At 70.6% G+C, this 115,343-nt stretch carries 96 protein-coding genes (2 of these 96 cut by a window edge); 29 read left to right on the forward strand and 67 right to left on the reverse strand.

Annotated elements, in window-relative coordinates:
* Positions 1-857: the 3' portion of a thiolase family protein gene (locus tag IE231_RS01595; RefSeq protein WP_189692162.1), read on the forward strand. The gene continues 358 nt to the left of window position 1, outside the view; the window shows 857 of its 1,215 coding nt (coding positions 359-1,215); its start codon lies beyond the left edge, outside the window; the stop codon is at positions 855-857.
* A gap of 8 nt (positions 858-865) precedes the next feature.
* A complete protein-coding gene (locus IE231_RS01600) occupies positions 866-3,022 on the forward strand; it encodes a 3-hydroxyacyl-CoA dehydrogenase NAD-binding domain-containing protein (protein ID WP_189692163.1) in 2,157 nt (718 codons plus the stop codon).
* Between the two features lie 90 nt (positions 3,023-3,112).
* On the opposite strand, the gene IE231_RS01605 is transcribed toward IE231_RS01600, so the two are convergent.
* From IE231_RS01605 to IE231_RS01660, 12 genes are all read right to left on the reverse strand, one after another.
* Entirely contained in the window at positions 3,113-3,727 is a 615-nt protein-coding gene (locus IE231_RS01605; protein WP_189692164.1) for a hypothetical protein, read from the reverse strand.
* A gap of 138 nt (positions 3,728-3,865) precedes the next feature.
* Entirely contained in the window at positions 3,866-5,386 is a 1,521-nt protein-coding gene (locus tag IE231_RS01610) for an ABC transporter ATP-binding protein (RefSeq protein WP_189692165.1), read from the reverse strand.
* The gene (locus IE231_RS01615) at positions 5,383-6,096 is read right to left on the reverse strand and encodes an energy-coupling factor transporter transmembrane component T (protein ID WP_229866420.1); all 714 of its coding nucleotides are present in this window, start codon (positions 6,094-6,096) and stop codon (positions 5,383-5,385) included. Before IE231_RS01615 ends, IE231_RS01610 begins: the two co-directional genes overlap by 4 nt.
* 94 nt (positions 6,097-6,190) lie before the next feature.
* Positions 6,191-7,012 carry an ECF transporter S component gene (locus IE231_RS01620; protein WP_189692166.1) on the reverse strand — a complete coding sequence of 274 codons (822 nt, stop codon included), beginning with the start codon at positions 7,010-7,012 and terminating at the stop codon, positions 6,191-6,193.
* Positions 7,013-7,108: 96 nt separating this feature from the next.
* Positions 7,109-8,179, reverse strand: a complete 1,071-nt coding sequence (locus IE231_RS01625) for a nucleoside hydrolase (protein WP_229866421.1) — start codon at positions 8,177-8,179, stop codon at positions 7,109-7,111.
* Positions 8,180-8,203: 24 nt separating this feature from the next.
* Entirely contained in the window at positions 8,204-9,181 is a 978-nt protein-coding gene (locus IE231_RS01630; RefSeq protein WP_189692167.1) for an aldo/keto reductase, read from the reverse strand.
* Positions 9,182-9,202: 21 nt separating this feature from the next.
* A complete protein-coding gene (locus tag IE231_RS01635; RefSeq protein ID WP_189692168.1) occupies positions 9,203-9,760 on the reverse strand; it encodes a hypothetical protein in 558 nt (185 codons plus the stop codon).
* Positions 9,757-10,335, reverse strand: a complete 579-nt coding sequence (locus IE231_RS01640) for a ribonuclease FAU-1 family protein (RefSeq protein WP_189692169.1) — start codon at positions 10,333-10,335, stop codon at positions 9,757-9,759. The genes IE231_RS01635 and IE231_RS01640 overlap by 4 nt, the downstream gene beginning before the upstream one ends.
* Positions 10,332-12,383 (reverse strand): 1-deoxy-D-xylulose-5-phosphate synthase, encoded by a 2,052-nt coding sequence (gene dxs, locus IE231_RS01645; protein ID WP_189692170.1) that lies wholly within the window; start codon positions 12,381-12,383, stop codon positions 10,332-10,334. Before dxs ends, IE231_RS01640 begins: the two co-directional genes overlap by 4 nt.
* 141 nt (positions 12,384-12,524) lie before the next feature.
* Positions 12,525-15,362 carry an aconitate hydratase gene (locus IE231_RS01650; protein ID WP_189692171.1) on the reverse strand — a complete coding sequence of 946 codons (2,838 nt, stop codon included), beginning with the start codon at positions 15,360-15,362 and terminating at the stop codon, positions 12,525-12,527.
* A 126-nt stretch (positions 15,363-15,488) separates the two neighbouring features.
* Positions 15,489-16,859, reverse strand: a complete 1,371-nt coding sequence (locus tag IE231_RS01655; RefSeq protein ID WP_229866422.1) for a class I SAM-dependent RNA methyltransferase — start codon at positions 16,857-16,859, stop codon at positions 15,489-15,491.
* Entirely contained in the window at positions 16,856-18,829 is a 1,974-nt protein-coding gene (locus tag IE231_RS01660) for an APC family permease (protein WP_189692172.1), read from the reverse strand. The genes IE231_RS01655 and IE231_RS01660 overlap by 4 nt, the downstream gene beginning before the upstream one ends.
* 56 nt (positions 18,830-18,885) lie before the next feature.
* Between IE231_RS01660 and IE231_RS01665 the strand changes: the two genes are divergently transcribed.
* Both IE231_RS01665 and IE231_RS01670 read left to right on the forward strand, forming a co-directional pair.
* Positions 18,886-19,557 carry a potassium channel family protein gene (locus tag IE231_RS01665; protein ID WP_189692173.1) on the forward strand — a complete coding sequence of 224 codons (672 nt, stop codon included), beginning with the start codon at positions 18,886-18,888 and terminating at the stop codon, positions 19,555-19,557.
* Complete coding sequence (locus tag IE231_RS01670; protein ID WP_189692174.1) at positions 19,558-20,280, forward strand: potassium channel family protein; 723 nt, start codon at positions 19,558-19,560, stop codon at positions 20,278-20,280.
* A 14-nt stretch (positions 20,281-20,294) separates the two neighbouring features.
* On the opposite strand, the gene IE231_RS01675 is transcribed toward IE231_RS01670, so the two are convergent.
* The 6 genes from IE231_RS01675 to dut all read right to left on the reverse strand — a co-directional run bounded on the left by IE231_RS01675 (position 20,295) and on the right by dut (position 23,196).
* Complete coding sequence (locus IE231_RS01675) at positions 20,295-20,654, reverse strand: hypothetical protein (RefSeq protein WP_189692175.1); 360 nt, start codon at positions 20,652-20,654, stop codon at positions 20,295-20,297.
* Entirely contained in the window at positions 20,630-20,761 is a 132-nt protein-coding gene (locus IE231_RS18395) for a hypothetical protein (RefSeq protein ID WP_255429827.1), read from the reverse strand. The genes IE231_RS01675 and IE231_RS18395 overlap by 25 nt, the downstream gene beginning before the upstream one ends.
* Before the next feature lie 68 nt (positions 20,762-20,829).
* Positions 20,830-21,549, reverse strand: coding sequence for a DUF3159 domain-containing protein (locus IE231_RS01680; protein ID WP_229866423.1), 720 nt, complete (start codon positions 21,547-21,549; stop codon positions 20,830-20,832).
* A 1-nt stretch (position 21,550) separates the two neighbouring features.
* A complete protein-coding gene (locus tag IE231_RS01685) occupies positions 21,551-21,850 on the reverse strand; it encodes an OB-fold nucleic acid binding domain-containing protein (protein WP_189692177.1) in 300 nt (99 codons plus the stop codon).
* Between the two features lie 10 nt (positions 21,851-21,860).
* Positions 21,861-22,583: a DUF3710 domain-containing protein gene (locus tag IE231_RS01690; RefSeq protein ID WP_229866424.1), complete on the reverse strand. Its 723-nt coding sequence runs from the start codon at positions 22,581-22,583 to the stop codon at positions 21,861-21,863.
* A gap of 112 nt (positions 22,584-22,695) precedes the next feature.
* Positions 22,696-23,196: a dUTP diphosphatase gene (dut, locus tag IE231_RS01695; protein WP_229866425.1), complete on the reverse strand. Its 501-nt coding sequence runs from the start codon at positions 23,194-23,196 to the stop codon at positions 22,696-22,698.
* Between the two features lie 75 nt (positions 23,197-23,271).
* Here dut and IE231_RS01700 point away from each other — a divergent pair, with 75 nt between their 5' ends.
* A complete protein-coding gene (locus tag IE231_RS01700) occupies positions 23,272-23,763 on the forward strand; it encodes a DUF3093 domain-containing protein (protein ID WP_189692178.1) in 492 nt (163 codons plus the stop codon).
* Positions 23,764-23,884: 121 nt separating this feature from the next.
* Here the strand turns inward: IE231_RS01700 and IE231_RS01705 are convergent, their stop codons facing one another.
* A complete protein-coding gene (locus tag IE231_RS01705; protein ID WP_189692179.1) occupies positions 23,885-24,184 on the reverse strand; it encodes a DUF4193 domain-containing protein in 300 nt (99 codons plus the stop codon).
* A 296-nt stretch (positions 24,185-24,480) separates the two neighbouring features.
* Here IE231_RS01705 and sepH point away from each other — a divergent pair, with 296 nt between their 5' ends.
* Complete coding sequence (gene sepH, locus IE231_RS01710) at positions 24,481-25,788, forward strand: septation protein SepH (protein ID WP_306341550.1); 1,308 nt, start codon at positions 24,481-24,483, stop codon at positions 25,786-25,788.
* Between the two features lie 38 nt (positions 25,789-25,826).
* Here sepH and IE231_RS01715 read toward each other — a convergent pair whose 3' ends face one another.
* Genes IE231_RS01715 through IE231_RS01730 form a run of 4 tightly spaced genes read right to left on the reverse strand, consistent with a single transcriptional unit; the run spans position 25,827 to position 31,234 of the window.
* The gene (locus tag IE231_RS01715) at positions 25,827-26,483 is read right to left on the reverse strand and encodes a thymidine kinase (RefSeq protein WP_189692181.1); all 657 of its coding nucleotides are present in this window, start codon (positions 26,481-26,483) and stop codon (positions 25,827-25,829) included.
* Positions 26,476-27,699 (reverse strand): alkaline phosphatase family protein, encoded by a 1,224-nt coding sequence (locus IE231_RS01720; RefSeq protein ID WP_189692182.1) that lies wholly within the window; start codon positions 27,697-27,699, stop codon positions 26,476-26,478. Before IE231_RS01720 ends, IE231_RS01715 begins: the two co-directional genes overlap by 8 nt.
* Entirely contained in the window at positions 27,700-28,389 is a 690-nt protein-coding gene (locus IE231_RS01725; RefSeq protein ID WP_229866426.1) for a DUF5998 family protein, read from the reverse strand.
* Between the two features lie 46 nt (positions 28,390-28,435).
* On the reverse strand, positions 28,436-31,234 hold the full coding sequence (locus IE231_RS01730; RefSeq protein WP_189692184.1) for a bifunctional acetate--CoA ligase family protein/GNAT family N-acetyltransferase: 2,799 nt from the start codon (positions 31,232-31,234) through the stop codon (positions 28,436-28,438).
* A gap of 52 nt (positions 31,235-31,286) precedes the next feature.
* Here IE231_RS01730 and IE231_RS01735 point away from each other — a divergent pair, with 52 nt between their 5' ends.
* Both IE231_RS01735 and IE231_RS01740 read left to right on the forward strand, forming a co-directional pair.
* Entirely contained in the window at positions 31,287-33,851 is a 2,565-nt protein-coding gene (locus tag IE231_RS01735) for a DNA gyrase/topoisomerase IV subunit A (RefSeq protein ID WP_236662765.1), read from the forward strand.
* 23 nt (positions 33,852-33,874) lie between these two features.
* On the forward strand, positions 33,875-34,393 hold the full coding sequence (locus tag IE231_RS01740) for a DinB family protein (protein ID WP_189692185.1): 519 nt from the start codon (positions 33,875-33,877) through the stop codon (positions 34,391-34,393).
* Positions 34,394-34,445: 52 nt separating this feature from the next.
* Here IE231_RS01740 and cydD read toward each other — a convergent pair whose 3' ends face one another.
* Genes cydD through IE231_RS01755 form a run of 3 tightly spaced genes read right to left on the reverse strand, consistent with a single transcriptional unit; the run spans position 34,446 to position 40,608 of the window.
* Positions 34,446-37,892 carry a thiol reductant ABC exporter subunit CydD gene (gene cydD / locus IE231_RS01745; protein WP_189692186.1) on the reverse strand — a complete coding sequence of 1,149 codons (3,447 nt, stop codon included), beginning with the start codon at positions 37,890-37,892 and terminating at the stop codon, positions 34,446-34,448.
* Positions 37,893-37,902: 10 nt separating this feature from the next.
* Complete coding sequence (gene cydB, locus IE231_RS01750; RefSeq protein WP_189692313.1) at positions 37,903-38,955, reverse strand: cytochrome d ubiquinol oxidase subunit II; 1,053 nt, start codon at positions 38,953-38,955, stop codon at positions 37,903-37,905.
* A 9-nt stretch (positions 38,956-38,964) separates the two neighbouring features.
* Entirely contained in the window at positions 38,965-40,608 is a 1,644-nt protein-coding gene (locus IE231_RS01755; RefSeq protein ID WP_189692187.1) for a cytochrome ubiquinol oxidase subunit I, read from the reverse strand.
* Positions 40,609-40,846: 238 nt separating this feature from the next.
* Between IE231_RS01755 and IE231_RS01760 the strand changes: the two genes are divergently transcribed.
* Both IE231_RS01760 and IE231_RS01765 read left to right on the forward strand, forming a co-directional pair.
* On the forward strand, positions 40,847-41,218 hold the full coding sequence (locus IE231_RS01760; protein WP_189692188.1) for a BlaI/MecI/CopY family transcriptional regulator: 372 nt from the start codon (positions 40,847-40,849) through the stop codon (positions 41,216-41,218).
* Positions 41,219-41,238: 20 nt separating this feature from the next.
* Positions 41,239-42,219, forward strand: a complete 981-nt coding sequence (locus IE231_RS01765) for a M56 family metallopeptidase (RefSeq protein WP_189692189.1) — start codon at positions 41,239-41,241, stop codon at positions 42,217-42,219.
* Positions 42,220-42,242: 23 nt separating this feature from the next.
* Here the strand turns inward: IE231_RS01765 and IE231_RS01770 are convergent, their stop codons facing one another.
* On the reverse strand, positions 42,243-44,348 hold the full coding sequence (locus tag IE231_RS01770) for a DNA gyrase/topoisomerase IV subunit B (RefSeq protein WP_189692190.1): 2,106 nt from the start codon (positions 44,346-44,348) through the stop codon (positions 42,243-42,245).
* Positions 44,349-44,629: 281 nt separating this feature from the next.
* Between IE231_RS01770 and IE231_RS01775 the strand changes: the two genes are divergently transcribed.
* Positions 44,630-44,851 carry a DUF7455 domain-containing protein gene (locus tag IE231_RS01775; protein ID WP_189692191.1) on the forward strand — a complete coding sequence of 74 codons (222 nt, stop codon included), beginning with the start codon at positions 44,630-44,632 and terminating at the stop codon, positions 44,849-44,851.
* Positions 44,852-45,035: 184 nt separating this feature from the next.
* Here IE231_RS01775 and IE231_RS01780 read toward each other — a convergent pair whose 3' ends face one another.
* The 4 genes from IE231_RS01780 to IE231_RS01795 all read right to left on the reverse strand — a co-directional run bounded on the left by IE231_RS01780 (position 45,036) and on the right by IE231_RS01795 (position 50,639).
* Positions 45,036-46,334, reverse strand: a complete 1,299-nt coding sequence (locus tag IE231_RS01780) for an RNA polymerase sigma factor (protein ID WP_189692192.1) — start codon at positions 46,332-46,334, stop codon at positions 45,036-45,038.
* 281 nt (positions 46,335-46,615) lie between these two features.
* The gene (locus IE231_RS01785; RefSeq protein ID WP_189692193.1) at positions 46,616-48,085 is read right to left on the reverse strand and encodes a DUF4192 domain-containing protein; all 1,470 of its coding nucleotides are present in this window, start codon (positions 48,083-48,085) and stop codon (positions 46,616-46,618) included.
* A 119-nt stretch (positions 48,086-48,204) separates the two neighbouring features.
* The gene (locus tag IE231_RS01790) at positions 48,205-49,533 is read right to left on the reverse strand and encodes an MFS transporter (RefSeq protein ID WP_189692194.1); all 1,329 of its coding nucleotides are present in this window, start codon (positions 49,531-49,533) and stop codon (positions 48,205-48,207) included.
* Positions 49,534-49,601: 68 nt separating this feature from the next.
* Complete coding sequence (locus IE231_RS01795; RefSeq protein WP_189692195.1) at positions 49,602-50,639, reverse strand: proteasome assembly chaperone family protein; 1,038 nt, start codon at positions 50,637-50,639, stop codon at positions 49,602-49,604.
* A 128-nt stretch (positions 50,640-50,767) separates the two neighbouring features.
* Between IE231_RS01795 and IE231_RS01800 the strand changes: the two genes are divergently transcribed.
* The 5 genes from IE231_RS01800 to IE231_RS01820 all read left to right on the forward strand — a co-directional run bounded on the left by IE231_RS01800 (position 50,768) and on the right by IE231_RS01820 (position 56,947).
* Positions 50,768-52,294: a leucyl aminopeptidase gene (locus IE231_RS01800; RefSeq protein ID WP_189692314.1), complete on the forward strand. Its 1,527-nt coding sequence runs from the start codon at positions 50,768-50,770 to the stop codon at positions 52,292-52,294.
* Positions 52,295-52,564: 270 nt separating this feature from the next.
* A complete protein-coding gene (gene lpdA / locus IE231_RS01805) occupies positions 52,565-53,947 on the forward strand; it encodes a dihydrolipoyl dehydrogenase (RefSeq protein ID WP_189692196.1) in 1,383 nt (460 codons plus the stop codon).
* Positions 53,948-53,998: 51 nt separating this feature from the next.
* On the forward strand, positions 53,999-55,840 hold the full coding sequence (gene sucB, locus IE231_RS01810; RefSeq protein WP_189692197.1) for a 2-oxoglutarate dehydrogenase, E2 component, dihydrolipoamide succinyltransferase: 1,842 nt from the start codon (positions 53,999-54,001) through the stop codon (positions 55,838-55,840).
* Positions 55,841-55,997: 157 nt separating this feature from the next.
* The gene (locus tag IE231_RS01815; RefSeq protein ID WP_189692198.1) at positions 55,998-56,378 is read left to right on the forward strand and encodes a hypothetical protein; all 381 of its coding nucleotides are present in this window, start codon (positions 55,998-56,000) and stop codon (positions 56,376-56,378) included.
* Between the two features lie 140 nt (positions 56,379-56,518).
* Positions 56,519-56,947 carry an OsmC family protein gene (locus IE231_RS01820; RefSeq protein WP_189692199.1) on the forward strand — a complete coding sequence of 143 codons (429 nt, stop codon included), beginning with the start codon at positions 56,519-56,521 and terminating at the stop codon, positions 56,945-56,947.
* 147 nt (positions 56,948-57,094) lie between these two features.
* Here IE231_RS01820 and IE231_RS01825 read toward each other — a convergent pair whose 3' ends face one another.
* A complete protein-coding gene (locus tag IE231_RS01825; RefSeq protein ID WP_189692200.1) occupies positions 57,095-60,772 on the reverse strand; it encodes a S41 family peptidase in 3,678 nt (1,225 codons plus the stop codon).
* A gap of 112 nt (positions 60,773-60,884) precedes the next feature.
* Positions 60,885-62,660, reverse strand: a complete 1,776-nt coding sequence (locus tag IE231_RS01830; RefSeq protein ID WP_189692201.1) for a serine/threonine-protein kinase — start codon at positions 62,658-62,660, stop codon at positions 60,885-60,887.
* Between the two features lie 116 nt (positions 62,661-62,776).
* Here IE231_RS01830 and lipB point away from each other — a divergent pair, with 116 nt between their 5' ends.
* The 3 genes from lipB (at position 62,777) to IE231_RS01845 (ending at position 65,311) form a co-directional block, all read left to right on the forward strand.
* On the forward strand, positions 62,777-63,475 hold the full coding sequence (gene lipB / locus IE231_RS01835) for a lipoyl(octanoyl) transferase LipB (protein ID WP_189692202.1): 699 nt from the start codon (positions 62,777-62,779) through the stop codon (positions 63,473-63,475).
* Positions 63,472-64,482 (forward strand): lipoyl synthase, encoded by a 1,011-nt coding sequence (gene lipA / locus IE231_RS01840; protein WP_189692203.1) that lies wholly within the window; start codon positions 63,472-63,474, stop codon positions 64,480-64,482. Before lipB ends, lipA begins: the two co-directional genes overlap by 4 nt.
* Positions 64,483-64,594: 112 nt before the next feature.
* Complete coding sequence (locus IE231_RS01845; protein ID WP_189692204.1) at positions 64,595-65,311, forward strand: DUF4191 domain-containing protein; 717 nt, start codon at positions 64,595-64,597, stop codon at positions 65,309-65,311.
* A 68-nt stretch (positions 65,312-65,379) separates the two neighbouring features.
* Here the strand turns inward: IE231_RS01845 and IE231_RS01850 are convergent, their stop codons facing one another.
* Positions 65,380-65,814, reverse strand: a complete 435-nt coding sequence (locus IE231_RS01850; RefSeq protein ID WP_189692205.1) for an RDD family protein — start codon at positions 65,812-65,814, stop codon at positions 65,380-65,382.
* A 282-nt stretch (positions 65,815-66,096) separates the two neighbouring features.
* Between IE231_RS01850 and glnA (IE231_RS01855) the strand changes: the two genes are divergently transcribed.
* Entirely contained in the window at positions 66,097-67,521 is a 1,425-nt protein-coding gene (glnA, locus tag IE231_RS01855) for a type I glutamate--ammonia ligase (protein ID WP_189692206.1), read from the forward strand.
* A gap of 127 nt (positions 67,522-67,648) precedes the next feature.
* Here the strand turns inward: glnA (IE231_RS01855) and IE231_RS01860 are convergent, their stop codons facing one another.
* From IE231_RS01860 to glnA (IE231_RS01870), 3 genes are read right to left on the reverse strand one after another with little or no spacing between them, the layout of a single operon-like run.
* On the reverse strand, positions 67,649-67,975 hold the full coding sequence (locus IE231_RS01860) for a cupin domain-containing protein (RefSeq protein WP_189692207.1): 327 nt from the start codon (positions 67,973-67,975) through the stop codon (positions 67,649-67,651).
* 52 nt (positions 67,976-68,027) lie between these two features.
* On the reverse strand, positions 68,028-71,096 hold the full coding sequence (locus IE231_RS01865) for a bifunctional [glutamine synthetase] adenylyltransferase/[glutamine synthetase]-adenylyl-L-tyrosine phosphorylase (RefSeq protein WP_189692208.1): 3,069 nt from the start codon (positions 71,094-71,096) through the stop codon (positions 68,028-68,030).
* 8 nt (positions 71,097-71,104) lie between these two features.
* Positions 71,105-72,445: a type I glutamate--ammonia ligase gene (gene glnA, locus IE231_RS01870; RefSeq protein ID WP_189692209.1), complete on the reverse strand. Its 1,341-nt coding sequence runs from the start codon at positions 72,443-72,445 to the stop codon at positions 71,105-71,107.
* Positions 72,446-72,521: 76 nt separating this feature from the next.
* Between glnA (IE231_RS01870) and panB the strand changes: the two genes are divergently transcribed.
* Complete coding sequence (gene panB / locus IE231_RS01875) at positions 72,522-73,391, forward strand: 3-methyl-2-oxobutanoate hydroxymethyltransferase (protein WP_189692210.1); 870 nt, start codon at positions 72,522-72,524, stop codon at positions 73,389-73,391.
* Positions 73,392-73,436: 45 nt separating this feature from the next.
* On the opposite strand, the gene IE231_RS01880 is transcribed toward panB, so the two are convergent.
* Positions 73,437-73,643, reverse strand: coding sequence for an SPOR domain-containing protein (locus IE231_RS01880; protein ID WP_374189391.1), 207 nt, complete (start codon positions 73,641-73,643; stop codon positions 73,437-73,439).
* 58 nt (positions 73,644-73,701) lie between these two features.
* Between IE231_RS01880 and map the strand changes: the two genes are divergently transcribed.
* Together map and ppgK are read left to right on the forward strand one after the other, a co-directional pair.
* Entirely contained in the window at positions 73,702-74,580 is an 879-nt protein-coding gene (map, locus tag IE231_RS01885; protein ID WP_189692211.1) for a type I methionyl aminopeptidase, read from the forward strand.
* Positions 74,581-74,656: 76 nt separating this feature from the next.
* On the forward strand, positions 74,657-75,457 hold the full coding sequence (gene ppgK / locus IE231_RS01890) for a polyphosphate--glucose phosphotransferase (protein ID WP_189692212.1): 801 nt from the start codon (positions 74,657-74,659) through the stop codon (positions 75,455-75,457).
* Positions 75,458-75,528: 71 nt separating this feature from the next.
* On the opposite strand, the gene nrdR is transcribed toward ppgK, so the two are convergent.
* The 26 genes from nrdR to dinB all read right to left on the reverse strand — a co-directional run bounded on the left by nrdR (position 75,529) and on the right by dinB (position 105,835).
* Complete coding sequence (nrdR, locus tag IE231_RS01895) at positions 75,529-76,029, reverse strand: transcriptional regulator NrdR (protein WP_189692213.1); 501 nt, start codon at positions 76,027-76,029, stop codon at positions 75,529-75,531.
* 148 nt (positions 76,030-76,177) lie between these two features.
* Complete coding sequence (gene hisD, locus IE231_RS01900; RefSeq protein ID WP_189692214.1) at positions 76,178-77,548, reverse strand: histidinol dehydrogenase; 1,371 nt, start codon at positions 77,546-77,548, stop codon at positions 76,178-76,180.
* Between the two features lie 34 nt (positions 77,549-77,582).
* Positions 77,583-78,104 (reverse strand): hypothetical protein, encoded by a 522-nt coding sequence (locus IE231_RS01905; RefSeq protein WP_189692215.1) that lies wholly within the window; start codon positions 78,102-78,104, stop codon positions 77,583-77,585.
* Positions 78,097-81,597 (reverse strand): DNA polymerase III subunit alpha, encoded by a 3,501-nt coding sequence (gene dnaE, locus IE231_RS01910; protein WP_189692316.1) that lies wholly within the window; start codon positions 81,595-81,597, stop codon positions 78,097-78,099. Before dnaE ends, IE231_RS01905 begins: the two co-directional genes overlap by 8 nt.
* 145 nt (positions 81,598-81,742) lie before the next feature.
* Positions 81,743-82,669, reverse strand: a complete 927-nt coding sequence (locus IE231_RS01915; RefSeq protein ID WP_189692216.1) for an RluA family pseudouridine synthase — start codon at positions 82,667-82,669, stop codon at positions 81,743-81,745.
* Positions 82,662-83,261, reverse strand: coding sequence for a signal peptidase II (lspA, locus tag IE231_RS01920; RefSeq protein ID WP_189692217.1), 600 nt, complete (start codon positions 83,259-83,261; stop codon positions 82,662-82,664). Before lspA ends, IE231_RS01915 begins: the two co-directional genes overlap by 8 nt.
* A 67-nt stretch (positions 83,262-83,328) precedes the next feature.
* Positions 83,329-83,988 carry a DivIVA domain-containing protein gene (locus tag IE231_RS01925; RefSeq protein WP_189692218.1) on the reverse strand — a complete coding sequence of 220 codons (660 nt, stop codon included), beginning with the start codon at positions 83,986-83,988 and terminating at the stop codon, positions 83,329-83,331.
* 137 nt (positions 83,989-84,125) lie between these two features.
* On the reverse strand, positions 84,126-84,413 hold the full coding sequence (locus IE231_RS01930; RefSeq protein WP_189692219.1) for a YggT family protein: 288 nt from the start codon (positions 84,411-84,413) through the stop codon (positions 84,126-84,128).
* A gap of 13 nt (positions 84,414-84,426) precedes the next feature.
* Positions 84,427-84,942 (reverse strand): cell division protein SepF, encoded by a 516-nt coding sequence (locus IE231_RS01935; RefSeq protein ID WP_189692220.1) that lies wholly within the window; start codon positions 84,940-84,942, stop codon positions 84,427-84,429.
* Positions 84,943-85,022: 80 nt separating this feature from the next.
* A complete protein-coding gene (locus IE231_RS01940) occupies positions 85,023-85,739 on the reverse strand; it encodes a YggS family pyridoxal phosphate-dependent enzyme (RefSeq protein WP_189692221.1) in 717 nt (238 codons plus the stop codon).
* The gene (locus IE231_RS01945) at positions 85,732-86,457 is read right to left on the reverse strand and encodes a purine nucleoside phosphorylase YfiH/LACC1 family protein (protein WP_189692222.1); all 726 of its coding nucleotides are present in this window, start codon (positions 86,455-86,457) and stop codon (positions 85,732-85,734) included. Before IE231_RS01945 ends, IE231_RS01940 begins: the two co-directional genes overlap by 8 nt.
* Positions 86,454-87,689, reverse strand: coding sequence for a cell division protein FtsZ (ftsZ, locus tag IE231_RS01950; RefSeq protein ID WP_189692223.1), 1,236 nt, complete (start codon positions 87,687-87,689; stop codon positions 86,454-86,456). The genes IE231_RS01945 and ftsZ overlap by 4 nt, the downstream gene beginning before the upstream one ends.
* 241 nt (positions 87,690-87,930) lie before the next feature.
* Entirely contained in the window at positions 87,931-89,130 is a 1,200-nt protein-coding gene (locus IE231_RS01955; RefSeq protein ID WP_189692224.1) for a cell division protein FtsQ/DivIB, read from the reverse strand.
* A complete protein-coding gene (gene murC / locus IE231_RS01960) occupies positions 89,120-90,550 on the reverse strand; it encodes a UDP-N-acetylmuramate--L-alanine ligase (protein WP_189692225.1) in 1,431 nt (476 codons plus the stop codon). Before murC ends, IE231_RS01955 begins: the two co-directional genes overlap by 11 nt.
* Complete coding sequence (murG, locus tag IE231_RS01965; protein ID WP_189692226.1) at positions 90,547-91,701, reverse strand: undecaprenyldiphospho-muramoylpentapeptide beta-N-acetylglucosaminyltransferase; 1,155 nt, start codon at positions 91,699-91,701, stop codon at positions 90,547-90,549. Before murG ends, murC begins: the two co-directional genes overlap by 4 nt.
* A gap of 2 nt (positions 91,702-91,703) precedes the next feature.
* The gene (ftsW, locus tag IE231_RS01970; protein ID WP_189692227.1) at positions 91,704-93,071 is read right to left on the reverse strand and encodes a putative lipid II flippase FtsW; all 1,368 of its coding nucleotides are present in this window, start codon (positions 93,069-93,071) and stop codon (positions 91,704-91,706) included.
* 5 nt (positions 93,072-93,076) lie between these two features.
* Positions 93,077-94,693: a UDP-N-acetylmuramoyl-L-alanine--D-glutamate ligase gene (murD, locus tag IE231_RS01975; RefSeq protein ID WP_189692228.1), complete on the reverse strand. Its 1,617-nt coding sequence runs from the start codon at positions 94,691-94,693 to the stop codon at positions 93,077-93,079.
* A complete protein-coding gene (mraY, locus tag IE231_RS01980; protein ID WP_189692229.1) occupies positions 94,675-95,784 on the reverse strand; it encodes a phospho-N-acetylmuramoyl-pentapeptide-transferase in 1,110 nt (369 codons plus the stop codon). Before mraY ends, murD begins: the two co-directional genes overlap by 19 nt.
* Positions 95,781-97,286: a UDP-N-acetylmuramoyl-tripeptide--D-alanyl-D-alanine ligase gene (locus IE231_RS01985; protein ID WP_189692230.1), complete on the reverse strand. Its 1,506-nt coding sequence runs from the start codon at positions 97,284-97,286 to the stop codon at positions 95,781-95,783. The genes mraY and IE231_RS01985 overlap by 4 nt, the downstream gene beginning before the upstream one ends.
* Positions 97,283-98,929: a UDP-N-acetylmuramoyl-L-alanyl-D-glutamate--2,6-diaminopimelate ligase gene (locus IE231_RS01990; RefSeq protein ID WP_374189398.1), complete on the reverse strand. Its 1,647-nt coding sequence runs from the start codon at positions 98,927-98,929 to the stop codon at positions 97,283-97,285. The genes IE231_RS01985 and IE231_RS01990 overlap by 4 nt, the downstream gene beginning before the upstream one ends.
* A gap of 270 nt (positions 98,930-99,199) precedes the next feature.
* Positions 99,200-101,050, reverse strand: coding sequence for a peptidoglycan D,D-transpeptidase FtsI family protein (locus IE231_RS01995; RefSeq protein WP_374189392.1), 1,851 nt, complete (start codon positions 101,048-101,050; stop codon positions 99,200-99,202).
* Positions 101,051-101,125: 75 nt separating this feature from the next.
* Positions 101,126-101,761 (reverse strand): cell division protein FtsL, encoded by a 636-nt coding sequence (ftsL, locus tag IE231_RS02000; protein WP_189692232.1) that lies wholly within the window; start codon positions 101,759-101,761, stop codon positions 101,126-101,128.
* The gene (gene rsmH, locus IE231_RS02005; RefSeq protein ID WP_189692233.1) at positions 101,758-102,762 is read right to left on the reverse strand and encodes a 16S rRNA (cytosine(1402)-N(4))-methyltransferase RsmH; all 1,005 of its coding nucleotides are present in this window, start codon (positions 102,760-102,762) and stop codon (positions 101,758-101,760) included. The genes ftsL and rsmH overlap by 4 nt, the downstream gene beginning before the upstream one ends.
* 158 nt (positions 102,763-102,920) lie before the next feature.
* Entirely contained in the window at positions 102,921-103,352 is a 432-nt protein-coding gene (gene mraZ / locus IE231_RS02010; RefSeq protein WP_189692318.1) for a division/cell wall cluster transcriptional repressor MraZ, read from the reverse strand.
* A gap of 690 nt (positions 103,353-104,042) precedes the next feature.
* On the reverse strand, positions 104,043-104,399 hold the full coding sequence (locus IE231_RS02015) for a DUF3040 domain-containing protein (protein ID WP_189692234.1): 357 nt from the start codon (positions 104,397-104,399) through the stop codon (positions 104,043-104,045).
* 191 nt (positions 104,400-104,590) lie between these two features.
* Complete coding sequence (gene dinB / locus IE231_RS02020) at positions 104,591-105,835, reverse strand: DNA polymerase IV (RefSeq protein ID WP_229866444.1); 1,245 nt, start codon at positions 105,833-105,835, stop codon at positions 104,591-104,593.
* Between the two features lie 388 nt (positions 105,836-106,223).
* Between dinB and IE231_RS02025 the strand changes: the two genes are divergently transcribed.
* Both IE231_RS02025 and IE231_RS02030 read left to right on the forward strand, forming a co-directional pair.
* Positions 106,224-106,568, forward strand: coding sequence for a hypothetical protein (locus IE231_RS02025; RefSeq protein ID WP_189692235.1), 345 nt, complete (start codon positions 106,224-106,226; stop codon positions 106,566-106,568).
* Positions 106,569-106,578: 10 nt separating this feature from the next.
* Positions 106,579-107,685, forward strand: coding sequence for a polyprenyl synthetase family protein (locus IE231_RS02030; protein ID WP_374189394.1), 1,107 nt, complete (start codon positions 106,579-106,581; stop codon positions 107,683-107,685).
* A gap of 50 nt (positions 107,686-107,735) precedes the next feature.
* On the opposite strand, the gene IE231_RS02035 is transcribed toward IE231_RS02030, so the two are convergent.
* Complete coding sequence (locus IE231_RS02035; protein ID WP_189692236.1) at positions 107,736-108,089, reverse strand: Rv2175c family DNA-binding protein; 354 nt, start codon at positions 108,087-108,089, stop codon at positions 107,736-107,738.
* 146 nt (positions 108,090-108,235) lie between these two features.
* On the opposite strand from IE231_RS02035, the gene IE231_RS02040 reads away from it, so the two are divergent.
* Together IE231_RS02040 and pknB are read left to right on the forward strand one after the other, a co-directional pair.
* A complete protein-coding gene (locus tag IE231_RS02040; RefSeq protein ID WP_189692237.1) occupies positions 108,236-109,366 on the forward strand; it encodes a lytic transglycosylase in 1,131 nt (376 codons plus the stop codon).
* Positions 109,367-109,439: 73 nt separating this feature from the next.
* Entirely contained in the window at positions 109,440-111,437 is a 1,998-nt protein-coding gene (gene pknB, locus IE231_RS02045; RefSeq protein WP_189692238.1) for a Stk1 family PASTA domain-containing Ser/Thr kinase, read from the forward strand.
* Positions 111,438-111,558: 121 nt separating this feature from the next.
* Here pknB and IE231_RS02050 read toward each other — a convergent pair whose 3' ends face one another.
* Positions 111,559-112,950, reverse strand: coding sequence for a class II 3-deoxy-7-phosphoheptulonate synthase (locus tag IE231_RS02050; RefSeq protein ID WP_189692239.1), 1,392 nt, complete (start codon positions 112,948-112,950; stop codon positions 111,559-111,561).
* 34 nt (positions 112,951-112,984) lie between these two features.
* Positions 112,985-113,704 carry a lysophospholipid acyltransferase family protein gene (locus IE231_RS02055; protein WP_189692321.1) on the reverse strand — a complete coding sequence of 240 codons (720 nt, stop codon included), beginning with the start codon at positions 113,702-113,704 and terminating at the stop codon, positions 112,985-112,987.
* 62 nt (positions 113,705-113,766) lie between these two features.
* Here IE231_RS02055 and IE231_RS02060 point away from each other — a divergent pair, with 62 nt between their 5' ends.
* Complete coding sequence (locus tag IE231_RS02060; RefSeq protein WP_229866428.1) at positions 113,767-114,543, forward strand: alpha/beta hydrolase; 777 nt, start codon at positions 113,767-113,769, stop codon at positions 114,541-114,543.
* A gap of 8 nt (positions 114,544-114,551) precedes the next feature.
* A protein-coding gene (locus tag IE231_RS02065; RefSeq protein ID WP_189692240.1) for an alpha/beta hydrolase crosses the window boundary here: on the forward strand, positions 114,552-115,343 show its 5' portion. It continues 45 nt past the right edge of the window; 792 of the gene's 837 nt are visible here — the first part of the coding sequence; the start codon lies at positions 114,552-114,554; its stop codon lies off the right edge, out of view.

A 115,343-nucleotide genomic window follows, 5' to 3' on the forward strand; every position in this document is an offset into this window, starting at 1 on the left:
TCGCCGGCGGCGTCGAGCACATGGGCAACCATCCGATGGGAGCCGGGGCCGACCCGAACCCCCGCTTCATGTCCGAACGCCTCGTGGACCCTGCCGCGCTGAACATGGGCAACACGGCCGAGAACCTGCACGACCGCTTCCCGGCCATCACCAAGGAGCGGGCCGACGCCTACGCCGTGGCGTCCCAGGCGAAGCTGGCCGCGGCGTACGAGGACGGGAAGATCCAGCCGGATCTTGTGCCCGTCGCGACCCGGCGCCCCGGCGAGGGCTTCGGCCTCGCAACCGTGGACGAGCCGCCCCGCCCGGGCACCACCGTCGAGGACCTGGCAGGCCTGCGCACGCCGTTCCGCGCTCACGGCCGCGTGACCGCAGGCAACGCCGCCGGGCTCAACGACGGCGCGACGGCGTGCCTGCTCACCTCAGCGGAGACGGCCGAGGAGCTCGGGCTCGCCCCCAAGATGCGCCTGGTCTCGTTCGCGTTCGCCGGGGTCGAACCCGAGGTCATGGGCATCGGGCCCGTGCCTGCCACCGAGAAGGCGCTCGCGAAGGCCGGACTGTCGATCACGGACATCGGCCTCTTCGAGATCAACGAGGCCTTCGCCGTCCAGGTCCTGAGCTTCCTCGACCACTTCGGCATCGCCGACGATGACCCCCGCGTCAACCGCTACGGCGGCGCGATCGCCGTGGGGCATCCCCTCGCCTCCTCGGGAGTGCGCCTCATGACCCAGCTGGCCCGCCAGTTCGCCGAGGACCCCTCCGTCAGGTTCGGCATGACCACCATGTGCATCGGGCTCGGCATGGGCGGCACGGTCATCTGGGAGAACCCCCATCACCCCGACTACCGGAAGGGCGAGTGAACACCGCCATGACGTCCGACTCCCCCTTCGACGCGTTCGCAGGCCTCGCCTCACAGGTGCCGCACGAGATCGTCACGCACTCCCTCGTCCAGGATGTCGTCCTGGCCGCCGCCCCCGGCGCTCCGCCCATCCGGCTCGCACTCCTCACGCTCGACAACGGCCTAGACCACACGAAGCCGACCACCCTCGGGCCGAACACGCTCATCGAGCTCGGCACCGCCCTCGAGGGCCTGAAGGCCCGCGCGGCTGCCGGCGAGATCGACGCCGTCGCCATCACCGGCAAGCCCTACTTCCTCGTGGCCGGTGCGGACCTCTCGACTGTCAAGACCCTCCGCGACCCCGCGGCGGGCAAGCAGATGGCGCGCCTCGGCCACGCCGCATACGACCTCCTCGCGGGCGGCCTCGGCGTGCCCACCTTCGCGTTCATCAATGGCGTGGCACTCGGCGGCGGCCTCGAGATCGCGCTCGCCTGCGACTACCGGACGGTCTCGTCGGGAGCCGCAGGCATCGGACTGCCCGAAGCCTTCATAGGCCTCGTCCCGGGCTGGGGCGGCGTCGGGCGCCTGCCGCGCCTCATCGGCCCCGAGGCCGCGCTGAAGGTCATGATCGAGAATCCGCTGAACAACAACCGGACCCTCGGCGGCGCACAGGCCTTCGGGCTCGGCATCGCCGATGCACTGTTCGAGCCCGCCGACTTCCTCGAGCAGTCGCTCCAGTGGGCCGCCTCGGTGCTGCGCGGGGACACCGCCGTCGAGCGCCCGCATGCCGTCGAGCCACTGACCGACCCGACGGCCGCCGAGCGGTGGGCCTCCGCGGCCGCAGCCGCCCGCGCCTTCGTCGCCGCGAAGACCTCGAACGCCGCCCCCGCGCCCGGCAAGGTCCTCGACGTGTTCGAGGCAGGCGCAACGGCGACCCAGAAGGAATCCGCAGCGCTCGAGGTCGAGGCGCTCACGGAGCTCATGCAGACCCCGCAGTTCCGCGACACCGTCTACGCCTTCCTGGACCTCACCCAGAAGCGGGCCAAGCGGCCGGCCGGCGCGCCGGATCCCCGGCTGGCCCGGCCCGTCACCAAGGTCGGCGTTGTGGGCGCCGGGCTCATGGCGAGCCAACTCGCGCTCCTGTTCGCCCGCCAGCTCAAGGTTCCGGTCGTCATGACAGACATCGACCAGGCCCGCGTGGACAAGGGCGTGGGCTACGTCCACGCCGAGGTAGACAAGCTCGCGGCCAAGGGCAGGATCTCACACGACGCCGCGAACCGCACCAAGGGCCTCGTGAGCGGCTCGGTCTCCAAGGACGAGTTCGCCGACGCCGACTTCGTCATCGAGGCCGTGTTCGAGGAGCTGTCCGTCAAGAAGCAGGTGCTCGCCGAGGTCGAGGCGGTGGTGAAGCCGGAGTGCATCCTGGCCACGAACACATCCTCACTGTCCGTCACGGCGATGGCAGCGGACCTTGCCCACGCAGAGCGCGTCATCGGCTTCCACTTCTTCAACCCCGTGGCCGTCATGCCGCTCGTCGAGATCGTTCGGGTCCCACAGACGGACGAGGCGGTGCTGGCGACAGCGTTCGTCCTGGCCAAGGGCCTGAAGAAGACTGGCGTCCTCGTCAAGGACGCCGCAGCCTTCGTGGTCAACCGCGTGCTGCTGAGGCTCATGGGGGAGGTCACGGCTGCGTTCGACGAAGGCACCCCCGCGGACGTCGCGGACACCGCCCTCGCGCCGATGGGACTGCCCATGACGCCGTTCACGCTCGCCTCGATGGTGGGCCTGCCGGTCGCCCAGCACGTGGCCGAATCGCTCCGCGCGGCCTTCGGCGACCGATTCCACGTCTCGGCGAACCAGCAGGCGCTCATCGACTCCGGGATCACAGGGCTCTGGGCGCCCACCGCCGACGGCGCGCACGAGGTCCCGGCGACGACCCAGGCGCTCCTGCACTTCGACGGCACGCCCTCGAGTGCCGAGGAGGTCCTCATCCGGTGCCAGGACGCGCTCGCTGAGGAGATCGGACTCCTGCTCGAGGAGGGGGTCGTCGCAGGCCCCGAGGACGTCGACCTCTGCATGATCCTCGGCGCAGGCTGGCCCATGCACCTCGGAGGCATCACGCCGTACCTGGACAGGGTCGGCGCGTCCCAGCGGGTCAATGGCAAGCCCTTCCACCCCGAGGACTGAGGAGACGCCGGGGACCACGGCGCGAAGGCGGGAGGCACCGCAGGCTGAGCCTGCGGTGCCTCCGCACGTCCAGCGCGTGTGCCGGGTGCCTCAGCTCGGCGGGAAGCCCTTCTCGAGGAACGCGCCGAGCCGGGGGTCGACGCCGTCGCACACCTCGGCGCCCGAGGTGCTGGCAAAGGAGAGGGCCCCGGCCCACGCGCTGCGGACCACGGCGCCCTCGTGCGTCCAGTAGCTGGCCACGCGCATGCCGCCGGCGGTGGCATCGAACCGCTCGGCCCGGAGCATGCGCCCGTCCGGGAGATCCACCGTCTCCGCCGGGAGCCTGCGGATCTCGGCGGGTGCTGGGGGCTCCTCCGGCGCGGTCTCCTCGACCCGGTGGTAGGACGCCGCCTCCCGGCGTGTGGAGGCGAGCTGCGAGACGAGCAGGTACTCCCCGCTGGCAGGGAGGGTGTCCGCCTCGAGGCCTGCATCCTCGCGCCACGATCCTGCGGTCACGCCGCCTGGCTCCTGCCGGTAGAGGAACGCCTCCCACGTCCGTCCGTCCCGGCTGAGCCGGAGGAGGGACTCGGAGGTGAAGAGCGCGCCGGAGCCGTCCTCGAAGGCCACGCGCGTGGTGAGCACCTCGCCGTCGAACGCCCGGCGGACGGCCCCGCGCCGCGTACCTGCCACCCAGAAGCCCTCCCACCGGTCCCACGCACCGCGCACTCGTCCTCCTCCGTGTCATCCGGTGGGCAGCCTCAGGGGCAGCCGCTGGCCCGGCGATCCGACCCTACCCGATATGCAGGTCCTTCCCCTGCGGGGCCGGAGCACCCCTGACGCCGAGTCTCACAGCCGGACGGCGTCTCACGCCGGGGCGAACCTGCCCTCCTTGAGGGACAGGACGCGGTGCGCATGGAGGCGCGCCCAGCCGAGGGCATGGGTGGAGAGCACGACGGCGGCGCCCCCCTCGGCGGCAGCCGCCACCACGGCCTCGAGCCGGGCCAGGCCGTGGCGGTCGAGGCCCACGGTGGGCTCGTCCAGCAGCAGCACGCGCGGCGCCCGGGCAAGGACCGTGGCGAGGGCCAGGAGGCGCTGGCCCGAGGCGGAGAGGTCGTACGGGTGGGTTCCGGCGGATCCGGCGAGCCCGACGGCCTCCAGCGCCTCGCCGGCACGCGTGCGCGCGGCAGTCCTGCCGAGCCGGATGCTCCCCGGGACCCGCAGCCGCAGGCCGAATGCGACCTCCCTCGCGGCCGTGCGCTCGAAGAGCTGGTCCCGCGGCTCCTGGAAGAGGGTCCCCACCGCGGCCGCGACGCGTCCCGCCGGCATCCCGGCGATGTCCGCCCCCGCGACGAGGACGCGTCCTCCGGCCGCCCTGGCCAGGCCCGCGAGGTGCCGCAGCGCGGTCGACTTCCCGGCACCGTTGGGGCCCGTGAGCGCGAGCACCTCGCCCGCGCGGACCTCGAGGTCCGCCCCGTCAAGGACCCGCGACGCGGACCCCGGGTACGAGAAGCTGACCCTTTCGAGCCTCGCGAGCGTGATGGTTCCACGGGCGTGGCCGACGGCGGCAGTGGCGAGGGGTACACCGTCCTCATCGGCCGGGTCGGTTGGGAGGACGCCCGAGCGCGCGAACGCCTCCGTTGCGAATACGGCCTCCGGCGTGCCCTCGGCGGCGGCCGTGCCGCCGTCGAGCAGGATCGCCTCGTCCGCGCTCCGGGCAAGCCTGTCCGCGCAGGCGCCTGCGACGACGACCGCGACGCCCTCCGCCCTCAGACCGTCGATCAGGCTCCCCAGCGCCATCCGGCCCGAGCCGTCCAGCGATGCCGAGGGATCGTCGAGGACGAGGACGGACGGTCTGCCGACGATCGCGCACGCCAGGGCAAGGCGGCGCTGCTCACCGCCCGAGAGCCTCGAAGGGTCGCGCTCAAGATGGTCGCCGAGACCCACGGCGCAGGCCGCCTCCCGGACACGCTCCCGCATCGGACCGCGCGGCACGGCGCGCTGCTCGAGGGCGAAGGCGAGTTCCTCGCCGACGCTCACGGCGGCGCCCGTGAGGAGGTCGGCTGCGCGCTGCGGCACATACGCCACGTGCTGTCCCCAGGCACCGAGGCTCAGACGCGGATCGTCGGGCCGGCCGCGGAACGTCAGACGCGCTCCGGGGGCTTCCGGGCCGAGCCCGAGGTGCCCCTCGAAGCGCCCGCGCCCGGGGGCCACCGCCCAGCCTGCCAGGATCTTCGCGAGGGTCGACGTGCCGCTCCCGGAGGCGCCCAGGATGGCCGTCAGGGAGCCCTCCCCGAGCGCGAGGCGGATGTCGCGGAGGAGGGGCGTGGCGCCGTCGTACGAGAAGCTCGCCACGTGGGCCGTGAGCACCGCCCTTCCAGCGCTCATCCGGCACCTCCCGAGGCCACGCGGACGAGGGCCGGCAGCACGACGGATCCGGCGATGAGCACCCCCGCGGCCACGAGCGTCCAGCGGAGGCCGCGCTGGGCCCGGGAGTCCGGCTCGTCCAGGTAGGCCGTGCGCGGGCCGGGGAGCGTCTGGCCGCGGGCGTCGAGGGCCGTGGCGCGCTCGCCGGCCTCGTCGACGAGCGCGAGGACGAGCGGCAGGATCTGCAGGCGCGCCGCGAGGACGCGTCCGCCGGGCCCCTGCCGGACCACGAGCCCGCGAGCCTCCTGGGCCTCGCGGATCCGGCGCAGGCGCTCGGTCACCGCAGCGGCGAGGCCGAGCGCCGAGGCCAGGACGTATCCGAGGGACGAGGGAACTCCGCGCCGGATCAGCGCGGTCCGGAGCACACCGACGTCGACCCACACCGAGAAGGCGAGCATGACCGCCACGAGTGCGGCCGTCCTCAGCACGAAGGCGCCGGCGTACGCGAGCCCCTCGGCGGTGACGCGTGCGGGACCCCACACCGCGAGCACCGTGGTTCCCTCGGGGAAGAAGAGGCCATGGATGCCGAACGCCCACAGGGCGAAGGGCACCACGACGACCGACGCCGCCGCTGCCACGCGCCGGAGGGTGCCCGCCCGTGCAGAGGCGGCCGCCGCGAGTGCGATGGCGGCCGCCCAGACTGCCCAGTGGGTCCACGCGAGGCAGGCCACGGCTCCGGTCGCAGCAAGGGCGAGGCCGGTGAGCGGATTGAGCCGTGCGGCCGTGCGCCGTGCGGCCGTGCGCCTCGCAGGAGGAGCCGGATGGTCAGACAGCTGGCGCCGCCTCGGCGTCCTGCTTCCTCTCGGGAAGCACGCGGTAGCGTCGGACGAACTCGAAGCGCTGCGTCACGCGGCGCGGAAGCACGAAGGCGAGGAGTGCTGCTGCCGTGAAGGTCACCGGCTTGTCCCAGAGGTCCGAGAAGAAGGAGCCCTTCACGACCGCATCCACGAGCGAGTCCCCCGTGGCGCGGAAGAAGGCGATGACGGCCCCGGTGGCACCGGTCGACGTGCCCCCGAAGACGGCGACCGCCACGCTCGATCCGATCACCGCCGCCACGCCACCCGTCACGAGGCCGGCGACCGGAATCCACCAGAAGCGCCTGACCGCGCCGATGCGGGCCGTGAGGCCGGCGAGCGCGCCGATCACGGCGGCCCCGGCGGCGAAGGGGATGAGGGTCGGGTTGAAGAAGCTCCACACAATCGTGCTGAGCAGTCCGGTGGCTGCCCCGGCGGCCGGACCGGCGAGGAATCCGACGAGAACGGTCCCGATCGAGTCGAGGTAGATCGGCACGAGGGCGGTCCCGACGAACTGGCCCAGCACGATGTTCAGCACGAGCGCCACGGGGATGAGGGCGAGCGTGGTGGTGGGAAGGGTCGGGAGGATGCCCGCGAAGAGGAGAACGGCCGCGAGTCCGTATCCCGTCAGTGCCACGAGGGCCGCTGCCGCCGAGGGCTCGTCGACCGGCTCGGCGGGAGACGTGAGGACGAGGTAGAGGAAGGTGGCGACGATGGCCGCGGCGCCCAGGACGATGAGTACGGTCCTCAGGGGCGAGCGGCGCGGGGCGTCTTCTGTCAGGGGGTGCGACATGGCCGGGGCGCGTTCCTTTGCGTGGCTTCTGGATGTTCTGCCGTTCCGCCTATGTCACCTCGGCGTACGCCGGACGGGCCCGACGCACAGCAGATTCTAGCCCACGCGGCGGGCAAGCGCCCCGAGCGAGCGCACGAGTTCGTCGAAGGCCTCCGCCGGACGGTTGTCGCTCACGATCTGTGCGCTGGCCGGTTCGCCCCACAGTCCGCGATAGTCCGCGACGGTGGTGCCGAGGAGCCGCGGAGCGGCGGTCTCGACGTGGACGGCGGCGGAGCGGGTGGAGTAGCGCGCCGTTCCGGCCGCGACGCTCGCGGCAAAGTAGTCGTGGACGTGGGCCACGTAGCCCTGGTCGTAGTGGCGGTGGAACTCGAAGTAGAACCGCAGCATGTCACTCACAGTCCGCACGAGCTGGTTGGACGCGCCGCTCCGCGTACCCTCGGCCTGCTCGGGCAGGACGAGCTCGGGCTCGGCGCATCCGGCCGCCTCGGCGAGGGCGGCCAGATGCTCCGGATGCATCTCGATGCGCTCGGTTGTCTCGAGGGCGCACACGACCGGCAGGCGGTCCTCGGGGCGCCCGGCGAACGCCGCGAACACCTCGGCCGCCGCGTGGGGGTCAACGTGTGTGTTCCACTCGGCGGTGGGCGTCGTGTTGCCCTGGTAGTAGTAGGCGCCGCCCATGATCACGACGCCGGCGAGCAGCTCGGGCAGTCGGGGCTCGGCCCGCAGGGCGAGGGCGAAGTTGGTCAGGGGCGCCGTGATGAGCGCCGTGAGCTCGCCGGGCCGCGCGCGGGCCTGCTCGATCCACAGATCGACGGCGTCACCCGCCTCGGGTGTGCGGCGCGCCCGCGGGAGGTGGGCGTAGCCGATGCCCTGGGGCCCGTGCGTCTCGGGCGTCGTCACGAGGGGGATCTCGAGAGGCGCCCTCGCCCCGATGGCCACGGGCACATCGCCTCGGCCGCACAGCTGGAGGAGCGCGAGGTTGTTCGCGGCCACCTGGTCGGCGTCGACGTTGCCCGGGGTGCTCGTGACGGCCATAAGGTCAACGTGGGGCTGGCTGCACAGGTACAGCAGGGCGAGGGCGTCGTCGATCCCCGTGTCGCAGTCCATGAGGACGGCCACAGGGTCGCGGCGGGGTTCGTGCGGCACTGGGCGCGCGGCGTCGTGCATGTGCGGAAGACCGGGTGTCCGGGCTCAGAACAGGGCGATCCGCGGGGTGCGCGGGAAGATCTCGTCCAGCTCCGCGAGGTCCTCCGGGCTCGGGTCCCACGAGGCGGCTTCCGCGTTCTCCCGGATCTGCTCGGGCTTCGTGGCCCCCGCGATGACGCTCGCGACGGACGGCTGCGCGGCGAGCCAGGAGAAGGCCACCTGGAGCTCGGTGAGGCCGCGTTCCTCGGCGAAGGCGGAGAACCGCTCGAGCTGGTCCCAGTCGGCGTCGTGGACCAGGTTGGTGCGCGTGTGGGACAGGCGCGAGCCCTCCGGAGCGGTCCCGCGCGAGTACTTGCCCGTCAGCAGCCCGTTGGCGAGCGGGAAGTACGGCAGGACGCCGAGCCCGTAGGCCTCGGCCGCCTCGGTGACCTCCAGCTCTGCGCGGCGGTCGAGGAGGTTGTAGTGGTTCTGGCTCGAGATGAACGGCGTGTGTCCGCCCATGCGGGCCACGAACTCCGCCTCCGCGATCTGCCACCCGGAGCGGTTGGAGTGGCCGATGTAGCGCACCTTGCCCTCGCGCACGAGGTCGTCCAGCGCCGAGAGCGTCTCCTCGATGGGCGTCTGCGTGTCCGGCGTGTGGTACTGGTAGAGGTCGATCCAGTCGGTGTCGAGCCGCCGGAGCGAGGCGTCCACGGCCTTGCGGATGTATCGGCGCGAGCCGCGCGCGCCGAAGTCGTTGCCGTTGGCACCGTGCATGTCCATGCCGAACTTGGTGGCGACCACCACGTCGTCGCGGCGGCCCTTGAGCGCGCGGCCGAGCATCTCCTCGCTCAGGCCCGGGGTCCTGCCGTAGACGTCTGCGACGTCGAAGAGCGTGATGCCAGCCTCGATGGCGGCGTGGACGACGGCGTCGGTGCCCTCCTGCGTCTCGGTCGGGGTGTTGGCCCGGCCCAGGTTGTTGCACCCGAGGCCCACGGTCGAGACGGTCAGGCCGGAGTGCCCGAGGCGGCGGTAGTCAGTCATGGTGCCAGACTACCCGTCGGTTCAGATGGAGAATCCCCTCGCGCCCGCAGGGGCGTGCCTGACCTTGAAGGCCTCGGGGTCGGTCGCCGGCGCGACCGCGACGGTGAGTTTCGTGAAGTCGCTCGTGGCCCCGCGCAGGCAGGTCTTGATCGCCGACACAGCCTTGCCCGGGTCCACGCAGGTCGTGAAGATGTTCAGCTTCCCGGAACCGATCGAGCTTCCGTCGACGGTGCCGAGACCGCGCCACGCGAGGTGCGATGACAGGGCCTGGGCGGCCTGTCGCTCAAGGTGCCTGTCCCGGTCGGTGCCCTCCCGGGTCTTGAGGGCGAACTGGGCCACGACGCGCCACAGGTCCGCCTTGCCCAGGTCCTCGTAGCCGTCCTGGGCGCACTGGGCCATGAAGGCGTCCATGAGGCCCTCGGCGGCGGCAGCATCGACGTCGTCTGTCGTGCTGGTCGCCGAGACGTGACCGACGGCACCGTGGTTCACGACGAACTGGGCTGCCTCCTCGTCGTGCCATGCCTCGCGGAACTCGAGGTCCCCGCCCTCCGTGCGGCGGTACAGGCGTGTGTAGCTCACGTGTGCTCCTTCCGTCCGAGCGCCAGCCAGGCGTCGGAGATGCCATCGAACGGGCCCGTCGCGTCCCGTACGGCGAGGTGGAGGCGGGCGCACTCATCCCGTACCGCCGCGACGAGCTCCGCCGGATATTCCATGGTCTCGGTGTGCGCGGCGAACTCGTCCTCGTCATCCACGAAGACGCCGTGGCGCGCAGACCGGATCACATCGAGGTCCATGTCCACCATGTGGAACTCGACGACACCCGGGTGGCCCTCGCCCGCCGGTTCGCCGATGCGGCGCCAGGAGAGGTCCCACGCGAGGTCGACGTAGACCCTGAAGTCACCCGGATTGGTGTCGTCGTAGAACGTCACGGCGTAGCGGCCCTCGCGCGGCACGAGCAGCACGGCGTCCGAGCGCGTGTGCAACGCGGCCCCCGGGCGCGAGATGAACTCGCCGCGGCCCTGGTAGATCCACCAGCCGTGGTCGTCCTCGCCCAGCCCGTAGCCGGGCACTACCCAGTGAGGGCTTCCGTCCCACTTCCGGTTGCGGGCGACGACGAGCTCCCCCGGCCGCGGCCCCTCGCCCGCCGTCGTCACAGCTGCGGGAGCGTGCCGGTTGTCGGAGCGGCCTGCCCCGGCAGCGGCCGCGCGAACGGCACCTTGGTGCCGAGTACCTGGGCAACGATGTCGTGTGCCACCTGCTGGCCCGTGAGGCCGACGCGGGCGAGCACCTGGGAGCGCGTGCCGTGGTCGAGGAACTCCACCGGCAGGCCCACCTCGTTCAGGGCCGTGTCCACGCCAGCGGCGCGCATCTCCTGTCGGATGCGCGAACCGACGCCGCCCGCGCGCACTCCATCCTCGAGGCACACCACGATGCGGTGGGCCGCGGCGAGGCGGATGATGCTCTTGGGCACGGGCAGCACCCACCGCGGGTCCACGACTGTCGAGCTGATGCCCTGGTGGTCCAGGCGCTGGGCCACGTCGAGCGCGAGCCGGCTCATCGAGCCCACGGCCACCAGGAGCACGTCCGGGCCCGCAGCCCCGTCATCGCCGCTCCCCTCGCCCGCTCCGTGCACCGGGAGGTCCGGGGAGGCGCCGGGACCGGCGTCATGGGAGGGGCTGTGCCCGGTCCGCGCGAGCACGTCCACGCCGTCGTCGAGCCGCTCGAGCGTCGGGAGGTCTGGGCCCACGGTGCCCTTCGGGAACCGCACGACCGTGGGGGCGTCGTCGACCGCGATCGCCTCGCGCAGTTCCTCGCGCAGGCGCGCGGCGTCGCGCGGCGCGGCCAGGTGCAGGCCGGGAACGTTCTGGACGAGCGCCATGTCCCACTGCCCGTGGTGGCTCGCGCCGTCCGGGCCCGTGACGCCCGCGCGGTCGAGCACGAGGGTCACACCCGCCCTGTGCAGCGCCACGTCCATGAGCAGCTGGTCGTAGGCGCGGTTGAGGAACGTCGCGTACAGCGCGACGACGGGATGGAGCCCACCGAAGGCGAGGCCGGCGGCACTCGCGACCGCGTGCTGCTCGGCGATGCCCACATCGATGACGCGGTCCGGGTGGCGCTCGGCGAAGCGGTGCAGGCCCACCGGGATGAGCATGGCGCCCGTGAGGCCCACGACGTCCTCGCGCTCGTCGGCGATGTCGGCGATCTCGTCCGCGAACACCGAGGTCCAGGTGGCCCCCGATCCCGGCTCGGTCGGCTGGCCCGTCTCGGGGTCGATCACGCCCACGGCGTGGAACTGATCCGCCTCGTGGTTGCGGGCCGGCGCGTAGCCGTGGCCCTTCTCGGTGATGGCGTGCACGATCACCGGGCCCGCGAAGTTCTTCGCGGTGGCGAGCGCCTCCTCGAGGGTGCGCTGGTCGTGGCCGTCCACCGGGCCGACGTACTTGAGGCCGAGATCCTCGAACATGCCCTGAGGGGCCCACCAGTCCTTGATGCCCTTCTTGGTGGCGTGCAGGCCCTTGTAGACGAACTGCCCGAAGGGACCGCCGTTCTGCAGGCGTCGCTTCGCCATGTCGAGCATGCCCTCGTAGGCAGGGGTGGTGCGGACCTTGTCGATCGCCGTGCGCAGGGAGGCAAGGTAGTCGGCGAAGCCACCGACGGTCGGTGCATAGGACCGGCCGTTGTCGTTGACCACGATCACCACGCGCCGGTCCTTGCCCGCGGCGATGTTGTTCAGCGCCTCCCACGCCATGCCGCCGGTCAGGGCGCCGTCGCCCACCACGACCACCGTGTACCGGTCGCCCTCGCCGGTGAGCACCCGGGCGCGGGAGATGCCGTCAGCCCAGGAGAGTGACGCCGAGGCATGGGACGACTCGACGATGTCGTGCTCGCTCTCGGAGCGCGAGGGGTATCCCGAGAGGCCGCCCTGCTGCCGCAGGGTCGAGAAGTCCTTCCGCCCGGTCAGGAGCTTGTGGACGTAGGACTGGTGCCCCGTGTCGAACACGATGCTGTCACGCGGGGACTCGAAGACCCGGTGCAGCGCGAGCGTGAGCTCGACGACGCCGAGGTTCGGGCCGAGGTGGCCGCCCGTCTGGGAGACGTTGCGGATGAGGAACTGGCGGATCTCCTCGGCCAGGTCCTCCAGCTGCCCAGCGCTGAGGCGGGCGAGGTCCTTCGGAGAATCGATGGACTCCAAGATGCCCAAGGGCGACTCCTTGCTCGAAACGTGCACGAACCACTGTAACGCCTGCACCCTAGGACGCAGGGAGGACCCTACCGTGCGGTAGGGCCCTCCCTGTGCGCGGATTCCGCGCAGCTCACTCAGCGGTGGCTGCTCCCCAGAGCGTCAGTGCGCCGAGATCTGGCGCAGGACGTACTGCAGGATGCCGCCGTTGCGGTAGTAGTCCGCCTCACCGGGCGTGTCGATGCGCACGACGGCGTCGAAGGACTTCTCGCTCCCGTCCTCCGCCGTGGCAGTGACCTTCACGGTGGACGGGGTGCTGCCGTCGTTGAGGGCGGTGATGCCCTCGAACGAGTAGACCTCGTTGCCGGTCAGGCCGAGCGTCGCCGCCGACTCACCGGCGGGGAACTGCAGCGGCAGGACGCCCATGCCGATGAGGTTGGAGCGGTGGATGCGCTCGTAGCTCTCGGCGATGACCGCCTTGACGCCCAGGAGCGCGGTGCCCTTGGCAGCCCAGTCACGGGACGAGCCGGAGCCGTACTCCTTGCCCGCGATGACCACGAGCGGGGTGCCGGCCTTCTGGTAGTTCATCGCGGCGTCGTAGACGTAGGCCTGGGGTGCGCCCTCCTGGCTGAAGTCCTTGGTGAAACCGCCCTCGACGCCATCCAGCAGCTGGTTCTTGATGCGGATGTTCGCGAAGGTGCCGCGGATCATCACCTCGTGGTTGCCGCGGCGGGAGCCGTAGGAGTTGAAGTCCTTGCGCTCCACGCCGTGGGCCAGAAGGTACTGGCCTGCCGGGGTGTCCGACTTGAAGGAGCCGGCCGGGGAGATGTGGTCGGTCGTGACGGAATCGCCGAGCTTGAGCAGCACTCGCGCTCCCGAGATGTCCGTGACGGGCTCCGGCTGCGCCTTCATGCCCTCGAAGTACGGGGGCTTGCGGACGTAGGTGGACTTCTCGTCCCACTCGAAGGTGTCACCCGTCGGCGTGGGCAGGGACTGCCAGCGCTCGTCGCCATCGAAGATCGTGGCGTACGAGTTGACGAACATGTCCTTGTCGATCGAGGCGTCCATGACCTCCTGGACCTCGGTCGGGTTCGGCCAGATGTCCTTGAGGAACACGTCGTTGCCGTCCGCGTCCTGGCCGAGCGCCTCGGTCTCGAAGTCGAAGTCCATGGTGCCGGCGAGGGCATAGGCGATGACGAGCGGCGGGGACGCGAGGTAGTTCATCTTGACGTCCGGGTTGATGCGGCCCTCGAAGTTGCGGTTGCCGGAGAGCACCGCGGTCACCGAGAGGTCATTGTCCTGGACGGCCTGCGAGATCTCGGCCTCGAGGGGCCCCGAGTTGCCGATGCACGTGGTGCAGCCGTAGCCGACCGTGAAGAAGCCGAGCTTCTCCAGGTACGGGATGAGACCGGACTTCTCGTAGTAGTCGGTGACCACCTTGGAGCCGGGCGCGACTGAGGTCTTGACCCAGGGCTTGGAGGTCAGGCCCTTGTTCACGGCGTTGCGCGCGAGCACGGCGGCGGCGAGCATGACCGAGGGGTTGGACGTGTTGGTGCACGAGGTGATCGAGGCGATCGAGACGGCGCCGTGGTCGAGCTCGAACTCGCGCCCGTCCGACATCTTCACGTGGCTCGGCGCCGACGGGCGGCCGAAGGCCCCGGAGGCGGCGGACTCGACCGGGTTGGCCAGCCGTGCCGTGTCCTCGACATGGCTGTCAGCCTGGGTCGTGGACGGCGAGTCGGAGGCCGGGAACGACTCGTCGATCGTCTCGTCGACGGTGCCCGCCTTCGGGTGGCCGTTGTTGATGGAGACGTAGTTGTACAGGTCCTTGCGGAACTGGTCCTTCGCGTCGGAGAGCTCAATACGGTCCTGCGGACGCTTCGGGCCGGAGATCGAGGGGACCACGGTCGAGAGGTCGAGCTCGAGGTACTCCGAGAACCGCGGCTCGCGGGACGCGTCGTGCCAGAGGCCCTGCTCCTTCGCGTACGCCTCGACGAGGGCGACGTTCTCCTCCGGCCGGCCGGTGAGGCGCAGGTAGTCAAGCGTGACCTCGTCGATCGGGAAGATCGCGGCGGTCGAGCCGAACTCCGGGCTCATGTTGCCGATGGTCGCGCGGTTGGCGAGCGGCACGGCGGCCACGCCTTCGCCGTAGAACTCGACGAACTTGCCGACGACGCCGTGCTTGCGCAGCATCTCGGTGATCGTCAGGACCACGTCGGTGGCGGTCGCGCCGGCGGGGATCTCGCCGGAGAGCTTGAAGCCGACGACGCGCGGGATGAGCATGGAGACCGGCTGGCCGAGCATCGCAGCCTCGGCCTCGATGCCGCCGACGCCCCAGCCCAGCACACCGAGGCCGTTGACCATGGTGGTGTGGGAGTCGGTGCCGACGAGGGTGTCGGGGTAGGCGCGAAGCTTGCCCTCAACCTCACGGGTCATCACAGTGCGGGCCAGGTACTCGATGTTGACCTGGTGCACGATGCCCATGCCCGGGGGGACGACCTTGAAGTCCTCGAACGCGCTCTGGCCCCAGCGCAGGAACTGGTACCGCTCCCCGTTGCGCTGGTACTCGATCTCCATGTTGCGCTCGATCGCGCCGGCGTTGCCGAACACGTCGATCTGGACCGAGTGGTCGATCACGAGCTCGGCCGGGGCCAGCGGGTTGACGCGCGTGGGGTCACCGCCGAGCTCCTTGACGGCCTCGCGCATCGTGGCGAGGTCGACGACGCAGGGCACGCCCGTGAAGTCCTGCATGATGACGCGGGCGGGAGTGAACTGGATCTCGATGCTCGGCTGGGCGTTCTGGTCCCAGCCGGCGAGGGCGCGGATGTGCTCCGCGGTGATGTTCGCACCGTCTTCGGTGCGCAGCAGGTTCTCCAGGAGGACCTTGAGGCTGAAGGGGAGGCTGTCGGCGCCTTCCACAGAATTCAGCCGGAAAATTTCATACTCGGTTCCGCCGACGTTCAGGACGCCTTTGGCTCCGAAGCTGTCCACAGTGCTCAATGCAGGACTCCTCTCGCAACACTGCCATCTTTGTCCCGGCCTCGCAGGCCGTGCTAGTTAGGCATGCCTAACCAAGGGCTTCCGTGAAGGCAGATCCCATCGGCCCCATCCTAGACCCGCGGCCCCTCACCTGGGCGCGGTCAGCAGGGCGACCGTCTCCACATGATGGGTCATCGGGTACAGGTCGAAGGCGCGGAGGCTCTCGAGCCGCCACCCGGCCCCCTTGAACCAGCCCAGGTCCCGGGCGAATGACGCCGGATCGCACGCGACGTAGGCCACCGCGCGCGGCGCGATGTCGATGAGCTGTCGCACCACCTCGCGCCCCGCGCCAGCGCGCGGCGGATCGAGCACGACGGCGTCGAACGCGCCGGCGCCGCCGTGCCGGCGCAGGACGCGTTCCACCTTTCCCTGCACGACGGCGACCTCCGGCTGCCGCTTGAACGTCCGGCGGGCGTCGCGGCTCGTCCCCGGTGCCCCCTCCACGGAGAGCACGTGGCCCGAAGGGCCCACTGCCGAGGCGAGCGGCGCAGTGAAGAGGCCTGCGCCGGCATACAGGTCCGCGACCTGGGAACCGGGGCTGAGGACGCCGTCGAGCGCCTCCATCGCTGCGCCGACGAGCGTCTCGGGGGCACGCCGGTGGATCTGCCAGAAGCCGTCCCCCGTGACGGTGTAGTGGTGGCCGAGCACGTGCTCGGTGACGGAGCCGCGACCGCGTACGGTGAGGGGTGCCCTGCCCGCACCGGGGCCCACGGCACTGGCCGACACGGCGGAGTCGAGGCCCGCAAGGACCTCCGTGAGGCGCGACGGCGCGACGCCCTCGCCGAGGGTGAAGACCGCGAGCGGCGCCGTTCCCGACGCGGGGGCGGCCACCTCGATCCGCTCGATCCCGTGGAGGTCGAGGTCCCACAGCCGGAGCGCATTGATCTCCGGGACCGCGAGCGGCATGTGCTCGACAGCGACCAGGGCGTCGGAGCGGTGCGCGTGCATGGCAAGGCGGCCGCCTGCAGTGACCGCGAAGCTGCAGCGGGTCCGCCACGCGAGGCCGCCGCCGTCGTCGTCCGTGCCCGGCAGCAGGGAGACTGCCTCGACCTCGACGTCGTGCCCGGGCCCCTCGTCGACTCCCGCGAGGCGCGCCAGCTGCTCCCGGACGACCTCGGCCTTGAGGCGTCGCTGCTCCGCCAAGGCGATGTGGCCGAACTCCGCCCCGCCGACCGGCAGGCCGCCTCGGGCGTGCGCGACGAGGGAGTCGGCGGCCTTCCACACGTGCTCGCGCCGATGGGGCGAGGGCTCAATGACCTCCACGACGTCGGCACGCCAGAACTTCGCCTCGGGCGCGGCGTCCGTCAGCTGGGCACGCACGAGCTCCCCCGGGATCCCGTGCCGGACGAACACCACCCGCCCCTCGTGCCGGGCCACCATGTGGCCGCCGTGCGCAACGGGCCCGAGGCGCAGCTCGAGTGTCCCGCCGGGGGCGCCGGCTCCCTCAGAGGTGCTCACAGCTCCTGCAGCCTCCTGGCTTCCTCGCTCGACTTCAGCTGCCACGGGACCGACGCCACCATGACCCCCGGCTCGAAGTGGAGCCGGGTCTTGATCCGCAGGGCCGTCTGGTTGTGGACGAGCTGCTCCCACCACTTCCCCACGACGTACTCGGGGATGTACACGACGATGAGGTCGCGGGGCGAATCGCGGCGCATGCCCCGGATGTAGTCCATGAGCGGAGTGACCGTCTCGCGGTAGGGGCTGGCCAGGACCGTGAGCGGGACCGGTATCTCGAGCTTGTCCCAGTCGGCCACCGTCTGGGCGGTCTCCTCCGGGCTGATGTCCACGGTGACCGCGTCGAGCTGCGAGGGCCGCGACGCCCGCGCGTAGGCGAGGGCCCGCAGCACCGGCTTGCGGACGTGGGAGACGAGCAGCACCGCGTGGACCCGGCTCGGCAGTGCGCGGGCGGCGACGTCGTCGCCCACCGCGAGTTCCCTGGCCACGTTGGAGTAGTGGGCGTGGATGCTCCACATGATGAGGAAGATGACGAACATCGCCAGGATCGCGATCCAGGCCCCGAGCAGGAACTTGGTGATGAGCACGATTACCAGGACGGTAGCCGTCATGGCCAGGCCGATCGTGTTGATGACCCTCGAGCGCTGCATGCGCACCCGCACCGCACGGTCCTTGACCCGCCGCAGCTCGCGCGTCCAGTGCCGGATCATTCCGAGCTGGCTCATCGTGAAGGAGACGAACACGCCGACGATGTACAGCTGGATGAGGCGTGTGACCTCGGCGTCGAACGCGATGATGAGCACGATCGCGCCCGCGGCGAGCGCGAGCACGCCGTTGCTGAACGCGAGCCGGTCGCCACGGGTGCGCAGCTGGCGCGGGAGGTACCCGTCCTGGGCCAGGATCGAGCCGAGCACCGGGAACCCGTTGAACGCCGTGTTGGAGGCGAACACGAGGATGACGCCGGTCGCCGCGACCACGATGTAGAACGGGATGCTGCCGGCGCCGAAGACGGAGTCGGCGATCTGCCCGATCACGGGGGTCTGGACGTAGCCGCTGTCGAGCGGCCTACCGTCCTTGAGGAGCTCGGTCGCGGGGTCCTGCACAAGGTGAACGCGTGTGGCGTTGGCCAGGAAGATGATCCCCGCGAGCATCGAGGCGGCGACGGCTCCCAGCAAGAGGAGCGTCGTGGCCGCGTTCCTGCTCTTGGGCGGCTTGAAGTTGGGCACGCCGTTGCTGATCGCCTCGACCCCGGTGAGCGCCGCCGCGCCGGAGGAGAACGCGCGCAGGAGCAGGAAGGCACCGGCGACGCCCACGATCCCCTGGTCGAACTCGGGGGCGGCGACGATCGTCAGGTCCGCGCTCTGGGACGGCCGGAGCGTGCCGGTGAGCCATTGCACGACCCCCACCGCGGTCATGCCCAGGATCGAGACCATGAACAGATAGGTCGGCACCGCGAAGACCGTTCCCGCCTCGCGGATGCCGCGCAGGTTGACGAGGGCGAGCACCACGACGGCGAGCACCGCGATGAGCGCCTGCGTGCCGTGCAGCGAGGGCACCGCCGTCGTGAGGTAGGTCGCGGCGGAGGAGATCGACACGGCTACGGTGAGCACGTAGTCGACGAGCAGCGCGCTCGCCACGGTCAGGCCGGCGAAGCGGCCCAGGTTCTCGGTCGCGATCTCGTAGTCGCCGCCGCCGGAAGGATAGGCGTGCACGTTCTGGCGGTAGGAGGCCACCACCGTGATGAGGACGAGCATCACGGCGAGACCCACCAGCGGGGACAGGGTCACCGCGGAGACTCCGGCCAAGGCCAGGGTGAGCAGGATCTCGTCCGGCGCGTACGCCACGGACGAGAGTGCGTCGGAGGCGAAGATCGGCAGCGCGATGCGCTTGGGCAGCAGCGTGTGCGTGAGCCGGTCGTTGCGCAGCGCGCGCCCGACGACCACGCGCTTGACCGAGTTCAGAATCGTCAGCACCCTGACACGTTATGCGACAACCGCGGGCGGTGTCATCGCGCGGTACATTGGGGCCCATGGCGCACTACGTGATCATGGGCTGCGGACGCGTCGGCGTCACGCTGGCCCACACCCTGGAGGACTCGGGCCACTCAGTGGCCATCATCGACCAGGACGACCGCGCCTTCCGCCGCCTTCGCCGGACCTTCTCCGGCCGCAAGGTCACCGGGGTCGGGTTCGACCGCGACACCCTGAAGCAGGCCGGCATCGAGGAGGCATACGCCTTCGCCGCCGTCTCCAGCGGGGACAACTCGAACATCCTCGCCACCCGGGTGGCACGCGAGACGTTCCACGTCCAGCACGTCGTGGCGCGCATCTACGACCCGGGCCGGGCCGAGATCTACCAGCGGCTGGGCATCCCCACCGTGGCCGCAGTCCGCTGGAGCGCCGACCAGGTCCTGCGCCGCATCCTCCCCGAGTCAGGGGTGGCCGGGGACTACCGCGAGCCGTCAGGCCGGCTCGTCCTGACAGAGGTCACGCTCGACCCGACGTGGCTCGGGCACCCCTTGGCCGCCGTCGAGCGCGCCGCCCGCGTCCGCGTCGCATACGTGACCCGCTTCGGCGAGGGCATGCTGCCCACGGCCGGCACGGCGTACCAGGAGGGCGACGCCGTCCACGTCATGATGGACATCTCCGATGCCGCCGAGGTCTCCCGCATCCTCTCCGCTCCGCCCGTCAAGGAGGCGTAAGTGAAGGTCATCATCGCCGGGGCCGGCAGCGTCGGCAGTTCCATCGCGCGCGAGCTGCTGGCCCACCGCCACGAGGTCCTCCTCATCGACCCCAAGCCCGAAGTCATCGGGCGCAGCGGGCTGCGGGGCGCCAAGTGGCTCATCGGCGACGCCTGCGAGCTCTCGACGCTCAAGGAGGCCCGCGTCGACGAAGCGGACGTCGTGGTCTCCGCGTCCGGCGACGACAAGGTCAACCTGGTGGTCTCGCTCCTGGCCAAGACCGAGTTCGGCGTGGGCCGCACGGTCGGGCGCGTCAACAACCCGAAGAACGACTGGATGTTCGACGGCGCGTGGGGCGTCGACGTGGCGGTCAACACGCCCCGCCTCATGACTGCCCTCGTCGAGGAGGCTGTCGAGATCGGCGACGTGGTCCGCCTCATGACGCTCCAGACAGGTGTCGCCTCGCTCGTCGAGTTCACCGTCCCTGCCGACTCGGCCGTGGTGGGCAAGACCGTGGGGCAGGTTCCCTGGCCGGCGGACTGCACCCTCGTGGCCATCCTGCGCGACCAGAAGCCCATCGCTCCGAGCCGGGACGATGTGATGGATCACCGGGACGAGCTGTTCTTCATCTCCACGATCGCCGCGGAGGACGAGCTCAGGGCGCTGCTCGCCCCGCAGGGCGATCGCCCCGAGAGGGAGCTGCCCGTTCCCGCCGAGGACGAGGACGACGCCTTCGACGGCTGAGCCTCCCGCGGTCCTCAGGCTGCGGGTGCCGGCGGCACCGGAGGGATGCCCGTCGGCCTCTTCGTGCCCCGTCCCGCGAAGCGCCGGTATCCGACGAACAGCACGACGAGGAGTGCCACGGCAAGGGCGATGAAGACGACGGCCTGCTCCCCAGCCATCGCCGCGGGCGCCACGCCAGCAATCAGCGCGAACACCCCGCTGACAAGGAGTGCGTTCGCGCCGGCGGACGAGATGCGGCCCATCGCGAGGCTCGCGACAAGCAGGGCGACGGCGACCGCAGTGCCGCTCAGGCTCGTGGTTCGCAGCCACGTCGCGTAGCTCTGCCCGATCGGCTCGGGGTAGAAGGCGTTCACGCCGAGGTAGAAGACGGCCACCGTGAGCGCTCCCGTGGCGAGCGGGTGGACGACGGGTAACCGACGAGAACAGCAATGAGGACGCCGAGGAAGATCGGGAAGACCATGCGCAGGCCCTTGTTCTCCATGGCTGAAGGCTAGGTGTGCCGCAGGGCCCCAGATAGGGCCAACTGGCCTGACCTCATGGGACCCCAGCTCAGGCCGAGGCCGCTCCCCGGGGGACCGGGCGCGTGACGAGCCACGCGATCCACAGGCCGAGCGCGTACAGCGGCACACCCATGATCAGACGAGTGGCACCCAAGGCGACCAGACCGGCGTCGCCCATGAAGTACAGGGGCACCTGCACGAGCAGTCGCAGGGCGAGCACGGCCACCATGATCCACGTGCCGAGGGCGTACTGGCGCGCTCTCATGCGGTCCTGCCGCCAGTGCAGCCCCTCGTTCCGGAGGAAGCCGAAGAGCACGCCCATGAGGGGCCACTTCGCCAGGATCGACACCGCGAGGGCCACGATGTACCCGGCGTTCGTGAAGAAGCCGGAGAGGTAGAAGTTCTCGGCCCGCCCGGTGAAGAGTGCCAGCGCTGCGGAGACCCCGACGCCGACCACGCCCGCGAACGCCTGGGTGGGCGGCGTGCGCCCCACGAGGCGCACGACGACGAACACCGCGGCGACTGCGAGGGACAGCACCGCCGCGAGCACGAGGTCCTGCACGACGGTGAAGGTGACGAGGAAGACGAGCCCCGGCAGGATGCTCTCGAGCAGGCCGCGCACGCCGCCGGCGCTGCGCAGCGCGTCGATCCGGCCGTCGTCGTGCCGCTGGAGGCCGGCCTTGGCGGCGTAGGCCCCGGCGAGCTCTGCCGCGCTCGGAGACTCCTGCGGGGTGCCGCCCGGCTCCGGGGCGCCGTCGGATGCGCTCACGTCAGTCCTCCTGGGCCAGGATCTCGTAGCGGGGATTGTAGATGGTCGGCACGCCGTGGAAGTGTGCGAGCATGCCCGAGAAGCGCAGCCGCGTCCCGGCATTCACACCGCTGAGCCTGCGCCGCCCGAGCCACACGAGGGACAGTGCCGGGCCGCGGCCCGGGAGCGACGCCTCGTCCTCGACCACGGCCGTGAGGCGTGGAGCCTCGTACGACGGCACGTAGGTCAGCGAACGGACGATGCCCTCGCCGGACACGCGTCCACGCTCGGGCAGGCCGCCGAAGCCCTCGAGGCGGACCATGCCGGCCGCCTCAGCCAAGATGGGTGATCTCCGGTCCCCGCTCGGGCGCCTCAGGCGCCTCGGGGTGCGCGTGGCCGTTCTCGTGCGGCGCCGCCTCGACCGGGATGCGCAGGGGCAGGAGCTCCCGCGGCGGCAGCGGGGATTCGCCGCGGTCCACCACGACGTGGCGGAACAGGTCTTCGAGCTCGGCTGCCGCCTCGTGGCTCTCGGCGGCAGGGCCGCCCAGCACGCCGCGGAGGAACCAGCGCGGGCCGTCGACGCCCATGAAACGGGCCGCCCGGTAGCTGCGCCGCTCCCCGGAGGCATCGGCGGGCAGCCGCGCGATGAGCTCGGGCCCGAAGCTGCCTTCTGTCTCCTCGACCATCCCGCCCTGGCTGGCCACCGACTGTGCGATCTGGGCCCGGATCTCACCCCACAGCCCCTCGGAGCGCGGCGCAGCGAAGGCCTGGAGCTGGAGGTTCGAGCCGTTGAGGTCGATCGTGACCGCGACGACGCGCTGGGTCGCCTCCTCGAGCTCGAGCCGCAGCTGCACCCCGTCCACCGGGCGCACGAGGATGGCGCCGAGGTCCACGTATCCGACGTCGGTGCTGGCCTCGCTCGCGTCGAACGGGCCCTTCTGCGGCCGGCCGTAGCCGCTCTTGTCCGGCTCGCTCCGCCTCTGCGCGGGCTGGCCGAGCACGGAGGGATCCTCCGAGGTCAGCTTGGCGTTCTTGCCGCGTCCGAACAGTGCCACTCAAACTCCTTACTCGTGCCGGTGCTGTGCCGGCTGCGCTGCCCCGGGGCCGTTGCCCGGTTCGGGACGCAGGCGGCGCTGCGCTCCCGATGCGTGACCTACCGGGGTCGGATCACGCGTTGGCGGTGAATCCGCCGGTCGAGCCGAACCCGCCCGTGCCGCGCACAGAACCGGACAGTTCCGGGACGGTGACGAACCGTGCGTGCTCGACACGCTGGATCACCATCTGTGCGATTCTATCGCCGCGGCGGAGCTCGAGGGTCGCGCGCGAGTCGGTGTTCAGCAGGGTGACCGCGATCTCGCCGCGGTACCCGGCGTCGACGGTTCCGGGCGCATTGACCACGGTGAGTCCGTGCCGCGTGGCGAGACCCGAGCGGGGGTGGATCAGGGCCACGTAGCCGAACGGCAGCGCGATGCTCACGCCGGTGGGCACGAGCGCCCGCTCCCCCGGCGCCAGGGTGACGTCGACGCGCGCCCTGAGGTCGGCGCCCGCGTCGCCCGGGTGGGCGTAGGACGGCGGCTCGAGCCCGTCGTCGAGCATCTTCAGCTCGACGACGAGCGTCGGCTCCCAGAGCGCCTCGTGGGCGGGGACTGTCTGCTGCTGGCCATTCACCCGCACCACTGTAGTGGCCCGCGCCGCCACCTTGCCGGTTTGGTCCCGGCGGGATGCGGGGTAGAAGCTTGTGCCATGCCTGAGCCCACGACTCCCGCCTCCCGCGCGGGAACCGCCGATCCCGTCCTCTATTCCGAGCGGCTCTGGCCCTCCTTGTGGGTGTGGGTCGTCGCGATCGGAGTGTCGGCGGCGGGGATCCTCGTCTTCGCCCCCATCACCCTCGCCGCCGGCTACACCGCGGCCGTCGTGATCTTCATCGTCCTCGGCGGGGCGCTCATCGCCTCCACACCGGTGGTCAGGGTGACCGCAAGGACCTTCCAGGCAGGCCGTGCGACACTCCCGCTCGAGTTCGCGGGCCGCGTCGAGGCCTTCCGTGGCGAGGAGGCGACCGCCGAGCGGGGCCCGCGGCTCAACGGGCTCGCCTACCTGTGCCTGCGCGGCTGGATCTCCCCCGTGGTGCGGGTCGAACTCACCGACCCGGACGACCGCACGCCGTACTGGCTCGTCTCGAGCCGCCACCCCGACAAGCTCGTCGCGGCCCTGGCCGAATCGTCCCGCACGGCGTGATCCGCACGCGCGGGATGCGCACGCGCCTTGGCATTCGGGCGTCCGGAGGACACGAAAACGGCGGCCGTGGTGCCTCATGCACCTGGGCCGCCGTCGTGGCGCGGATGGGCGGAGCCTCGGCTCAGCCCTCGCATTCCTTGCAATAGAGGAGTCCGTTCTTCTCACGCGCAATCTGCGAGCGGTGGCGGACCAGGAAGCAGGAGGCGCATGTGAACTCGTCGGCCTGGGCCGGCAGCACGCGCACCAGGAGTTCCTCGCCCGAGAGGTCGGCGCCGGGCAGCTCGTAGCTGTCCGCGGCCTCCGCCTCGTCTTCGTCCACCGAAGCAGACTGCTTGTCGGTGCGGCGGGTCTTCAGCTCCTCGATCGAATCCTCGTTGAGCTCTTCCTCGTTCTTGCGCGGCGCATCGTAGTCGGTCGCCATAGTTTCTCGTTCACGCTCCGTCAAGCTAGCCATGTCACGTGGCATTCCACGTAGTCCACTCCAACGCACTCGGCCCCCGTTTTGTGCCCAGTGACGGGGAGATTGTTCCCCAAGCGGAGAGAAAACGCCACTCCGTCCCGGAACATTCCCGTCACGAGCATTGGCGCAAATCGCGGCACACCGCGCGCATAGCGCCCGATTCCGCGCCGCCAATGGCACAGTTCTACTGGAGATCTAGAGCAAGCTGGAGGGCGTCGATGCAGGATCAAGCGCAGGGTCAGCAGGATCAGGCGCGCGTGCTGCGCCTGGTGGGAGTGCATGAGGACGGCGCCCACCTCCTGGTCAGTGCTCCGAATGGCGATGTCTTCCGCCTCCCGCTCGACGAGGCGCTCCGCCGCGCCGTCTCCCGCCCTGCGCCCCAGCGTCCCGCATCTGCTCCCGGCAGTCGCGACGGGGCCATGACGCCACGCCAGATCCAGGCCGAGATCCGCGCCGGTGCAACCGCGCAGGAGGTCGCGGAGTCCTCCGGGGTCCCGCTTGCCCGCGTCCAGCGCTTCGAGGGTCCCGTCCTCGCCGAACGCGAGCACATGGCGCGCCGGGCACAGGCGGTGGAGGTTCCCGGCACACTTCCCAACCAGGACGCGCTCAGGGGACCCCATCTCGACGGGGCGGCCACGCTCGGGGAGATGGCGGCGTACCGGCTCTCGCTGTACGGCGTCCCGGCAAACAGCGTGGAATGGGACTCGTGGCGCCGCCCCGACGGACAGTGGACGGTCGTGGCCCGCTTCGCGCGGCCCGAGAACGCGCCGTCGTCCATCGGCGAGGAGCCCCCCGCGATGTGGACGTTCCATCCGGTGCACCGCACCATCACGAATGCCAACCGATGGGCACAGCAGCTCAGCGAGCTCGAGCCGCTGGAAGGACCGGCGCCGCGCCGCCGGCTCTCCGCGGTGGTGGACCGCCCCTTCGACGTCGAGGCGGCCGAGGCCGCACGGCCCGTCCCGGCCGCTTCTGCCCCCGTGGACCCGGAGTCGGAACTGCTGGACATGCTCAGGGCGAGGCGCGGGCAGCGGCTCGGAGTGGATGAGGACGGCGACGACGCGCTCGCGCTCCTGCTCACCCACGGCATCCCTGCAGCCCATCCGCGGCCAGCGGAGGTCGAGCCGGAACAGGGCCCTGAGCCCGCGAACGCCCAGTTGCACGACCAGTCCGAGGGGCCGCGTGAGCACGCCGAATCCGAACCGCTGACGCCGCCGCGCGGAGGCATCACCTCGCTGCTCTCGCGGCTGTCTCCGCGGATGCACGACGGCGATGACCCTCACCTCACGCTCCGCCCCGGCCTCAGCGGCGAGACCCGCCAGATCACCGTTGTCCCCCCCGCGAGGCCGCAGCAGGATGGCGACCCGCAGGACAGCCCCCAGAACAGCACCAGCAATGCGGACACCCGCAGCGCAGCGGAGACGGGCAGCGGGGGGCACGAGGAGGCCCGGCGGCCGGCCGGTCCCTCGCGGCCCGCCGCGCCGGAGCCCAAGCGTCCTTCACGTGCCAAGCGGTCTTCGGTACCCAGCTGGGACGAGATCGTCTTCGGCACCAAGGGAGACTAGCCTCCCCGTCGCCCGCCCTCCGGCGGGGCAGCCTCGGCCTACTCCCCGAAGGGCAGCAGCTGTTCCCCCTCGCCCATGACGCGAGCGGACGCCGCGGTGCGGCCGGCCATATAGTGGCGCCGGCAGAGCGTCTCGTACCCGACCGCCACCTCCTCACGGGCGTGTCCCGTGACGTCGGCGACCACGATCTGCTCCCCCGTGAGGACCATCTGCCCCTCTACCGTCCTCGCATTGTGGGTTGCGCGGCGCCCGCACCAGCAGAGGGTAGGCACCTGGAGCGTCTCGACGCGGTCCGCGAGTTCCACGAGCCGGGCCGATCCCTCGAACAGGCGCGCACGGAAGTCGGTGCCGATCCCGAACGCGTAGACGTCCACACCCAGCTCATCGACGACGCGTGCCAGCTCGTCGATCTGGCCGGCGCGGTAGAACTGGGCCTCGTCGCAGATGAGGTAGTCCACCTCCTTCGCGTGCGTGCGGCGGCGCACGACCTCGTCCCAGAAGCTCGACTCCGGCCCCACCTCGATCGCCGGGGTGCTCAGGCCCAGCCTGCTCGTGATGACGGCCTCGCCGGAGCGGTCATGGCTCGTGAAGAGGAGCCCCTTCCGGCCGCCAGCACGGTGGTTGTAGTCCATCTGGAGGGCCAGGGTGGACTTGCCGCTGTCCATCGTGCCGGTGAAGAACACGAGCTCAGCCACGTCTGCCCCGCTTGCCCTGGATCCTGCCGCGGGCCCGGAACGCGACCAACGGCACCTGCCGCTCGGCCTTCGTCCATGAGCCGTGCTGGCCCACCATCTCGAACGCCTGCGGTCGCACGCGCCTGCCGTCGTACAGCGCCAGGTCCCCATGGACGGCGACGAGGAGGTCCCCGATGCGGCCGTGGACGCGCTCGGTGACGACCGGGCCGAACATGCCCCGCTCGATCGCCTCGCGCCGCGTGAGGATCCACGCCTCGGCGCCGAAGCGGTTCTCCCAGCGTGCGGCGACGGCCGCGACCGCGCCGTCAGCCGCAGCGTCCTCCACGTGGAGGTGGACCATTCGAGGCTCGCCGGCGGTGTGCCGTACCCCGCGGACCAGCTCCGGATCGGAGCCGATGTCGATCCGCCGTGACGGGACGACGTCCACCATGCCGTGATCGCCCACCACGAGCACGAGTGTGCCCGCGGGCAGTTGGGAGTCCAGGCGGCGCAGGGACGAGTCGACTTCCTCGAGCGCCTGCTCCCACTCCCCCGAGCTCCAGCCGTACTGGTGGCCCGCCTTGTCGAGCTCGTTGAGGTAGAAGTAGGCCAGCATGCGGGGGTGCGACGCCATGGCGGCGGAGACCGCCGTCGTGCGCGCATGGAGCGTCCCGGCTCCGATGAACTCGCCGCCGCGCAGCGCGGCACGCGTCATGGCGGAGCCCTCGAACTGCGGCAGGCTCACCGTCGCAACGTGGATCTGCGGATGAATGCGCTCGAACACGGTGGGGCACGGCTGCCAGCGCTGGGGGTCCACGTCCGGATCCCAGCCGTTGAGCTGGTTGACCACCCGGTCGAGGTGGGGCGCGTAGACGTCGTACCCGACCATGCCGTGCTGTCCTGGGGGGACGCCGGTGCCGAGGCTCGCGAGGGAAGCCGCGGTGGTGCTGGGGAAGGCGGCGTCGAGCATGTCCGGGATCGGGCCCTGGGCCTGCCCGAGCTTCTCGCGCAGGAACGGGGTGTGCGCCGTCCGCTTGGCGAGGAGGTTCCTGCCGAGGCCGTCCACCATGACGAGGCAGATCCGTGAGGACTCGGGAATCCTCAGCGGGTTGGCGAACCCCTCGGCGCCGAGCGCCGCGGCGCAGGAGGGCAGGAGCTCCGCGACGGTGCGGGTGCCGAATGCAGGCGGAGGAGGCAGGGCCGGGCCGGGCTTCGCCGTGGGAGCAGGGGCCGCCATCTAGCGGCCACCGTGGCCGCGCAGCGTCCTGGAAGCGAGTCCGCCCAGACGCGGCCTCGTCGGCGCAGGGGAAAGGGGCCGAGAGCCGATGCTCACCGAGCGGAGGAGCCGGGCGAAGTGCTTGGCGGCGTCGACGGCGCGGGGCCCGTCCGCGTCGGCGCTGATCCGCAGCACGAGGTCCTCCTGCGCCACAGTGCCGGTGTAGCCGTGGTCCGCCTCGCACTGCGGGTCGCCGCAGCCGGCCGGCAGGATGTCGAGGCGCTGGCCGCCGCTCCACGCGATGGCAAGCGTCACCTCCCGCACCGGGTCGCCGGGCGAGTAGTCGGCCGGCTGGGCGTACACATAGGACAGCACCACCGTGGCGATCTGCGCGAGCGGCACGGATTCGGTGGAGACCTGGGCAGCCATCCGGCTGCCCGCCTCGTCCAGCGGTGCCTCGTCCACGTGGGTGACCACGAGCATGTCCTCCGTGAGGGCGAGGACGGTGACGTGCCTGCGCACCTCGGATCGCTCGAAGTGTGTCTCGAGGTGTGTCAGGTGGGCCACCGGGGGGCGCCCGTCAAGGGCATCCGCGACGACGTCGCCCACGAGGATCGGGTAGAAGCCTGTCCTCTCGAGTGCCGCTGCGAGGCTCTCCCTCTCCGATGTGCGCTGCTGGCCTGCGGGTGACCCGGACGGGTTGTGGCTCATGGGCGCCATTCTCCCAGACCGCCGCGGGCCCTCCCAAAAGCGACCGTCATTGAGCGATCAGCGCCCGGCGGGCGCTGTCCATGCGCTGCGCGGCATTCCCGACGGACACATGGGCGGCGAGCACGGTCAGGCCCTCTCCGCTCACCACCACGGGCTTGAGCTCGAGCAGCGATACCTCGGGATGGCGGTCCTTCAGCAGTGACACGCGCCCCACGAGGTCCTCGAGCGCGACAACGTCCAGGGCCGGCAGTCCCTCGTGGCCGAAGAGCTTCACCGAAGTCCGCGGCGAGCGCACCATTTCCGCCACATCGCCCGTAGTCAGGGGGGTGATGCGGTGCGCCCAGTCGTCGAGCAGGGATACAGCGTCCCCTGCGAGCCCGAACGAGATGACGGGGCCCAGGAGGGGATCCTCGATAGCGCGGATCACGCACGCCTGGCCCACGGGCGCCATGCTCTGCACTTCGAAGTGCCCACCCCCGTAGGGGGCGAGGGACCGGCGCATCTGGTCGAACTCGGCCCGCAGGTCCGCGGGATCGCGCACATCCAGGCGCACCGCTCCGAGGTCGAGCCGGGCGCGGAGGTTCTCCGCTGCGGACTTGACCGCCACCGGCCACCCCAGCTCCTCGGCTGCCTTGACCGCCTCGTCCGCGGTCGCCACGGGCCGGGACGGCAGCACGGTGATGCCGTAGCACGCGAGGAGGCGCGCGGCGTCGTGCGCGTCCAGCTGGACGAGGTCGGTGCCCTCGACCTGGGCGAGGGCCTGGGCGACGATCGCCTGGGCGGCGTCCTCGTCGGCGTCCGCCTCGAACAGCGGTCCCTGGTCCCGGGAGAGCCACTCGCTGTAGCGCACGACGGCGGCGAGGGCGCTCACCGCTGTTCCGGCGCTGACGTAGCTCGGAATGGAGGGGACGACCGCGGCGGCGCCGTGCTCGGGCGCGGGCAGGAGGCCTTCCGTCTCCACCCGGCGGTCGAGCACCCCGGGGAAGGCGGCGACGACCGTCTTCCCGAGTGCCTCTGCGCCCTCCGCGAGGGACTGGGCGAGCGCCGGCACGCGGACGCCGACCGTCGGCAGCAGCGCGACCACCACGGCGTGGACGTCCGCGCGCGCACCCAGCTCGGCCAGGCGCCGGCGCAGCTGGGGCAGCGCGAGGGACTGTCCCTGGGAGAGGTCGAGGTCCCCCACGGCGACGACGACGTTGAGCTTCTCACCTTCTGCGGTGTCGGAGACGACGCGGGCCAGTGCGAGGGAGTTGCTCAGGACGGCGACATTGGGGCCGGCGGGCAGGGCGCCCACGGCGATCTGTGCGACGTCGATGAGCTCCTCCACGGTGCCGACTCGGATCACTCCGGACTGCCGGAGCACCGCGTCCAGGGCACCCTGGGGCGCCTGGGTGGTGCGCACCGAATGGCCGGGAGGCAGGCGGAGCCCCGTGACCTCGCTCTTGGCCACGATGACGGGCTTGCTGCGGGCCAGCCGGCGGGAGATGCGGGAGAACTTGCGGGGGTTGCCGAAGGACTCGAAGTACAGGCCCACGGCGCCCGTGGCGACGTCGTCCTCCCAGTACTGCATGAGGTCGTTGCCGGAGACGTCGGCACGGTTCCCCGCGGAGAAGACGGAGGAGAATCCGAGGTTGCGGCGCTCGGCGGCGGCGTAGAGCGCCACACCGAGGGAGGCGGACTGGCTGAAGAGGCCGAGGCTGCCCTGCCTGGGCAGGTTCGGGGCGAGGGAGGCGTTGAGCCGCACATCGGGGTCAGTGTTGACGATCCCCAGGGACTCCGGGCCCACCACCCGCATGCCGTGCGAGCGCGCGTTGCGGACGATCTCGCGCTGCCGGGCGAGGCCCTCCTCGCCTCGTTCGGCGAACCCGCCGGAGGCGATCACGGCACCCTTCACGCCCGCCGCACCGCACTCGGCGACTACCCCGGGGACCTCCTCGTAGGGGACGGCGATGATCGCGAGGTCTACGGGACCCGGCACTTCGCTGAGCCTGCCGTAGGCCATCATGCCGCCGAGCTCGAGTGCCTCGGGGTTCACGGCGTAGACCGGGCCGCCGAATCCACCCTCGACGATGTGCTCGAGGAGCTGGAAGCCGAGTGTGCCCCACGTGCGGCTCGCGCCGATGACGGCGATCGACGAGGGCGCGAGCAGGCCCAGGATGCTGCGGGACTCGGCGCGGTGCTCGCGGGACTCCATGACCGCACGCGACTTCTCGGTGGGGTCGATCTCGAACGCCACGCTGATCACGCCGTCGTCGAACTGGCGCTTGACGGCGTACCCGGCCTCGGCGAAGACCGTGAGCATCTTTCGGTTCTCGGGCAGCACCTCGGCCGTGAACCGGCGGATGTGGTTCTCGCGGGCGGCGGCGGCGAGGTGCTCGAGCAGGATCGACCCGAGACCACGCCCCTGGTGGTGGTCCGCGATGTTGAAGGCGACCTCTGCTTCGGAGGGGTCGGTGAGGCGGTCATACCTGCCCACGCCGATGATCTCGTCCCCGATCAGGATGATGAATGCGACGCGGTCGTGGTAGTCGACCTCGCTGAAGCGCTTGAGCTCCTCGTTCGTCAGCCGGGCCTTGTAGCTGAAGAACCGCAGGTAGATGGATCCCTCGGACTGGTGGGTGTGGAACTCCTGCAGGGCCTCCGCATCGTCGGGCCGGATGGGGCGGAGGTGCGCCGTCGCGCCATCCCGCAGGACGACGTCGGCCTCCCAGTGGTGCGGATAGGCGCCGCCGGCGGCGCCGTGGGCGCCGGGTAGGCCGGGGCCACCCGGCTGGCCGGATGCGCTGCGCTCGCCCCCTGTGCTGCTGCGCTCGTCAAATGCGTCAGTCGGTGCCGAGTCCGCCATAGGCTTAGCCTAGTTCAGCGCCCGAACCACCACACGAAGGACCCACCCGCTCTTGGCACGCCGACAGAACTCCCGCTCCAGCGCACGCTCCGGGGCGGACACTCTCCCCGGAACGGACGACTTCGCGGAGAACATCACCGACATCGACGTGGCAGAGGAGATGGAGACCTCCTTCCTCGAATACGCCTACTCGGTCATCTACTCGCGTGCCCTCCCCGATGCACGCGACGGCCTCAAGCCCGTACAGCGCCGCATCCTCTACATGATGAGTGACATGGGCCTGCGGCCGGACAGGGCCCACGTCAAGAGCGCCCGCGTGGTCGGCGAGGTCATGGGCAAGCTGCATCCCCACGGGGACGCGGCGATCTACGACGCGATGGTGCGCATGGCCCAGGACTTCTCCCTGCGCCTGCCCCTGATCGACGGTCACGGCAACTTCGGCTCGCTCGACGACGGCCCCGCGGCCCCCCGGTACACGGAAGCCCGCATGGCGGCGGCCTCCCTGGCCCTCACGGGTGACCTCGACGAGGACGTCGTGGACTTCGTCCCCAACTACGACGGACAGCTGACCCAGCCCGAGGTCCTCCCGGCCGCCTTCCCGAACCTCCTCGTCAACGGCGCCAGCGGCATCGCGGTGGGCATGGCCACCAACATGGCCCCGCACAACCTGGGCGAGGTGATCGCGGCCGCGCAGCTCGTGATCGCGAAGCCGGAGGCGACGCTCGAGGAGGTCATGGAGCTCGTCCCCGGACCGGACCTTCCCTCGGGGGGCCGGATCGTGGGCCTGGACGGGATCCGTGACGCCTACCGGACCGGCCGCGGGTCCTTCCGGACCCGGGCCAAGGTGGCGGTCGAGCAGATCTCCCCGCGCCGCACCGGCCTGGTGGTCACGGAGCTCCCCTACACGGTGGGGCCGGAGAAGGTCATCGAGAAGATCAAGGATGCCGTCAACGCGAAGAAGCTCGCGGGCATCAGCGATGTCACCGACCTCAGCGACCGCAAGCACGGGCTGCGTCTCGTCATCGAGGTCAAGAACGGCTTCAACCCCCAGGCCGTCCTGCAGCAGCTGTACCGCTACACACCGCTCGAGGACTCGTTCGGCATCAACAACGTCACGCTTGTCGACGGCCAGCCGCAGACCCTGGGCCTACTGGACCTCCTGCGCGTGTACGTGGACCACCGCATCAACGTCGTGCGGCGCCGCACGGCGTTCCGGCTCGGCAAGCGCAAGGACCGGCTCCACCTCGTCGAAGGCCTCCTCGTGGCCATCATGGACATCGACGAGGTCATCCAGATCATCCGCACCTCGGACGAGGCTGCGGCGGCCCGCGAGCGGCTCATGTCGATCTACGACCTCACCGAGGTCCAGGCCAACTACATCCTCGAGCTCCGCCTGCGCCAGCTGACCAAGTACTCCCGGATCGAGCTCGAGAAGGAACAGGACGAGCTGCGCCGGGAGATCGAGGAGCTCGAGGCGATCCTGGGATCGGACACGCTCCTGCGCGAGCTAGTCTCGCGCGAACTGGGCGAGGTTGCCGCAACGTACGGGACGCCGCGGCGCACCGTGCTCCTCGAGCACGACGACGCTCCTCCCCTCGGCAGCCGCGCCTCCGTCTCCACCGCGGGCACCGCCGCAGCCCTGCCCGCGGCAAAGGGCAAGGCGGCGCCGCTCCAGCTGGAGATCGCGGACGAGCCCTGCTGGGCCATCCTCTCGGCCTCGGGCCTTGTGGCCCGCACCGCCCACGCCGAGCCGCTCGCCGAGTCCGGCCCCCGGGTCCGCCACGACGTCTTCCGCTCGGTGGTCGGCGCGACGGCGCGGGGCGAAGTGGGAGCGATGACCTCGGCCGGGCGGATGCTGCGGCTGCAGGTGGTGGACCTGCCGCTCCTGCCCGCGGCGGGCGGCCTGCCGAATATGGCCGGGGGCGTGCCCGCGGCCGATTTCCTGACGCTGGCGAAGGGCGAGTCGCTCGTGGCGCTCGTTCCCCTCGACGCCGTGATCGGAATCGGCACGGCGCATGGCGTGGTGAAGCGCGTCTCCCCCGACTATCCCCTCAACCGGGAGGACTGGGAGGCCATCACCCTCAAGCCCGGCGACACCGTGATCGGAGCCGCGCCCGCGGCGGACTCGGACACCCTCGTCTTCGTCACCGCGCAGGCGCAGCTGCTGCGCTTTGAGGCCGCGGCCGTGCGGCCCCAGGGCCGCACGGCCGGCGGCATGGCCGGCATCAAGCTCGGCGACGGCGACGAAGCCGTCTTCTTCGGCGTCGTGAGGCCCGACGGCGCGCCCGGCGACAGCGGGGACCCGGACGCCAGCAGGGCCGTCGTCGTGACGATCGCGGGGGGCAACGGCGCACTGCCGGGCACCTCGGCCGGAACCGTGAAGGTGACGCCCTTCGGCGAGTACCCCGCCAAGGGCCGCGCAACCGGCGGCGTCCGCGCGCACCGCTTCCTCAAGGGCGAGGACCGGCTCACCCTCGCGTGGGTGGGCCGCGGCCCTGCGAAGGCCTCGTCCTCCTCGGGAGTGGCGCGCTCGCTGCCCAGCGAGTACGGCCGCCGGGACGGCTCAGGCATCCCCCTGGCCCAGTCCGTGGACGAGGTTGGCCCGAGCTTCGCCTGACGGCGGAGGCATAGACTGCGGCCATGCCCATCACCCCTGACACCAAGGACTGGACCTGGGTCCTCGAGCGGCCCTGCCCCGAGTGCGGATTCGATGCGGACTCGCTCACGCCCCAGGACGTCGCGCAGCGCATCGGCGAGACCCTCCCGCGGTGGGATGTGGCCCTGCGGCGATCCGACGCCGGCGAACGGCCCGACGACTCCACGTGGTCGGCGCTCGAGTACGGGTGCCACGTACGTGACGTCTTCGCCCTCTTCCGCGAGCGGCTGGGTCTCATGCTGGCCGAGGACGGCGCCCGCTTCGCCGACTGGGACCAGGACGCGACGGCCGTGGAGAAGGACTATGCGAGTGCCGCACCGGAGACCGTCCGTGCCGAGCTCGCCGCAGAGGGTGCCTCGGCCCGGGACGCCTTCGCTGCGGTGCCGGAGGAGGCGTTCGGCCGTCGCGGAGTGCGCAGCAACGGCAGCCAGTTCACGGTCGTGACGCTCGCGCGATACTTCCTCCACGACGTCGAGCACCACCTGCACGACGTCCGGGGCTGACCGCACCCGCGCGGCCCTGCCCTGTGGCGGCTGTCCCGCCACAGCGTCAAGGTCACCCGACGCGCCGGGCCAACCGCGCGCCGTCGTGGGGTGCGGCCCCGATCCCCGCTGCCTGCGGAATACGGGAACTCTCCCCGCCCGGGCGAAGCTCCACGAGCGTGTCCCCGGCCATGAGCTCCGAGGCGTGGTGCGTCACCATGATGACGGTCCGGTCGGCGAGGGCGCGGTGGAGTGCCGCGACGAGTTCGAGGCCGGATTCGGGGTCGAGGTGGGCTGTCGGCTCGTCCAGCAGCACGATCTCCGCCCCCGCCAGCAGCGTTCGTGCCACCGCGAGGCGCTGCCGCTGGCCTCCCGAGAGGAAGGATCCCCGGCTGCCGATGCGGGCGTCGAGGCCCCCGGGCAGCGAACGCACGTGCTCGAGCAGCCCGACGCGGCGAAGTGCGGCCTCAAGCTCATCGTCCGACGGCGCGTTGCCCCGGCCGCGGGCGATCGCGAGGTTCCCCCGCACCGTCGAGTCGAACAGGTGCGCCTCTTGGGGGCACCATGCCACGCGGCCGCCCACGTCGGCTGAGCCGCGTCGGGGCGTGAGGAACCCCGTCAGCAGCGCCAGCATGGTCGACTTGCCGCTGCCCGACGGGCCCGCGAGGACCACCCAGTCCCCCGGGCCTGCCTCGAGGTCGACTCCCGAGACGACATCAGGGCCCCCCGGCCAGCCGACGGCGACACCGTGCAGCCGCACCCCGGGTGCGGCAGGCTCCCGGGAGGCTGCCGCTGGCCGGGCGGGAGCATCATCCGCGGACTCCTCGGCCGCTGCCCGGCCGAGCGCGGAGCGGAGTGCAGGCAGCTGCTGCACGGCCGTGCTGGCAGCGGCGAGCGGCTCGGCGAGGGCGAGCTGCAGGAGGAGGACGGCGGCCGCCGTCGTGGCGGGTGCACCGGAGGCGGAAGCGGCCCCCAGGGTGAGGGCGGCTGCCATGCCGGTGGCGACGAGGACGATCGCCTGGCTGAGACCCTCCGCGCCGGCGCCGCGGCGCTCGAGCAGGGTCAGGCGCGCGTCCGCCGTCCTGAGCCGGCCGAGGACTGTGGCGGTGCGCGCGTTGCCGGCGAGGTCGGCCGCCGCCGCGAGCGCCTGCCCGATGCGGGCCAGGAACGCGGAGCGTCCCGTCAGCAGCCGCTGCGCCGAGCGCCGGTCGGCCGTCAGCGCCACGGCCGGCGCGACGACGAGGGCTGCGACGAGCGCGGCGGCGAGGGCGGGCACTTGGGCGGGGAGCATGATCCCCACTGCCATGAGTGCACCCGCGCCGACGAGGAGTGCCGTGGCGATGGGGTGCAGGACGCGGGGCAGCTGGTCCCGCACCGCCTCGGCGTCGCCGATGAGCGCCTCGAGGGCCGCGCCGGGGACGAGCAGCCGGCGGGCCGAGAGCCCTCGGGCGGACAGCGCGCCCCACAGCCGGTCGCGCAGGACCGTGAGGGTGGAGAGGACCGCCGAGTGCAGCACGAGCCGTTCGCGGTACCGCAGCACCGCCCGTGCGACGCCGAAGAAGCGCACTCCGGTGATGGCCGTGAGCAGGTAGAGGATGGGCGGCTGCTCGCTCGCACGGACGATCAGCCAGCCGGACAGCGTTGACAGCGCGACGGCTGCGGCGGCTGCGCCCAGACCGGCGAGGGCCGCGCGGACGTACGTGCCCGCGTCCGGGCGGACGATGGCGGCGAGCATCCTCAGCCAGCCGCGGTGAGTCGGCGCGCCGCCCTCGCGGCGGTCGCGCGCAGCCTGGGACCCGGGGTCGGCCTCGCCTGCCCCGCCGAAGCGCTCCGACGGTGCCGAGGTCGACGGCGCGAGCTTGACGACGCTGTCGGCGAGGGCCGCCGTGCGGGGCTCGTGCGAGACGAGCAGCACCGTCGCCCGGGGTACGAGGGTGCGGATGGCCTCCTCGACGAGCGCCGCGGAGGCCTCGTCGAGATGGGCCGTCGGCTCGTCGAGCAGGACGAGGTCGGCCCCGTCGGCAGCCCTCGCCAGGCCGCGGGCCACCGCGACGCGCCGCTGCTGCCCGGGGCTCAGCTCGGACGGATCGGCGCCGCCGAGCCCCCCGAGCCCGAGCCTGGTCAGCAGGCTCTCCCCGAGTGACGGCGTCCAGGCCTCTCCGGCATACAGCTCAAGCTCGTCCGCCACGGTGTCCTCGGTGAACTGCGGGTGCTGGGGCACCCACGCCAAGCGGGCAGGATCGGCGCGCCGGACCGTTCCGGTGACAGTGGCGCCGGCTCCGTCTCGGACGATTCCGCCGATGGCTGCGAGGACCGTCGTCTTGCCCGAGCCGCTCGGACCGGCCAGCAGGGTGATGGTGCCCGCCCGTGCCGTGAAGGTGACGGGCCCAGCGGCCGCGTGCCGCGCGCCGTCGTAGCGCACGCCAAGGCCCTCGACCCGCAGGTCCGGCGCCGGGCAGGCGCCGTTGTGCGCGCTCGCGGTGACGGAACCGCCCCCGTCGGCACGGGCCCGGGCCAGCAGAGGTGTGCCCCGAGGGACGGCGATCCTCTCCCGCGCACGCCGCAGCGCCTCGGTCCCGTCCTCGCTCGCGTGGTGGGCGGCCCCGAGGTCGCGCAGCGGCTGGAAGCACTCGGGGGCGAGGATGAGGGCGAGGAGGCCCGCCTCGAGCGGCATCCCGCCGTACACGAGGCGCACGCCGATGAACACGGCGACCACGGCGACGGAGATCGTGGAGATCAGCTCGAGGGCGAGGGCCGAGAGGAACGCGACCCGGAGGGTGGCCATCGTGCGGCCCTTGTAGGCGCGGGAGAGTTCGGCGAGCGCGGCACGCTGCTCGGCGGCGCGCCCGAGCCCGACGAGGACGGGGAGGCCCTGGGCGAGCTCGACGAGGTGCGCGCCGAGCCGCAGGAGCGACTGCTGGGCCTCGGACACCGCCACGACCGTGTGCCGACCGATCAGCACCATGAACACCGGCACAAGCGGCAGCGTGAGCACGAGGATGAGGGCGCTGACCCAGTCGGCGCCGAGGATTCTGGCCCCGACGAGTAGGGGAATGGCCGCTGTCTGGACGAGGGCGGGCAGATACTGCGTGTAGAGGGCGTCCAACCCGTCGAGGCCCCGTCCGGCGAGCACCGCGGTTCCCGCGGCCGACGACGCGATCCGCGTGCCGCCGTCGTCCGCCGGAACGCCCTGCCCGCCGCTGCCAGGCACGGGCGCGGCGGGACCCGCGAGCCCCGCCTCCACCAGCTGGCCGCGCAGTTCCTCCTTGACACCCGCTGCGGCCCACCGGCCTGCCGCCACCGTCCCCCACTGCGCTGCCGCACGGAGGAGGATGCCGGCCGCCGCCACGAGGGTCGCCGCTGCGAGGTCCTCCACCCGGGCGCCCGAGGCGAGACTGGCGATCCCGGAGGCGATCCCCTGCGCCATGAGCGCAAGGCCCACAGCCTTCGCCACGGCGAGGAGGCCCAGGACCACGAGGGCGCGCCGGGTCGAAGGCCCGAGGGGGATGTCCGGTCTCACGGTGCTCCGCCTACGCCTGGCGGCCCGTGACGAGGCGCACGATCGCGGCGGGGACCACCGCGTGGGCGCTCGGAATGCTGTCCACGCTGAGGCGGCGGCGGAAGACCCAGTACGTCCACGTCTGGTACGCGAGCACGAGCGGAAGGCCGATGAGCGCCACGACCGTCATGAGGCCCAGCGTGTAGTCGGACGAGGACGCGTTGGCGGCTGTGAGGCTGAAGGCGGGATTGAGCGTGGAGGGCAGCACGACGGGGAAGACCGCCGAGAAGACGGCCGCCGCCCCGGCCGCGAGGAACACTGCCAGACTGATGAAGGCCCGGCCCTCCGAGCCGCGCCGGCCCAACGCCCACGCCACGGCCGCAGCGGCCACGGCTGCGAGGGTGAGGGCCCAGCTCCACCACTTCCCCGAGTGCAGCTGCACGGCGAGGACCCAGGCCGCGAGCGGGAGGACGGCGAGCGGCACCCAGCGCACGAACGCCTTGTGGGCGCGCGCCCTCACCTCGCCCTCGGTCTTGAGGGCGAGGAAGGCCAGGGCGTGCACGAGGGCAAAGGCAACGACCGCGGCCCCGCCGAGCACGGCGTACCCGTTGAGCCACACGAAGGGACCGCCCACGCGGTCGCCGTTGGCGTCCAGCGGAAGTCCCGTGGTGGTGAGCGCGAGCATCGCGCCGACGCAGAAGGCGGCCACGCCGGAGCCCAGCGCCAGCGCCCAGTCCCACGCCGCGCGCCAGCTGTCGGAGTGGACCTTCCCGCGGTACTCGATCGCGACGGCCCGGAAGATGAGGGCCACGAGAGCGATCGTGAGCGGGAGGTAGAGGGCCGAGAAGAGGGAGGCGTACCAGCGCGGGAAGGCCGCGAAGGTGGCGCCGCCGGCGGTCAGGAGCCAGACCTCGTTGCCGTCCCAGACGGGGCCGATGGTGTTCAGGAGCAGCCGCCGCTCGCGCTCGCTTCGGGCAAACAGCTTCATGTGCATGCCGACTCCGAGATCGAACCCCTCCAGGAACAGGTAGCCGATCCAGAGGACGGCGATGGCGCAGAACCAGACCGTGGGCAGTGTTTCCATCATGCGCTCCTAGTAGGCGAAGGCCAGGACGTCGTCGGCGGACTTGGCGGTCCCGTCGGGCCCCGAGCCGGCGTCCGGCCCGTCGTCGTGCTCCGCCGAGCCGTGGGCGAGTTCGGGCATTGCGGAGGCCACGCCGCCGCGGGTGTAGGTGACGAGCAGACGGACCTCGACCACCATGAGCGCGGCGTAGACGAGGGTCAGCACGATGAGCGAGGTGAGGATCTCTCCCGCGGTGACCCCCGGGGAGACCGCAGCAGCCGTGAACATGAAGACCTGGTCCACGCTCCCCGCCATCGCCGGGTTGGGCGCGACCACGAACGGCTGCCGCCCCATCTCCGTGAAGATCCATCCGGCGGCGTTCGCGCCGAACGGCGCGAGGATGCCCAGCACGGCCAGCCGCATGAGCCAGCGGGACGCCGGCACGGTCCCCGATCGTGTGACGATGAGCGCCACGAGTGCGGCCAGCGCGGCGAGCGCGCCGAATCCGATCATGGCCCGGAAACCCCAGTAGGTGACCTCCATGACGGGCACGTAGTTGATGGGCTGCCCAGCACGGTCGCCGTAGATCGGATTGTCGGGCAGGGACGTCCCGTAGGCCTTCTTGTACTGGTCCTGGAGGCTGTTCACGCCCTTGATGTCCGTGGTGAAGTCGTTGTGGGCCAGGAAGGAGAGCAGGCCCGGGATCTCGATCACGGCGGCGACGTCGGTGCAGTCCTTGGATCCGAGGTTGCCCACCGAGAGGACCGAGAAGCTCGTGCCGTCGTGGCATGCCGCCTCGGCCGCCGCCATCTTCATGGGCTGCTGCTCGAACATGAGCTTGCCCTGCAGGTCGCCCGTGATGGCCGTGCCGGCGAAGGAGATCATGGCCACGAGGGCGCCGATCCGCAGCGACGTGATCCAGACGGCGTGGTCGGTCCTGTCGCGTCCCGGCACGCCCGCGGCCTCACCCACGACGACGCGCTCCCGGCTCCGAAGCCGGCCCCCGCGGCGCGTGGTCTCGACGGTCTCCACGGTGTCGATGCCGTCATGCCGGCGCCGCCACAGGTGGTACCAGGAGATCCCGAGCAGGAAGGCCCCGGCCACGCCGAGGGCGCCGAGGAGGGTGTGCGGGACGGCGACCAGCGCGGTGTTGTTGGTGAATACCGCCCACGCGTCGGTCATGACCGGCCGGCCGTCGACGACGGTGACCCCCACCGGGTGCTGCATCCAGCTGTTGGCGACGATGATGAAGTACGCGGAGACGGCCGAGCCGACCACCGCGATCCACAGTGCTGCGAGGTGGAGTCCCGGGCGCAGGAGCTTCCAGCCGAAGATCCACAGGCCCAGGAAGGTGGACTCGACGAAGAACGCCAGAAGTGCCTCCATGGCCAGCGGAGCGCCGAAGACGTCTCCCACGAACCGGCTGTACTCGCTCCAGGCCATGCCGAACTGGAACTCCTGGACGATGCCGGTGGCCACGCCCATGATGAAGTTGATGAGGAAGAGCTTGCCCCAGAACTTGGTCATCCTGAGGAACTCGACGCGGCCCGTACGGAACCAGACGGTCTGGAGGACTGCCACGACCAGCCCCAGGCCAATGGTCAGGGGCACCATCATGAAGTGGTAGACCGTGGTGATCCCGAACTGCCAGCGTGCAATTTCCAATGCGTCCACGCATGCTCCCGGTTCTGCCCGAAGTTAGCTTCTACGGTCTGTAGAAATACTACTTCTACAAAGTGTAGAACATGGGCGCCTGCACCATGGGTCCTCTTCGGAGTGAGACCCGTCTCGGCCTTCCAGCTCAGAGCGAACAGTTCCGCGCGCCTCCCCCAAAAGGTTCTACATCGCGTAGAATGGTGGAAGGCGCACCAGCGGTTGGCGCGCCGGATCGCATGTGAGGACGTAACACGACATGGCAAGCCTTGGTGAACTCGAGCGTTCGGTGATGGACCTCCTGTGGACCGCCCCCGAGGCCTCTACCGCGAATGACCTGCGGGACCGCCTGGCCCAGAGCGAGAGCCAAGGGCAGGAGGGCAAGGATCTCGCCGTGACCACGGTGCTGACCGTCCTGTCGCGGCTCGAGAAGAAGGGGCTCGTGGAGCGCGAGCGCGGCACGCGGCCCCACCGCTACCGTGCCGTCTCCACCCGCGAGGACCACACGGCCCGCCTCATGCACGAGGCGCTCGGCACCGCTCCGGACCGCGAGGCCGTGCTCGCACGCTTCATCGGCTCCGTGACGGAGTCCGAGGCCGCCACGCTCCGCAGGCTCCTGGCCCGCGGCTGATCGCCTCGGGCGAAGCGCGCGTGCTCGCGACCTCGTACCTGCTCGCCCTGCTGGCGGTCCTGCTCGCATGGCCGGTCCCGGTCGCGCTCTCGCGCGCCCAATGGCCCGCACGCTCCCCCTTCGCCGCCATGGTCCTGTGGCAGTCGATCGCGCTCGCCGGCGGCCTCTCGATGATCGGCGCGATGCTCGTCTACGGCCTGTCGCCCCTCGGGGACAGCCTCATCGGCGCGATCCGGCGGGCCGTGACGATCGTTCTCGAGAACGAGGCCCCCGACGAGCTCCACTTCTGGCACCTGTTCGCGCTCAGTGCCGCGGCGCTGCTGAGCGTGCACCTCGTCTTCACGCTCCTTCTCACCTACGCGCGCATCGTGGCCCAGCGCCGCAGGCACCGAGAGCTCCTGTCCCTGCTCAGCTCCCCCTCCGGGGCCCTCGAACGGACCTGGGTCATCAACCATCCCGCCCCGGTCGCCTACTGCCTCCCCGGCGGCTCCCGCTCCGTCACCGTCCTCTCTGACGGCCTCATGGAAACCCTCGCGCCCGAAGAGCTCCGAGCCGTCGTGGGCCACGAGAGGGCCCACCTTACCCAGCGCCACCACCTCCTCCTGTGGGCCTTCGAGGCTTGGCGGTCCGCGCTCCCCTGGCTGCCCACCACACGACTGGCCCGGGAGGCCGTCAACGCGCTCGTCGAGATGCTCGCCGACGACGTCGCTCGGCGTACCGTGTCCGACGATGTGCTGGTCCGTGCCATCGCCCTCGTGGCGGTCGGCGACGTGGCAGGCGGGGAAGCCTCGGCGCCGGGACGCGGCGGCGGCGCGGCCCCCGGCGGAGGCCTCGTGACCGGCGCCTTCGATACGGATGGCGTGGATATCGCCGGCCGCCTCAGCAGGCTCCTGACGCCGCGGCCCCCGCTGGGCGCTGGCGCCACGGGAGCCGTCCTGGCCGCGAGCCTGCTGCTCCTCGCGGCACCCACCGTCCTGCTCGTCGCGCCGGGACTCGTCTAGTCCCGAACTCTCGCGCGACCCGGCTAAGCGTCGATCTGCTCGCGGTCCAGCTGCGCGCTGCCTGCCACGATGAAGTCCTTCCGCGGTGCCACGTCAGAGCCCATGAGCAGCTCGAAGACCTGCTCCGCCCGCTGGGCGCTCTCGATCGTCACGCGGCGGAGGCTGCGGTGCCGGGGGTCCATAGTGGTCTCCGCCAGCTGATCGGCGTCCATCTCGCCCAGGCCCTTGTAGCGCTGGACCGGTTCCTTGTGCTTGCGCCCCTCGGACTCAAGGCGTGCCAGCACGCGGTGCAGCTCTGCGTCCGAATAGGTGTACACCATCTCATTCGCCTTGGACCCGGGGTTGATGACCTCGACGCGGTGGAGGGGAGGAACGGCTGCGAACACCCGGCCGGCCTCGACCATAGGACGCATGTACCGGAAGAACAGGGTCAGCAGGAGCGTGCGGATGTGGGCGCCGTCGACGTCGGCGTCGGTCATGAGCACCACGCGGCCATAGCGCGCGGCGCTGATGTCGAAGCTCCGGCCGGAGCCGGCGCCGACCACCTGGATGAGCGCCGCGCACTCGGCGTTCGAGAGCATGTCCCCGACCGAGGCCTTCTGGACATTGAGGATCTTGCCCCGGATGGGCAGGAGCGCCTGGAACTCGCTCGAGCGGGCGTGGCGTGCCGTGCCGAGTGCGGAGTCACCCTCAACGATGAACAGCTCCGAGCGTGCCGTGTCGTCCGTGCGGCAATCGATGAGCTTGGCAGGCAGCGTCGAGGTCTCGAGCGCCGTCTTGCGCCGCTGCGTCTCCTTGTGGACGCGCGCGGTGATTCGCGACTTCATCTCGTTGACGACCTTCTCCAGGAGCACGGAGCTCTGGTTCTTGTCGCCGCGGGCCGTCGAGGAGAGCTTCGCCGTGAGCTCCTTCTCGACCACTCTGGAGACGATCTGGCGCACCGCGGGGGTGCCGAGGATCTCCTTGGTCTGGCCCTCGAACTGGGGCTCGGCGAGGCGCACCGTGAGGACGGCGGTCATTCCCGCGAGCACGTCGTCCTTCTCGAGCTTGTCGTTGCCCGCCTTGAGCTTGCGCGCGTTGGCCTCGACGGCCTTACGGAACACCTTGAGCAGCGCCGCCTCGAAGCCCGACTGGTGGGTGCCGCCCTTGGGGGTGGCGATGATGTTCACGAAGGTGCGCAGGGTGGTCTCGTAACCGACCCCCCACCGCAGCGCGACGTCGACCTCGCACGAGCGCTCCACTTCCGCGATCCGCGAATGGCCCTTCTCGTCGAGCACCGGCACGGTCTCGGAGAACGTCCCGGCGCCGTGCAGCCGCCAGACCTCGGTGACGGGCGCGTCGATGGCCAGGTAGTCGACGAACTCCGCGATGCCGCCGTCGTGGTGGAACACCTCCTCGTGCGGGCCCTCGGCGCCCGGGGTCCCCGCGAGCCTGCGCTCATCGCGCACCGTGATCCGCAGGCCGGGCACGAGGAACGATGTCTGGCGGGCGCGCGTGACGAGCTCGTCGTAGGAGAACTTGGCGTCCGGGGTGAAGATCTGCCCATCCGACCAGTAGCGGATCCTCGTTCCGGTCACGCCCCGCTTCGCCTTGCCCACCACGTCGAGGACCGAGTCGTCCACGAAGGGCTCGAAGGGGGACGACGGCGCCGGGCGCCCCGCGTCCCGGAACCGCCCGGGCTCGCCCCGGCGGAAGGACATCTGGTAGGTCTTGCCTCCGCGGTCCACCTGGACGTCGAGGCGTGCGGACAGCGCGTTGACCACGGACGCGCCGACGCCGTGGAGGCCGCCGGAGGCCGTATACGAGCCACCGCCGAACTTGCCCCCGGCATGCAGCTTCGTGAAGACGACCTCGACGCCCGAGAGACCGGTCTTGGGCTCGACGTCCACCGGAATGCCGCGGCCGTCGTCGTGCACCTCGACGGAGCCGTCGGCATGGAGGATCACCGCGATCTCGTGCCCGAAGCCGGCCAGCGCCTCGTCGACCGAGTTGTCGATGATCTCCCAGAGGCAGTGCATGAGGCCGCGCGAGTCGGTGGATCCGATGTACATGCCCGGCCGCTTGCGGACGGCCTCGAGGCCCTCAAGGACCGACAGGTGCCGGGCGGTGTATTCAGAACTCGGTGTCACGCGCGCGGCACTCCTTCGGTGGGACGGGTCTTCAGCCAGACTGTGCTCCGGCGGGACGGCACAGTACAAGACAAGACTAGTGGCCCAGCGGATCGGTCCTGTGAACGCCGCCCGTCGGCGCACTGACCTGTCGCCGAAGCGCGGACCACCACTTGGCCTCTGTTGCCGAACCGCAATACGCCCCGAGCGAAAGTTGCCAATCCTTGGCACAAAACGACGAAGCGCCGGTGTTAGATGTAGTGAACCGCGTGAAGCACCGCGTGAAAGCTGAGGAGGCTGAGATGACTGCAGCACTTGCCGATCCGATTCTGACCGCCGTCGACCGCTGCGACCGCTGTGGCGCCCAAGCCTATGTGCGAGTCGTCTTGGAGGCGTCGGGAGGCGAACTCCAGTTCTGTGCGCACCATGCGCGCGCTGTGGAGTCGACGCTGCGCCCCTTGGCGTCCGTGTGGCACGACGAGACGAGCCGACTGACCGACCCGGTCGCCCTCGCCGAGGACTGATGCCTCGCTGAGGCACGGCCCCGGCGGCCGACGCAGGCCGGGAACTGGAAGAGGGCCCGGACACCTTCGAAAGGTGTCCGGGCCCTCTTGCGTCTGCGTCCAGTCATGCCTGGCGGCGATGCGCCTCACCGACCCGAGAAGGTGCGCCGCGGCGCTCAGCCGAGAGGTGCCGCGGCGCGCGTGCTCAGTCGAGGTAGTCGCGCAGGACCTGAGACCTGGACGGGTGCCGCAGCTTCGACATGGTCTTGGACTCGATCTGGCGGATCCGCTCACGGGTCACTCCGTAGACCTTGCCGATCTCGTCGAGGGTCTTGGGCTGGCCGTCCGTGAGTCCGAACCTCATCGCGACAACGCCGGCCTCCCGCTCGGACAGCGTGTCGAGGACCGAGTGGAGCTGCTCCTGCAGGAGGGTGAAGCTCACGGCGTCTGCGGGCACCACCGCTTCGGAGTCCTCGATGAGGTCGCCGAATTCCGAGTCGCCGTCCTCGCCGAGGGGGGTGTGGAGGGAAATCGGCTCGCGGCCGTACTTCTGGACCTCGACGACCTTCTCAGGCGTCATGTCCAGCTCCTTGGCGAGCTCTTCCGGGGTGGGCTCGCGGCCCAGGTCCTGGAGCATCTGCCGCTGGACGCGGGCGAGCTTGTTGATGACCTCGACCATGTGGACCGGGATGCGGATCGTGCGTGCCTGGTCCGCCATGGCACGGGTGATTGCCTGGCGGATCCACCAGGTGGCGTAGGTCGAGAACTTGAAGCCCTTGGTGTAGTCGAACTTCTCGACCGCGCGGATCAGGCCGAGGTTGCCTTCCTGGATGAGATCCAGGAACAGCATGCCGCGGCCCGTGTACCGCTTGGCGAGGGAGACGACGAGGCGGAGGTTCGCCTCGAGGAGGTGGTTCTTTGCCCGCTCCCCGTCATGGACGATCCGCTCGAGATCGTGGCGGTACTGCGTATCGAAGGACGCGCCCTCCTCATCGAGCTTGTGCTTGGCGAACAGGCCGGCCTCGATGCGCAGCGCGAGATCGACCTCCTGCTCTGCGTTGAGGAGCGCGACCTTGCCGATCTGCTTCAGGTAGTCCTTCACCGGGTCGGCGGTCGCACCGGCACTTGTGACCTGCTGGACCGGGGCGTCATCCTCGTCGGCGTCGGAGATGACGATGGCCGTGCCCGATGCCTTCTCCTCGCTCTCGGCAGCCTCGCTCTCAGCGACGATCTCGCCGTCGGCAGGGGTGACCAGCTCGAGGTCCTCCTCGGTGGCCTCCTCATCCGTGCCGGTCTTGGCGTCCGCCGCCTCTGCGGCCTTGGCCTTGGTGCTCGCCGCGCCCTTCGGGGCAGCCTTCGTCGCCTTGCGCGCGGGCGCCTTGGCCTTCGATGCAGCCGACTTGGCCGGGGACCGCTTGGCCGCAGTGCGCGCAGGAGCGCTCGTGGCCTTGGGGCTATCCGCCATGGCCGCCTGGGCGGTCTCATTTTCCGTGGGGGGCGTCACGTTTACCTTCCTGCCTCTGTGCCGGTGGTTGCCTTGAGGGCAACACCACAGTGACCCTGTCAAGTCCGAGTGGCTGCTGACGCTGCCGTTCCGGCCCGAAGGGTCTCTGTTCTACAACCCTCCGCACGCTGAATTCGTTCCCGTAAACAGGGATCGAAAACAACTGGCCGGACTCGGACCCAACCGGGTCTGGCGTCCATTCTCTCATGAAGGGCCGCGCATCTTCACCATTTCCGTCGCACGGGCGCCCCACCTCGCGCGGAAGGTCCCTTGGGGGCCGTTCACGCCGCCTCCGATGCCCGCCGCCACGCCGTGGCCTCGCTCCTCGACCAGCCGGCAAGCTCACCCTGCTGGACCAAGCCCATGAGAAGGTGGGCCAGCCGATAGCGGGGATCGGCGGACAGCGCGCGCTCGAGGTAGGACACGCATCGGCCGCCCCGCCCCCGGGCCCATTGAACCCACCCCAGCACAGCCAGGGCCGGCGCCCGGACCTCGGCTTCCTCCATGCGAGCCAGCTCCAGGGCCACCCGCTCAAGCCGAGCGATGCGGTCCCACGCCGGGGCCTCGCCGGTGCAGCCCATGAGGACCAGCCCGAACTCGAAGGCCGAGACCGTCTCGGGAGGCTCCGAGCCGGTCCCATCGTTCGCCGACGTTGGGACTGCCCCCTCGGACCAGCAGTCCAGGGCCGCGGCGGCCTCGGCGGCCGGAACGCCGCCCGGCAGCGCTGGGGGGACGCCCCGCGCCGCCTCCCGTGCCGAACGGTCGGGGACCGCTGTCCGCAGGACTGCGGTCGCAGGACTGCCCCTCCACGCCGTCGCCGCGTCCGCCGCCGAGGCCACGAGCACGGCATCCCGCAGTGCCGGCCTCAGCAGGGTCGCGGCCAGCAGCCGGAGCCGTTCAGGCCCAGGGGTGTCCGGCCCGGACAGCACCTCGTCCCAGACAGCGAGCGCGGCGGTGAAGTCATACGGATCCCACCAGCACTCCGGGTCCTGGAAGTAGGCCTCGACCGCAGCGGACACCGCCGCCTGCGGCAGGCTCCGCCACGGCCCCTCTGAGACGGCGCCCGTCCGATAGGAGCTGCCCCGGTACACCATCTCCGCCTCGACCCGGCTCTCCCGCAGCGACGCGATGCTCGCCCCCGGCCACGGGCAGCACAGCACATCAGCACACGTCGTGGTCCGCCAGTGCTCGGCGCCCACGGCCCAGACCTCGAGCACCGGGACGCCCTCCTCCGCCAATCGCGCCACGACGGCCTCCACCACGCCGCGGTGCGGAGGCCGCGCGGGATCGCTCCATGCCTCCTTTGTGTAGAGCGCGAGGACCGCGCCCGCAGGCCGGTCGTGCGAGACGTAGCCTGCGACCGTGTCGGCGAAGCGGGCCAGCCTCGCCGGGCTGCAGCGTCGGGGCAAGTCGATCCGCAGGGTCGGGCCGAGCCGCCCGTCACCGAGGCACACTGCAACGAGGCTCTCCTGCGGCCATTCGCCGAGCGCATGCGGGATGTAGGCCAGGATGTCCTCCGGCGTCTGGATCGCGAGCGGCTCGTCGGCCGGCGGCTCCATCGGCACGGGCCTCGGGACGGACTCGGCGCGCGTCCGCGGCGGGAGGGGCGCCAGGGAGGATGGCTCGTGGTCGGCGGCGGCTGACTGGTCGCCCGCCGCTGGGCTCGAGTCCGCAGCTGGCGCGGCATGAGCCGGGTGAGCATCGGGAGTCGGATGAGGGGTGTCGAAGGAGGGCTGCTGCGTGTCGTCCATGGCCCCAGTCTTGGCGGTGCGCCACTGGGTCCGGTGTGGACCGAAGGCCTATGTGGACGACACGCCGATTACGCCCCTGGGGAGGACGAGGGGCGACGGTCCGGGCCTCCCGTAAGTCGTCAGTCCGGGCTGCCCTGGCTGCGGCGCTGCTCCCTGAAGGCGGCCCAGGCCTCGCGCAGCGGCGGGACCGTGACCCCTTGGGCCTCGAGGTTGCGCCGCACCCTGCGCCGGACGCGCATGAGCGCGAACGCACCGCCTCCGAGCACGAGCAGCTGCACGGCGAGCGCCACCCGGAAGGCGTCGAGGCTGTAGAGGCCCTGCGGCGAGAGCCCGAGGGCATGCTGGATGTCCAGAAGGTAGCCGACGAGGAACATCGTCAGCAGGGCGGCGACGAAGCCCCCGATGTTGACGATCCCGGTCGCCGTGCCCAGTCGATGCGACGGGTTGAAGGTCCGGGCGAAGTCGAATCCGATCATCGAGCTGGGGCCGCCGAGCGCGAGGACGGCGACCAGCACCGCCATGAGCCACAGCGGAGCCTGCCCGGGGGTGAGCAGCACGGCGATCCACACCAGCGCGGTCAGTCCGGAGATGGCCAGCACGAGCGTCGACCGGCGCAGTGGATACCGCGCGACGAACCGCCCCATGGGCGGCCCCGCCAGGATGGCAACGGCCACGAAGAACGACATGAGCCCGGCCGCAGACGAGGAGCTGTACCCCTCACCCGCCACCATGAAGGGGAAGCCCCACATGAGCGCGAAGACGTTGCCGCTGAACTGCACCGTGAAATGGCTCCACATACCCAACCGGGTCCCCGGCTGGCGCCAGGCCGCCCCCAGCACCGTGAGCGTGCCCTCAGGCTCGCCCTCTGGGGCGGGCCTCACACCGGCGGGTGAGTTGCGCAGGACGCTCAGAGCCAGCACCACCACGAGCACAGACATGGCCGCGAGGCTCATGAACGCCTGCGTCCAGCCCGTGGCGTGCAGGAGGGCGAGGAAGGGGATGACGCTCACGAGCTGCCCCAGCTGGCCCACCACGCCGGTGAGCTGGCTCATCAGGGGGGATTTGCGCGAGTCGAACCAGAGCGGCACGAGCCGCAGCACGGACACGAACGTCATCGCATCCCCCATGCCCACGAGCATGCGGCCGATGATGCCCGTCACCACCGACTCGGCGACAGCGATCTGGAGCTGTCCGAGGGCCATGAAGACCGCGCCGGTGGCAATCATGATGCGGCTGCCGAAGCGATCAACGAGGATTCCCACGGGGATCTGCAGGGAGGCGTAGACGACAAGCTGGAGCACCGTGAAAGCCGAGAGCGCGGCGCCTCCCGCGTGGAACCTGTCCGCCGCCTCAAGCCCGACGACGCCGAAGGACGTGCGCTGGAGCACCGCCACCAGGTACGCGAAGACTCCGATTCCCCAGACCGTATAGGCGCGCCAGCTGTTCACCCCCCCGATCCTAGTGCGCGCTCGGGACGTCCCCCGGCGAGCCTCCGCCAGCCGGTGGGAAGAGCCCGCTACTCCGAAGCGCCGCTGCCAGCGGCCTCCCCGGGCGAGCCGCCGGCGTCGTCCGTCCCCGGTTCCTCCCCGGGCGAGCCGCCGGCGTCGTCCGCTTCGGCATCCGCCTCACCGTGGGAGGCGAGGTACGCCTCCACTGCTGCACCGAGATCCTCGGCCGTGGGCAGCTCGTCCGCGGGCCCCGCGAGGAGCGAGCGCCGCGGGATCTCTGCGGTCCGGTCGTCGAAGCGCTCCTCGAGGCCCGAGACGACCTCGCGGATCTCCTCCGATGCGGCAACCTGCTCGGCGACCTGCCGCTCCACATCGCGGGCAGCTTCCCGCAGCCGGTCGCTCGGGAGCATGAGCGAGGCCGCGGCTCCCAGGTGCTCGAGCCCGGTCACGGCAGCACCCGGGTACTCGGCCTCCGCAAGGTAATGCGGCACGTGGACCACGAAGCCCGTCACATCGTGGCCGCCCTCGATGAGCCGCAGCTCGATCAGATGGCCGACCGCGCTCGGGAACTCCACGACCGGCTTCCAGCGCGAGATCCCCTCGACGAGCTCCGGCCGGTTCCCGTGCACGGTCACCCCGAGCGGACGCGTGTGCGGGACCGGCATCGGGATAGCGTGCACCCACAGCGTCTGGGTCACCTCGAGCTGGTCCACCAGTCCCACGACGGCGCGCGCGAACCGCTCCCACTGCAGGTCCGGTTCGGGGCCCGCCAGCAGGAGGTAGGGCCGTCCGAGGCCGTCCTCGAGACGGTACAGCGCAAGCCTCGGCGACTCATAGCCTTCGAGATGGTCCTCGACGAACCGGATGCGGGGTCGCCGCGAGCGGTAGTCCAGCAGCTGGTCCACGTCGAAGGCGGCCAGCGCGCCGTCCCCTTGGACACGGATGAGCTCGTCGACGATCTGGCGCACCGCGTGCCCGGCGTCCGCGAAGCCGGTGAAGCCCATGATGAGCGGCAGGCCGCGGATCCCCTCATCCCGGCTGAGCTCGAGTGCGGCGGTGTACAGGCCGGCGGGGTCCTGCAGGGGCCCGGACACGGGGTCGATCACGGTAGCGGTCCTCTCGTCACTCTGGTGGCGACAACATAGGGGGGCCTTCCATCATTCCATCTGCCGCCACCGCGTGCCGGATACGATCGGGGGACGTGAAGCAGTCGCACCACAAGGAAGAGGCCGCCGTGTTCTCCAACAGCCAATCCGCCCTCCGGGCAGTCTCGAAGGACCTGCGCAAGACGCCGAGCGACGTGCTCGTGGTCGGCGTCGCCCAGAGTGCGGACGGGCCCGTCCTGCTCGACAACCCGCTCACGGCGCGCAACGCCGAGGCCATCGGGTCCACGCTCGCCGCGCTCGGTGTGACGGGCGCGCCGGACGAGCTGCACCGGCTTCCGGGACTCCCGGAGGCAGGGGCCCACGTGCTCGCGCTCGCCGGGGTGGGGAAGGTTGCGCCGGGCGCGGCACCGACTGCCGAGCAGCTGCGGCGCACAGCAGGCTCCGCTATCCGCCAGCTCGCGGGCCACGCGAGCGTCGTCCTCGCACTTCCGGCGCCGACTCCGGAGGACGTCGCCGCGATTGCCGAGGGCGCCGTCCTCGGCTCCTACTCCTATATCGAGCACAAGTCGGATGCGGCAGACGCGAAGGAGAACGTGGCCACCGCCATCATCTACACGCCCGCTGCGGGTACTCCGGCGGTGGAGGCAGCCCTCGCGCGCGCCTCGGTGCTCGGCGCGGCGGTGAACGCCACCCGGACGCTGGTGAACATGCCGCCGAGCCAGCTCTACCCCGAGACGTTCGCCGACGCCGCCCGCGACCTCGCCAAGGGCCTGCCGGTCAGGGTGACCGTGTTCGACGAGAAGCGCCTCGCGAAGGACGGGTTCGGCGGCATCCTCGCGGTGGGCCAGGGGTCGGTGCGGCCGCCGCGCCTCGTCAAGGTCGAGTACGTTCCCGCGAAGGCGCCCGCGGCCAAGAGCGTGCACCTGGTCGGCAAGGGCATCACCTTCGACTCTGGCGGCATCTCCATCAAGCCCGCCGCCAACATGGACCAGATGAAGAGCGACATGGCCGGCGCGGCGACCGTCCTGAATGCGACGCTGGCCGCGGCGCGGCTCGGCCTCCCGGTCAAGGTCACGGCATGGCTCTGCATCGCCGAGAACATGCCCTCGGGGAGCGCCCAGCGTCCCGCGGACGTGATCACCATCCGCGGCGGCCGCACGGTCGAGGTCCTCAACACGGACGCGGAGGGACGCCTCGTGATGGCAGACGGGCTGGCGGCCGCGAGCGAGGAGAACCCGGACGCGCTCATCGACGTCGCGACCCTCACAGGCGCCGCGCTCATCGCGCTCGGCACCCGTACTGCTGGGGTGATGGGGGACGACGCCGTGACCGGCCCGCTGCTGGAGGCGGCAGCTGCCGCCGGGGAACCGGCGTGGCCCATGCCGCTGCCCGAGGAGCTGCGCGCGGGGCTCGACTCAGCGACGGCGGACATCGCCAACGCCGGAGAGCGACCCGGTGGGATGCTCACCGCCGCCATCTTCCTCAAGGAGTTCGTGGGGGTGCGCGCCGACGGCACTCCCATCCCCTGGGCGCACCTCGACATCGCAGGCCCGGCCTTCAACACCGGTTCGGCGTACGGGCACACACCGAAGCAGGGCACGGGGTCCACGGTGCGCACCCTCGTGAGGTACCTCGAGGAGACGTCTCGGGGCTGAGCCCAGAGGCCAGCCGGTGAAGGGCTCGCCGCACGCAGCTCTCCTCGGGGGTCACCAATTCTCACGATGCGAAATTGAAAATCCGTTTCGTGAAAATGATATGGTTCCCGTGACTCTTGACACAAGGCCGGGACTTTCGTTCCGGGAAGGTGGAGCATAGTCGGTCGGGGAGATAGGGTTTCCCTGATACCGGGCCTGCGCGGACCGCCGCAGGCAAAATGTCACATCCGACGGCGGAACACGCCGTCTACAAGGCGAGGGAGCGTCCACGTGGCCGAAGCGGCAACTGCGCACGAATTCGACATCTTGATCCTCGGCGGCGGAAGCGGCGGCTACGCCGCGGCTCTCCGGGCCTCCGAGCTCGGCTTCTCGGTCGGGCTCGTCGAGAAGGGCAAGCTGGGCGGCACGTGCCTTCACAACGGCTGCATCCCCACCAAGGCCCTCCTCCACTCCGCGGAGATTGCCGACCACGCCCGCGACGCCGGCAAGTACGGCGTGAACGTCACGCTGGACAGCATCGACATGAACGCCGTGAACGCCTACAAGGGCGGAATCATCGCCGGCAAGTTCAAGGGCCTCACGGGCCTGATCAAGTCCAAGGGCATCACGGTCATCGAGGGTGAGGGCCGCCTGACCGCCCCGAACACCGTGACCGTCGGGGGCACCGACTACACGGGCAAGAACATTATCCTCGCCACCGGCTCCTACTCCCGCAGCCTCCCCGGCCTCGAGATCGGCGGCCGCGTCATCACCTCCGATCAGGCGCTTGAACTCGACTACGTGCCCAACAGCGTGATCGTCCTCGGCGGCGGCGTCATCGGCGTCGAGTTCGCCTCGGTCTGGAAGTCCTTCGGCGTCGACGTCACGATCGTCGAGGGCCTGCCCTCCCTCGTCCCGAACGAGGACGCCGCAATCGTCAAGCAGCTTGAGCGGGCGTTCAAGAAGCGCGGCATCAAGTTCAGCACCGGCACGTTCTTCCAGGGCGTCGAGCAGAACGAAAACGGCGTCAAGGTCACGCTCGTCGACGGCAAGACCTTCGAGGCCGACCTCCTCCTCGTCGCCGTGGGCCGGGGGCCGTCCACGGCGAACCTCGGCTTCGAGGAGCAGGGCGTCACCATCGACCGCGGCTTCGTCATCACCAACGAGCGCCTGCACACCGGCGTCGGGAACATCTACGCCGTCGGGGACATCGTCCCGGGCGTGCAGCTCGCCCACCGTGGCTTCCAGCAGGGCATCTTCGTGGCCGAGGAGATCGCCGGCCTCAACCCGGTCGTCGTCGAGGACGTGAACATCCCGAAGGTCACCTACTGCGACCCGGAGATCGCCACCGTCGGCTACACGGAGAAGGCCGCCAAGGAGAAGTTCGGCGACGATCAGGTGCAGACACAGGAATACAACCTCGCGGGCAACGGCAAGAGCTCGATCCTGGGCACGTCCGGCCTCATCAAGGTCGTCCGCCAGAAGGAGGGCCCGGTCGTCGGCGTCCACATGATCGGCGCCCGCATGGGAGAGCAGATCGGCGAGGCGCAGCTCATCGTCAACTGGGAGGCCTACCCGGAGGACGTGGCCCAGTTCATCCACGCCCATCCGACGCAGAACGAGGCGCTCGGCGAGGCCCATCTGGCCCTGGCCGGCAAGCCGCTGCACGGCTGAGCCCACCCCGACACCATTCGCACGCAGAAGAATCAAGGAGCACGGGGACCTATGTCTGAATCCGTCAACCTCCCAGCACTCGGTGAAAGCGTCACCGAAGGCACCGTCACCCGCTGGCTGAAGCAGGTCGGCGACCGCGTCGAGATCGACGAGCCCCTCGTCGAGGTCTCCACCGACAAGGTCGACACCGAGATCCCTTCCCCCGTCGCGGGCATCCTCGAGCAGATCCTCGTCGCCGAGGACGAGACCGCCGAGGTCGGGGCGCCGCTCGCGATGATCGGTGACGGCTCGTCCGCGGCGTCCGACGGCGGTGCGCCCGCCGCTCAGGAGGCGCCGGCCGAGGCCGCGCCGTCGGAGCCCGCCGCGCCGGCCGCGGCCGCGCCGTCGGAGCCGGCCGCGGCGCCCGAGGCGTCCCAGGCCCCGGCAGCGGAGCAGTCCGCCGCACCGGGCGCCGCCTCCAATGCACCGACCGAGGGCCACGAGGTCAAGCTCCCGGCCCTGGGCGAGAGCGTCACGGAGGGCACCGTCACGCGGTGGCTCAAGCAGGTCGGCGAGACCGTCGAGGTCGACGAGCCGCTGCTCGAGGTCTCGACCGACAAGGTCGACACCGAGGTCCCCTCCCCCGTGGCGGGCACGGTCCTCGAGATCCGTGTCGCGGAAGACGAGACCGCCGAGGTCGGGGCCGTCCTCGCCGTCGTCGGCTCGGGTTCACCGGCCGCTGGTGGCCAGCAGCAGGCACCCTCGGCCCCCGCCGAGCAGCAGGTCCAGCCGGAGGCACCGGCCCAGCAGGCGGCGGCACCGGCCACTCCGGCGGAGAAGCCAGCTCCCGCCGAACAGCCCGCCCAGCCCGCAGAGGCTGCCCAGGCGCAGCCCACGCAGGCAGCCCCCACCCAGGCGGCGCAGCCCGCGGCGGCCCCCGCGCCCGCCGCCCCGGCGGCGAACGCCCAGGGCGGGGAGTCGTCCGGCTACGTCACCCCGCTGGTGCGCAAGCTGGCGAACCAGCACGGCATCGACGTCACCACGCTCACGGGCACCGGCGTCGGCGGCCGCATCCGCAAGCAGGACGTGCTCGCGGCGGTCGACGCGCAGAAGGCCTCCGCAGCCGCACCGCAGCAGTCGGCGGCTTCCGCCGCACCGGCTGCCGCGCCGGCCCAGCCGGCGGCCTCCTCGCTGCGTGGCACCACGGAGAAGGCACCCCGCATCCGTCAGGTCATTGCGCGGCGCATGCGCGAATCGCTGGACACCTCGACCCAGCTCACGCAGGTGCACGAGATCGACATGACCAAGGTCGCCAAGCTCCGCGCTCGTGCCAAGGACCAGTTCCGGGCGCAGAACGGCACCAAGCTGACCTACCTGCCCTTCATCGCGAAGGCCGTCGCCGAGGCACTCAAGCAGCACCCCAAGCTGAACGCCGAGTACGACGAGGAGAACCAGCAGATCACGTACCACAACGCGGAGCACCTCGCGATCGCGGTGGACACGGACAAGGGCCTCCTCGTCCCGGTGATCAGCAACGCGGGCGATCTGAACCTCGCAGGCCTGGCCGGGCGCATCGCTGACGTTGCCGCACGCACGCGCAGCAACAAGATCGGGCCGGACGAGCTCTCCGGGGGCACGTTCAGCATCACGAACATCGGTTCCGTCGGCGCCCTGTTCGACACCCCGATCATCAACCAGCCCCAGGTCGCGATCCTCGGCACGGGAGCCATCGTCAAGCGCCCGTGGGTCTCGCAGAACGCGGAGGGCGACGACGTCATCTCGATCCGCTCGATGATGTACCTCTCGCTCACGTACGACCACCGTCTCGTGGACGGCGCCGATGCAGGACGCTTCCTGCAGACGCTCCGCAAGCGCCTCGAAGAGGGCGCGTTCGAGGCCGATCTGGGCCTCTGATCCGGGGCCCGGCGCCTCTCCTGAGGCCGCCAACGCGCGACGGCGCCTGCTCCCCTTGCGGGGGCCGGCGCCGTCGCGCGTTTTCGTTACCCAGTTGGGATCCACGTAGGCCACCGAACGGTCGGGAGGGCCGTGCGCCCCGCACTAGACTCGGGGCATGACTGTCGTCCTGAGCATTGTCGTCTTCCTGCACGTCGTCGGTGCGGCCATGATCGTTGGCCCCTGGATCGCGAACATGAAGAATCCCACCGTCGGTGCCCGGCAGTTCGACGGTGCCATGACCCAGCTCGTCACGGGCATCATCCTCGTGGGCCTCATCACCGTCCTCTCCAAGCAGGCGGACAGCGGCGTCCAGCCGCTGGACACCAACCTGTACATCAAGCTCACGTTCAAGTTCGTCATCGCGGTCGTCGTCGGCGCCCTCGCGTTCGTGGGCAACCGCCGGCGCAAGTCCGGTGAGAAGGTCGCCCCGGGCCTCGCGCACGGCGTGGGCGGCCTCGCCCTGCTCAACATCGCCATAGCGACGATCTGGCAGTAGCCCGTCCGGCGGCTCGTCCGCGGCCCCGTCGCATCGGTGACAGCACCGGCGGCGGGGCCTTCTTTGTGCCTAGGATGGGCGAGGACGACGCAGCCGCTTGGCTGTGCCGCGGCACACCGACCACGGAGCAAGGAGCACTCATGGCTACGATCCGCAACGCGCACACCGTCTGGAACGGCACCCTCATGGAGGGGTCCGGGCAGACCACCCTCGACTCGTCCGGCCTCGGCACTTACGACGTCACCTGGAAGGCCCGCAGCGAGGACGCCAACGGCAAGACCAGCCCGGAGGAGCTCATCGCCGCCGCGCATTCGGCGTGCTTCTCGATGGCGTTCAGCAACGGCCTCGCGGAGGCCGGCTACACGGCCACCGAGATCACCACGAAGGCTGCAGTCGACTTCGTGCCCGGCAAGGGCATCCAGACCAGCAAGCTCACGGTCACCGCGAAGGTCCCCGGCATCTCCGAGGACGAGTTCCAGAAGATCGCCGACGGCGCCAAGGCCGGCTGCCCGGTGAGCCAGGCCCTCGCGGGCATCACCATCACGCTCGACGCCACGCTCGAGGCCTGACCTCCCCACCGCGCTGGCCCGGAGTGCCCCGGGCCAGAACACCCCGAGGGCCCCTCTCCGCATCGGAGAGGGGCCCTCGTGGCGCCCTGGCCTCCTGGCGCGAGGGCCTACCCGGCCTCGGCCCTCTCGGGACGGGCCCAGGGGCGCTCAGCCCTCGTAGGCCGGAACGGCCTCGGCGGCGGCGAGGTCCTGTGGGCGGGGCGGCAGCGGCGCGGGCCGGACGGACCGGTAGCCCTCCCGGGCGGGCGGCCGCTGGGTCGGGATCTCCACGAGCATTTCCTTGAGCACCCCGATCCCGTGCTCGAGCTGGGGGTCGATGCCCGCGGCATAGGCCTGGGGCGGGTAGGCGACCTCGATGTCCGGCTCGACGCCGAAGTTCTCGACGCCCCATCCGATGCCGCCCTCGAACCACGTCGCGTAGCGGGGCTGGCTCACGCCCGTGCCGTCGGCGAGCTTGAAGCGGTTGTCGATGCCGATGACCCCGCCCCACGTCCTCGTCCCGACGACGGGGCCGATCCCCCGCAGCTTGCCGACCTGGGTGATGATGTCGCCGTCCGAGCCGGCGAACTCGTCTGCGAGGATCACCACTGGGCCGCGCGGCGCCTGGCGCGGATAGGTCCGCGGCTGTTCCCCGCGCGGCATGCTCCACCCGGTCACTCGGCGCCCGATGAGCTCGGCGACGAGCTGGGATGTGTGGCCGCCGCGGTTGCGGCGCACGTCGACGATGAGGGCATCCAGCGCGGTCTCCGTGTCGAGGTCGCGGTGGAGCTGGGCCCAGCCGCGGGCCGCCATGTCCGGGACATGGAGATAGCCGAAACGTCCTTCCGAGGCCTCGCGGACGAGCCTGCGGTTCGCCTGCACCCAATCCTGGTACCGGAGGCGCTCCTCGTCCCGGATGGGCACGACGGCGATGCGCCGGCTCTGGCCCGCGGCCTCACCGTGCCCGGCACCGTTGACCATCGTGAGCTCGACGACCTTGCCCGCCGAGCCGGCCAACGCGATCGCCGGGCCGAAGTCCGGGGTGAGGGGAACGCCGTCGACCTCGAGGAGCCGATCCCCGGGCCGCACGTCGGCACCGGGCGAGGCGAGCGGCGAGGCGGCGAGCGGGTCGGAGGACTCGCTGGCGAGCACGCGGCGTACCACCCAGCCGCCGTCGAAGTCGAACTCCCCGCCGAGGCGGCCTTGTCCGCCGGCGCCGGGCTCGGTCACGGGGGCAGGGGTGACGTAGGCGTGCGAGGTGCCCAGCTCCCCGTGCATCTCCCACAGGAGGTCCACGAGGTCGTCATGGGAGCCGAGCCGGTCCACGAGGGGGCGGTAGCGGTCCCGGACCGCGTCCCAGTCTGCCCCGGCCATGTCCTGGGTCCAGTAGAAGTCCCGCTGGAGCCGCCAGGCTTCGTCGAAGGCCTGGGCCCAGACCGCGGCCGGGTCCAGACGGACGCGGATGCGGGCAAGGTCTACCTCGACGTGCTCGGCATGCCCGTCCTCGGCCTGCCGGTCGCTCGGCACGCTGTGGACCCCCCGCTCCCGCACGTAGACGACGCGCGAGCCGTCGGCGCTGAGCCGGTACCGTTCCAGCGCCCCCACGATGGTGGTCTCGACCCCGGTGCCGAGGTCGAGCCGGTGCAGGGTCGGGGCCACGTCCTTGTCGCCGGGCTTCGCCTTGCCCTCTCCGGTGGCCCCGGCGAGGTCCTGCGACATCCACAGGAGAGCGCCAGGGGGCGCGGTGAGCTGCGAGTAGTTGCCCTGGCGCACCGGCACGGCCGTGATCCGGTGCTGGATGCCCTCGAGATCGACGGCGACCTCCGGCACGGTGCCCGCTCCCCCGTCGCCCCCGGACGCTTGAGGGTCAGCATCGGTCTCGGGACGTGTCCCGGCGGCGTCGGCCGCCGACCCGAACTCCGCCACGCGCGGGCCGAAGGGGCTCGCCGTGGTGGCCGAAAGCGGCACGATGTAGGGCTTGATCGGGCTCGGGAACGCAAGGTCGAACGAATGGCCGTCGTAGACGGGATCGAAGCTGCGGCCGGACAGGAACGCGAGGTACTTCCCGTCGGGGCTGAACGCGGGCGAGGCATCCCAGAAGCGGCCGTCCGTGACGTCGGCGACCCTGCCCGTCTCCCGGTTCGCGAGGCGCACCTTGGAACGGGAGCCGAAGGCCGTCACGGGTTCGCTCCACGCGAGCCAGCGGGAGTCCGGGCTCCACGCGAGCTGCTCGATGGACCCTTCCGAGACGGTGCTGATGGTCGTCGCGGTCCCCTGCTCCACATCCACGAGGTGCACGTCGCCGAACGCTGTGCCGACTGCGATGTACCGCGCGTCGGGGCTGGGCACGAGCTCCGCGGCGCGGTGGCCGGTCGGCAGCGCGATGCGGCGCAGGCTGGGCAGCGCGTCGGCCTCCTCCGGTGCCGCCGGGGCGATTGTCCGGGCAGGCACCGCGTAGGAGCGGAAGGCCGCACGCGCCGCGTGGGCTGCGGCTGAGGACACCGCCGGGCCGCCCTGGACCTCCGTCTGCGACCCCGCGGCGCCGGCTGGGGCAGGCGCGGCGTCGTCGCTGCGGACGGCTCCGGCGTCGAGTCCTCCCCGGCCGAGAGCGGAGACTGGTCGCGGGAGGCCGTCCGCCGGCGGGGCTGCGGTCCCGCGGGACTCCACGGCCCCGGGGAACGGCAGCGCCGTGGAGTCGGGAGTTCCCCGGCTGGCCTGGCTCGCGGCACCGGCCGACGCTGCCCCGGCCGGCGCTGCGCCGCTCCTGAGACGACGGATGAAGAGCCCCTCCTCGCCGTCGTGGTCTGCGATGAACGCCACGGCGTCGTCGCCGAGGGGGCGGGCGAGGCGGGCGCGCACGCCCGGAGTCGCCTCCACCACCCGCGAGGGGCCGTCGCGGTGGGTGAGCCAATGGACCGTGCCGTGGGACTCGACGACGCTCGCACGCCCGTCCGCCGTCGGCATGACGTCCCCGAGGTGACGCCCGACGGCGAGCGGCACCGTGCGCCGGGACGTCGACGCCGAGGCGAGCGCCACCTCGAGGCGACGCGGCTCGGCGTCGAGGCTGTCCAGGAGCCAGAGCTGGCCAGCGCTGTCGAAGACGATCCGGCGGCCGTCGGTGCTGGCGTGACGGACGTAGAAATGATCGAAATCGGTGTGCCGACGGAGGTCTGCGCCCGTGCGGTCCACCGAGTAGAGGTTTCCGACGCCCTCATGGTCTGAGAGGAACGCGATGCGCCCCTCGATCCACATCGGGTCGGACAGGTTGCCCTCGAGGGTCGGGGCGAGCCGGCGGAACTCTCCCCCGCCGTCGGGGTCGATCCAGAGCTTTCCGGCCGCGCCGCCCCGGTACCGCTTCCAGTGCGCCGGCTCCTTCGACAGCACGCTGCCCAGCACGACGGGCCGGTCGTCCCCGACGCTGGGCCCGTAGGCGACCGAGTCCACGGGCCCGTAGGGCAGCTCCTCGAGCCATCCGCCGTCGAGCGGAATGGTGTAGGCGTGGGTGTGGCGGCTGTCCGGCTGGTTGTGCGCGCTCATGACGATAACGCGCCCGTCCGGTGCGAATCCCTTGACCCGTGTGGTGGAGTGGCCGAACCAGGTCAGCTGGCGGAATCCGCCGCCGTCGACGTCCGCTGAGACCACCTCGGGCGCGCTGCCCTGCACCACCGTCCAGACGACCTTGCCGCCGTCGGGAGCGAAACGCGGGTTGCGCGCGGGCAGGCCGAGCGAGGACAGCCGCCACGCGCGGCCGCCGCCCACGGGTGCGAGCCAGACGTCATCCTCGGCGACGAAGGCCACGAGGTCCCCATGTATGTGGGGATAGCGGAAGTAGCTGGAGCCAGTCATTCTCCGATCATAGGCAGGGCACCTGTCGGCGACGTGGCATGTCCGGAGGCTCGGCGGCCAGTGTGACGCGCGCCGCATCCCGAGGCTGCCGCGAGCAGCGGCGGGACGGGCGTCACGCGGGAGCGATGGCCGCGACCCTCCAGCTCCCTCCCGCACGCTGCACCACCACCCGGAGCTCCTGGTCCGCCCCCGAAGGCCGCTCGCCGACGGTCGTCCCGCTGCTGTCCTTCACCGTGTACCCGCTCGTGACCACCCGCGCACGCACGACGGCGATCTCCGCGCCGGCCGCACGCGGGGCACCCGGGTCCTGCCTGCTCCCGCCTCCGGCCAGAGGTGCGTCAAGGGATGCGGTCAGCACGCGGGCGCTGAAGCCCTCGAGCTGCTGGCCGTCCGCGGCCAGGCGGTCCAGCAGTGCGGTGTCGGCGGCGTGGGCTGCTGATCCCGGCGCGTTGACGGCGGCGAGCAGTTCCCGGTCGCGGGCGGCGATCGCGCGGGCCCGGATCTCGGAGAGTGCCTGGACCGCCTGCACCGGATCCGCGGACTCCGCCGAGTGCCGGAGCCGGTCCGGCAGGGCCGCCCACGAGGCGGGCCGGACTGCCGCGTCCATGCCGACCTGCTGGGCGGCTATCGCGCCGTCACGTCCAGCGGTCGGCGCGGCTCCGAAGCCCACCCACCACACGAGGGCGAGCACAGCGCCGACGGCAGTCGCCGCGGCGCCTGACCAGAGGAGCCAGCGCCGCCGGCCATGGGCGCGGCCGCGACGGTGGGAGCGTGCTCCCCGCCTGTCGGCCCACGCGCCGCTGGCCTGCGCGCTGGCGGCACGACGTCGGCCGGCGCGTCGGCGTCGTGGCAGTCCGCGGCGACGGCCCAGGGAAAGCAACTGCCGCCGGCTGCGTTCGGGCTCCCGCCGGCGCGTGATCAGCTGGGGCAGGACGGTGTCGTCCACGGCTGCGGCGAGATCCACGTGCGCGGGCCGGGCACTGCGGAGTATCGACCGGGCAAGCTCCTCGGCCGAGGGGCGCTGCCGGGGATCGTCCCGGAGGGCGGCCTCGACGGCCGCGGTGAGCTCCATCGGCACGTCGTCGAGCAGGAGGGGAAGGGGCGCTCGGGCGTCCGTCGGGGCGGGCGGCGCGCCCGTGAGCGCAAACCAGGCCACCGCTCCGAGGGAGAAGACATCATCGGCGGCGGCGAGGACCGCGGGACGGAGGGCACCAGCCTCAGCGGGGCGGCCGGCGTCGTGCGTGGAGGCCGGTGTGGACCACGGCGCAGTGAATCCCGGTGTCCCTCCGCGTTCGACGCCCTCGTCTCCGATCATGCGGCCGAGGCCGAAGTCGGCGAGGAGCGGCTTGCCTTCCACCGTGAAGAGGATGTTCCCGGGCGAGACATCCCCGTGGGCCGTGCCGTCGGCGTGCAGGGCGGCCAGCGCCTGGGCGATCGGCGCCACCGCCGTCACGCACTCCCCCACGGGCAGACCCCCACGCACCTGCACCAGTGCCGCGAGCGAGCCTCCCGGAGCGTAGTCGGCCAGGATCGCCACAGCGGGCTGGCCTGATGCTTCAGCAGGCAGTGCCGCATGGACCCGGAGGATGTGCTCGTGCGGCCGCGCCTGGGCGATGCGGACCTCTTTCCGGGCCCGCTCGAGCAGATCCTGCGCCGGGCGGTCCATGGCGTTGTCGCCGACGATGACCTTCGCCGCGAACTCCCGGCCGGTAGCGGACTCGCGCACGAGCCACACCGCGCCCGCCCCTCCCGCCCCCAGGGGGCGCAGAGTCTCATAGCCGGGCAGTACCGGCAGAGGCCCGGGCAAGGCCGCCGAGGCCGATCCCAGATCCCCAATGCCGGACCTGCCCGACGGGTCCGACGGCTGTGGCTGGCGGAGAGCGTCCATGGCTCATGTCTACCGCAGATCCGGTGAGAGCCTCGGAAGTTATCCACAGGCAGCCGCGGTGCGACCCTCGTCACAGTCTTCGGGGGCCGACGGGGCCGAGGACTAAGCTTGTCCCCATGACTCTTGCGTTCACCCGGCTGGGGCTCGCGCCTGACTATGTCGAGTACTCCGACGGTCTGGCCGCCCAGCGCGAGCTCCACGACGGCGTGGTGGCGGGAACCGCCCCCAGCACTGTCCTCCTCCTCGAGCACTCCCCCGTGTACACGGCAGGAAAGCGCACCGAGGACCACGAGCGTCCCCTCGATGGCACCCCCGTGATCCCCGTCGACCGCGGCGGCAAGCTCACGTGGCACGGGCCGGGCCAGCTCGTGGGCTACCCCATCGTCCGGCTGGCCGAGCCCCGCGCGATCCGGGCCTATGTCGAGCTCCTCGAAGACGTCATGATCACGGTCATCTCCGAGTACGGGATCAAGGCCGAGCACGTCGACGGCCGCTCCGGCGTCTGGGTGCGCGCCGACGAGCGCGGCGGCGACCGGAAGATCGCCGCAATCGGCATCAGCGTCCATGACGGCGTCACCGGCCACGGGTTCGCCATCAATGCGAGCAACAGCCTCGAGCCGTACAGCCAGATCATCGCGTGTGGGATCACGGACGCGGGGACGACCACGATCTCGGCCGAGTGCGGCCGCCTGGTCACGCCGACCGACATCATCGACCGCATCACCGAGGAGCTCTCCCGCCGTGCGGACGAGTTCGTCGCCCAGACCGAAGCGGTCCCCGCCGCGCCGGCGCAGAACGAAGGAGCACTCGCATGACCCTCGCGCCCGAAGGCCGCCGTCTCCTGCGCATCGAGCAGCGCAACTCGCAGACCCCGGTGGAGCGCAAGCCCGAGTGGATCAAGGCCAAGGTCCAGATGGGGCCGGAGTTCATCCAGCTCAAGAACCAGGTGAAGAAGGAGGGGCTGCACACCGTCTGCGAGGAGGCTGGCTGCCCCAACATCTTCGAGTGCTGGGAGGACAAGGAAGCCACCTTCCTCATCGGGGGCTCCGAGTGCACCCGGCGCTGCGACTTCTGCCAGATCGACACGGGCAAGCCCTCCCCCCTGGACCGCTTCGAGCCCACCAAGGTGGCCCGCTCGGTGCAGTCCATGGGCCTGCGCTACGCGACCGTGACCGGCGTTGCCCGCGACGACCTCGAGGACGAGGGCGTCTGGCTCTATGCGGAGACCATCCGCCAGATCCACGAGCTGAACCCCGGCACCGGCGTCGAGATCCTCATCCCGGACTTCTCCGGCAAGCCGGAGCACATCACGGCGATCTGCGAGGCGCGCCCCGAGGTGTTCGCCCACAATGTCGAGACCGTTCCGCGTCTGTTCAAGAGCATCCGGCCCGCTTTCCGCTACGAGCGCTCACTCGATGTGCTCACCCAGGGCCGCGACCAGGGCATGGTCACGAAGTCCAATCTGATCCTCGGTATGGGCGAGACCCGCGAGGAAGTCTCCCAGGCGCTGCGGGACCTGCACCATGCCGGCTGCGACCTCATCACCATCACGCAGTACCTCCGCCCGTCGGAGCGCCACCACCCCGTGGAGCGCTGGGTCAAGCCGGAGGAGTTCGTCGAGCTGTCCCAGGAGGCCGAGGAGATCGGCTTCCTCGGGGTCATGAGCGGACCGCTGGTCCGATCGTCGTACCGCGCCGGCCGGCTCTGGGCGACCGCGATGCGCAAGAAGGGCTGGGAAATCCCGGCCCAGCTCGCGCACATCGAGTCCTCCGGGACGACCCGGCAGGAGGCGGCCACGCTGGTCGCCGCCCGGCACGCCTGAGCCGCAGCGCGCCGTCGTGCGCCCGCACGGTGCTGACGGGGGACGGCCGTAGGACCTCCCGCGTCAGCACCGGTGAGGCGGATCGCCGCCGGTGACCTAGAATTGAGTCACTATGGCGAAGAGCACCAACACCCCCTCGGACAGCGCTCCGAAGAAGGCGAAGAAGCCCAACGGCTTCCAGCAGTTCCTCCAGGTCTTCCAAATGACGCGGAAGGCCGACCCCAACGCAGTGTGGCTCATGCTGCTCGTGTTCCTCGGGGTCACGGCGGTGAGCCTGCTGATCGGCTTCCTCCTGGACAACTGGATCACCGGTCTCATCATCGGCATCCTGCTCGGCATCCTCGGCGCGGTGTTCATCCTCAGCCGCCGTGCAGAGCGCGCGGCCTATGCCCAGATCGAGGGCCAGCCCGGTGCCGCCGGGGCGGCACTCAACTCGCTCCGCCGCGGCTGGATCGTCGAGGAGCAGCCGGTTGCCGTGAACCCGCGGACGCAGGACGTCGTCTTCCGCGCCATCGGGCGCCCCGGAGTGGTGCTCGTCTCCGAGGGACCGAGCGTGCGCGTGCGCCAGCTGGTCGACGGCGAGCGCAAACGCCTCGTGCGGATCCTCCCGAACGTTCCGATCCACGTCATCGAGACCGGCCGCGATGAGGGCCAGACTCCCCTGCGGAACGTCGCCAAGACGATGAACAAGCTCAAGCCCGAGCTCACGAAGGTCGAGGTTGCCGCCGTGAGCAAGCGGATCGCATCGCTCGGCACTCGCCTGCCGATCCCCAAGGGCATCGATCCGTCCCGCATGCGGCCCGACCGCCGCGCCATGCGCGGCCGCTGATCCAGGCGCACCCACGACGACACGGAGAGGGCCCCGGCAATGCTGCCGGGGCCCTCTCGCACGCGCGGTCAGAGGCGCACGACGACGGTCCCCGCGGCCTTGTCGTGCAGGCCGCGCTGGTCCGGGTCGAAGATGACGGCGGGGATCACCAGGCAGAGCAGGACCGTGCGGAGTGCCGCCCGCGGGATGCCCACGGGGCCGCCGTCGAGCCGGCGGACCTTGAGCCCTGCAATCCGGTGCCCGAGGCCGAACCCGGCCAGCCCCACGAGGAGGATCTGCTCGACGGCGAAGACCAGGAGAATCGACATCTGGGAGCCGCCGAAGAAGGCCGCGGCGATTGCGTAGGAGGCGGCCCAGTCGATGCACAGGCCCAGGACGCGGCGGCCGGTTCGGCCCACGGAGCCGGGGCCGGTCCGCGGCATGCCGAGACGCCTGCCGGGATAGTCACCCTCCTCCAGCTGGGGCCCGCTGATCCAGGATCCGATGTCTCTGCGGTCGATCACCCCTCCATTCTAGGGACCACCCCGGACACCCCGTACCCGGCTACAAGCGGAGCCCACCGCCGCTGATTCCGTCCGGATTCCGCCCCCGCTCTGGCCCCGAGCCCCCGCCGCCGCTAGCGTTTACACCCGAAGGGCCCGCGTAACGTCGCTGAAACAATGCGGACACGGACGGGAAATCCGCTGCTCGTAGTGTGGTACCAGTTGGAGCGAGGCGTTCGGCCCGCGGCTTTTGCCTGCGTGTGCCATCGGCCCGGCACTACCCACCCTGCGTTAGGAGTACAGATGTTCAAGTCTGCGGACGAAGTCCTCAAGTACATCAAGGATGAAGACGTCAAGTTCGTCGACATCCGCTTCACCGACCTGCCGGGCGTCCAGCAGCACTTCAACATCCCTGCCAAGACGGTGGACGAGGACTTCTTCGTCAACGGCCAGCTCTTCGACGGCTCCTCGATCCGTGGCTTCCAGGGCATCGCCGAGTCGGACATGCAGCTCATCCCCGATGTCACCACGGCATTCGTGGACCCGTTCCGCGTGGAGAAGACGCTCGCGCTGAACTTCTCGATCGTCAACCCGCGCACCGGCGAGCCCTACCACCGCGACCCGCGCGGCGTCGCCGAGCGTGCCGAGGCGTACCTTGCCTCCACCGGCATCGCGGACACGGCGTTCTTCGCCCCCGAGGCCGAGTTCTTCGTCTTCGACAACGTGCAGTTCGAGTCCTCGCCGCAGGGATCCTTCTACAAGGTCGACTCCATCGAGGCCCCGTGGAACTCGGGCCGCGAGGAGGAGGGCGGGAACCTCGGCAACAAGACCCCGTTCAAGGGCGGCTACTTCCCCGTGGCTCCGGTCGACCACCAGGCCGACCTCCGCGACGCGATGTGCCTCGCCCTCGATGCGGCGGGCCTCGAGGTCGAGCGCTCCCACCACGAGGTCGGCGCCGCCGGCCAGGCCGAGATCAACTACCGGTTCTCGACCCTGGTCCGCGCAGCGGATGACCTGCAGAAGTTCAAGTACATCATCAAGAACACGGCCCTCGAGTGGGGCAAGGCCGTGACGTTCATGCCCAAGCCGATCTTCGGCGACAACGGCTCCGGCATGCACTGCCACCAGTCGCTGTGGAACGGCGGCGAGCCGCTCTTCTACGACGAGAAGGGCTACGCCAACCTCTCGGACCTCGCGCGCTGGTACATCGGCGGCCTGCTCAAGCACGCCTCCGCGGTGCTCGCCTTCACGAACCCGACGGTGAACTCCTACAAGCGCCTCGTGAAGGGCTTCGAGGCCCCGGTCAACATGGTGTACTCGCAGGGCAACCGCTCCGCCGGCATCCGCATCCCGATCACGGGATCCAACCCGAAGGCCAAGCGCATCGAGTTCCGCGCGCCGGACCCCTCGTCCAACCCCTACCTCGCCTTCGCCGCCCAGCTCATGGCCGGCATCGACGGCATCCGCAACCGGATCGAGCCGCCGGCCCCGATCGACAAGGACCTCTACGAGCTCCCCGTCGAGGAGGCCCGCGACATCCCCAAGGCCCCGGGCTCGCTCGAGGAGGCCCTCGAGGCCCTCGAGGCGGACAACGAGTTCCTCCAGGCTGGCGGAGTCTTCACCCAGGACCTCATCGACACCTGGGTCGCCTACAAGCGCGAGAAGGAGATCATGCCCCTCTCGCTGCGTCCGAACCCGTACGAGTTCGAGCTCTACTTCGGCTGCTGATCCTCGGCACGCCGCAGCAGCGCACGACGGCGCCCCCGCCTCCCGCAGCATGACAGCGGGAGGCGGGGGCGCCGTCGTGCGTCTGGAGGACTGACCGACGCGGAGGACGCCGAGCAGGCGTCCGGTGCTACGCCGCCACGGTGGTGAGGATGCCGATCGAGTCGCCCTCAGCCGTGACGTCATGCCGTGGCCCGGGAAGGACACCGACCTCCCCGGCCGCGAGCCGGACCTCGGCCGTCTCCGAGCGCACCACGAAGGTGCCCCGCAGCACCTGCAGGGTCGCCCCCGCCGGCTTCGCGTGGTCCCCCAGGACCTGGCCGTCGAGGATCGCGAGCAGAGTGTGGCGGAGCAGGCCGTCGCGCACGAGCGCTCTCGCGCTGCGGCCGTGCGGGCTCGTCCGTGCCTTCTCGAGTTCCTCCTCGGCGGCCGCCGCGACGTTCACCGTTTCATGCATGGCTCTCCCTCTCTCCCGCGCCCTCCGGCTCGTCCAGCCGTCGACATCCTGATCACTCGCCCACCCCGTAGAAGCGCCGCTCGAAGACCTGACGTGCCCGCCTGGTCACGTTGAGGTAGTGCTGCTCGAACGCGGTCGCCTGGTCCGGTAGGTAGCCGCACCATCGGGCCACCGCCTCGAGGTCCCTCCGCTTGGTCGGCACGAGGTCCGACGCGCGGCCGCTCCACGCGACGTTGGCGCTGCGGATGCGGCTCGCGAGCCGCCAGGCCTCTCCCAGCAGCTCCGCCTCGTGCGGCGCGATCAGCCCCAAGTCCGTCGCCGCGGAGAGCGCCTCCATCGTGCCGGTGGTGCGCAGCTCAGGGTGGCGCGCGGCGTGCTTGAGCTGGATCAGCTGCACGAGCCACTCGACGTCGCTGAGCCCTCCGCGTCCCAGCTTGACGTGGCGCGACGGGTCCGCGCCGCGGGGCAGCCGCTCGGCCTCGACGCGCGCCTTGATCCGGCGGATCTCCCGGACCTCGTCCGGTCCCAGCTCCTCGGGGTAGCGCACCGTGTCGACGAGGGCCATGAAGTCCGCCGCGAGCGCGGCGTCGCCCGCCATGGGGCGCGCCCGCAGGAGGGCCTGCGCCTCCCACGTCAGGGCCCATCTCCGGTAGTACTCGGCGAACGAGTCGAACGAGCGCACAAGCGGTCCGTTCTTGCCCTCGGGGCGCAGGTCCGCGTCGAGCGCGAGCACCCTCTCCGCGAGGACGGGCGGCTTGAGCGGCTGGGTGAGCAACGCGGACAGGCTCGTGACGATGGCCAACGCCTGGCGCTGGGCGTCCTCGGGACGCGCGCCGGGCAGTGCCCTGTGCACGTACATGACGTCCGCGTCCGAGCCATACCCGATCTCCCGTCCGCCCTGACGCCCCATGGCGACGACGAGGACGTGGGTGAGCAGCCCGCCGTCGGCCGCCTCGGCCTGCCCTTCCGCGACCCGTAGCGCCCCGAGCACCGCGGCCTGGTCCACATCCGAGAGCGCGCGGCCGACCGACTCCGTGTCGAGGACCCCGGAACTGTCCGCGAGGGCGATGCGGAGGATCTCACGGCGACGGATCAGCCGCACGAGCCGCATCGCGGCGGACGGCTCCTCGTGCCGGGAGAGCTTGGACTGGATCTCCTGCCACTGGGCCTCGAGCGTCAGGGGCACGAGGTCCTGGTCGTCCCCGAGCCACTTGACTGACTCGGGCGAGACCTCGAGGAGGTCCGCGATGAGGCGCGAATCGGCGAGGACGTGGGAGAGCCGCTCCGCTGCGGCCGACGAGTCGCGCAGGAGCCCGAGGTACCAGTGCGTCGTCCCGAGCGCCTCGCTCACGCGCCGGAAGGCGAGCAGTCCTGCGTCCGGATCGGCGCCCTCGGCGATCCAGCCGAGGAGCACCGGGAGGAGCTGGCGCTGGAGCGCCGCACGCCGGCTCACGCCCGCCGTGAGCGCCTCGATGTGCCGCATGGCCCCCTGCGGATCGCGGTAGCCCAGTGCCGCGAGGCGGGCCTCTGCCGCCTCGGGAGTCAGCCGTGCCTCGGCCAGGCTCAGGTGCGCCACGGTGTTCAGCAGCGGCCGGTAGAAGATCTGTTCGTGCAGCTCGCGCACGCGCCGCTTGGTGCGGTGCCACGCCTCGAGCAGCTGCTCCGGCGACGCACGGCTCGTCTCGAGCACACCCTGGACGCTGCGGGCGAGGGCGCGGAGCGCGTCCTCCGAGGTGGGCATAAGGTGCGTCCGGCGGAGCCTGGACAGCTGGAGGCGATGCTCGAGGAGGCGCAGGTAGCGGTAGGAGGAGTCGAACTCTGCCGCAGCCGTGCGGCCGATGTAGCCTCCAGCGGCCAGTGCGGCAATCGCGGAGGTGGTGTCGCGGACCCGGAGGGACTCGTCCGTGCGTCCGTGGACCAGCTGGAGCAGCTGGACGGTGAACTCGACATCGCGCAGGCCCCCGGCGCCGAGCTTGATCTGGCGGTCCGCCTCGGCCGCCGGGATGTTGTCGGTGACCCGACGGCGCATCGCCTGCACGGATTCCACGAAGCCCTCCCGGCCCGCGGAGGCCCAGACGAGCGGAGCCACGGCCTGCTCGTAGCGTGCGCCGAGGTCCCGGTCGCCGGCGATGCAGCGCGCCTTGAGGAGGGCCTGGAACTCCCAGCTCTGCGCCCACCGGGCGTAGTAGGCGAGGTGCGATTCGAGGGTGCGCACGAGGGGCCCGTCCCTGCCCTCGGGCCGGAGGTTCGCATCGACCTGCCACAGCGCCGGCTCGCGTCCCGGAGCCCAGACCGCACGTGCCAGGCCCGTCGCGAGCGCGGTGCCGATCTGGACGGCGCGCGCCGGGTCGAGGGGATCAGGGCCCTGCTCTCCGCCGGGCGTCGCCGCGGCGTCGCGGGCCTCGATGACGTACACGACGTCGACGTCGGAGATGTAGTTCAGTTCCCGGGCCCCGCACTTGCCCATGCCGATCACCGCGAGGCCGACGGCGGCGACGTCCTCGCGCCCGAAGGTCCGCGCCGCCTCGGCACGGGACACGGCGAGGGCCGCCTCGAGGGCAGCCCCGGCCAGATCGGACAGCTCCGCTGCAGCGGTCGGGAGGAAGTCCGTGGGGGACGCTGCGCCGAGGTCGCGCACCGCAAGGGAGCAGAGGTGCCGCAGGTACGCCACCCTCAGCGCCGCATACGCCTCTGGCCCAGTGGCCGTCGCAACCGGCCTCGGGGCCGCTGGGTCCGCACCCACAGACCTCAAGAGCGCCCCGCGGAGGGAGTCGGGATCCGCGCCGACCGGTTCCGGCGAGACGGGACCGGTGAGACCGTCGAGGTGTTCGGGGTGCCGGACCAGGAAGTCTCCCAGCGCCTCGGAGGCACCCACGAGCCGGAACAGTGACTCGCTGCGCGCCGTCCCCGCGTCGATGAGCTCACGCACCTCCGGCCTGCGCTCGATGAGCCGCACGATGGTGAGCAGCGCACCGTCAGGGTCCGGCGCGGAGGCGAGGCCCTCGAGGAGGTGGTCGGTGTCGACGCCGTCGAGCTCCCGCGCGCCGAGGAACCGCTCGGCGCGGTCTGGGTCGGAGGATCCCAGCGCGATGAGCCGGCGGGTCAGGCTCGGGGCGGCCATGCGGCCCCCTAGAGGATGCCCAGGTTGCGGTGGAGCTCGTAGGGAGTGACCTCGAGCCGGTACTCGTTCCACTCCTGCCGCTTGTTGCGCAGGAAGGCCCCGAAGACCTGCTCTCCGAGGATCTCTGCCATGAACTCCGATTCCTCCATGACGTTGACGGCGTCGTGCAGGCTCGCGGGCAGTGGGTCGTGGCCGAGGACCCGGCGCTCAGCAGTGGTCAGCGCCGAGATGTCCTCGTCGGTCGCAGCGGGGAGCTCGTACTCCTCCTCGATGCCCTTCAGGCCGGCACCGAGGAGGACGGCGTACGAGAGATAGGGGTTGGTGGCCGAGTCGATGCCGCGGTACTCGACCCTCGCGCTCTGGTTCTTGCCTGGCTTGTAGAGCGGGACGCGCACGAGGGCCGAGCGGTTGTTGTGGCCCCAGCTGAGGTAGCTCGGCGCCTCGCCGCCGCCCCAGAGCCGCTTGTAGGAGTTGACGAACTGGTTCGTCACGGCGGTGAACTCGTGCGCATGCTTGAGGAGGCCGGCGATGAAGTGGCGGGCCGTCTTGGACAGCTGGTACTCCGCCCCGGGCTCGTGGAACGCGTTGCTGTCGCCCTCGAACAGCGAGAAGTGGGTGTGCATCCCGGACCCGGGATGGGACGTGAAGGGCTTGGGCATGAAGGTCGCGTAGCCGCCCTGCTGGATCGCGACCTCCTTGACCACGGTGCGGAACGTCATGACGTTGTCCGCGGTCTGGAGAGCGTCCGCGTAGCGGAGGTCGATCTCGTTCTGGCCCGGGCCGCCCTCGTGGTGGGAGAACTCGACCGAGATCCCCACGGCCTCGAGCATGTTCACCACCGTGCGGCGGAAGTCCTGGGCAACGCCGCCGGGCACGTGGTCGAAGTAGCCGCCGTGGTCTGCGGGGACGGGAGCGCCATCGGGCCCGAGCTGGTCCGACTCGAGAAGGTAGAACTCGATCTCGGGGTGGGTGTAGCACGTGAAGCCCATCTCCGCGGCCTTCGCCAGCGTGCGCTTGAGGACGCTGCGGGGATCGGCGGGAGAGGGCTCGCCGTCCGGGGTGAGGATGTCGCAGAACATGCGCGAGGTCGGTTCGGTCTCGCCGCGCCAGGGCAGGATCTGGAACGTCGAAGGGTCAGGCTGGAGGAGCATGTCGGACTCGGACACGCGGGCGAGGCCCTCGATCGAGGAGCCGTCGAACCCGAGCCCCTCCTCGAAGGCGCCCTCGACCTCGGCGGGGGCCAGCGCCACCGACTTGAGCGAGCCGACCACGTCCGTGAACCACAGCCGGACGAACCGGACGTCGCGTTCCTCGATGGTCCGGAGCACGAACTCCTGCTGACGATTCATGGGGTCTTCGCATCCTTATCGGTTGGGCCCTGCACGCTCATCCCACTCTACTGAAGCATCGACTAATCTCGACCCTATGGCCCCCAGCACGAATTCCGACGACTCGACGGCGCCCTACGGCGGACCGGCACCCACGTCACGCTCTGGCCGCACGAGGATCCACCACCTCGCCCAGGCCAAGGAGAGGGGGGAGCACTTCGCGATGCTCACCGCCTACGACCAGTACACGGCGTCGATCTTCGACGAGGCGGGCATCGAGGTCCTCCTCGTCGGCGACTCGGCGGCGAACAACGTCTTCGGCCACGCCACCTCACTCCCCGTCACGGTGGACGAGCTGCTCCCCCTGGTGCGCGCCGTGGCGACCTCGGCCCCCCATGCGCTCGTCGTGGCTGACTTCCCGTTCGGCAGCTACGAGCAATCGCCCGCTCAGGCCGTCGCCACCGGGGTGCGTTTCCTCAAGGAGGGCCTCGCGCACGCTGTGAAGCTCGAGGGCGGCGCCTACTACGCGGACACGGTCCGGGCCATGGTCCAGGCGGGCATCCCGGTCATGGCGCACATCGGCTTCACGCCCCAGAGCGAGCACGCGCTCGGCGGCTACCGGGTGCAGGGAAGGGGCGACGACGCTGCTCGCCTCATCGAGGACGCGACGGCCCTTGAGGCCGCGGGCGCCTTCTGCGTCCTCATGGAGATGGTTCCCGCCTCGACGGCTGCCGCCGTAGACGCCGCCGTCGACGTTCCCACGATCGGCATCGGGGCCGGGAGCGCCACGACCGGACAGGTCCTCGTCTGGCAGGACATGGCCGGTCTGCGCGGCGGCGAGGGCGTGAAGGTGGCGAAGTTCGTCAAGCAGTACGCCGACCTGCGCACGAGCCTCCTCGACGCCGCACGTGCCTACGGGCAGGACGTCCGCTCGGGCCAGTTCCCCGGCCCCGAGCACTCCTTCTGACGCGCGCCGGCAGCTCGGCCGGTGGACGCCTCGTCCCGGCGGACGTCAGTCCCGGTCACTCCAGCCGTCGCCGTCGGCGTCGGACGGATCCCACGCCCTGTTCCGCTCCTTGACCTTCTCGAGCGCCTTCTCGGCCTCGGCTCTGGTCTTGTAGGGGCCGATCAGCTGTGTGTAGTCGCTCTGAGCGTCTTCCTCGACCTCGTGGGTGCGGACGTTGTACCAGTACTCGACCATCCTCACAGCCTCCATCACGCGTCGTCTGGCATTCACAACCGGCCCGTTCGAACCCCGTGACCAGTAGACTCACCCTATGCCTTCAGCCCCTTCCACGGCACCCATCGGCACGCTCGTGCGTGGCACGGTGAGCCCCGTCCTGCCAGTGCCCGATTCGATCCCCCGCCCGGAGTACGCGTGGAAGAAGGCGCCCGCGAAGTACACGGGCTCGCACGTGGTCTCACCGGAGAAGATCGAGAAGATCCGGGCGGCGAGCAAGATCGCAGCCCAGGCCATCGTCGAGGTCGGGAAGCACATCCGCCCGGGCGTGACCACTGACCAGCTCGACCGCGTGGGCCACGAGTTCCTCATCGCCCATGGCGCCTACCCCTCGACGCTCGGCTACCGCGGCTTCCCGAAGTCGCTGTGCACCTCGGTCAACGAGGTGATCTGCCACGGGATCCCCGATTCGACGGTGCTCGCAGACGGCGACATCGTCAACATCGACATCACCGCGTACAAGGACGGCGTCCACGGCGACACGAACGCCACATTCCTCGTCGGGGACGTCGACGAGGAGTCGCGTCTCCTCGTGGAGCGGACGCGCGAGTCGCTGCAGCGTGGCATCCGGGCCGTGGCCCCGGGCCGTGAGATCAATGTGATCGGACGGGCCATCACCGCCTACGCCAAGCGCTTCGGATACGGTGTGGTGCGGGACTTCACGGGCCACGGGGTGGGTGAGGCCTTCCACACGGGCCTGATCATCCCCCACTATGACGCCGCACCCGCCTACAACATGATCATGGAGCCCGGCATGGTCTTCACGATCGAGCCGATGCTCACGCTCGGGACCATCGAGTGGGAGATGTGGGAGGACGAGTGGACCGTCGTCACCCGTGACCGCAAGCGCACTGCCCAGTTCGAGCACACGCTCGTGGTGACCGACACCGGCGCTGAAGTCCTGACGGTCCCCTAGCCCCGAGCTGCATCCAGGCCAGCTCCACCCGAGACCCGTCCGCCCACCCCAATCCCCCACCCGAGAAGGGCAACGCATGGCCAAGAGCGAGAAGAAGAGCAAGTCCCACACCGTCATCGGGATCGACATCGGCGGCACCGGCATCAAGGGGGGAATCGTCGACCTGAAGAAGGGCAAGCTCGTGGGCGAGCGGTACAGGATCGACACGCCCCGGCCCTCCACGCCCGAGGCCGTCGCCGAGGTCGTCGCGCAGATCGTGGACGAGCTCAGCGGCCGCGACGGAGCACCCGACGCCGGCACTCCCGTCGGCGTCACCTTCCCCGCCATCATCCAGCACGGCGTGGCCCGCTCGGCTGCCAACGTGGACAAGTCCTGGATCGACTACGAGGTGGACAAGGCGTTCACGAGCCGGCTCGGCCGCCCGGTCGAGGTGATCAACGACGCGGATGCCGCGGGCCTCGCTGAAGTGCGCTACGGCGCGGGCAAGGATGTCGACGGCACTGTCCTCGTCATCACGCTCGGCACGGGCATCGGCTCGGCCTTCGTCTTCGACGGCAAGCTCGTGCCCAACGCCGAGCTCGGCCACCTCGAGATCGACGGGCACGACGCCGAGACCAAGGCCTCGGCGGTCGCGCGCGAGCGGGACGGCCTCAGCTGGGAAGACTACTCGGTGCGCCTCCAGCGCTACTTCGAGCACGTCGAGTTCCTCTTCTCCCCAGAGCTGTTCATCGTGGGCGGCGGCATCTCCAAGCGGTCCGAGGAGTATCTGCCCCTGCTCAAGCTCCGGACGCCGATCATCCCGGCGAAGCTCAAGAACGAGGCGGGGATCGTGGGAGCGGCGCTCCAGGTGGCCATCCACCACAAGCTCGCCAAGTAGAGCACGACGTCGAGGGGCCCGGACCGCGGTCCGGGCCCCTCGGTCGCTATTCGGGCTGTGGCCGGCGGCCGCTACGCTCCGGCGGCGGCAGGCTCCTGATCCGCCGGCTCGGATTCCCCGGTCCCGGCCTGCTCCGCGCGGAGCACGTCGATGGCCTTCTCGAAGTCGGCAAGTGATTCGAAGTCCTGGTAGACGCTCGCGAAGCGCAGATAGGCCACCTGGTCGAGCTTCTTGAGGGGGCCGAGGATCGCAAGGCCGATGTCGTGGGCCTGGATCTCGGCCGAGCCCGCCGAGCGGATGGCCTCCTCGACCTCCTGCGCCAGCAGCGCGAGATCGTCGTCCGTCACGGGCCTTCCCTTGCACGCCTTGCGGACGCCGGTGATGACCTTGGTCCGGCTGAACGGCTCGCCGGCGCCCGAGCGCTTGAGCACCGTCAGGCTCGTGGTCTCCATCGTGGTGAAACGGCGGCCGCACTCCGGGCACTGCCGGCGTCGGCGGATCGCCGAGCCGTCATCCTGGAGGCGGCTGTCGACGACGCGTGAATCGGGATTGCGGCAGAACGGGCAGTACACGCTACCCATGGTACTGACCGGGTGGCGGGCACCACAACAGGGAACCACAAGATGTAGTGGTCTCGACACTACGTGTAGGGGTCTGCTGCACTCCCCCCTGCTTCAGCCTCCAAGGCCTCCAGCTGCCGGCGGTTCGGCTGCCCGCGCCTCAGCTGCGCGAGAAGCGGGCGTCCACGGCGTCCCCGTGCGCGGGCAGGTCCTCGGCATCGGAGAGGCTCCGGATGTGCCGCGCGACCTCGGACAGGCCAGCCTCGGAGTAGTCGACGACCTGGATGGCACGCAGGAAGGTCGTCACGTTCAGGCCCGAGGAGAACGCCGCAGTGCCCGACGTGGGCAGCACGTGGTTGGACCCCGCACAGTAGTCGCCGAGGCTCACCGGGCTGTAGTCCCCCACGAAGATCGCCCCCGCGTTGCGGATGCGACCGGCGACGGCGCGAGCGTCCGCCGTCATGATCTCGAGGTGTTCCGCCGCGTACGCGTCGCACACCGCGATGCCGGCCTCGAGGCTGTCGACGAGCACGACGCCGGACTGCTCGCCCGAGAGCGCCTCCAGGACGCGGTCGCGGTGCTTGGTCTGCCCGACGAGGATGCCGAGCTGCTCGCGCACCCGGTCGGCCAGCTCGGGCGAGTCCGTGACGAGCACACTTCCGGCGCGGGGATCGTGCTCGGCCTGGCTGATGAGGTCCGCGGCGACGAGGTCGGGCCGCGCCGAGGAGTCCGCGAGGATGGCGATCTCGGTCGGTCCGGCCTCCGCGTCGATGCCGACCACGCCCTTGACGAGGCGCTTCGCGGTCGCCACGAAGATGTTCCCCGGCCCGGTCACCACGTCCACCGGGGCCACCGCAGGAAGCTCGCCGGCGTCGTCGTGCGCGGCCGGGATCCCGTACGCGAACGCCACGATGGCCTGCGCCCCACCGATCGCGTAGACCTCGTCGATGCCCAGCAGTGCCGCGGCGGCAAGGATCGTGGGGTGAGGGAGGCCGTCGTTGTCCTTCTGGGGCGGCGACGCGAGGGCGATCGATGCCACGCCGGCGGCCTGGGCAGGAACGACGTTCATCACGACGCTCGACGGATAGACCGCCAGCCCGCCGGGGACATACAGGCCGACCCGGCCCACGGGGACCCACCGCTGTGTGACGGATGCGCCCGTGCCCGGGTGCACGGTGACGTCCTGGGGCACCTGTGCTGCCGCAAACGCGCGTGCCCGCTCGATCGATGCGCTGAGTGCGGCGCGGACGTCGGGGTCGAGGGCCTCGAGCGCGGCGGAGATGGCCGCGGCAGGCACCCGGGGGTGGCGCTGGCGGACACCGTCGAACCGCACAGCGAGCTCGGCCAGGGCAGAGAAGCCCCGGGCCCGCACATCGTCGACAATGCCCCGCACGGCATCCTCGACGCTCGCACCGTCTCCCGCCGTGAGCCTCGGCACGACCGCGCGCAGCTGGGCAAGGCCGAGGTCCTGGCCGCGGAGGTCGATCGTGCGGAAGGCGGGCGAGGACGTGGATGGGGAGCCGGAAGTCACCGCACCAGTCTACCGGCGCACCGCTCCCCCACGGTCAGTCCTCGGGGCCCTCGCGGGGCGGCACCCACCACAGCGTCGTGAGCGCAAGCACGGTGAGCGCTACCACGCCAGGCCACACCGCGAGCGAGCTGAGCGCCTGGAGGCCGAACACGGTCTCGGGAACGCTGGGGCTCACCCCACGGCTGCCGAGCACCCGTGTCAGGCCCACCCCGGTCCCCCATGCGGCGAAGGTGCCGAGCACGCTCCCGGCAAGAGCGGCAAGTCCCCGGTTCGGCAGTCCGGCGCGGCGCCGGGTCGCAGAGAGCACGACGGCGATCACGGCTCCCGCGAGGAGCCCGAGCCCGGCGAACAGGAGGTCCCGTTCGGCCCAGCTCTGGTAGTCGCTTCCCGATCCGTAGAACAGCCCGCCCGGCGCCGCGGCCGCCCACACCGTGCCGAGAACCAGGCCCGTGAGGACGGGGTACACCGTCCATCGCACGAGCGACATGCGCTCGCGCCGCTCAGAGGGGCCGCGCCCGGGCGTGCTCTCCGTCTCCATCGCCGGCTGCTCAGCCATCAAGGCATGCCGGGCCGAGCAGGACCTTGAGGTCCCCGAACAGTGCAGGGTTGGGGTTCACCCGCAGCTGGGGCGGCAGGGTCATGACGGCGACCCTGTCCCGCTCGCGGACATGGAGCCTGACCTCCGAGTTGCCGTGATGGCTGCGCAGGATCTCGCCCAGCTGCCCGATCCGCTCCTCGCTCGCGCGGTGCTCGAGGATGCGGATGTCCACGGGACCGCCCTCGGCGCTCGTGAGGTCCGGGATGCTCATCTCCATCGCGCTGAGGGAGACGGCCCCATCGTCGCGCCGCTGGACGCGTCCCTTGACCACGACGATGAGGTCCTCGGCGAGGACGGCAGCGATCGGCCCATAGACCTGCCCGAAGAACATGACCTCGATCGACGCGCCGAGGTCTTCGATCTCCGCTCGGGCGTAGGGATTGCCGCTCGACTTCGAGATGCGGCGGCTCAGCGACGTGATCATGCCGGCGATCGTCACGATCGCCCCATCAGAGGGACCGTCGTCGGCGAGGATGGCCGAGATGTCGATCTCTGCGGCCGCGCCCAGGACGCCCTCGAGGCCTTGGAGGGGATGGTCCGACACGTAGAGGCCGAGCATCTCGCGTTCGAAGGTGAGCTTGTCCTTCTTCTCCCACTCAGGCAGGTCCGGGACCTCGACGGTCAGGCCGGCGTGCGGTGTCTCGTCTCCGAAGGCGCTGAAGAGGTCGAACTGGTTGTTCGCCTCGTTGCGCTTGAGGGTGATGACGGCGTCGATGGCCTCCTCGTGGATCATCGCGAGGGAGCGGCGCGTGTGGCCGAGCGAATCGAACGCACCCGCCTTGACGAGTGACTCGATGGTCCGCTTGTTGCACACGACCGCGGGCACCTTCTGCAGGAAGTCCGCGAACGAGGTGTACTTTCCCTTCTCTGCGCGGGCCTCGACCATCGCGTTGACGACATTGGTGCCGACGTTGCGGATCGCGCCCATGCCGAACCGGATGTCGTCTCCCACGGGCGTGAAGGTCAGCTCGGACTCGTTCACGTCCGGCGGGAGGACGGTGATGCCCATGTGCCGGCACTCGTTCAGGTACATGGCGGACTTGTCCTTGTCATCGCCCACCGACGTGAGGAGCGCCGCCATGTACTCGGCCGGGTAGTGCGCCTTGAGGTACGCAGTCCAGTAGGAGACCACCCCATAGGCAGCAGAGTGTGCCTTGTTGAAGGCGTAGTCGGAGAACGGCAGGAGGATGTCCCAGAGCGTCTGGATGGCTTCCTTCGAGTAGCCGTTGTCCAGCATGCCCTGGGAGAAGCCGGCGAACTGCTTGTCGAGCTCGGACTTCTTCTTCTTGCCCATCGCCCGGCGGAGGATGTCGGCCTGTCCGAGCGAGTACCCGGCGAGCTTCTGCGCGACCGCCATGACCTGCTCCTGGTACACGATCAGGCCGTAGGTGCCGCCGAGGATGTCCTTGAGGGGTTCCTCGAGCTCGGGGTGGATCGGGATCACCGGCTGCTGCCCGTTCTTGCGCAGCGCATAGTCGGTGTGGGCGTTCGCTCCCATGGGGCCAGGCCGGTAGAGGGCGAGGACGGCCGAGATGTCCTCGAAGTTGTCAGGCTTCATGAGCTTCAGGAGCGAACGCATGGGGCCGCCGTCGAGCTGGAAGACGCCCAGCGTGTCGCCGCGCGCGAGCAGCTCGTACGAGGCCGCGTCGTCGAGCTCGAGCCGCTCGAGGTCGAGGTCGACCCCCCGGTTGCGCTTCACGTTCTCGAGCGCGTCCGAGATGATCGTGAGGTTGCGCAGCCCCAGGAAGTCCATCTTGATCAGGCCCAGGCCCTCACAGGTCGGGTAGTCGAACTGCGTGATGACCTGGCCGTCCTGGATGCGGCGCATGATCGGGACGACGTCGATGATGGGGTCCGAGGACATGATCACGCCCGCCGCGTGCACGCCCCACTGCCGCTTGAGGCCCTCAAGGCCGATCGCGGTGTCGAACACCTTGCGGGATTCTGGGTCGCTCTCGAGGAGCTGGCGGAAGTCGCCGGCCTCTCCGTAGCGCTTGGCCTGGGGATCGTGGATGTCCGCGAGCGGGATGTCCTTGGCCATGACCGCCGGCGGCAGGGCCTTGGTCAGGGTCTCGCCCATCGAGAAGGGGTAGCCCAGCACACGCGCGGAATCCTTGAGCGCCTGCTTGGTCTTGATCGTGCCGTACGTGACGATCATCGACACCCGGTCGTCGCCGTACTTCCGGGTGACGTAGTCGATCACCTCCGGTCGGCGGCGGTCGTCGAAGTCCACGTCGAAGTCAGGCATCGAGACGCGGTCCGGGTTGAGGAACCGCTCGAAGATCAGGCCGTGGCGGAGCGGATCGAGGTCGGTGATGCGCATGGCGTAGGCGACCATTGACCCGGCGCCGGATCCGCGGCCGGGACCGACGCGGATCCCGTGGTCCTTGGCCCAGTTGATGAAGTCGGCGACAACGAGGAAGTAGCCGGAGAAGCCCATCGTGCTGATGATGCCCAGCTCGTAGTCGGCCTGCTTGCGCACCTCGTCCGGCACCCCGGAGGGATACCGGTAGGCCAGGCCCCGCTCGACTTCCTTGACCAGCCAGGAGTCCTCGTCCTCCCCCGGCGGGCAGGGGAAGCGGGGCATGAAGTTGTCCTTCGTGAAGGACACTCCGCATCGCTCCGCGATCGCGAGGGTGTTGTCGCACGCCTCGGGCAGTTCGCGGAAGAGCTCGCGCATCTCCTGGGGTGACTTGAGGTAGTAGCCGGTGCCGGAGAAGGCGAAGCGGGACCCGCCGTTGTCGTAGCTGGGGTCGAGGAGGGTGGACCCGGACTGGATGGCGAGCAGGGCCTCATGCGCCTTGGCGTCGTGCTCGTGGGTGTAGTGGAGGTCGTTGGTGGCCACCAGCGGGATGCCGAGCTCCCGGGCCAGGCGGAGGAGGTCCTCCCGGATCCGCCGCTCGATGGACAGGCCGTGGTCCATGAGCTCGCAGTAGTAGTTCTCGGCGCCGAAGATGTCGCGGAACTCCGCGGCCGCCTCGAGCGCCTCGCGGTACTGGCCGAGCCGCAGCCGGGTCTGCACCTCTCCCGAGGGACATCCCGTCGTTGCGATGAGCCCTTCCGAATAGGTGCTCAGGAGTTCGCGGTCCATGCGGGGCCACTTGCCGAAGACGGAGTCCAGCGAGGCGAGCGACGACGCGCGGAACAGGTTGCGCATGCCGGTGTTGTTGTAGCTCAGCAGCGTCATGTGGGTGTACGCGCCGCCGCCGGAGATATCGTCGCTGCGCTGCGACTCGTCGCCCCACCGCACGCGCTGCTTGTCGGTGCGGTGGGTGCCCGGGGTGACGTACGCCTCAACACCGATGATGGGCTTGATCCCCGCATCCGTGGCCTTGCGCCAGAAGTCGTGGGCGCCGAAGAGGTAGCCGTGGTCGGTGATCGCCAGGGCCGGCATCTCGAGGCGGTTCGCCTCAGCGAACAGGTCCCCGAGCTTCGCCGCTCCGTCGAGCATCGAGTACTCGGTGTGGGTGTGGAGGTGGACGAAGGAACCGCTGGAAGTCACCGGACCAGTCTAGGCGCGCACCGCGGCAGATCCGGTGAGGCACGACGGCGGGCACACGCCGTCGTGCGCCCGCTGCCTAAGCCCCGCTCGGGTGCTAGATGCGGCCCTCGCGGAGGGCGTCGAGGGCATACTCGAGGTCCGCAGGATACGGGCTCACGGCCTCGACGCGCTCCCCCGTCCGGGGGTGGGCGAAGGCGAGGCGGTGCGCGTGCAGCCACTGCCGGGTGAGCCCGAGGTCGGCCGCGAGCCGGGGATCGGCGCCGTACGTGAGGTCGCCGGCGCAGGGATGACGCAGCGCGGAGAAGTGCACGCGGATCTGGTGGGTGCGGCCGGTCTCGAGGTGGACCTCGACGAGGCTTGCGCGCCCGAACGCCTCGATGACCTCGTAGTGCGTCACGGAAGGCCTGCCGTCCTCCACCACGGCGAACCGCCAGTCATAGCCGGGGTGGCGCCCGATCGGCGCGTCGATCGTGCCCTGGAGCGGGTCCGGGATCCCTTGGACGAGGGCGTGGTAGACCTTCTCGACCATGCGGTCCCGAAAGGCCTGCTTGAGGACGGTGTAGGCGTGCTCGGTCTTCGCCACGACCATGGCGCCCGAGGTGCCGACGTCGAGCCGGTGCACGATGCCGGCACGCTCGGGCGCCCCGGAGGTCGAGATGCGGTAGCCCGCGGCGGCGAGACCGCCGACCACGGTCGGCCCGACCCAGCCCGGGGACGGGTGCGCGGCCACGCCCACTGGCTTGTCGACGACCACGAAGTCGTCGTCGTCGATAAGGATCTCCAGTCCGTCCACGTCCTCCACCACCACTTCAAGGGGATTCCGGGTCTCCGGCCGCTCAACGAGGAGCACGTCGTCGGCCGCGACCTTGGCCGACTTGGCCAGTGCCCGGCCGCCCAGGTGCACGTGTCCGCCTGCCAGGAGCGCCGCCGCGGCCGAGCGCGAGACCCCGAGGAGCTCTGCGAGGACAGCGTCCGCCCGGGCGCCTGCAAGCTCGGGAGGAACGGTGAGGCGCTCAGGCATTGCCGGCCCCCGGCGTCTGGCCGGAGGCGCTGTCTCCGGGCTGCCCGTTCTCCGGCGGCGTGGCCTCCCTGCGCTGGCGGCTCCCGTCCGGGGAGAGGCCCACGAGCGTCAGGAGGCAGACGAGGACGACGCCGCAGACGACGGCGGAGTCCGCAAGGTTGAAGATCGCGAAGTTCGGAAGCGAGATGAAATCCACGACGTGGCCCATCCCGAAGGACGGTTCGCGGAAGAGCCGGTCGGTGAGGTTGCCGAGCGCGCCGCCGAGGACGAGGCCCAGCGCGACCCCCCACGAGAGGGCGCGCACACGGCGTGCATAGACCAGGATGCCCACCGACACCACCGTCATGACGATCGTGAAGACCCACGTGACGCCCTCGCCGATCGAGAAGGCGGCGCCGGAATTGCGGATGTAGTACCACTGCAGGACCGGCGGCAGGACCGGGATGCGCTCGCCCTCAACCATGGTGCTCGTGACCCAGAGCTTGGTCAGCTGGTCGGCTGCGTAGGCGAGGGCGGCAACGAGGGCCAGGAGCACGACGGCGGTGCGCCGCCGTCGTGCTCCTGTCGCGCGGGCGTGGGGGGAGGTGTCCATTCTTCTTTCCGATGGCAGCGCAAGGCCGGCGGCCGCCCATGGCGGCCGCCGGCCTTGCGGAGGCTGGTCAGACCTCGGCGTTGTCAGAGATCTCGGCCGTGGCGACGGAGCCGCGGGCCTCAAGGTCGCGAAGCTGGCCCTCGATGTAGTTCTTCAGACGCGAGCGGTAGTCACGCTCGAAGCCGCGCAGCTGCTCGACCTTGCGTTCGAGCACCGAGCGCTGCTGCTCGAGGGCGCCGAGAGTCTTCCGCGACTTCTCCTGCGCATCGTTGACGAGGCTGCTGGCCTCGATCTGGGCCTCGGCGATGATCTTGTCGCGCTGGTCCAGGCCGTCCTGAACGTGCTTGTCGTGCATCTGCTGTGCCATCGCCAGCAGCCCGGCCGCGGAGTCGGCGACCGAGGAGCGGCCTGCGGCCGTCTGCTGGGCGGGGGCGGCAGCGGTCTGCGCAGCCGGTGCGGCCTGCGTCGGAGCGGCCTCGGCCTTCGCGGGCTCGGGCTTGGCCGCCTCGCGGACCTCCGAACCCTGCTTCTCAGCGGCCTGCGGCGCACCCTGCCTGCCGGAGAGCTCGGCGACCTTCTTGCGGAGCTCGTCGTTCTCCTGGTTCAGGCGGCGAAGCTCGATGACGATCTCGTCAAGGAAGTCGTCGACCTCATCCTGGTCGTAGCCTTCGCGGAACTTAGTCGGCTGGAACCGCTTGTTGACAACGTCTTCTGGCGTCAGAGCCATCTGCTCACCTCATTGGTCTAATCGGTCAGGCAGCCTGCGCCACCACGACTACCGTATCTGAATTGTTACCGTCCCCTCCAGTCAGCCACTGCGGCGAAAGCGCCGCGGCCGGTGGACGGGAGGTGCTGGGGATGAAACTACGCGAGATTCTGGACGACCGCCATCGCGATGACCACCACGATGACGAGCACGATGAAGGCGAGGTCAAGGCTCATGGCACCGAGATGGAGTGGCTTGAACCAGCGCCGGGACAGCTTCATGGGCGGATCAGTCATGGAATACACCGCGCTCGCCGCGACAAGCGCCGCGCCGCGGGGGCGCCATGATCGGGCAAAGGACTGGATCCAGTCGAAGACGAGACGCGCCACAAGCGCTATGAAGAAGAGCTCGAGGACGAGGTACAGGATGGCGAACAGGAAGCCCATACAGAGAAGTGAATCAGCTTTGGTTGAAGAATGTCGCCTGGCCGTCGGCAGTCTTCTTGTCCTCGCCGAGGACCTCGACGGTGGATGGCGAGAGAAGGAAGACCTTGTTCGTCACGCGCTCGATGCTCCCGTGCAGGCCGAACACGAGCCCGGCTGAGAAGTCGACGAGCCGCTTTGCGTCCGCCTCCCCCATGTCGGTGACATTCATGATCACCGGAATTCCCTCGCGGAAGCTCTCTCCGATGACCTTGGCATCATTGTAGGAACGCGGGTGCACGGTGGTGATCTGGCGGAGGCCGCCGTCGTTCCGCACAGCTGCGGCACGCTTGATGGGCGTCACGGGTGCGCGGTACTCCTCGACCTCGGTCGGAGCCGCCTCCCGGGTGGCCAAGGCCGTGCGGCGTTCCTCGCGCTCAGTGTGCACTGGCTGTTCCTCTTCCGTCCGTGCGTGGTGGCCCTCAGTCTCGAACTGCTCCTCGCCGTCCGCCAGACCGAGGTAGATCATCGTCTTGCGCAGAGCGCCAGCCATGCTCGACTCCTGTCCTCGGGCCCGTCGGGTGCAAACGCGGCGCCGGGTCGCTCGGCCCAGAAGGTCCCGGCAGTTTGAAGCTACCGCACGGCTGGGCGCGGGCCGAGGACATTGGTGCCTATGCGCAGGTGTGTCGCGCCGGACGCCACGGCGGCCTCGAGGTCCTGGCTCATGCCCGCCGAGATCATCGTCGCCTCGGGGTAGCGCTCCCTCAGGTGCTCCGACACCGCGCGGAGCCGTCCGAACGCTGCAGCAGGATCCCGGCCGAGCGGTGCGACTGCCATGACGCCTGCGAGGGCGAGGCGCGCCGTACCGTCGACGAGTTCGGCGAGGGCCGGCACCTCCTCGGGAAGCGCTCCACCGCGTCCGGAGGATGCAGCGGGGTCGAGGTTGACCTGGATGAGGCAGGAGACGCGGTCTTCTCTTCCTGACCCAGCCATGGCTTTGCCCAAGGCCGTCACGAGCGCCGGCCGGTCCACGGAGTGCACCGTGTGGGCGTAGCGGACCACGCTCTTGGCCTTGTTCGTCTGGAGCTGCCCGATGAAGTGCCAGACGAGTGGGAGGTGCGCGAGTTCGGCGGCCTTCGCAGACGCCTCTTGATCGCGGTTCTCGCCGACGTCGGTCACGCCGAGCTCGGCGAGCAGCCTCACATCGGAGGCCGGGTGGAACTTCGTGACGACGATGAGCCTCGGTTGTTCGTCTCTGCCGGCGGCCCGGGCTGCTGCCGCGATCCGGTCACGGACGCGGGCGAGGTTTGCGGAGAGCTCGGCCCGGCGCGCATCCTCGCCCTCAGCCATGGACCCAGGCAAGACCGGCAATGCGTCCTTCGCCGGCTGCCCGGCGATGCGAGAAGAACCGAGCGTCCTCGAACGTACAGGCCTCGGCGTCGCGGTGCACCGTGACGCCGGCAGCGGCGAGCTGGGAGCGCACCCCTGCGGGGAGGTCGAGCGAGGGCGTGCCCCAGCGGGTCGTGGCGGCCGTGCCGGGGACCAGGCCGTCGACCTCGTCCCGCATCGCTTCGGGAACCTCATAGCAGCGGCCGCAGATGCTCGGGCCGAGCCAGGCCTCGAGTCCGTGGGCGCCGGCCTCCCGGAGCCGCGTGAGGGCCTCGGTCACGACTCCGGAGGCCAGGCCGGGACGTCCCGCATGGACGGCAGCGAGGGCCGGGCCGCGGTCGTCGAACTCTCCCACGAGCACCACGGGCACGCAGTCGGCCACCATGACGGCGATCGGTTCCCCGTGGGACAGGAGGGCGTCGGCCGTCGGGACGGCCTCTGCCCCTGCCCAGGCGGCGTCGCGCCCGTGGACCTGGCTCATGTAGTGGAAGGCCGGCACGCCCGATTCCTCCGCGAGCCGCGCGCGGGAGTGCTGCACGGCGTCGTCGTCATCGCCGACATGGAAGGCGAGGTTGCCGGCAGCGGCCTGCGTGAACGCGACGGTGACGCCGGGACGGACGTCCCGGCGCCACCAGAAGAGGCCGTCCGCGCGCGGCGCCTCGGCCGAGCCGCGGCTCACTTGAGGAAGTCGGGCACGTCGAGGTCGTCGTTGCGGTTGCCCGAGAGATCAGGCTCCACGACCGCCGGGAGCTCGACGTCGAAGCCGCCGTCCGCGGGCAGGCTCGTGTGGCCCTGGCTCCACTGGCTCAGGCCGGCGTGGACGGGCGTGGGCTGCGACACGCGCGGCGCGGCTGACGGAGCCGGGGGGACGCTCGCGGCCGGAGAGGCAGGGGCGGACGACGCCGCCTGGGGCGCGGCGGCGGCCTGGGCTGCCTTGACATCCTCGAGGGAGGGCGAGGTGGCCTTGACGTCGTCGAAGCCGGCGGCGATCACAGTGACGCGGGCCTCGTCCCCGAGCGCGTCGTCGATGACCGCGCCGAAGATGATGTTGGCCTCGGGGTGGGCGACTTCCTGGACGAGGCGGGCTGCCTCGTTGATCTCGAACAGGCCGAGATCGCTGCCGCCCTGGATGGACAGGAGGACGCCGTGCGCGCCGTCGATGGACGCTTCGAGGAGCGGCGAGGCGATGGCGAGTTCGGCCGCCTTGACGGCACGGTCCTCCCCCCGGGCGGAGCCGATGCCCATGAGGGCAGAGCCAGCACCCTGCATCACCGACTTCACGTCGGCGAAGTCGAGGTTGATGAGACCCGGGGTCGTGATGAGATCCGTGATGCCCTGGACGCCGGAGAGCAGCACCTGGTCCGCGGACCGGAAGGCATCCAGGACGGAGACGTTGCGGTCGGAGATCGAGAGCAGGCGGTCATTCGGGATGACGATGAGGGTGTCGACCTCGTCGCGCAGCGCTTCGATCCCGTTCTCGGCACTCGTGGCGCGGCGGCGGCCCTCGAAGGTGAAGGGACGGGTGACAACGCCGATCGTCAGGGCACCCAGACTCCGCGCAATGCGTGCGACGACGGGAGCCCCACCGGTCCCGGTGCCGCCGCCCTCGCCCGCGGTGACGAACACCATGTCGGCGCCGCGGAGGACTTCCTCGATCTCGTCGGCGTGGTCCTCGGCCGCCTGGCGGCCGACCTCGGGGTTCGCTCCGGCGCCGAGGCCTCGGGTGAGCTCACGGCCGACGTCGAGCTTGACGTCCGCATCGCTCATGAGCAGCGCCTGGGCGTCGGTGTTGATGGCGATGAACTCCACGCCTCGCAGACCGACTTCGATCATGCGGTTGACTGCATTCACGCCACCGCCGCCAATGCCGACGACCTTGATGACGGCCAAGTAGTTCTGCGGTGCTGCCACGTTGAGTGTCCCTTGTTCGAAAGCCTGCTGGATCTGCAAGAACCCCGGAGTCCATAACTATAACCTTCAGCTTGAAGGTTATAGTTATGTCAAGTAGCTCTTAGGAAGACGGTATGGGCCGTCTCTGGGGCGTGCAACGACCGCCTAGGCGTGTCGTCCCATTGCCGCCGTCCGTCCCCGCCATCTGTCCACTCTGCCACACCTCCGGATGCCACAGCCCCACCCCTGCGGTGCAGGTGCCTCATCGTGTCACCGGGTGACGTGGGGTGCTCACATCGAAGACCTGGGGGGCCGGCTGGCCCTTCTCGGGCGTGGCTTTCATGAGGGCTTGGAGGACCCTGGCCTTGAGCTCGCGGTCGTCCGCGTTGCCCCACACCACGGTGCGCCCGTCCGAGAGCTTGAGCTCGACGGAGTCCGCCGACTGTGCCGAGGCCGTCGCGAGCTGGCCCAAGACGTCGGGGGGAAGTGCCGCGAGGACGGCCGTGACAGACCGGAACACCGCCTGGCCCATCGGCATGGCGGAGCCGTCGATGACAGGCACGGAGTACTGGGACGTCGCCGTCGCATCGCCCAGCACCACGCCGTCGCCGTCCACGACCGTGAGCTTCCCTCCCTGCTTGACGAGTGCCACGGGGACGCGCTCGACGATCTCGACCACGAGCGTGCTCGGCGGCACCGCAAGGGCCCGCGCGCTCTTGACCTGGACGAACTGGTGAAGGAGCCGCTCGACGTCATCGGAACCTACGGTCGCGAGGGGCTTGCCCCGCACGGGGTCGAGCGCGGAGGCGACCTGGCCTGCCGGCAGCAGGTGGGTGCCCTCCACAGTGATCGTGCGCACCGCGACGAGCGGTGTGAACAGCAGCACGGCGAACAGGCCTGCGACGAGGGCCACGGCTAGGCCGGTCCCCACGAGGAGGCGGCGCCGGCGCCGCTTGGCCGGGGGCTCGGGGAAGGCGAGGACGTCCGCTTCCCCGTCCTCTGCCTGCGTCGGGAGCTGCAGTGCGGCGCCCGCCGGCGAGGCCCCGCCGCGTCCGAAGGCCCAGAGCCGCCGGACGCGGCCCGTCTCCGATACGCCGGATGCGGCCTGCGGCGCATCGGCCGGTACGCCTTCCGCCCGACCGGACCTCGCGCTGCCGGACTTGGGGCGCGCGGACCCGGCCCGTGTGGACCCGGCCCGCGTGGACCGAGCCTGTGGGTTCGAGTCCTCCGTCTCTGCGGTCTGGGCGCTGGGGGAAGCCGAGTCGGCGGACGACGGCGCGTGGGCCGCTCCGCCCTCGCCATGGTCGCCGCCTTGAGGGTTGAGGAGCGTCACCTTGGCACCTCGGACGGTGACCTTGCCCGTCTCGGGCGGGGTGCCGGCGTCGTGGGCCTGGGCTGGTGCAGAGGCCTCCGCGGCGCGCGGGACGCGCGGGACGCGCGGAACACGTGGGCTAGGCGTCATGCGGTGCCTCGGGAGAAGAGGGCTGCACGGAGGCGGATCCGGCGGCCAGAGCCGCGAGGAGTTCCCGCCCCTGGAAGGTCACGTCGCCGGCACCCACCGTGAGCACGATGTCGCCGGGCCGCGCCGCCGCGGCGATCTCGGCGACCGCGCGGTCCACGCGGGGCGCATACGCGGCATCGGTCAGGCGCGCGGTCACGAGTTCGCTCGTTACACCGGGGATCGGGTCCTCGCGGGCCGGATAGATGTCCATGACACGGACCGTGTCCGCGGCGGAGAGCGCCTCGGCGAACTGCTCGGCGAACTCGCGCGTGCGGGAGAACAGGTGAGGCTGGAACAGGACATGGACGCTGTGGCCGCCTGCCACTGCCCGGGCCGCGGCCAGGGCAGCCCGCACCTCGGTGGGGTGATGGGCGTAGTCGTCGAACACCCGCACTCCCCCTGCCTCCCCCTTGAACTCGAACCGCCGGGCCGCTCCGGAGAAGTCGGAGAGCGAGGCGGCCGCACGCTCGGGGTCGGCACCGGCGTCGACCGCCGCGGCGAACGCGCCCGCAGCGTTGAGGGCGTTGTGGAGGCCGGGGACCCTCAGGGGCAGCGCGTACGTCCGGCCCTCCCACGCGAGCTCCGTCCCGGAGGGATCGAAGTGCACGACGAGGTCGGCGTCCTGCGCGGTGCCGTAGGTCAGGACCCGCGGGGCATCGGCACGCGCGCGGAGGCGCCGGGCCAGGGCGAGGGCTCCCGGGTCGTCGGCGCAGGCCAGCACGAGGCCGTGCTCGGGCACGAGGGCCGCGAACGCGTCGAAGGCGGCGTGGACTGCGTCCGCTGTGCCGTAGTGGTCCAAATGGTCCGCTTCGACGTTGGTGATGACCTCGGTCAGCGGACGGTAGTTCAGGAACGACTCGTCCGACTCGTCGGCCTCGGCCACGAAGACGTCCGTCTCCCCCGCTGCCGCATTCGCCCCGAGCGCCGGCACGTTGGCACCGATCGCGAAGCTCGGATCGAGGCCCGCTCCGCGCAGCATCCATGCCGTCATCGACGTCGTGGTGGTCTTCCCATGTGTTCCGGCGACGGCGATCACGCGGCTGCCCGCCATGACCGCGGCCAGCGCCTCGGAACGGTGCAGGATCCTGAGCCCGCGGGCGCTGGCCTCGACCAGCTCCGGGTTGTCCGGACGGATCGCCGAGCCGCGCACGACCGTGTCCGCATCCCCGACGTTGGCGGCGGTGTAGCCCACCGCGATCCGGGCCCCGAGCGACGCGAGCTCCGCCATCACCGGCAGGTCCTTGGCATCCGAGCCGCTCACCGGCACACCCCGGGCCAGCATGACGCGCGCGACGGCGGACATCCCCACCCCGCCGACTCCCACGAAGTGGACGCGCCCGAGCTCGGCGAGCTCCTCCGGAAGCGTCTGGTTGGCGGTCATGCGCGTGTTCCCTCCTGGATCCCGTCCCCTGCGGCGGCGAGCACCATCGCCGCCATCTGTGCGTCCGCGTCGCGGATTCCCTGGGCGGCCGCGGCGTGCGCCATCCCGGCCAGCCGGGTGCCGTCCGCGAGGAGCGGAAGGACTGTGTCCTCGAGCCAGCCGGGGGTGAAGTCCGCATCGCGCACCATCAGTGCGCCGCCCGCCTCGACGAGCCCGCGCGCATTGAGCGCCTGTTCGCCATTGCCGATGGGCAGTGGCACGAACACCGCCGGCAGGCCGACGGCGGCCACCTCGCAGACCGTTCCGGCTCCCGCGCGGCACACGATGAGGTCCGCAGCGGCGTAGGCCGTCTCCATGCCGTCCACGAATTCCGTCTGGTGATAGCCCGGTGCGGCGAGAGGGGTCCCGTCCGGGCCGGCGACGGCTTTGTCCCTTCCGGTGATGTGCAGGGTCTGGACGCCGGCGCTGGCGAGGACGCCGAGCGACGCGGCGATGGTCCTGTTGAGGCTCGCCGCACCGAGCGATCCGCCCGTCACCACGAGGGTCGTCCGGTCCGGATCGAGGCCGAGACTCGCTCGAGCCGACGTACGGGCCGCAGCGCGGTCGAGCCCGGCGATCTCCGGACGCATGGGCATGCCCACGAGCTTCGAGTGCCGCAGGCGCGTCGCGGCGAAGGCCTTGCCGACGCGCTCGGTGAAGAGGGCACCGACCCGGTTTGCGAGCCCGGCACGGGTGTTCGCCTCGTGGATCACGATGGGCACCCCGCGCCGGCGCGCCGCGATGTACATGGGGGTGCACACATATCCGCCCACCCCGACCAGCACATCGGCCTCTGCGCGGGCGAGGATGCCCTCGGACGCGCGGACTGCGGCCGCGAAGCGGCGCGGCAGCTTCACAAGATCAAGGGACGGCTTGCGCGGGAGCGGTACGCGGTCGATCACTGCGAGCTCGAAACCGGCCGCGGGCACGATCCTCGTCTCCATCCCGGTGGCCGTTCCTACCGCGAGGATCCGGGCCGCGGGTGCGGCCTTGACCACGGCGCGGGCGATCGCGAGCAGCGGACTGATGTGCCCGGCCGTTCCGCCGCCCGCGAGTACCACTGACGGTCGGGAGGTCGGGAGCGCGGTCCGCGCGGGGTCCTCATGGGGCATGTCTACGTGCTGGCCTTCCGCTTCGCGTTGGTCGCCGGTTGGGGACTGACCGGGGCTGGGACGGGCCGCCCGCTCGCGGGCACCGGCTTGGCTGTGCGCCCCCGTGGGCGCGCAGCCGCGGCCTTGCCTGGCTTGGATCCGGCCGCCGAGCCCTTCCGGCCCTTCCGGCGGACTCTGGTGGTGGGCCGCATGTCCTCGCGGGCCAGAGACAACAGTACGCCGATCGCACACAGGCAGCTGACCAGCGCAGAGCCTCCGGACGAGATGAAGGGCAGCGGCACCCCGATCACGGGAGCAATCCCGGTCACCATCGACATGTTGATGGCGGCTTGGCCCAGGATCCACGCCATGATCGTGCCGCCGAGGATCCTGGGGAAGAGCTCCTGCTGCCGGGACACCACCCGGAACACCGCCACCGCAAGCACTGCGAAGAGAACGAGGACCAAGAGGGTGCCGAACAGTCCGAGCTCTTCGCCGAGCACCGCAAAGATGAAGTCGTTCTGCGCCTCGGGCAGCCAGCTGTACTTCTGCCGGCTCTGACCGAGGCCGACGCCGAACCACCCCCCGGACGCGAGCCCGAACAGCCCGTTCTGGACCTGGTAGGTGAAGTCGGCGCCGTCGGCCCGGCAGAAGTCCGGGTTCTGGCCGACCCACGTGTAGATGCGGCACATCCGGTTGGGGCTCGCGACGGCGAAGCTGACGGCGGCGATGGCGAGCATCACTCCTGAGCTCACGAACAGCTTGGTGGGGACACCGGCGTAGAAGAGCGCGGCCACCATGACGAGGAGGATCACGAGCGTCGTGCCGAGGTCGTGCCCCCAGATGACGAGGCCCGCAACCCCCAGCCCCACCGGGACGGCAGGGATCAGCGCGTGCACCCAGTTGTCCAGGAGCCTCCCTTTGGTGTTCAGGATGGTGGCGAGCCACAGTGCGAGCAGCAGCTTGGCAACCTCCGAGGGCTGGAAGCTGAAGCCGGCAATCTCGATCCAGTTCTTGTTGCCCAGCACCCTCCTGCCGATGAGCTGGACGAGGATGAGCAGCACGATGGTGGCGCCGATGCCGGGCCACGCAAGGCGCTTGAGCCAGCGGACGTTGATCCTCGAGAGCGCGAGCATGCCCACGAGGCCCACCGCCCCGAAGAGGACCTGCTTGAGGGCAGCCGTGTAGGGGCTCTCCCCGGCCGCGATGCTCTCCACGCTCGAGGCGGAGAGGACCATCATGATGCCGATCGCCGTGAGCGCGAGGGTCGTGCCCAGGATGAGGTAGTAGCTCGTGCCGCTGCTGGAGCCTTCCGTGCGGGTGATCCTGCGCCACACGACCGCGAGCGGGCGCAGGGGGCCTCCTGGTCTCCGCTGCGCCGTGCTGGCCATAGTCCCTACTCCTCGGTGGTCTCCCGTGCTGCCCGCGCCCGCACCGTATCAGTGAACGCCATCCCACGGTGGGCGTACGAGTCGAACTGGTCCATCGAAGCCGCGGCCGGTGCCATCAGCACCGTATCTCCGGGCTCCGCGTGGGCCGCTGCGACCTCCACCGCCCGTGCCATGATCGCGCTTCCCGTCTGGGCGCTGTTCGCCTCGGCGCCGCCGTGTGGTTCAACGCCGCTGTCCGGCCGGTCCTCACCAGTCTGGCCCGGATCAACGGGGAAGACCGGTACATTCGGCGCGTGTCGCGAGAGCGCGGCCGCCAGATCCGAGCTGTCACGGCCAATGAGCACGACGGCGCGGAGCCGCGGCGCATGCTCGGTCACCAGCTGGTCGTAGGCCACGCCCTTCGACAGGCCACCCGCGATCCACACCACCCGCTCGAAGGCGGACAGGGATGCCGACGCTGCATGGGGGTTGGTTGCCTTGGAGTCATTGACCCACCTGACAGAGCCGATGGTCGCCACGGTCTGGATCCGGTGGTCGCCGGGAAGGTAGGCCTGCAGGCCGGCCTTCACCGCGGCGGGCTCGACGCCGTAGGCCCGCACGAGGGCGGCCGCGGCGAGCGCGTTGGCCACCATGTGCCGGGGGGCCACGGGTCCCAGGTCCTCGAGGGAGCCGAGCTCGGCGGCATGGTCGCGGCGGTTGTCGATGAAGGCTCGGTCCACCAGCAGGCCGTCGACGACGCCGAGCATGCTCACCGCGGGGGTTCCCGTGGTGAACCCGATCGCCCGGCAGCCCTCGACGACGTCGGCCTCCTCGACCATGTGCTCGGTCTCGATCTGCTCCGCGTTGTACACGCAGGCCTTCTGGGTGTTGGCGTAGACCTTCGCCTTGTCCGCCAGATACGCCTCGTATGAACCGTGCCAGTCGACATGGTCTTCGGCGACGTTGAGCACCACGGAGGCGACGGGAGAGAGCGACTCCTCCCAGTGGAGCTGGAAGCTCGAGAGCTCGACCGCGAAGACGTCGTACTCGACGGGCTCGCGGAGGGCATCGAGGATGGGCTTGCCGACATTGCCCACAGCCACCGCCTTGAGGCCGGCAGCCCGCAGCATCGACTCGGTCATTCCGACGGTGGTGGTCTTGCCGTTCGTGCCGGTGATCGCGAGCCAGTCGGCCGTCTTGCGCCCGCGGCGCCTCCGGACCCGCCACGCGAGCTCGACGTCGCCCCACACCGGGATGCCCCGGCATGTCGCCTCGGCGAGCATCGCCTGATCGGGTCGCCACCCGGGCGAGGTCACCACGAGGTCCGGGAGCGCGCCGTCGACCTTGGGGAGGTGCTGCACCGCGTCCTCACCGAGCAGGACGTCCTCGGCACCGACGATGCGCAGCGTGTCTGCCTGCGCCTGTGCACGATCTGTAACGGAGGAGTCGACCACGACGACGCTCGCGCCGAGCTCGATGAGCGTGTCGGCGGCGGCGAAGCCGGAGACGCCGATCCCGGCAACGACCACCCGCAGTCCAGCCCAGTCCGAGTCCCAGGACGTCAGGGACGCAAGGCGGGCGCTTTCTGCCCGCGGTCCCGACGGACCAGAAGAAGCATGCTCATTCACAGTCCTGCCACCCATTCTGCGTAGAAGACGGCCAGGCCTCCGGCGACGCAGAGCCCGGCGAGGATCCAGAAGCGGACCACCACGGTCACCTCAGCCCAGCCCTTGAGTTCGAAGTGGTGCTGGAGCGGGGCCATCTTGAACAGGCGTTTGCCCTTGGTGGCCTTGAAGTACCCGACCTGCAGGATCACGGACAGCGTGACGAGCATGAACAGGCCGCCGATGATGACCAGGAGCAGTTCGGTGCGGGACAGGATTGCGAAGCCAGCGATGGCCGCCCCGATGGCGAGCGAGCCGGTGTCCCCCATGAAGATCTTCGCCGGGGAGGTGTTCCACCAGAGGAATCCGACCAGAGCCGAGCTCATGATGGCTGCGAGCAGGGCGAGGTCGAGGGGGTCCCGTGTCTCGTAGCAGACAGACCCGATCACCCTTGCGGAGCCGCAGGCCTGGTTGCTCTGCCAGATGCCCATGAGCGTGTATGCGCCGAAGACCATGATCGAAGCGCCGGCCGCGAGGCCGTCCAGCCCGTCCGTGAGGTTCACGCCGTTGCTGGTCGCGGTGACGATGATGTTCGACCAGATGACGAAGAGGATCGCCCCCAGCACCGTGCCGCCGAATGCGAGATTGAGCCACGGGATGTCCCGCAGGAACGAGATGTTGGTCGAGGCCGGTGTGAGGCCGCGCCAGTCGGGAAACTGCAGCGCGAGGACCGCGAAGACGATGCCCACGAGGCCCTGGCCGATCAGCTTGCCCCGCGGACTCAGCCCGAGGCTGCGCTGGTTGGAGATCTTCGTGAAGTCGTCCAGGAAGCCCACGATGCCCATGCCGACCATGAGGAACAGCAGGAGGGCGGCAGAGATGCTCGGCCCGCTCGAGGCGGGATTGACGAGCCACGTGATGAGATGCGTCAGGTAGTAGGCGACCACCGTGGCGAGCACGAACACGGCTCCGCCCATCGTGGGAGTCCCGCGTTTCATGTGGTGCGTCGTGGGGCCGTCGTCCCGGATGAACTGGCCGTAGCCCTTGGCCACCAGGAGTCGGATGAACAGGGGGGTCCCGACCAGTCCGAAGACCAGCGCGAGCCCACCGCCGATCAGCAGTGCGATCACGTCAGGCTCCGTCCCTGGTGGGGCGTGGCCCCGTCGGCTGCCGGCAATGCGATCCGGTCCCCGAGAGCCCCCAGCCCGACGCCGTTCGAGGACTTCACGAGCACGAGGTCACCCGGGGCGAGCTCCCGCTCGAGCAGCTCGAAGGCTGCATCGGCGTCCTCGACGAACGTCGTCTCGCTGCCCCACGACCCCTCGTTGACGGCCGAGACGTACAGGGCGCGCGCCTCGCGGCCCACCACCACGAGCCGGTCGATGTTGAGCCGGACTACGAGGGTCCCGACCGCCGTGTGGGCTGGGATCGATTCCTCGCCGAGCTCGAGCATGGCACCCAGGACCGCCCACGTCCGCCGGCCGCGTCCGAGGTCGGCGAGGGTCCGGAGCGCGGCCCGCATGGATTCAGGGTTGGCGTTGTAGGCGTCGTTGATGACCGTCACGCCGTCTGCCCGCTCCGTGCGCTGCATGCGCCACCGGCTGCCGGGCCCCTGGGCGGAGAGCGACTCTCCGATGACCTCGAGGGGCACCCCGGCCGCGGAGGCGGCCGAGGCCGCGGCGAGCAGGTTGGACGTGTGGTGCGCGCCGATGAGGCGGCTTGCCACGTGCACCGGGCCTTGGGCGCCGATGGTGAGGTCGAAGACGGGCGAGCCGCCGTCGTCCACGCTCGCCCCATGGGCCGCGACGAGCGTTCCGCGCTCGGCGAGGTCCGCGTTCGCCTCGGGGTGCGATGTGAAGAAGACGAGGCGGGCCTTCGTGCGCGGCTCCATGGCCCGCACGCGGGGGTCGTCGGCGTTGAGGACGGCCGTCCCCTCGGCGGAGAGCGCTTCGACGAGTTCGCCCTTGGCCTTGGCGATGTTCTCGACGCCGCCGAACTCCCCCGCGTGGGCGCTTCCCACGACGAGGACGACGCCGATGTCCGGCCTGACCATATCGGCAAGGTACTGGATGTGGCCGATTCCGGTGGCACCCATCTCGATCACGAGGTAGCGCGTGGAGGTGTCGGCCCGGAAGACCGTGAGGGGGACGCCGACCTCGCCGTTGTAGGAGCCCTGCGGGGCGACCGTCGAGGCCGGCGTCGCGGACCCTTCGGGGGTCGAGCGGAAAATCCCTGCGACGAGGTCTTTGGTGGTGGTCTTCCCGGCCGAGCCGGTGATGCCCACGACAGTGAGCTCCTCCCCGCGCGCGGAGCGCTCTGCGCGGATCCTCTCGACGGCCGCCTTGGCGAGAGTGCCCATGGCGAGCACGGCGTCAGGCACCACCACGCACGGATGGCTCGCGCCGCCGTCGTCCGTGACCTCCCGCTCGCACAGGGTCAGGACCGCACCGGCGGCAACGGCTGCGCCCACGTACGCGTGGCCGTCGGCGTGCTCCCCGGGCTTGGCAACATAGAGCGATCCAGGGACGGCCTCGCGGGAGTCCGTCACAACGCTCGTGGGGATGATGTCGGGTGGTGCGACCAGACGGCCGCCCGTGATCTCGGCGATCTGCGCCGCTGTGAACTCAATCATTGCGCATCGGACTCTAGTGCGTCGGAGGCCTCGGACCCGAATCCGCCAGCGCCGGCAACCAGGCGGAAGCCCCGCTCCGCGAGGGCGCCTCGCAGCTCCGCACGGTCGTCCAGGACGAGGTTCACGCCCTTGACCTCCTGGTACACCTCGTGGCCGCGCCCCGCCACGAGGATCACATCATCGTCCCGCGCGAGGTCGACGGCGTGGCGGATCGCCTCGGCCCTGTCGCCGACCTCGTCGATGCGACGTCCGAGCCCCTTCTCGGCGTCCTCGGCGCGGACGCCGGCGAGCACTTGGGCGCGGATGGCGGCAGGGTCCTCGTCGTGGGGGTCGTCGTCCGTCACCACCACCACGTCGGCTCCCCGCGCGGCGACGGCGCCCATGACGGGACGCTTGAGGGCGTCGCGCTGGCCGGTGGCGCCGAAGACGACGATCACGCGGCCGGACCCGGTGCGGGGCCGCACTGCGTCGAGCGCCCTCTCGAGCGCGTCCGGATTGTGGGCGAAGTCGACGATGGCCGTCGGGGCGGTTCCGACGAGCTGCATGCGCCCGGGGACCTCGACGGTGAAGGGGTCGCGGTCGAGAGCCCGCTGGACCTTCTCGAGAGTGGCCCCGGAGGCGACGACGAGCAGTGTCGCAAGGGCGGCGTTGGCCACGTTGAAGGCTCCCGGAAGGCCGGTGCGCACACGCAGGGTGGCGCCGTCGCGGTGCCGCAGCTCGAAGGCCGTGCCGACCCCGGACGGACGGGCGGCCGCCACCGTCCAGTCCGCCTCGGGCACGTCGCGTGGGTGGGCGCCGGCCGGGTCGGCTTGACCTGCACCGGCAGCGAGGGTGGTGACCGGGATCGGAGCCTCGTCCGCGAGCCGGCGGCCCCACTCGTCGTCGACCGTCACGACGCCGTGGGCGGCCCGCTCCGGCGTGAACAGCCGGGCCTTGGCCGCGTAGTACTCCTCCATCGTCCCGTGGAGGTCCAGATGGTCCTGCGTGAGGTTCGTGAAGCCCGCTGCGTCGTAGCGCACGCCGTCGACGCGGCCGAACTCGATCGCGTGGGAGGAGACCTCCATCGAGGCGGCCGTCACTCCCCGCTCCCGCATGAGCGCCAGAAGGGCGTGGACTTCAGTGGACTCCGGGGTGGTGAGCCTGCTCGGAATGGGCTCGCCGCCGGCCAGGATCTCGATCGTCCCGATCAGTCCCGTCCGGTGGCCGAGCGCACGCAGGAGGGAATTCGAGAAGTAGGTGGTGGTCGTCTTGCCGTTCGTTCCCGTCACGCCGAGCAGGAGCATGCGCTGCGCAGTGCCGCCGTCGGTCCCGGCCGCGGCCGTCCCATAGACGAGGGCTGAGACGGGGCCGACTGCTGCCCGGGGCCGGTCGAGGACGAGTGCCGGGACCTGCGCGAGGGACTCGGACAGCGCGAGCCGCTTCGCGCCGTCGTGGTCGGTGAGGATCGCCACGGCTCCCGCCTCCACGGCCTGCTGGGCGTAGTCGGCTCCGTGTCGCGACGCACCGGGCAGCGCGAAGTAGAGGTCCCCTGGGACGACCGTACGCGAGTCGAGGCTCGCTCCCGTGATGGGCGCTGCGTCCTCGAGGCCCTCGGCAGGGAGCCCCACGAGAGCCGAGACCTCCGCGAGGGAGATCGGCGCCACGTGGGCCGGCCGGAGCGCCTCTGGGCCGTCCTGTCCAAGGCTGTCCTGGGTCCCGCTGTCCTGGGTCCCGCTGTCCTGGGTCCCGCTGTCCTGGGCAGGACCGTTGTGTGCAGGATCCTCCTGCGGGGCGCTGTCCCCCCGCGCACTGAGTGCCGATGCACTGCTGCCCGGGGGCAGGGGCTGCTCGCTCACATTCACCTTCATCGATCGGGATTCCAACTCTATAACGCCCCCGGGCGCCGGGTCTGGGCCGGCACCCGGGGGCGGGGGTCACTTCACGTACTGCGGCAGCCTCGCGGGAGTGCCGGTTGACGGCGGGACGCCGTACATGTGGAGCGCCTGCGACATGACCGACTTGAAGATGTCCGCGTTGCCGATGCCGTAGATGTCGGTCGGACGCTGCAGGACCACCGAGACGATGAAGCGCGGATTGTCCATCGGCGCCATTCCGATGAGGGTGGAGGTCACGCCTTGATAGCCCGGCACGCCGTCCTCTCGGGGCGCCTCGGAGGTTCCGGTCTTCGCACCCACCCGGTAGCCGTCGATCGCGGCCGGCTTGACCTCGCCCTCGGTGACGTTGCTCTCGAGCATCTCCTTCACCTGCTGCGCGGTCTCCTTGCTCACGACCTGCGTGGGTCCGGCCGTCTGCCACGGCGTTTCGTGGCCGGTCTGGTCGATGTACCCGTCGATGAGGCGGGGCTGCAGCATGACGCCGTCATTCGCGATGGTCTGGTAGGCGCGGATGGTCTGGAGGGTGGACTGGGTGACGCCCTGGCCGAACAGGATCGTGTACTGCTGGCGACCGTCCCACTCCTGCGGGGTGTGGAGCGTGCCCTTGGCCTCGCCGGGAAGCCCGACGTCGATGGGCTGGCCGATCCCGAACTTGGTGAACCAGTCATAGCGCTGCTGGGGGCTGAGCTCCTTGCCGGCCATGACGGTTCCCGTGTTCATGGAGTAGCCGAGGATCCCGGCGAGGGTCCGCTGCTCGGTCCCGTGGGTGAACGCGTCGGAGAAGGTCTGCCCGTCCACGGTGTACGTCGGCGGGATGGTGTACTGGGACAGGGGCGTCGCCTTGCCCTCCTGGATGAGCGCCGCCATCGTGATGGTCTTCTCGACAGAGCCCGGCTCGTACGCCGCTGTCACAGCACGGACGCCCCGGTCCTTGGCTGCGGACTTGCCCGGATCATTCGGGTCGACCGAATTGGTGTCGGCCATGGCGAGGATGTTGCCGGTCTTGGCGTCCTCGACGACGGCGATTCCCCACTCGGCGTTGTACTTCTGCGCCTGGGTCTGCACTGCCTGCTGCGTGAAGTACTGGAGGTCCGAGTTGATCGTCAGCTTGACCGTCTTGCCGTTCTGCGCGGGCGTGTACTTGTCTGTGGCCACCGGAATGCGGAGTCCGTCTGCGCCGATCTCGTACTCACGCGAGCCGTCCTGGCCCTTGAGCTGCTCGTCCTGAGTCTGCTCGATCCCGGACAGGGCCGTGCCGTCCGAGCCCACGAATCCGACGAAGCTGCCGCCTACCGCACCGTTCGGGTAGACCCGCTGGGTCACGCCCTCTGAGAGGATCCCGGGGAAACCGATGGCCATGGCCCGGTCCTCGGTGTCCGGGGTCACGTTCCTCGCCACGTAGTTGAACGGCTTCTCCCCTGTGATCGCACTGGTCACGTCCGCGACGGACATGCCCAGCGTGTCTGCGAGCTCCTTGACCGCCTGGTCCCGGGGGATCTGCACGATCTTCTTGGTGCCGTCGCCGGCGTCGACGCTCCGGTCCAGCTCCGTGAAGTCCTTGGCCGAGGCGATGCGCTGGTCCACGGTGATGTTGTAGCGCACCACGCTCGAGGCGAGCACGGCCCCCTTGGAGTCGACGATCTCACCGCGTTGGGCCGGCAGCACGGTCTTCTGCAGGCGCTTGTTGACGGCGGCCTCCGCCATTCCGCCCACATCCAGGCCCTGGACGAGGATGAGGCGGCCGCCGATGAGGACGAGCAGCGTGAGCATCACGGCGAGGCCCAGCTTGAGCCGGCGCTTCGCCCGCCCGCCGTGGCGCGCTGGAGGTGGAACCTTGGTTGCGCCGCCGCGCGAGTTGGGGCGTCTGGTGTCCGTGCTCGTACCTGCCACGCTCGTCCCTACGCTTCCGCTCTCGCTCCTCGTGCCTTCACCACAGCCGGCGGCTCCCCGGGGCGACCGCCTCGGCTACTGGCCCGGGGTCTTCTGCGCCGGGGCCGGGATGGACCCTCCGTGGAGGTCCGCAGCCGGAGCCGTTGCCGGCTGGGCCGGGGACCCGGCGGCCGCGGCCGACGCAGCCTTTGCCTCGAGGGGATCCTTGGTCGTCGGCGCGGGTACGACGGCGATCTGTCCCGGAACTGCGGGTGCCGGAATGGTGGCGCCCTGGGGTGCACCCTTCACTGCGGCTTTGGCCTGACCGGTCACCGCGAGCGTCTTCAGGTCGATCTGTCCGTTCGACGTCGAGGCAACCATTCCATATTGTGCCGCGCGCGCCGCCAGATTCTGGGGAGCTTCGAAGTTCTGCACCCGCTGTGTCAGATCCTGGTTCTGCTTCTCAAGGGTGAGCTGCTGATTGCGCAGCTGCACCAACTGGTACTGCCCGGTGGAGACTGAGATGTTGAGCACGAGCACCGCGATGAGCGCGGCGGCCAGCACCCCGAGGCAGAAGATCGCGAATGGCGCACGGCGGCGCACGGGGAGCGAACGGACGAGGGCGAGGGGCGTCCGGCGAGGGGACCCCTCGGCAGCGCGGTGTCCCGGTAGGGGGGCACTGAGGGCGGAGGTTCCCACCACCGCTGCCCTCGGCTGTGCTGCTGCGCTCATCGTCCACTCCTTGTCCTGATGCGTTCTGCGGCCCTGAGTCGTGCGGAGGCGGCACGCGGGTTCTCCGCGATCTCGGCCTCGGTCGGGACCTCGGTCCCCTTCGTGATGATCTTCAGTTCGGGCCGGTGCTCCGGCAGCTCCACGGGGAATCCGGGGGGAGCACTGGAGCGGCTCCGCGCCTGGAGCGCCGTCTTGACGATCCGGTCCTCGAGCGAGTGGTAGCTCATGACGACGATGCGTCCGCCCAAGCGGAGCACATCGATGGCCGCCGGCACGGCTCGCTCCAGGACGTCAAGCTCCTCGTTGACCTCGATGCGCAGCGCCTGGAAGGTCCGCTTGGCCGGATGCCCCCCGGTTCTCGCAGCCGCCGCAGGCACGACGGCGCGGATCGCCTCGACCAGCTCCCCGGTCGTCGTGAACGGCTTCTTCGCCCGCTCCGCCACGATGTTCCGGGCAATCCTGCCGGCGAACTTCTCCTCGCCCCAGGCCCGGATGATCCGCGTGAGGTCCTCGACGCCGTAGGTGTTGACAACGTCCGCCGCCGTGGGACCCCGGCTGGTGTCCATGCGCATGTCGAGGGGCGCGTCGTAGGAGTAGGCGAAGCCGCGGTCACGCTCGTCGAGCTGCATGGAGGAGACGCCCAGGTCCATGAGCACCCCGTCGGCACCGTCGAGCCCGAGGCCCTCGAGTACCTCGGGGATTTCGTCATACACGGCGTGCACGAGCCGGGCGCGGGCACCGAACGGATCGAGCCGGGCACCGGCGAGGGCGAGGGCCTGTTCATCGCGGTCGATCCCCACGAGTGTGGCCTCGGGGAAGCGGGAGAGGATCGCTTCGCTGTGGCCCCCCATGCCGAGGGTGGCATCGACCACCACCGGGGACCGCCCGGTGTCAAGGGCCGCCTCGACGCCCGGAGCGAGCAGGGACATGCAGCGCTCGAGGAGGACGGGGACGTGGCGTTCGGAGGTCGGCTTCGGGTCCTTCTCGTGCTCGGCGTCCATGTCCACTCCCTCCCCTCGTGTGGCCTTCGTGCCTCGCGGCTGGTCTTCGGTCCGGCTGAACCCAGATCCCCCTCCGCGCCGATCGGCCGCCTGGCTCCGGGGAAGGTGAGCCAGGATGGCCGTGCGGGGCGGCTGGAGATCTCGGCCAGCCGGTGGGATCAGTCGATCCCGGGCAATGCGTCGTCGTCGGTCTCCGAGAAGGCGGTTTCCTTCTCGGCCAGGTAGTCCTCCCAGGCCTGGGCGTCCCAGATCTCCGCCCGCGTTCCCACGCCGATCACGGCGAGGTCCCGGTCGAGCCCTGCGTACTTGCGCAGGATCGGAGGGATCGTCACGCGCCCCTGCTTGTCAGGCACCTCGTCGGAGGCTCCGGACAGGAAGACCCTGAGGTAGTCCCGTGACTGACGCGAGGAGATAGGGGCTTCCCGCATCTGTTCGTGGACTCTCTCAAACTCCTTCTGACTGAAGACGTAGATGCAGCGTTCCTGGCCCCGGGTCAGAACCAGCCCTTCGGCCAGTTCGTCGCGGTACTTCGCCGGGAGGATGAGGCGCCCCTTCTCGTCCAGACGCGGCGAATACGTACCGAGCAACATCGGCACCACCACCCGTCGTTACGAGGCTGAACGTCCCTATCTCCGCCACTTCCCTCCAACATGCCCCACTTTACTCCACTCTCCTCCCCGGTCAACGTGGAGCGACACGCATGTCGCACCAGACGTACAAAGAATTCCGGCGCAGATCCGCGGAATCACGCGGTTCACCGATGGATGGCCGCCGCCCTCCGACGGCAACGCCTTCAGCTGGGGCGCCCGCTCACGACTGCGCTCGCACGCGCCTGATCGTCCGCCGCCCGTCATTCGACACCCTCGGGGCGTGCGGCTGCAGGGAAGAGCCCAAACCCGGGGAGGAAAGTGGAGCACGGGGAGGAAAGTGGAGCACGGGGAGGAAAGTGGGGCACGGGAGCAGAGTGGCGCACGGGGAGGGCCAGGAGCAGAGTGGCGCACGGGGAGGGCCAGGAGCAGAGCGGCGAACAACGAAGGACCGCGAGCAGTGCGGCGCCCGCGGAGGGCCAGGAGCAGTGCGGGGTATGGTCTTTCTCCGGACCGACGCCAGACGCGGCTGCGCCCCGGAACCAACAGTTCCGGGGCGCAGCCGTGCGTTCACCGGGCAGGAGTCATGCCCGAAGGGCCTGGCGGTGGGCCGTCCGTACGCCTACTTCACATTCGCCGCGTCCGAGGCTGTCTCTGGGCGCGCAGGAAGAAGGGCGTGGGTCCGGGTGAAGGTCAGCCGTCCTCGCGGCGGCGTTCGTCCCACTGCGCCTCGAGCCGGCGCAGGAAACCGCCCGAGGACTTCGCTCCCCGCGAGCGCATGCGTCTCCCTGGGCGGCGGAGTGTGCCGTAGTAGACGGACACGCCCATCACGAGGAAGCCCAGGACGCCCACGAAGATGTTCTGGATGCTCACCCCAGTCAGCAGGACGAGAATGCCGACGATCACCCCGAGGACGCCCAGCACGATGTGCTTTGTGGAGAAGGTCCTGAGGGCGTCCGCACCCATGGAATCAGCGAACTTGGGATCCTCTTCATGGAGCTGCTTCTCGAGCTGCTCCAGCATCTTCTGTTCGTGCTCCGACAGAGGCATGACGACTCCTTCACGCATGCAGTCGATGGGCGGCCCCATCACCTGCACCAACGCACTGATCCCACTGTGGGTTCCCCGAGGCTGAGCCGCTGCCGACCCAACCCGCGATGGACCTCCCAGCCGACTCACTGCACTCAATATCGAGGTTCTATAAGGATATGACGTCCCGGTAGCTCACAAAAGGGACTCGATCACTCCCTCGAAGGGCGTGAGCGGCCGGCTCGGCGTTCCTCGAGGAGGCGCGCCGGCTGGATGATACCCGTCCCGAAGCGCTCGGAAACGCGGTCAAGGGCTTCCTCCGCAGTTCGCCAGTTGTCCTCGGAACGGTCAAGGCTCAGCTGCCGCGGCGCGTCTGCCGAACGCTCGAGCCGTTCGCCGCGCAGGCCGATCAGTCGGACCGGCATGGGCCGCTCGCCCAAGCCGGAGAGCAGCTGCCGAGCGGCCGAGTAAAGCTGCTGGGCGCTGTCGGTCGGCACCGGCAGGGTCCGCGAGCGCGCAAGGGTCGAGAAGTCCGAGTAGCGCAGCTTGAGCGCCACCGTCCCGGCGGTGAGGCCCTGGCCCCTCATTCTGCCGGCCACCCGATGGGCGAGCCGCAGAAGCTCGGCGTGCAGCGCGGCGTCGTCCGCCACATCGGTGCCGAAGGTCTCCTCGGCACCGATGCTCTTCTCCTGGCGCGCGGGAGTGACGCGGCGCTCGTCGACGCCCCACGAGAGGCGCTTTGCATGCAGACCCGTCGCACCGAGGGCCCGTCTGAGGGTCGAGTCGGGGGTGTGTGCGAGATCGGCCACGGTGTGGATTCCGAGCCGGGCGAGGACTTCCTGGGTCTTCCCGCCGATTCCCCAGAGGGCCCCCACCGGCAGCGCATGCAGGAAGGCGACAGTGTCCTCGGGTCGGACGACGAGGAGCCCATCCGGCTTGGAGCGCGCGGAGGCGATCTTCGCCACGAACTTCGTCGCGGCGACGCCCACCGACGCGGTGATGCCGAGGTCGGCCCGGATCCGGGCCTTGATCTGGGCCGCGATCTCCTCCGGGGCAGCGTGGAGCCGCCGCACGGCGCCGGAGACGTCGAGGAAGGCCTCGTCCACGCTCAACGGCTCCACGAGGTCCGTATAGTCGCCGAAAGCCGCCATGAGCTGTGCGGAAACGTCGTAGTAGAGGCGGTGGCGCGGTTCGACCACGATCGCGTCCGGGCAGCGCCGCAGGGCCACGAGCATCGGCATGGCGCTGCGCACTCCGAACGCGCGGGCCTCGTAGCTGGCGGAGAGGACCACCGACCGCTCGGCCGGGAAGCCGACGATGACGCGGCGTCCCCGCAGCTCCGGCCTCTCACGCTGCTCGACCGCGACGAAGAACGCATCCATGTCCACGTGGAGGATGCCGCGACGGCGCTGCGCCTCGAGCGGCTCCGGCCGCGCGCCGTCGTCCTGCGTCTGCACGCACCCATCGTAGGCAGCGGCGGGGCCTGCCGCCGACAGCGTCCGGGGCCGCTGCCGACGGCGCGTGCCGCCAAGCCCTCCTACTAGACTGTCCACGTCCTCATCACCGACGTCGGAAGGCGCACGTCCCCCTATGGCACTCATGACTCGACCGATCCGACTCGCTGCAATGACGGCGCTGGCGGCAGCCGCGCTCACCATGACCGCTTGCAGCGGGTCCTCCGCCGGGTCCCCCTCGAGCCCGACGTCCACCGGTTCTGCCTCCTCGTCGGCCACGCCCACGGCCTCTGCCCGCCCCTCGGCCTCGGGCAGCGCCTCGGCCTCGGCCTCCGCCAATTCGACAGTGAGCGCTATCGCTCCCGGCTTCCCGTCGCAGACGCTGCCCCTCATGCCCGGCTCCTCCGCACTCGCGACGAGCTTCGATGCCTCGGCCAACCCCGCGGTGGCGTCCCTCGTGACATCGAGCAGCACGTCGACTGCGGCCCAGATGATGGACTACTACACGAAGGTCCTCACCGACCAGGGGTTCACCGTGGTCCCCGCGGCGACCGCGGGCGCGAAGACCCCGAGCCAGAGTTCCAGCGAGTCGGCAGCGATCGCCGCCGCCGGCACCCTCGTCCGTGACCTCGTCCGCTCGAACGGCTCCGAGACGGCGACGATCACGGTCGTGACGGCCAACGGCCAGGCGGTCGCGACGGCCGGAGTCTCGGTCGCCCCGTCCTCGCTCAAGTGAGCGTGAGCCGGTGAACGGACGGGGGCCCGCTGCGGCCCATATCAAGGCCGAGCAGGACCGCTACCGCGAGGTGCTCGGGGCGGAGCTGACAGCCTTCCTCGAGCGCCAAGGCGCGGTGATGGCCGAGGTCTCACCGGACATCAGCCCGCTGATCGGCGCGATCACGGGCCTCGCCTCCGGAGGGAAGCGGCTGCGTGCCCTCCTGAACTACTGGGGGTGGCGCGGTGCCGGCGGCGAGCCGCTGGCGGCCGCACCCGTCCTCGCCGGCGTTGCGCTCGAACTGTTCCAGTCCGCTGCCCTCATCCACGACGACATCATCGATCGTTCCGACACCCGACGCGGCGCCCCCAGCGTGCACGAGCGCTTCTCGGCCCTGCACCGGACCTCAGGCTGGGATCTCGACGGCGAGCGGTTCGGCCACGCTGCGGCGATCCTCACCGGAGACCTCTGCCTGTCCTTCAGCGAAGAGGCCTTCACGGCCGTCGGCGCTGCCGCAGCGGCGGGGACGAGGGCCCGGCAGATCTTCAACGCCATGCGGGCCGAGGTCATGGCCGGGCAGTACCTCGACATCCTCGAGGAGGTGGCCGGCCCCTCACGTCCGCGCGGCACAGCGGTCTCCCGGGCCCAGAACGTCATCCGGTTCAAGAGCGCCAAGTACTCGACGGAGCGGCCTCTCGGCATCGGTGGCGCCCTGGCAGGCGCGAGCGACGACCTCCTCGCTGCCTATGCCGCCTTCTCGCTTCCGCTCGGGGAGGCCTTCCAGCTGCGCGACGACGTGCTCGGCGTCTTCGGCGACCCCAGGACCACAGGGAAGCCCGCCGGGGATGACCTCCGGGAGGGCAAGCGCACGGTGCTCGTAGCGCTCGCCCTCGACGCCGCCGACCCCCCAAGGGCGGCAGAGCTTGAGCAGGGGCTGGGCCACCCGGACCTCGGGCCCGACGACGTCGACCGCCTCCGCGGCATCATCCGTTCCACGGGTGCGCTCGATGCCACAGAGCGGATGATCGAAGAGCTCTCCGGGCGCGCCTTCGACGCGCTCTCGGGCCTCCGCGTTGACCGGGACGTGCGCGACGCGCTCGAGGCGCTCGGCCTCGCTGCCGTCCAACGCACGGCCTGACGGTCCTGCGTCTCCCCAGGCGAGGGTCTGCCTACCAGGCGAGGGTCTGCCTACCAGGCGAGGATCTGGGCCCGGCGGCGGATCTCGGTCTTGCGGCCCTCACGGAGCGCATCGATGGGACGCCCGCGGAGCGAGTCGTCCGATGTGAAGAGCCACGCGATCAGTTCCTCGTCGCTGAAGCCCGCGTCTGCCAGAACCGCAATAGTGCCCTTGAGGCTGTCCACCACGTGGTCCCCGTCAAGGAAGAGGGCGGGGACCGAACGGACCTTCCGCTCCCCGACGCGCGCGGCCACGATCGACCGCTCGTCAAGGAGTCCATGCACCTTCGTCACGGTGCAGCCGAGCCGCTCCGCGACGTCCGGCAGGGTCAGCCACTCCGACACCAGGTTCTCGATATCACTCACGCCTCCAGCGTGCCACGGCACCCGACCCCGCACCTAGTCGGCGCACCCGCCAGTCCTCGCCTTGTGCAGCCGCCGCAAATCATGAGAGATTCACACTGGTCACATCAGCAACATCAGTGACTCCGCCGGTTCAAGGAGGTTGACCGATGAGCACGCCCGGGACGAACTCGACGACTGCCAAGTCCTGCCTGCCGCGTGTGGCGGCTACCACGGCGGTCCTTCCAGCCGTTGCGCTCTCCTCGCTCGCGTTTGCTGCCCCCGCGACCGCCACGATCACCGTTCCAGCCCGGAACGACGTCGCCGCCCTCGCACCAGCCCAGGTGGCCGCGCTTGTCCCGTCCCAGCTCGACGCCCCCCAGTCACCGACAGCGCCACCGGCGACCCACACGGTGCGCTCCGGGGACACCGTGACCTCGATCGCGGCGAGGTACGGACTGAAAGTCGCGGACGTCCTCGTGCTCAACGGCCTGACCCCGTCCACGGTCATCCGCCCGGGCCAGCAGCTTCGGCTGACCGGCGAGCCGACCCGGCAGGCCAGCCCCGCGCCGTCGTCCGCTGCCACCGCCTCCGCGCCTGCCCAGCTCTCCGCCGGCTCGTACACCATCCGCCCGGGAGACAGCCTCTACGCGATCAGCGCGCGGCTCAAGGTGCCCTTGGGCGATCTGCTGGCTGCCAACCGGCTGAGCCTCACGAGCGTCATCTACGCCGGCAGGACGCTGACGGTGCCTGCTCCCGCAGCTGCCGCGACTCCCGTGGCCAACATCACGCCAGCCGCAGCGCCGGCGAAACCGCTCGTCGACGACACCTTCATGGGCTACACCTATCCCCCGGCGACCGTCGCCTCGGCGAACGAGAACAAGCGCCTGCTCAACGCCGCGCCGGTTCCGAGCCGTGAGGAGATGAAGCAGATCATTGCGGACACTGCGCGCCGCATGGGCGTGGACCCGGCGCTCGCGCTCGCGTTCGCCTACCAGGAATCAGGCTTCAGCCAGCGCGCCGTCTCCCCCGCCAACGCCATCGGCGCCATGCAGCTCGTCCCCTCATCTGGCCAGTGGGCCTCCGACCTCGTGGGCCGCAAGCTCAACCTCCTCGATCCGAGGGACAACGCCACGGCCGGAATCGCCATCATCAGCGCGCTTCTGAGGACGAGCAAGGACGATGAGACGGCGGTCGCTGGGTACTACCAAGGCCAGTACTCGGTGGCCAAGCACGGCCTGTACGACGACACCAAAGCCTACGTGGCCGCCGTCATGGCCCATCGGGACACCTTCCGCTGACGAATCGCCCGCGCATCGCGCGGTGGGCCGGGTCCTCAGCCCTCAGGCCAGCGCAGCCCAGTAGGATCGTGGGGTGAACGGAAAGCTGAGCGATGCGCTCGTCGGCTCGCTCATCGGCGGCCGGTACCACGTGGTGTCGCGCCTGGCGATGGGCGGAATGGCCGCCGTGTACCTCGCGACGGACACGAACCTGGACCGCGATGTCGCCGTGAAGGTCCTCCACCGCCATCTGAGCCAGGACCCGGCGTTCGCCGCGCGGCTCGAGCAGGAGGCCAAGTCCGCCGCCCGTCTCTCGCACCCGCACGTCGTCTCCATCCTCGACCGCGGCCACGATGGCGACCTCTTCTACCTCGTGATGGAGTACGTCCCCGGGCACAATCTCCGAGACCTCCTCAACCAGCAGGGGGCCCTCACCCCGCGCCGGTCGCTCGACATCATCGAGGCAGTCCTCGACGGGCTCGGCGCGGCCCACGCCGCGGGCCTCGTCCACCGCGACATCAAGCCAGAGAACGTGCTCATTAGCGACACGGGGCGCATCAAGGTCGCCGACTTCGGACTCGCGAGGGCCGTGACCAACTCGACCAGCACCGGCCTCACCCTCGGCACGCTTGCGTACATCGCGCCCGAAATCGTCCAGCGCAGCGGCGGAGACGCGCGCAGCGACCTGTACTCGGTGGGGATCGTGCTCTACGAGCTCCTCACCGGCCACCAGCCCTTCCGCGGGGACGTGCCGGTCCAGGTCGCCATGGCGCACGTGACTGAGGACGTCCCGCCGCCGTCGGCGACGGTGCACGGGCTCTCCCCCGAGCTTGACTCGCTCGTCCAGTGGGCCGCGGCTCGGGACCCTGAGCGCCGGCCGGTCAGCGCCGAGGCCCTGCGCGACGAGATCGAGCACATCCGCCGCCAGCTCACCGATCCGCAGCTCGACCTGCGCACGGCGCCCACTGCCTTCATCCCGCCGCCCCTGGGAGCGTCCGATCCCCGGATGCCGACCGAGGCGCTGCCGGCTGCCCGCACCGAGGCCATCCCGATGGGCATCTCCCACCCGACCGCGGTGATGCCCCACCACCCGCAGTCTGCCCCGCCCACGGCCCGCGAGCTCAAGCGCCAGCAGCGCGACGCGGCGAGGCAGAGCGCCATCTCGGCCGCCACCCCGACGCGGACACTCACGGCCGGAGACCGGCGGCGCCGAGGCGCAGTCTGGGCGGTGGTGGTCGTGCTGCTGGCAGTCATCGCGGCCCTCGCCGGATGGTTCTTCGGCGTGGGGCCGGGTGCCGCAGCCACGGTTCCGGCGGTCAAGGACCTCACCGTCGATCAGGCGCGGCCCCTCTTCGACCAGGCCGGCCTGAGCTTCTCGACGCAGAAGGTGTTCGACGACGCGGTCGCCTCTGGGCTCATCGTCGGAAGCACCCCGGGGGCCGGCACCCAGATCCGCAAGTTCCAGGGCGTCAGTGTGCTCGTCTCCCAAGGGCCTCAGCTCTTCCCGCTCGAAGACCTGCGCGGCAAGTCGGCCGATGAGGCCAAAGCGGCGATCACCGGGGCTCAGAACACCCTCGCAGGGGTCACGGAGGCCTACAGCGAGACAGTCCCGGCCGGCGTCGTGATCTCGCAGGACCCCGGGCCCGGCACTCCCCTGCGCCGCGGCTCCGCCGTCCGCCTGACCGTCTCGAAGGGACCCCAGCCGATCCCGGTCCCCAAGGTCGTGGGCCTCGCGCAGTCGGACGCGCTCGCGGCCCTCCGCGGCGCAGGCCTCGACCCCGTCGTCTCCTCGAACGACGTGTTCGACAAGACGGTCCCGAAGGGGGCGGTCGCCGCTCAGGACCCAGCAGACGGGGCCACTCTGACGAAGGGCGGCAAGGTCACCCTGACCATCTCCAAGGGACCGAAGATGGTCAAGGTGCCGGACGTCTTCGGCAAGTCCGAGAAGGAGGCCACCCAGGTGCTGACCGCGGCCGGCTTCACCGTCAAGAGCAACTACACCTACGGCCGGCCGATCTTCGGACTCGTGGCCGGCCAGGACAAGACCGGTGACCAGCCGGAAGGCTCCACGATCACGATCACGGTCGCCTGACGCGACGGTCGCCTGACGCAACGAGTCGCCTGACGCTACGGTCGCCTCACGCGAGCGGCCGGCGCCGCGCCCCAGGGAGCACGACGCCGGCCGCTCGCCGCCGCGATCAGGGGTGGCCGCGTCAGCCCCGCCGCGACAGGGCGCCGGCCACGAGGAACGCCATCTCGAGGGACTGCATGTGGTTCAGCCGGGGATCGCAGACCGACTCGTAGCGGTCCTCGAATGCGGCCTCATCAATGGGGTCCGACCCGCCGAGGCACTCTGCGACGTCGTCGCCCGTCATCTCCATGTGGAGGCCGCCCGGAACCGTGCCCAGAGCCTGATGGACCTCGAAGAAGCCCTGGACCTCGTTCACCACGTCGTCGAAACGCCGGGTCTTGTAGCCGTTGCGGCTCGTCACCGTGTTGCCGTGCATGGGATCCGTGACCCACAGGACCTGCGCACCGGAGGCCGTGACCTTCTCGACGACTGGGGGGAGCTTCTCGCGGATGTTGCCCGCGCCCATCCGCGTGATGAAGGTCAGGCGGCCGGGCTCGCGGTCGGGGTCCAACCGGTCGATGAGCCGGAGCGCGTCGTCACCCGTGGTGGAGGGCCCGAGCTTGACCCCGATGGGGTTCCGCACCCTCGAGAGGTAGTCCACGTGGGCGTGGTCGAGCTGGCGGGTGCGCTCCCCGATCCACAGGAAGTGCGCCGAGGTGTCGTACGGCAGGCCCGTCCGCGAGTCGATGCGGGTCAGAGCGCGCTCGTAGTCCAGCAGGAGCGCCTCGTGGCTCGCGAAGAACTCGACGCGCTTGAGCGCCTCGAAGTCCGCCCCGCACGACGCCATGAACTTGATGGCGCGATCGATCTCCCGCGCGAGCGACTCGTAGCGTGCATGGGCCGGATTCTCCGTGAAGCCCTTGTTCCACGTGTGCACGAGCCGGAGGTCGGCGAAGCCGCCCTGCGTGAAGGCACGGATGAGGTTCAGCGTGGAGGCCGAGGTGTGGTAGGCGCGGAGGAGCCGGGCGGCGTCGTGCGCCCGGGACTCGGGGGTGAACGCGTAGCCGTTGACGATGTCGCCCCGGTAGGCGGGCAGCGTCACCCCGTCCCGCGTCTCCGTGTCGGAGGAGCGGGGCTTGGCGAACTGGCCCGCCATGCGGCCCATCTTGATGACCGGCAGCTGTGCGCCGTACGTCAGGACGACGGCCATCTGCAGGATGGTCTTCACGCGCGAGCTGATGCGGTCCGCCGTCGCGGCCTCGAATGTCTCGGCACAGTCGCCGCCCTGGAGGAGGAAGGCCTTCCCCTGTGCTGCCGCGGCGAGGCGTTCACGGAGCACGTCGACCTCGCCGGCGAAGACGAGGGGCGGGAGCGCGGAGAGCTCCGCGACGGACGCGCGGAAGACATCCTGGTCCGACCACGAGGGCTGCTGCGAGACCGGGAGGGAGCGCCAGTTGTCCAGGCCGGGATAGTCGGCGGCGCCGCTCTGGGCGGTGCTCGTGACGCGGGGGGACGCTACGGAGAGATCAGTCACCCTCCAAGGCTATGCCACCGGCCGGTTCGCGCGCTTATGCGTCGGCGGCGGGACGCCTGGCCCGGACTGCAGCCTCGGCGGCCAGCCTGGCCTTGACGTCTGCCGCGTAGGCATCCACGTACTCCTGCGCGGAGAGCTGCTGGATCTGCCGCATGATGCGGTCGACCACCTCACGCTGCGCGTCGCGGTCATCGGCCCGGTCGTAGAACTCCGAGAAGTCCATGGGGCGCCCAACGATGACCCCCACGCGGCGGATGGACGGCAGGCGCCGCCCGATCGGCTGGACCTTCTCGGTGCCGATCATCGCGACGGGCAGGACGGGCACTCGGTTCGCGAGGGCAAGCTTCGCCACGCCCACCTTGCCCCGGTACAGGCGGCCGTCGGGGCTCCGGGTTCCCTCGGGGTAGATGCCGAGGAGCCCACCGCCGCGGAGGATCTGCGCCCCGGCCTCGAGGGAGGCTGCGGAGGCCACCCCGCCGGAGCGGTCCATCGGCAGCTGGTTCGTGTACCGGAAGAATGCGGCCGTGAGGCGACCCTTCAGACCGCGTCCCGTGAAGTACTCCTGCTTGGCAAGGAACACCACGGGCCGGCGGACCATGAGCGGCAGGAAGATCGAGTCCGAGAAGGAGAGGTGGTTCGATGCGAGGATCGCCGCGCCAGTGGCGGGGACGTTCGCGAGCCCCTTCGTCCAGGGCCTGAAGAGCAGTCTGACCACCGGGCCGATGAAGATCTGCTTGAGGATCCAGTAGACCACTGAGCGGCCCTTCCGCCGTGCGAGCGTGCTTCCGGCACTCACTGTAGTGCCACCATGGACCCATGGCGGATGAGGCTGGCGCGACACGGCACCTCCGGATGGGCGTGGCCGTGTGCCACGGGTTCTCCGGCACGCCCTCCTCCGTGCAGCCCTGGGCCGACGGGCTCGCCGCCCGCGGATTCGACGTGGAGGTGCCCCTCCTGCCTGGACACGGCACGGACTGGCGGGACCTCGAGGGGCGGCGCTGGCGCGAATGGACCGAGCGGTTCCAGCAGGCCTGCGCGGATGTGGCCGCCCGCACGGATGTGCTCTTCCTCGCCGGGCTGTCAATGGGTGGAACGATCGCGCTGCATACCGCGGCGCGTCTGGCGGCGCACGACGGCGCGCGGCCGGCACCCGCGGCGGGGATCGCCGTCGTGAATCCCGGGCTCGGGTTCCATGACCCGCGTGTGCGGTTCATCGGTGCCTACCGCCTCGTCATGCGGACCACCGGGCCCATAGAGGAGGCCAACGCTCCCGACCCCGTCGGCGACGAGGGCGACTACTCGCGCACGCCGATCGCCGCAGTGCACGAACTCAAGCGGCTCTACCACGCCACGGACCGGCTCCTGCCCCGCGTCACCGCCCCGCTCCTCGCCTTCAGGTCAGACGACGATCCCGTCGTGCCGTCCTCATCCCTTGCCCGCATCCTCGCGCGCACCTCGAGCCGCGAGGTCGAGGTCGTGGCGCTCCATGAGAGCCCCCACGTGGCCACGCGCGGCCCGGAGGCGGGCCTTGTCGTAGACCGCACGGCCGACGCGTTCCATCGCTGGGCCGGGGCCGCGGTGCGCGGTGCATAATTTCTCCCATGGACTCCCCTTCCACGTCGCGCACCACCGCGCTCGACCCGTCGAGGATCGGCGTCGCGCTCAGCCACGGGTTCACGGGCGAACTCACGGCGGTCGCGCCGTGGGCGGACGCCCTGAGGGAGGCCGGCTTCCGCGTGGCGGCGCCCCTGCTCCCCGGGCACGGTACGACTGTCGCTGACCTCGCGCGCACTCGCTGGAGGGACTGGTACGACGCCTACGAGGCCGCCTACCTCGGGCTCGCGGACGAGTGCGAGACCGTCGTGGCGGCCGGCCTGTCGATGGGCGGCGCACTGGCCCTGCGCCTCGCCGCGCATCATCCGGTGGCGGCCGTCACCGTGGTCAATCCCGCACTCGTCATCGACGACCCGCGGTCGTACCTCTCCGGGGGCCTGCGGCGTGTCCTGAAGACCACCCCCGGCATCCGGAACGACATCAAGCGCCCGGGCCAGGATGAGGGAGGCTATGACCTCGTGCCGGTCGCGGCCGCGCATGAGCTCAAGCTCCTGTTCCGCGACACCGTGTCCTCTCTGCCCCGCGCCAGCGCACCCCTGCAGGCCTTCCGCTCGACAGTGGACCACGTCGTCACGAGCGCGCGGAGCCTGTCGGCCATCGTCGCCCGGTACGGAGGAACAGACATCCGGCTCGTCAGGCTCACAGACAGCTATCACGTCGCGACGCTGGACAACGACGCGCCGACGATCTTCGCCCGTTCCGCGGCGTTCATCCGTGAAGTGGCGGGCGTCTCCTTCTCGGGCGATCCTCGGTCCGAGGGTGGTCCGGTGCCCGCGGCG

The organism is Sinomonas cellulolyticus, from assembly GCF_014656475.1.
GTDB classification, from domain to species: Bacteria; Actinomycetota; Actinomycetes; order Actinomycetales; family Micrococcaceae; genus Sinomonas; species Sinomonas cellulolyticus.

Coding starts and splice junctions, on each gene's coding strand:
- IE231_RS01600 (WP_189692163.1), top strand. CDS start 866: ATGACGTCCGACTCCCCCTTCGACGCGTTCGCAGGCCTCGCCTCACAG.
- IE231_RS01610 (WP_189692165.1), bottom strand. CDS start 5,386: ATGAGCGCTGGAAGGGCGGTGCTCACGGCCCACGTGGCGAGCTTCTCG.
- IE231_RS01620 (WP_189692166.1), bottom strand. CDS start 7,012: ATGTCGCACCCCCTGACAGAAGACGCCCCGCGCCGCTCGCCCCTGAGG.
- IE231_RS01625 (WP_229866421.1), bottom strand. CDS start 8,179: ATGCACGACGCCGCGCGCCCAGTGCCGCACGAACCCCGCCGCGACCCT.
- IE231_RS01630 (WP_189692167.1), bottom strand. CDS start 9,181: ATGACTGACTACCGCCGCCTCGGGCACTCCGGCCTGACCGTCTCGACC.
- IE231_RS01665 (WP_189692173.1), top strand. CDS start 18,886: ATGGCGCACTACGTGATCATGGGCTGCGGACGCGTCGGCGTCACGCTG.
- IE231_RS18395 (WP_255429827.1), bottom strand. CDS start 20,761: ATGGAGAACAAGGGCCTGCGCATGGTCTTCCCGATCTTCCTCGGCGTC.
- IE231_RS01685 (WP_189692177.1), bottom strand. CDS start 21,850: ATGGTCCGCCTCGAGGGCTTCGGCGGCCTGCCCGAGCGTGGACGCGTG.
- IE231_RS01700 (WP_189692178.1), top strand. CDS start 23,272: ATGCCTGAGCCCACGACTCCCGCCTCCCGCGCGGGAACCGCCGATCCC.
- IE231_RS01705 (WP_189692179.1), bottom strand. CDS start 24,184: ATGGCGACCGACTACGATGCGCCGCGCAAGAACGAGGAAGAGCTCAAC.
- IE231_RS01720 (WP_189692182.1), bottom strand. CDS start 27,699: ATGGCGGCCCCTGCTCCCACGGCGAAGCCCGGCCCGGCCCTGCCTCCT.
- IE231_RS01725 (WP_229866426.1), bottom strand. CDS start 28,389: ATGAGCCACAACCCGTCCGGGTCACCCGCAGGCCAGCAGCGCACATCG.
- IE231_RS01730 (WP_189692184.1), bottom strand. CDS start 31,234: ATGGCGGACTCGGCACCGACTGACGCATTTGACGAGCGCAGCAGCACA.
- IE231_RS01740 (WP_189692185.1), top strand. CDS start 33,875: ATGCCCATCACCCCTGACACCAAGGACTGGACCTGGGTCCTCGAGCGG.
- cydB (WP_189692313.1), bottom strand. CDS start 38,955: ATGGAAACACTGCCCACGGTCTGGTTCTGCGCCATCGCCGTCCTCTGG.
- IE231_RS01760 (WP_189692188.1), top strand. CDS start 40,847: ATGGCAAGCCTTGGTGAACTCGAGCGTTCGGTGATGGACCTCCTGTGG.
- IE231_RS01775 (WP_189692191.1), top strand. CDS start 44,630: ATGACTGCAGCACTTGCCGATCCGATTCTGACCGCCGTCGACCGCTGC.
- IE231_RS01785 (WP_189692193.1), bottom strand. CDS start 48,085: ATGGACGACACGCAGCAGCCCTCCTTCGACACCCCTCATCCGACTCCC.
- sucB (WP_189692197.1), top strand. CDS start 53,999: ATGTCTGAATCCGTCAACCTCCCAGCACTCGGTGAAAGCGTCACCGAA.
- IE231_RS01815 (WP_189692198.1), top strand. CDS start 55,998: ATGACTGTCGTCCTGAGCATTGTCGTCTTCCTGCACGTCGTCGGTGCG.
- IE231_RS01820 (WP_189692199.1), top strand. CDS start 56,519: ATGGCTACGATCCGCAACGCGCACACCGTCTGGAACGGCACCCTCATG.
- IE231_RS01825 (WP_189692200.1), bottom strand. CDS start 60,772: ATGACTGGCTCCAGCTACTTCCGCTATCCCCACATACATGGGGACCTC.
- IE231_RS01830 (WP_189692201.1), bottom strand. CDS start 62,660: ATGGACGCTCTCCGCCAGCCACAGCCGTCGGACCCGTCGGGCAGGTCC.
- lipB (WP_189692202.1), top strand. CDS start 62,777: ATGACTCTTGCGTTCACCCGGCTGGGGCTCGCGCCTGACTATGTCGAG.
- lipA (WP_189692203.1), top strand. CDS start 63,472: ATGACCCTCGCGCCCGAAGGCCGCCGTCTCCTGCGCATCGAGCAGCGC.
- IE231_RS01845 (WP_189692204.1), top strand. CDS start 64,595: ATGGCGAAGAGCACCAACACCCCCTCGGACAGCGCTCCGAAGAAGGCG.
- glnA (WP_189692206.1), top strand. CDS start 66,097: ATGTTCAAGTCTGCGGACGAAGTCCTCAAGTACATCAAGGATGAAGAC.
- IE231_RS01860 (WP_189692207.1), bottom strand. CDS start 67,975: ATGCATGAAACGGTGAACGTCGCGGCGGCCGCCGAGGAGGAACTCGAG.
- IE231_RS01865 (WP_189692208.1), bottom strand. CDS start 71,096: ATGGCCGCCCCGAGCCTGACCCGCCGGCTCATCGCGCTGGGATCCTCC.
- glnA (WP_189692209.1), bottom strand. CDS start 72,445: ATGAATCGTCAGCAGGAGTTCGTGCTCCGGACCATCGAGGAACGCGAC.
- panB (WP_189692210.1), top strand. CDS start 72,522: ATGGCCCCCAGCACGAATTCCGACGACTCGACGGCGCCCTACGGCGGA.
- map (WP_189692211.1), top strand. CDS start 73,702: ATGCCTTCAGCCCCTTCCACGGCACCCATCGGCACGCTCGTGCGTGGC.
- ppgK (WP_189692212.1), top strand. CDS start 74,657: ATGGCCAAGAGCGAGAAGAAGAGCAAGTCCCACACCGTCATCGGGATC.
- IE231_RS01905 (WP_189692215.1), bottom strand. CDS start 78,104: ATGGCTGAGCAGCCGGCGATGGAGACGGAGAGCACGCCCGGGCGCGGC.
- dnaE (WP_189692316.1), bottom strand. CDS start 81,597: ATGCTCGACGGAGCGGCGAAGCTCGGGGACCTGTTCGCTGAGGCGAAC.
- IE231_RS01915 (WP_189692216.1), bottom strand. CDS start 82,669: ATGCCTGAGCGCCTCACCGTTCCTCCCGAGCTTGCAGGCGCCCGGGCG.
- lspA (WP_189692217.1), bottom strand. CDS start 83,261: ATGGACACCTCCCCCCACGCCCGCGCGACAGGAGCACGACGGCGGCGC.
- IE231_RS01925 (WP_189692218.1), bottom strand. CDS start 83,988: ATGGCTCTGACGCCAGAAGACGTTGTCAACAAGCGGTTCCAGCCGACT.
- IE231_RS01930 (WP_189692219.1), bottom strand. CDS start 84,413: ATGGGCTTCCTGTTCGCCATCCTGTACCTCGTCCTCGAGCTCTTCTTC.
- IE231_RS01935 (WP_189692220.1), bottom strand. CDS start 84,942: ATGGCTGGCGCTCTGCGCAAGACGATGATCTACCTCGGTCTGGCGGAC.
- IE231_RS01940 (WP_189692221.1), bottom strand. CDS start 85,739: ATGGCTGAGGGCGAGGATGCGCGCCGGGCCGAGCTCTCCGCAAACCTC.
- IE231_RS01955 (WP_189692224.1), bottom strand. CDS start 89,130: ATGACGCCTAGCCCACGTGTTCCGCGCGTCCCGCGCGTCCCGCGCGCC.
- murC (WP_189692225.1), bottom strand. CDS start 90,550: ATGACCGCCAACCAGACGCTTCCGGAGGAGCTCGCCGAGCTCGGGCGC.
- murG (WP_189692226.1), bottom strand. CDS start 91,701: ATGCCCCATGAGGACCCCGCGCGGACCGCGCTCCCGACCTCCCGACCG.
- ftsW (WP_189692227.1), bottom strand. CDS start 93,071: ATGGCCAGCACGGCGCAGCGGAGACCAGGAGGCCCCCTGCGCCCGCTC.
- murD (WP_189692228.1), bottom strand. CDS start 94,693: ATGGGTGGCAGGACTGTGAATGAGCATGCTTCTTCTGGTCCGTCGGGA.
- IE231_RS01985 (WP_189692230.1), bottom strand. CDS start 97,286: ATGATTGAGTTCACAGCGGCGCAGATCGCCGAGATCACGGGCGGCCGT.
- ftsL (WP_189692232.1), bottom strand. CDS start 101,761: ATGAGCGCAGCAGCACAGCCGAGGGCAGCGGTGGTGGGAACCTCCGCC.
- rsmH (WP_189692233.1), bottom strand. CDS start 102,762: ATGGACGCCGAGCACGAGAAGGACCCGAAGCCGACCTCCGAACGCCAC.
- mraZ (WP_189692318.1), bottom strand. CDS start 103,352: ATGTTGCTCGGTACGTATTCGCCGCGTCTGGACGAGAAGGGGCGCCTC.
- IE231_RS02015 (WP_189692234.1), bottom strand. CDS start 104,399: ATGCCTCTGTCGGAGCACGAACAGAAGATGCTGGAGCAGCTCGAGAAG.
- IE231_RS02025 (WP_189692235.1), top strand. CDS start 106,224: ATGCCCGGCTCCTCCGCACTCGCGACGAGCTTCGATGCCTCGGCCAAC.
- IE231_RS02040 (WP_189692237.1), top strand. CDS start 108,236: ATGAGCACGCCCGGGACGAACTCGACGACTGCCAAGTCCTGCCTGCCG.
- IE231_RS02060 (WP_229866428.1), top strand. CDS start 113,767: ATGGCGGATGAGGCTGGCGCGACACGGCACCTCCGGATGGGCGTGGCC.